The 110,637-nt window shown below is 36.3% G+C and carries 94 protein-coding genes and 1 other RNA gene; 52 read left to right on the top strand and 43 right to left on the bottom strand.

What is annotated here, in order from left to right; translation table 11 throughout:
• The 8 genes from NQ163_RS11380 to NQ163_RS11345 form a co-directional block, all read left to right on the top strand.
• On the top strand, positions 1 to 450 hold a 450-nt coding region (locus NQ163_RS11380; protein WP_326493325.1), incomplete at its 5' end, for a JAB domain-containing protein.
• Between the two features lie 271 nt (positions 451 to 721).
• On the top strand, positions 722 to 1,216 hold the full coding sequence (locus NQ163_RS11375) for a flavodoxin domain-containing protein (RefSeq protein ID WP_268190446.1): 495 nt from the start codon (positions 722 to 724) through the stop codon (positions 1,214 to 1,216).
• Between the two features lie 91 nt (positions 1,217 to 1,307).
• The gene (locus NQ163_RS11370) at positions 1,308 to 1,937 is read left to right on the top strand and encodes an NUDIX hydrolase (protein WP_268190445.1); all 630 of its coding nucleotides are present in this window, start codon (positions 1,308 to 1,310) and stop codon (positions 1,935 to 1,937) included.
• 176 nt (positions 1,938 to 2,113) lie between these two features.
• Complete coding sequence (locus tag NQ163_RS11365) at positions 2,114 to 2,668, top strand: hypothetical protein (RefSeq protein ID WP_268190444.1); 555 nt, start codon at positions 2,114 to 2,116, stop codon at positions 2,666 to 2,668.
• 236 nt (positions 2,669 to 2,904) lie between these two features.
• Positions 2,905 to 3,318 carry a DUF2784 domain-containing protein gene (locus NQ163_RS11360; RefSeq protein ID WP_268190443.1) on the top strand — a complete coding sequence of 138 codons (414 nt, stop codon included), beginning with the start codon at positions 2,905 to 2,907 and terminating at the stop codon, positions 3,316 to 3,318.
• Positions 3,319 to 3,492: 174 nt separating this feature from the next.
• On the top strand, positions 3,493 to 4,698 hold the full coding sequence (locus tag NQ163_RS11355) for a cation:proton antiporter (RefSeq protein ID WP_268190442.1): 1,206 nt from the start codon (positions 3,493 to 3,495) through the stop codon (positions 4,696 to 4,698).
• A 182-nt stretch (positions 4,699 to 4,880) separates the two neighbouring features.
• The gene (locus NQ163_RS11350; RefSeq protein WP_268190441.1) at positions 4,881 to 5,552 is read left to right on the top strand and encodes a hypothetical protein; all 672 of its coding nucleotides are present in this window, start codon (positions 4,881 to 4,883) and stop codon (positions 5,550 to 5,552) included.
• A gap of 48 nt (positions 5,553 to 5,600) precedes the next feature.
• A complete protein-coding gene (locus NQ163_RS11345; protein ID WP_268190440.1) occupies positions 5,601 to 5,981 on the top strand; it encodes a hypothetical protein in 381 nt (126 codons plus the stop codon).
• Positions 5,982 to 5,983: 2 nt separating this feature from the next.
• Here the strand turns inward: NQ163_RS11345 and NQ163_RS11340 are convergent, their stop codons facing one another.
• A complete protein-coding gene (locus NQ163_RS11340; protein ID WP_268190439.1) occupies positions 5,984 to 7,321 on the bottom strand; it encodes an MATE family efflux transporter in 1,338 nt (445 codons plus the stop codon).
• Between the two features lie 141 nt (positions 7,322 to 7,462).
• On the opposite strand from NQ163_RS11340, the gene NQ163_RS11335 reads away from it, so the two are divergent.
• The 3 genes from NQ163_RS11335 (at position 7,463) to NQ163_RS11325 (ending at position 9,251) form a co-directional block, all read left to right on the top strand.
• Positions 7,463 to 8,038 carry a Crp/Fnr family transcriptional regulator gene (locus NQ163_RS11335; protein WP_268190438.1) on the top strand — a complete coding sequence of 192 codons (576 nt, stop codon included), beginning with the start codon at positions 7,463 to 7,465 and terminating at the stop codon, positions 8,036 to 8,038.
• A gap of 12 nt (positions 8,039 to 8,050) precedes the next feature.
• Positions 8,051 to 8,806, top strand: coding sequence for a hypothetical protein (locus tag NQ163_RS11330; protein WP_268190437.1), 756 nt, complete (start codon positions 8,051 to 8,053; stop codon positions 8,804 to 8,806).
• Positions 8,807 to 8,957: 151 nt separating this feature from the next.
• Positions 8,958 to 9,251 (top strand): two-CW domain-containing protein, encoded by a 294-nt coding sequence (locus NQ163_RS11325; protein ID WP_442786026.1) that lies wholly within the window; start codon positions 8,958 to 8,960, stop codon positions 9,249 to 9,251.
• 328 nt (positions 9,252 to 9,579) lie between these two features.
• Here the strand turns inward: NQ163_RS11325 and NQ163_RS11320 are convergent, their stop codons facing one another.
• The 3 genes from NQ163_RS11320 to NQ163_RS11310 form a co-directional block, all read right to left on the bottom strand.
• The gene (locus NQ163_RS11320; protein WP_268190435.1) at positions 9,580 to 10,722 is read right to left on the bottom strand and encodes a YibE/F family protein; all 1,143 of its coding nucleotides are present in this window, start codon (positions 10,720 to 10,722) and stop codon (positions 9,580 to 9,582) included.
• Positions 10,723 to 10,812: 90 nt separating this feature from the next.
• Entirely contained in the window at positions 10,813 to 12,339 is a 1,527-nt protein-coding gene (locus tag NQ163_RS11315; RefSeq protein WP_268190434.1) for an alkaline phosphatase, read from the bottom strand.
• A 92-nt stretch (positions 12,340 to 12,431) separates the two neighbouring features.
• The gene (locus NQ163_RS11310; RefSeq protein WP_268190433.1) at positions 12,432 to 14,336 is read right to left on the bottom strand and encodes an AMP-dependent synthetase/ligase; all 1,905 of its coding nucleotides are present in this window, start codon (positions 14,334 to 14,336) and stop codon (positions 12,432 to 12,434) included.
• A 500-nt stretch (positions 14,337 to 14,836) separates the two neighbouring features.
• On the opposite strand from NQ163_RS11310, the gene NQ163_RS11305 reads away from it, so the two are divergent.
• Together NQ163_RS11305 and NQ163_RS11300 are read left to right on the top strand one after the other, a co-directional pair.
• Complete coding sequence (locus tag NQ163_RS11305) at positions 14,837 to 16,309, top strand: aminotransferase class V-fold PLP-dependent enzyme (RefSeq protein ID WP_268190432.1); 1,473 nt, start codon at positions 14,837 to 14,839, stop codon at positions 16,307 to 16,309.
• 585 nt (positions 16,310 to 16,894) lie between these two features.
• Positions 16,895 to 17,860, top strand: coding sequence for a metallophosphoesterase (locus tag NQ163_RS11300; protein ID WP_268190431.1), 966 nt, complete (start codon positions 16,895 to 16,897; stop codon positions 17,858 to 17,860).
• Between the two features lie 98 nt (positions 17,861 to 17,958).
• Here NQ163_RS11300 and NQ163_RS11295 read toward each other — a convergent pair whose 3' ends face one another.
• Positions 17,959 to 18,333: a hypothetical protein gene (locus NQ163_RS11295; protein WP_268190430.1), complete on the bottom strand. Its 375-nt coding sequence runs from the start codon at positions 18,331 to 18,333 to the stop codon at positions 17,959 to 17,961.
• A 149-nt stretch (positions 18,334 to 18,482) separates the two neighbouring features.
• Between NQ163_RS11295 and NQ163_RS11290 the strand changes: the two genes are divergently transcribed.
• Positions 18,483 to 19,175 (top strand): HAD family hydrolase, encoded by a 693-nt coding sequence (locus tag NQ163_RS11290; protein WP_268190429.1) that lies wholly within the window; start codon positions 18,483 to 18,485, stop codon positions 19,173 to 19,175.
• On the opposite strand, the gene NQ163_RS11285 is transcribed toward NQ163_RS11290, so the two are convergent.
• The 7 genes from NQ163_RS11285 to NQ163_RS11255 all read right to left on the bottom strand — a co-directional run bounded on the left by NQ163_RS11285 (position 19,159) and on the right by NQ163_RS11255 (position 25,905).
• Positions 19,159 to 19,734, bottom strand: a complete 576-nt coding sequence (locus tag NQ163_RS11285; RefSeq protein ID WP_268190428.1) for a peptidylprolyl isomerase — start codon at positions 19,732 to 19,734, stop codon at positions 19,159 to 19,161. The genes NQ163_RS11290 and NQ163_RS11285 overlap by 17 nt on opposite strands.
• A 12-nt stretch (positions 19,735 to 19,746) precedes the next feature.
• Positions 19,747 to 21,078, bottom strand: a complete 1,332-nt coding sequence (locus NQ163_RS11280; RefSeq protein WP_268190427.1) for a DUF58 domain-containing protein — start codon at positions 21,076 to 21,078, stop codon at positions 19,747 to 19,749.
• Entirely contained in the window at positions 21,078 to 22,058 is a 981-nt protein-coding gene (locus NQ163_RS11275; protein ID WP_110359209.1) for an AAA family ATPase, read from the bottom strand. The genes NQ163_RS11280 and NQ163_RS11275 overlap by 1 nt, the downstream gene beginning before the upstream one ends.
• A 14-nt stretch (positions 22,059 to 22,072) precedes the next feature.
• Positions 22,073 to 23,260, bottom strand: a complete 1,188-nt coding sequence (locus NQ163_RS11270; RefSeq protein WP_268190426.1) for a DUF4350 domain-containing protein — start codon at positions 23,258 to 23,260, stop codon at positions 22,073 to 22,075.
• A gap of 4 nt (positions 23,261 to 23,264) precedes the next feature.
• Positions 23,265 to 23,996: a hypothetical protein gene (locus NQ163_RS11265; RefSeq protein WP_268190425.1), complete on the bottom strand. Its 732-nt coding sequence runs from the start codon at positions 23,994 to 23,996 to the stop codon at positions 23,265 to 23,267.
• Positions 23,997 to 24,063: 67 nt separating this feature from the next.
• Complete coding sequence (locus NQ163_RS11260; RefSeq protein WP_268190424.1) at positions 24,064 to 24,939, bottom strand: hypothetical protein; 876 nt, start codon at positions 24,937 to 24,939, stop codon at positions 24,064 to 24,066.
• A 3-nt stretch (positions 24,940 to 24,942) separates the two neighbouring features.
• A complete protein-coding gene (locus tag NQ163_RS11255; protein ID WP_120239302.1) occupies positions 24,943 to 25,905 on the bottom strand; it encodes a stage II sporulation protein M in 963 nt (320 codons plus the stop codon).
• A 208-nt stretch (positions 25,906 to 26,113) separates the two neighbouring features.
• Between NQ163_RS11255 and NQ163_RS11250 the strand changes: the two genes are divergently transcribed.
• From NQ163_RS11250 to sigZ, 3 genes are all read left to right on the top strand, one after another.
• Positions 26,114 to 26,830 carry an RDD family protein gene (locus NQ163_RS11250; RefSeq protein ID WP_268190423.1) on the top strand — a complete coding sequence of 239 codons (717 nt, stop codon included), beginning with the start codon at positions 26,114 to 26,116 and terminating at the stop codon, positions 26,828 to 26,830.
• 118 nt (positions 26,831 to 26,948) lie between these two features.
• On the top strand, positions 26,949 to 27,203 hold the full coding sequence (locus NQ163_RS11245) for a hypothetical protein (RefSeq protein ID WP_268190422.1): 255 nt from the start codon (positions 26,949 to 26,951) through the stop codon (positions 27,201 to 27,203).
• Positions 27,204 to 27,377: 174 nt separating this feature from the next.
• Positions 27,378 to 27,929: an RNA polymerase sigma factor SigZ gene (gene sigZ / locus NQ163_RS11240; protein WP_268190421.1), complete on the top strand. Its 552-nt coding sequence runs from the start codon at positions 27,378 to 27,380 to the stop codon at positions 27,927 to 27,929.
• 34 nt (positions 27,930 to 27,963) lie between these two features.
• Here the strand turns inward: sigZ and NQ163_RS11235 are convergent, their stop codons facing one another.
• Entirely contained in the window at positions 27,964 to 29,112 is a 1,149-nt protein-coding gene (locus NQ163_RS11235) for a hypothetical protein (RefSeq protein WP_268190420.1), read from the bottom strand.
• Between the two features lie 314 nt (positions 29,113 to 29,426).
• On the opposite strand from NQ163_RS11235, the gene NQ163_RS11230 reads away from it, so the two are divergent.
• The 3 genes from NQ163_RS11230 (at position 29,427) to NQ163_RS11220 (ending at position 32,656) form a co-directional block, all read left to right on the top strand.
• Positions 29,427 to 30,290, top strand: coding sequence for a UDP-2,3-diacylglucosamine diphosphatase (locus NQ163_RS11230; RefSeq protein ID WP_268190419.1), 864 nt, complete (start codon positions 29,427 to 29,429; stop codon positions 30,288 to 30,290).
• Between the two features lie 48 nt (positions 30,291 to 30,338).
• A complete protein-coding gene (locus tag NQ163_RS11225) occupies positions 30,339 to 31,346 on the top strand; it encodes a glycosyltransferase family protein (RefSeq protein ID WP_268190418.1) in 1,008 nt (335 codons plus the stop codon).
• A gap of 68 nt (positions 31,347 to 31,414) precedes the next feature.
• Entirely contained in the window at positions 31,415 to 32,656 is a 1,242-nt protein-coding gene (locus NQ163_RS11220) for a DUF438 domain-containing protein (protein ID WP_268190417.1), read from the top strand.
• An 86-nt stretch (positions 32,657 to 32,742) separates the two neighbouring features.
• Here the strand turns inward: NQ163_RS11220 and NQ163_RS11215 are convergent, their stop codons facing one another.
• Both NQ163_RS11215 and NQ163_RS11210 read right to left on the bottom strand, forming a co-directional pair.
• On the bottom strand, positions 32,743 to 33,117 hold the full coding sequence (locus NQ163_RS11215) for a thioesterase family protein (protein WP_268190416.1): 375 nt from the start codon (positions 33,115 to 33,117) through the stop codon (positions 32,743 to 32,745).
• A 12-nt stretch (positions 33,118 to 33,129) separates the two neighbouring features.
• The gene (locus NQ163_RS11210) at positions 33,130 to 34,704 is read right to left on the bottom strand and encodes a peptide chain release factor 3 (RefSeq protein WP_110359196.1); all 1,575 of its coding nucleotides are present in this window, start codon (positions 34,702 to 34,704) and stop codon (positions 33,130 to 33,132) included.
• 154 nt (positions 34,705 to 34,858) lie between these two features.
• Here NQ163_RS11210 and NQ163_RS11205 point away from each other — a divergent pair, with 154 nt between their 5' ends.
• The 3 genes from NQ163_RS11205 (at position 34,859) to NQ163_RS11195 (ending at position 39,398) form a co-directional block, all read left to right on the top strand.
• Positions 34,859 to 35,365 carry a metallophosphoesterase family protein gene (locus NQ163_RS11205; protein ID WP_268190415.1) on the top strand — a complete coding sequence of 169 codons (507 nt, stop codon included), beginning with the start codon at positions 34,859 to 34,861 and terminating at the stop codon, positions 35,363 to 35,365.
• A gap of 365 nt (positions 35,366 to 35,730) precedes the next feature.
• Complete coding sequence (locus NQ163_RS11200) at positions 35,731 to 37,995, top strand: aconitate hydratase (protein WP_268190414.1); 2,265 nt, start codon at positions 35,731 to 35,733, stop codon at positions 37,993 to 37,995.
• A 68-nt stretch (positions 37,996 to 38,063) separates the two neighbouring features.
• On the top strand, positions 38,064 to 39,398 hold the full coding sequence (locus tag NQ163_RS11195) for a citrate (Si)-synthase (RefSeq protein WP_268190413.1): 1,335 nt from the start codon (positions 38,064 to 38,066) through the stop codon (positions 39,396 to 39,398).
• Positions 39,399 to 39,892: 494 nt separating this feature from the next.
• On the opposite strand, the gene NQ163_RS11190 is transcribed toward NQ163_RS11195, so the two are convergent.
• From NQ163_RS11190 to NQ163_RS11165, 6 genes are all read right to left on the bottom strand, one after another.
• Positions 39,893 to 41,689, bottom strand: coding sequence for a hypothetical protein (locus NQ163_RS11190; RefSeq protein WP_268190412.1), 1,797 nt, complete (start codon positions 41,687 to 41,689; stop codon positions 39,893 to 39,895).
• A gap of 187 nt (positions 41,690 to 41,876) precedes the next feature.
• Positions 41,877 to 42,383, bottom strand: a complete 507-nt coding sequence (locus NQ163_RS11185; RefSeq protein WP_268190411.1) for a methylated-DNA--[protein]-cysteine S-methyltransferase — start codon at positions 42,381 to 42,383, stop codon at positions 41,877 to 41,879.
• An 18-nt stretch (positions 42,384 to 42,401) separates the two neighbouring features.
• Complete coding sequence (locus tag NQ163_RS11180) at positions 42,402 to 43,139, bottom strand: tRNA threonylcarbamoyladenosine dehydratase (protein WP_268190410.1); 738 nt, start codon at positions 43,137 to 43,139, stop codon at positions 42,402 to 42,404.
• Positions 43,130 to 43,789, bottom strand: a complete 660-nt coding sequence (locus NQ163_RS11175; RefSeq protein WP_268190409.1) for a TatD family hydrolase — start codon at positions 43,787 to 43,789, stop codon at positions 43,130 to 43,132. Before NQ163_RS11175 ends, NQ163_RS11180 begins: the two co-directional genes overlap by 10 nt.
• Before the next feature lie 605 nt (positions 43,790 to 44,394).
• Positions 44,395 to 45,042: an AlbA family DNA-binding domain-containing protein gene (locus NQ163_RS11170; RefSeq protein ID WP_268190408.1), complete on the bottom strand. Its 648-nt coding sequence runs from the start codon at positions 45,040 to 45,042 to the stop codon at positions 44,395 to 44,397.
• 49 nt (positions 45,043 to 45,091) lie between these two features.
• Positions 45,092 to 46,912, bottom strand: a complete 1,821-nt coding sequence (locus tag NQ163_RS11165; RefSeq protein WP_268190407.1) for a peptidase U32 family protein — start codon at positions 46,910 to 46,912, stop codon at positions 45,092 to 45,094.
• 184 nt (positions 46,913 to 47,096) lie between these two features.
• On the opposite strand from NQ163_RS11165, the gene NQ163_RS11160 reads away from it, so the two are divergent.
• Complete coding sequence (locus NQ163_RS11160; RefSeq protein ID WP_268190406.1) at positions 47,097 to 48,179, top strand: alkene reductase; 1,083 nt, start codon at positions 47,097 to 47,099, stop codon at positions 48,177 to 48,179.
• Between the two features lie 512 nt (positions 48,180 to 48,691).
• Here the strand turns inward: NQ163_RS11160 and NQ163_RS11155 are convergent.
• The 9 genes from NQ163_RS11155 to NQ163_RS11115 all read right to left on the bottom strand — a co-directional run bounded on the left by NQ163_RS11155 (position 48,692) and on the right by NQ163_RS11115 (position 58,318).
• Positions 48,692 to 49,570: an aldose 1-epimerase family protein gene (locus NQ163_RS11155; RefSeq protein WP_268190405.1), complete on the bottom strand. Its 879-nt coding sequence runs from the start codon at positions 49,568 to 49,570 to the stop codon at positions 48,692 to 48,694.
• A gap of 72 nt (positions 49,571 to 49,642) precedes the next feature.
• Complete coding sequence (locus NQ163_RS11150) at positions 49,643 to 50,392, bottom strand: tetratricopeptide repeat protein (protein ID WP_268190404.1); 750 nt, start codon at positions 50,390 to 50,392, stop codon at positions 49,643 to 49,645.
• A 15-nt stretch (positions 50,393 to 50,407) separates the two neighbouring features.
• Positions 50,408 to 52,213, bottom strand: a complete 1,806-nt coding sequence (locus tag NQ163_RS11145; RefSeq protein WP_268190403.1) for a BatD family protein — start codon at positions 52,211 to 52,213, stop codon at positions 50,408 to 50,410.
• Positions 52,214 to 52,404: 191 nt separating this feature from the next.
• On the bottom strand, positions 52,405 to 53,199 hold the full coding sequence (locus NQ163_RS11140; RefSeq protein ID WP_268190402.1) for a tetratricopeptide repeat protein: 795 nt from the start codon (positions 53,197 to 53,199) through the stop codon (positions 52,405 to 52,407).
• A gap of 20 nt (positions 53,200 to 53,219) precedes the next feature.
• The gene (locus NQ163_RS11135; protein WP_120239326.1) at positions 53,220 to 54,257 is read right to left on the bottom strand and encodes a VWA domain-containing protein; all 1,038 of its coding nucleotides are present in this window, start codon (positions 54,255 to 54,257) and stop codon (positions 53,220 to 53,222) included.
• 35 nt (positions 54,258 to 54,292) lie between these two features.
• A complete protein-coding gene (locus tag NQ163_RS11130; protein ID WP_268190401.1) occupies positions 54,293 to 55,285 on the bottom strand; it encodes a vWA domain-containing protein in 993 nt (330 codons plus the stop codon).
• Positions 55,286 to 55,303: 18 nt separating this feature from the next.
• On the bottom strand, positions 55,304 to 56,326 hold the full coding sequence (locus NQ163_RS11125; RefSeq protein ID WP_268190400.1) for a hypothetical protein: 1,023 nt from the start codon (positions 56,324 to 56,326) through the stop codon (positions 55,304 to 55,306).
• Positions 56,327 to 56,343: 17 nt separating this feature from the next.
• A complete protein-coding gene (locus NQ163_RS11120; RefSeq protein ID WP_268190399.1) occupies positions 56,344 to 57,105 on the bottom strand; it encodes a DUF58 domain-containing protein in 762 nt (253 codons plus the stop codon).
• Positions 57,106 to 57,322: 217 nt separating this feature from the next.
• The gene (locus NQ163_RS11115) at positions 57,323 to 58,318 is read right to left on the bottom strand and encodes an AAA family ATPase (protein WP_120239329.1); all 996 of its coding nucleotides are present in this window, start codon (positions 58,316 to 58,318) and stop codon (positions 57,323 to 57,325) included.
• A 317-nt stretch (positions 58,319 to 58,635) separates the two neighbouring features.
• Here NQ163_RS11115 and truA point away from each other — a divergent pair, with 317 nt between their 5' ends.
• Positions 58,636 to 59,394: a tRNA pseudouridine(38-40) synthase TruA gene (gene truA / locus NQ163_RS11110; RefSeq protein WP_268190398.1), complete on the top strand. Its 759-nt coding sequence runs from the start codon at positions 58,636 to 58,638 to the stop codon at positions 59,392 to 59,394.
• 63 nt (positions 59,395 to 59,457) lie between these two features.
• Here truA and NQ163_RS11105 read toward each other — a convergent pair whose 3' ends face one another.
• From NQ163_RS11105 to NQ163_RS11090, 4 genes are all read right to left on the bottom strand, one after another.
• Positions 59,458 to 60,486, bottom strand: a complete 1,029-nt coding sequence (locus tag NQ163_RS11105; RefSeq protein ID WP_268190397.1) for an inorganic phosphate transporter — start codon at positions 60,484 to 60,486, stop codon at positions 59,458 to 59,460.
• A gap of 110 nt (positions 60,487 to 60,596) precedes the next feature.
• Positions 60,597 to 61,235, bottom strand: coding sequence for a response regulator transcription factor (locus NQ163_RS11100; protein WP_268190396.1), 639 nt, complete (start codon positions 61,233 to 61,235; stop codon positions 60,597 to 60,599).
• Positions 61,232 to 62,044 carry a sensor histidine kinase gene (locus NQ163_RS11095; protein WP_268190395.1) on the bottom strand — a complete coding sequence of 271 codons (813 nt, stop codon included), beginning with the start codon at positions 62,042 to 62,044 and terminating at the stop codon, positions 61,232 to 61,234. The genes NQ163_RS11100 and NQ163_RS11095 overlap by 4 nt, the downstream gene beginning before the upstream one ends.
• 465 nt (positions 62,045 to 62,509) lie before the next feature.
• A complete protein-coding gene (locus NQ163_RS11090) occupies positions 62,510 to 63,466 on the bottom strand; it encodes a TRM11 family SAM-dependent methyltransferase (protein WP_268190394.1) in 957 nt (318 codons plus the stop codon).
• A 167-nt stretch (positions 63,467 to 63,633) separates the two neighbouring features.
• Between NQ163_RS11090 and NQ163_RS11085 the strand changes: the two genes are divergently transcribed.
• Positions 63,634 to 64,476 carry a GLPGLI family protein gene (locus NQ163_RS11085; RefSeq protein WP_268190393.1) on the top strand — a complete coding sequence of 281 codons (843 nt, stop codon included), beginning with the start codon at positions 63,634 to 63,636 and terminating at the stop codon, positions 64,474 to 64,476.
• 212 nt (positions 64,477 to 64,688) lie between these two features.
• The gene (locus NQ163_RS11080) at positions 64,689 to 67,382 is read left to right on the top strand and encodes a TonB-dependent receptor (protein ID WP_268190392.1); all 2,694 of its coding nucleotides are present in this window, start codon (positions 64,689 to 64,691) and stop codon (positions 67,380 to 67,382) included.
• 100 nt (positions 67,383 to 67,482) lie between these two features.
• On the opposite strand, the gene NQ163_RS11075 is transcribed toward NQ163_RS11080, so the two are convergent.
• The 4 genes from NQ163_RS11075 to NQ163_RS11060 all read right to left on the bottom strand — a co-directional run bounded on the left by NQ163_RS11075 (position 67,483) and on the right by NQ163_RS11060 (position 72,381).
• The gene (locus tag NQ163_RS11075) at positions 67,483 to 68,232 is read right to left on the bottom strand and encodes a shikimate dehydrogenase family protein (protein ID WP_268190391.1); all 750 of its coding nucleotides are present in this window, start codon (positions 68,230 to 68,232) and stop codon (positions 67,483 to 67,485) included.
• Positions 68,233 to 68,261: 29 nt separating this feature from the next.
• Positions 68,262 to 69,197, bottom strand: a complete 936-nt coding sequence (locus NQ163_RS11070; protein ID WP_268190390.1) for a DUF368 domain-containing protein — start codon at positions 69,195 to 69,197, stop codon at positions 68,262 to 68,264.
• Between the two features lie 38 nt (positions 69,198 to 69,235).
• The gene (locus NQ163_RS11065; protein WP_268190389.1) at positions 69,236 to 70,642 is read right to left on the bottom strand and encodes a tetratricopeptide repeat protein; all 1,407 of its coding nucleotides are present in this window, start codon (positions 70,640 to 70,642) and stop codon (positions 69,236 to 69,238) included.
• Between the two features lie 182 nt (positions 70,643 to 70,824).
• Positions 70,825 to 72,381: a DUF4301 family protein gene (locus tag NQ163_RS11060; RefSeq protein WP_268190388.1), complete on the bottom strand. Its 1,557-nt coding sequence runs from the start codon at positions 72,379 to 72,381 to the stop codon at positions 70,825 to 70,827.
• Between the two features lie 240 nt (positions 72,382 to 72,621).
• On the opposite strand from NQ163_RS11060, the gene NQ163_RS11055 reads away from it, so the two are divergent.
• Entirely contained in the window at positions 72,622 to 73,569 is a 948-nt protein-coding gene (locus NQ163_RS11055; protein WP_268190387.1) for a TIGR01212 family radical SAM protein, read from the top strand.
• Positions 73,570 to 73,647: 78 nt separating this feature from the next.
• Here the strand turns inward: NQ163_RS11055 and NQ163_RS11050 are convergent, their stop codons facing one another.
• Both NQ163_RS11050 and NQ163_RS11045 read right to left on the bottom strand, forming a co-directional pair.
• Positions 73,648 to 74,373, bottom strand: coding sequence for a tetratricopeptide repeat protein (locus NQ163_RS11050; protein ID WP_268190386.1), 726 nt, complete (start codon positions 74,371 to 74,373; stop codon positions 73,648 to 73,650).
• Positions 74,374 to 74,485: 112 nt separating this feature from the next.
• Positions 74,486 to 76,321 carry a YgiQ family radical SAM protein gene (locus NQ163_RS11045; RefSeq protein ID WP_268190385.1) on the bottom strand — a complete coding sequence of 612 codons (1,836 nt, stop codon included), beginning with the start codon at positions 76,319 to 76,321 and terminating at the stop codon, positions 74,486 to 74,488.
• A gap of 125 nt (positions 76,322 to 76,446) precedes the next feature.
• Here NQ163_RS11045 and NQ163_RS11040 point away from each other — a divergent pair, with 125 nt between their 5' ends.
• The 3 genes from NQ163_RS11040 (at position 76,447) to NQ163_RS11030 (ending at position 80,004) form a co-directional block, all read left to right on the top strand.
• Entirely contained in the window at positions 76,447 to 77,286 is an 840-nt protein-coding gene (locus NQ163_RS11040; protein ID WP_268190384.1) for a histidinol-phosphatase, read from the top strand.
• 207 nt (positions 77,287 to 77,493) lie between these two features.
• Positions 77,494 to 79,299: a lysophospholipid acyltransferase family protein gene (locus tag NQ163_RS11035; RefSeq protein WP_268190383.1), complete on the top strand. Its 1,806-nt coding sequence runs from the start codon at positions 77,494 to 77,496 to the stop codon at positions 79,297 to 79,299.
• 96 nt (positions 79,300 to 79,395) lie between these two features.
• A complete protein-coding gene (locus NQ163_RS11030; protein WP_268190382.1) occupies positions 79,396 to 80,004 on the top strand; it encodes a LysE family translocator in 609 nt (202 codons plus the stop codon).
• A 305-nt stretch (positions 80,005 to 80,309) separates the two neighbouring features.
• Here the strand turns inward: NQ163_RS11030 and NQ163_RS11025 are convergent, their stop codons facing one another.
• A complete protein-coding gene (locus tag NQ163_RS11025) occupies positions 80,310 to 81,338 on the bottom strand; it encodes a Smr/MutS family protein (RefSeq protein WP_120239346.1) in 1,029 nt (342 codons plus the stop codon).
• Positions 81,339 to 81,433: 95 nt separating this feature from the next.
• Here NQ163_RS11025 and NQ163_RS11020 point away from each other — a divergent pair, with 95 nt between their 5' ends.
• The 21 genes from NQ163_RS11020 to NQ163_RS10920 all read left to right on the top strand — a co-directional run bounded on the left by NQ163_RS11020 (position 81,434) and on the right by NQ163_RS10920 (position 107,717).
• Positions 81,434 to 82,681: an S-adenosylmethionine:tRNA ribosyltransferase-isomerase gene (locus NQ163_RS11020; RefSeq protein ID WP_268190381.1), complete on the top strand. Its 1,248-nt coding sequence runs from the start codon at positions 81,434 to 81,436 to the stop codon at positions 82,679 to 82,681.
• Between the two features lie 605 nt (positions 82,682 to 83,286).
• Positions 83,287 to 85,170, top strand: coding sequence for an OmpA family protein (locus NQ163_RS11015; RefSeq protein WP_268190380.1), 1,884 nt, complete (start codon positions 83,287 to 83,289; stop codon positions 85,168 to 85,170).
• A gap of 169 nt (positions 85,171 to 85,339) precedes the next feature.
• Positions 85,340 to 86,482: an SPOR domain-containing protein gene (locus NQ163_RS11010; protein WP_268190379.1), complete on the top strand. Its 1,143-nt coding sequence runs from the start codon at positions 85,340 to 85,342 to the stop codon at positions 86,480 to 86,482.
• Positions 86,483 to 86,600: 118 nt separating this feature from the next.
• An RNA gene (gene rnpB, locus NQ163_RS11005) (RNase P RNA component class A) lies at positions 86,601 to 86,956 on the top strand.
• Between the two features lie 660 nt (positions 86,957 to 87,616).
• A complete protein-coding gene (locus tag NQ163_RS11000) occupies positions 87,617 to 89,572 on the top strand; it encodes a polysaccharide biosynthesis protein (protein ID WP_268190378.1) in 1,956 nt (651 codons plus the stop codon).
• 1,043 nt (positions 89,573 to 90,615) lie between these two features.
• The gene (locus tag NQ163_RS10995) at positions 90,616 to 93,048 is read left to right on the top strand and encodes an SLBB domain-containing protein (protein WP_268190377.1); all 2,433 of its coding nucleotides are present in this window, start codon (positions 90,616 to 90,618) and stop codon (positions 93,046 to 93,048) included.
• A 163-nt stretch (positions 93,049 to 93,211) separates the two neighbouring features.
• Positions 93,212 to 93,568: a four helix bundle protein gene (locus NQ163_RS10990; protein WP_268190376.1), complete on the top strand. Its 357-nt coding sequence runs from the start codon at positions 93,212 to 93,214 to the stop codon at positions 93,566 to 93,568.
• A 106-nt stretch (positions 93,569 to 93,674) separates the two neighbouring features.
• Complete coding sequence (locus tag NQ163_RS10985) at positions 93,675 to 94,820, top strand: Wzz/FepE/Etk N-terminal domain-containing protein (protein ID WP_268190375.1); 1,146 nt, start codon at positions 93,675 to 93,677, stop codon at positions 94,818 to 94,820.
• 141 nt (positions 94,821 to 94,961) lie between these two features.
• A complete protein-coding gene (locus tag NQ163_RS10980; protein ID WP_268190374.1) occupies positions 94,962 to 96,245 on the top strand; it encodes a nucleotide sugar dehydrogenase in 1,284 nt (427 codons plus the stop codon).
• Complete coding sequence (locus NQ163_RS10975) at positions 96,245 to 97,255, top strand: SDR family oxidoreductase (RefSeq protein ID WP_268190373.1); 1,011 nt, start codon at positions 96,245 to 96,247, stop codon at positions 97,253 to 97,255. The genes NQ163_RS10980 and NQ163_RS10975 overlap by 1 nt, the downstream gene beginning before the upstream one ends.
• A gap of 51 nt (positions 97,256 to 97,306) precedes the next feature.
• On the top strand, positions 97,307 to 98,329 hold the full coding sequence (locus tag NQ163_RS10970) for an acyltransferase family protein (RefSeq protein WP_268190372.1): 1,023 nt from the start codon (positions 97,307 to 97,309) through the stop codon (positions 98,327 to 98,329).
• A 7-nt stretch (positions 98,330 to 98,336) separates the two neighbouring features.
• A complete protein-coding gene (locus tag NQ163_RS10965) occupies positions 98,337 to 99,608 on the top strand; it encodes an oligosaccharide flippase family protein (RefSeq protein ID WP_268190371.1) in 1,272 nt (423 codons plus the stop codon).
• The gene (locus NQ163_RS10960) at positions 99,589 to 100,617 is read left to right on the top strand and encodes an ATP-grasp domain-containing protein (RefSeq protein WP_268190370.1); all 1,029 of its coding nucleotides are present in this window, start codon (positions 99,589 to 99,591) and stop codon (positions 100,615 to 100,617) included. The genes NQ163_RS10965 and NQ163_RS10960 overlap by 20 nt, the downstream gene beginning before the upstream one ends.
• A gap of 81 nt (positions 100,618 to 100,698) precedes the next feature.
• Positions 100,699 to 101,898 carry an O-antigen ligase family protein gene (locus tag NQ163_RS10955; RefSeq protein ID WP_268190369.1) on the top strand — a complete coding sequence of 400 codons (1,200 nt, stop codon included), beginning with the start codon at positions 100,699 to 100,701 and terminating at the stop codon, positions 101,896 to 101,898.
• Positions 101,899 to 101,933: 35 nt separating this feature from the next.
• A complete protein-coding gene (locus NQ163_RS10950) occupies positions 101,934 to 102,950 on the top strand; it encodes a glycosyltransferase (RefSeq protein WP_268190368.1) in 1,017 nt (338 codons plus the stop codon).
• Positions 102,951 to 102,962: 12 nt separating this feature from the next.
• A complete protein-coding gene (locus NQ163_RS10945) occupies positions 102,963 to 103,781 on the top strand; it encodes a glycosyltransferase (protein ID WP_268190367.1) in 819 nt (272 codons plus the stop codon).
• Positions 103,782 to 103,786: 5 nt separating this feature from the next.
• On the top strand, positions 103,787 to 104,215 hold the full coding sequence (locus NQ163_RS10940; RefSeq protein ID WP_268190366.1) for an adenylyltransferase/cytidyltransferase family protein: 429 nt from the start codon (positions 103,787 to 103,789) through the stop codon (positions 104,213 to 104,215).
• 7 nt (positions 104,216 to 104,222) lie between these two features.
• Positions 104,223 to 105,047 (top strand): hypothetical protein, encoded by an 825-nt coding sequence (locus NQ163_RS10935; protein WP_268190365.1) that lies wholly within the window; start codon positions 104,223 to 104,225, stop codon positions 105,045 to 105,047.
• 5 nt (positions 105,048 to 105,052) lie between these two features.
• The gene (locus tag NQ163_RS10930; protein ID WP_268190364.1) at positions 105,053 to 105,898 is read left to right on the top strand and encodes a LicD family protein; all 846 of its coding nucleotides are present in this window, start codon (positions 105,053 to 105,055) and stop codon (positions 105,896 to 105,898) included.
• The gene (locus NQ163_RS10925) at positions 105,895 to 106,479 is read left to right on the top strand and encodes a sugar transferase (protein ID WP_268190363.1); all 585 of its coding nucleotides are present in this window, start codon (positions 105,895 to 105,897) and stop codon (positions 106,477 to 106,479) included. Before NQ163_RS10930 ends, NQ163_RS10925 begins: the two co-directional genes overlap by 4 nt.
• A gap of 104 nt (positions 106,480 to 106,583) precedes the next feature.
• Positions 106,584 to 107,717 carry a DegT/DnrJ/EryC1/StrS family aminotransferase gene (locus tag NQ163_RS10920; protein WP_268190362.1) on the top strand — a complete coding sequence of 378 codons (1,134 nt, stop codon included), beginning with the start codon at positions 106,584 to 106,586 and terminating at the stop codon, positions 107,715 to 107,717.
• Positions 107,718 to 107,860: 143 nt separating this feature from the next.
• On the opposite strand, the gene NQ163_RS10915 is transcribed toward NQ163_RS10920, so the two are convergent.
• Both NQ163_RS10915 and NQ163_RS10910 read right to left on the bottom strand, forming a co-directional pair.
• Positions 107,861 to 108,244: a hypothetical protein gene (locus tag NQ163_RS10915; RefSeq protein ID WP_268190361.1), complete on the bottom strand. Its 384-nt coding sequence runs from the start codon at positions 108,242 to 108,244 to the stop codon at positions 107,861 to 107,863.
• 1,102 nt (positions 108,245 to 109,346) lie between these two features.
• Entirely contained in the window at positions 109,347 to 110,255 is a 909-nt protein-coding gene (locus tag NQ163_RS10910; protein ID WP_268190360.1) for a carboxypeptidase-like regulatory domain-containing protein, read from the bottom strand.
• Positions 110,256 to 110,637 lie beyond the last annotated feature (382 nt).

Genomic DNA, 110,637 nt, shown 5'->3' with positions numbered 1-110,637 from the left:
GGAACGATCAATCAAACATTGGTTGAGCCAATGGAAGTATTCAGTTTGGCATTGCAAAAAAGAGCGGTTAAAATCATATTGTGTCATAATCACCCAAGCGGAGAACTTACTCCATCCGATTCGGACAAAGACATTACCGACAGATTGATTCAGGTTGGAATTATTGTGAATACAAAGGTGATTGACCATTTAATTATTTCTGACAAGAGTTTCCTGAGCTTTAATGACATTGGTCTTTTAGCTGAGCTGAAAAAGAGCACCAGATATGTTCCAAGTTATGTGCTTGAGCAGAGGATTAGAAAAGAAGCAGCAGATATTGCCAAAAGAAATGAGAAAGTTGAAATCGCAAAGCAATTGAAACGAAACGGGGTTGACGAAGAAACCATTGCCCTATCCACCGGGCTTAGCCTTGAAGAAGTCCAAAAACTAAGAGTAAGAAAAAAACAATAGCCACTTGCTATAGCCTTATTGCGCGGGTTTGGTACTCGTGCTCTGCGTAGCAGCATGCTTTTCTGCCCAATGGCAGAGGTCCGAGCTACAAGCTCGAACCAGCAGGTGGGCTTTTATTTCGTTAAGCTATAAATGCCCATAGATCTGCGGCAATGTTCAAGCATGTTTTATCCTTTATTTATAATTCTTTTGTGATGAAAAATCGACTCTCTTAATAATGTTTTGGTTATTTTAGAAAACAAAAGGATAAAACACTTTTACCTTGGGCATTATGCAGAAAGAAATGAAAACAGGAATCATTTACATATCTAAACATGGAACTACGGAGAAAGTAGCAAGGATAATTGCCGGGAAGCTCAATTCAAATGAAACTCAATTGATAAATTTAAGCAAAGAAAAGATCAAGGATATTGAGACTTTTGACAGGATAATAATTGGGGGCTCAATTCATATGGCTACAGTACATAAAAAAATAAAAAAAACCTGCGAGTCTAACAAAAACATTCTTTTGACAAAAACATTGGGATTGTTTCTATGTTGCATGGAAAAAGGTGAAAAGTCTATTGAGCAATTTGAAAATGCTTTTTCTGAAGATCTTCGAAAACATGCAACAAGTACTGCTCTACCAGGTTATGAATATAATTTAGATAAAATGAATTTTTTTGAAAGAGCACTTGTTCAGAAAATTTCGGGTTCTAAGGAAAATATATCTGAGATTGACTATGACGCAATTTTTAAATTTGTAAATGATTTAGAAAAGGAATAATAATGAACCTCCCGCTGGTGCGCGATTCTATCGTGTTCCATTGCATAAATAGATCTACTAAGGAAGCTGAAGAAATAAACAAACATTAAACATGAACAAGAAAATCCCAGATCATTGGTTAACGATAGCAAAAAGAATAAACTCTATAGCTCAATCGGGATTGACCTTTACCAAAGATAAGTTTGATAGAGAACGGTATACCGAATTGCTCGATTTAAGTATTCAGATTTTAAATCACATTACGGAAATAGACAGAGAGAAATTGAATTTCATTTTTAAGCGTGATATTGGTTACCAAACGCCAAAAGTTGGGATTCGTGCGGTTGTATTTAAAGAAGATAAGATACTGCTTGTAAAGGAACGAATGGATAACAAATGGTGCATGCCTGGAGGATATGCAGATACTGGCTTAACACCAAGCGAAATTGCCATTGTAGAGGTGAAAGAAGAATCGGGTTACGATGTTCAACCCAAAAGAATATTGGGATTAATTGATTATAACAAGCACCAAAACAGACCATTTCCTTTTGATATTTACCAATTGTTTATGGAGTGTGAAATTGTAGGAGGAGAAGCACAGGCAGAAATAGAAACCAGTGATGTGGGATTTTTCGACATTCACAATTTGCCTGAACTTTCGGAACGCAGAGTTACCAAAGAGCAGGTGATTAAAATGTATGAACTGTATCAGAATAAAAACATGGAACCTATATTTGATTGATACCGGGTTTTGCATTACTTTGTTTAATCTCCTGATAGAGCGAGTTTGTAACTCGTGCTCTGCGCAGCAGCATGCTTTTCTGCCCAATGGCAGAAGTCCGTGCTATAAGCTGGAATCAGCAGGGGGAGCACGATGCCATACCCTTCGATTATATGCAATTTTAAATAAAGAAAGAAGTGATACATAAATTAAGTTTAGAACTATCTAAAGAACATCCATCATATTTATGGGCGAAAAAACAATCGGATTCTGTAAATGCTTTAGGGCACATTGGAACACACATTGATTGTTACACCACTTCACCCAAAGAATCGGAATATGAATTAGAAGTGGAATTGATTAGATGCTTTAAGGGAATGCCTGAAATGAATGAAATAGAGAAGAGGAATATTCGAGGTAAAGCTTTAATTCTCTATACAGATATCTTAAATAAATTTGGATATGGTTCCAAAGAATACGGCGAAGCAAATACTTTTCTAAAAGAAACTGTTCTCGATTATATTTTGTCTTTAGAACCAAAATTTATTTTAATCGATTCTTGTGGCATAGGCAATCATGGAGATGAGCATATCAGGTTTGATAAGAAATGTGAGACAAATGGCTGTTTTGTTGTAGAAAACATTTTCATGAATCAGACCATTGCTGAATCAATAAGCAATATCAGAATTAAAATTGACATTAATCATCATTCTACAGGAAAACCATGTGAAGTGTATGCCATGACAAAATAAAAGCGTATATCAGCTGGGACTTGCTATAGTGGCCATTGCATACTCGGATCCCCTGATAGCGCGAGTTTGTAACTCGTGCTCTGCGTAGCAGAATGCTTTTCTGCCCAATGGCAGAGATCCGAGCTACAAGCTCGAACCAGCAGGGGTTATAGATCTTTAAATACTAATCGGCATTATACCTCAACCATTTTTTAATTAAGATGGTATAACTTGTATGGCAAACTGAAGCAAGCAGCATGGAAAATCTAAGTCATAGCAGTTTAATGTTTCTGGATTACTTTTTTTTGGTATTCCATTCCCTCTATTGCCTGTTTGCTGTGTTTGGGTGGATGTGGCGAAAAACCCGGTTTGTACACCTAATCACCTCGCTGCTTACCCTGTTTTCCTGGTTGGTTATGGGCATATGGTATGGCCTGGGCTACTGCTTCCTAACCGATTTGCATTGGGATGTGCGCATGGCATTGGGTAATCCTCCAAATTCCAATTCTTACATCTATTTCTTGATTCGGGAAACCACTGGTTTCGATCTTTCTGTCACATTGGTCGATAGGGCCGTTGTACTTGTATTTTCAGCTTGCTTTCTTCTAACAATATCCTTAAATTTAATAGAGTACAAGAAAAAGAGGCAAAATGTTCTAAAGAGAAAATGAGAAGGTCAGTGTACCTTTAATTAGTGAGCGATCAGTTTTCAGAATGAAGCCTTCCAACTTCTTGTGCTAAGCCTAAGTCAATTAATTTTTCGTGAGTGATATGATTCTTGATAGTCATCTTAAGAAACCATTCCGATTTCGATTTTTTTGCGAGACACACTTAAAGTTACATATATGAATTTACTAGTCATTTTGCCTTTTTTTCAGGAGCTGTTAATTTTAATGGTGGTGATTTGGGCTTTCTCTGTTTTGTTACGAAAAGTAGGCATCCCAACCATTATGGGGGAATTGGTAGCGGGAATTTTAATCGGCCCCGCGGTATTGGGCTTAATTGAGCCCAACGAAATTATTGAAGTACTCTCGCAACTTGGCATCTTTTTTATTTTGCTTCATGCAGGTGTGGAAACCAATCCGCGCGAATTTGTAACGGCTCTTAAAAAATCCTTTGGCATTGCATTTATTGGTGCACTCTTTCCTTTTCTAACCTCAATGAGCATTGCCTTGCTTTTTGGATACTCGCTAAAAACTTCTCTTTTTGTGGGAATCAGCTTAACGGCAACTGCTGTTGTTGTAACCCTAAAAATTCTTCAGGATCTCAACCTTACCAACACACGCCTGGCCAGAGTGATTGTTGCCTCCTGTATTATCGATGATTTATTGTCTTTGATATGTTTTAGCCTGATACTATCGGTTGCCAAAAGCGAAAGCATTAGTGCCTTTTCTTTGATGTTGATTGCAGTGAAATCGACTTTGTTTTTTGTGGTTACCATTGTAGCAGGGTACTATTTGTACCCTTTGTTTAAGAATACTTTTCAGCACAGCAGTGGAAAAGGATTTACTTTCTTACTGATATTGGGTTTGGGATTTGGTCTTCTTGCAGAATTGATTGGATTGCATATGATTTTGGGTGCCTATTTGGCTGGATTGTTTTTTCGTGAAGAGGTGGCAAATAAAGAATTGGTGAAGAAGGTTGAGGACCGATTGTATGCCATAGCCTATTCGTTTTTGGGACCTATTTTTTTCATATCATTGGGATTTCACATCACCTTCGAAGCTTTAACCGTTCAGGGGATCATCTTAATGATGTGCCTGGTGATTGGGGTGATCATCATACAGATAATTAGTGCTGGTTCTATGGCAAAATTGGCTCAGTTTTCAACGGTAGAGTCTATTACAATTGGTATTGGAATGACAGGTAGGGCTGAAATGGCTTTTATTCTTGCAGCAATTGGGCAAAAAATGCAGATCCTCGATAATAATCTGTTTTCGATTATTGTGTTCTCAACCTTCATCTTGAACTTCTTTGCAACATTTGGTCTGAAATATTGTGCCGGAGTGATTAAGCGAAATCAGGATAAACAATTTAAAATGCAGATGTAATGCCTTTGTTTTTATTCATATTACTGGCTTTGATTCTCCTGCTGCGAAGAAGGAAATGTTCTTCTTGTGGCCGCAAGTTTATGACTACCATTTTAACATACACTGGAAAAAGAGCTTACTGCAGGCGCTGTAGTTAGCTATCAAAACTTAAACACACACACTATTATATAGATAAACCTATCATGAAAAACCTATTGTTCCTAATCTTATTTGTATTTTTCTTGACACCAAGTTGCGATGAGAAAGAAAGCTCGAATGTAATTCCTTGTACTTTTGTAGATTATTGGTATTACAATGATGAACCTTATTCACTCGGTAAAATGTCTGGTGATTACATATTGCTTGGTGTAGAATCAGTCAATACAATTGAATTGATTGAGGAATTTATTACTTCGAAAACTTACTTTGATCAAGGCTTTGAATACAAAGTGCATGAAGATTCACATTACAGTTATATTGCTTTAAAGCTTTACAAAACGTGCACGTGTGAGGAAATTGCATGGATACTTGAAGATGCTAAAGAAAATTCAATCGTATCTTCTGCACATTATACCATCGAATCAGCCGATTGTGACAATCTCATATTTGAAAAATCTGGAGAAGAATGTGTGTATGCTTACAGTAATTTTTTCCATATAAGAGTTAAAGATCCAAGCGATTTGTCGGATTTAAATCATACACTCTCCGAAACAAATACCTGGATCAAAGAACAGAATGATTTTATGGATAATTGGTTTTCTATCTATACAGATAAAGATTCTCGTGGGGATGCCCTGCAGATGGCAAATTATTTTTATGAAACCGGTTTGTTTGATGCAAGTGAGCCAGATATTTTTCAAATAGTGATAGAGTAGAATTGATAACACAGGAATTCAATTCATATGGATCTTAAAAATTAAACTATGGGAAAGAAAATTTTAATCAGCCTGGGAATTATCGTTCTCATTGTAATTCTTTTTATTGCTGGTGTGAATGCACTTGGATACCATATTTTTAGCAGGACAGACTGTGAGTTATTCAATATCGATAACATTGAGTTGCACACTGGGATTAATATTCCTGCCATCGTAGATTCAGACTGCAAGAGTGATGGTAAAATAAAAGAAGCAAGCTTTACCATCGACACTTCTAAGGTGGATTTAAAAGCTTACTCCTTAAGAAATAACTTTACATGTAAAGATTCGGTTTACCTGAATGAATGGGAGACAGATAAAGCCAAATGGGTTGCCACTTTAAACCAGAAAAGTGGCATTTTAAAAATCAAGATGGAATACAAAGATTAGATCTAAAACCTCTTCAGCAAATATTTGTATCGCAATTGGAACAGGGTACAGCAAATGGATAATCCCACCGGAAAGCCAAACCAAATTCCTACTGCACCAAAGCCCCATACAAATGCCGATAGGTAGCTAAAAGGCAAGGAAATTACAAAGTAGGATACAAAGGTGATGATTACCGGAATGCGAGCATCGGCAAATCCTCTGAGTGTTCCTGCCAGTACAATCTGAATGCCATCAACCAACTGAAAAATGCTGCAAACAATTAGCATTTGTGCTGCCAGGTTAATCACCGTGTGGTTGTTGGTAAACATCAGTGGCAAAATGTTTCGAGCACCTATAAATACAAGCATTAAAAGTGCACAATACAGGTACATAAGATGCATAGCGGTTTTGGTGGCTCTTTTAATTCCATGGCTGTTGTTCTCACCCTTGTAATGGCTCACGCGTATGGTGGTTCCGGCTCCCAATCCCTGGTAAATCATGAAACCAAGTGTTGAAAGGGTAATGGCAACCTGGTGGGCAGCCAAGCCTATTTCGCTTACCCATCCCATCATAATGGCGCACAATCCGAAAGCACTGGCTTCCATAACCAATTGCCCACCCAATGGAATTCCCAGTTTCACAACCTGCAGGCATTTGTTCCAACAAACCTGGCTTTGCTGGTGAAGTTTTACAAAGAATTTGAACTTCTCATTTCTATGGAAGAGTACAATAAAAGCTATTGCCATAAATGTTCTGGCCATCAAGGTTCCAATTCCGGCACCAATAAGACCCAGTTCCGGTAAACCCATTTTCCCATACATAAACATGTAGTTTCCCACGATATTGATTAAGTTGGCCCAAAGCATAATTTTCATGGCGGTTTTGGTATCACCAACCCCTTCGGCAAACTGTTTAAACCCGTAAAATATCATCATGGGTATCACCGATATCATAAGAATCGCCAAATAGTCCTGTGATGCTTGCAAAATGGATTCTGGTTGTCCCATGTGTGGAATCAGAAAATACAGAATCAGCAATACAACAGCCAAGGCCACGCCCATTAATGTGTTGGCCATGAGTCCGTTTTTAATCCATGATCCTATGGAATCATAGTCCTTCTCGCCATAGTTTTTTCCGATTAATGGGGTAAGTGCAAAAGAATAACCCATTCCAAATATCAAGACAAGGCTAAACAGGGTGTTGGTAAAGGATGCAGCTGCAAATGGAGTGGTTCCCAATTGACCAATCATCACATTATCGATTAAACCAACCGTAATTTGTCCGGCCTGTGCAATAATAACCGGTATACTCAGCGCTAGTGTTTTTTTATATTCGGTGGAATGTTGCTCCCAAAATTTCATAGTAAGTCTTAAATTGATTTTTGTATTGATACTGATTTCTCATTAAGGAAATTCAGCTTTCTGATTTTCCGGCTGCAAATATATTTCGGTCAAAAGGCAAATTGCTTTACATTTGTTAAGTCAGAATCAAAAAAAGTTTTTATGAGAAATGCGATTTCCGCTATCGATAGGTATTACAAACTGTCAGCTCAGAGCAAAGAATTAATTATTCAGGAATTTGAAGAGATTCACATGAAGAAAGGAGAGGTGTTAATTCATGAAAACATTCGTTCTCCTTATCTGTTCTTTATTGAAAAAGGAGCCGTCAAGAATCATTATATCGATGAGAAAGGAAACAAGAAGGCCGTTTGGTTCGGATTTGAAGGTCATATCTGTTTTTCTTTGAACTCATACATTGATATGAATTACATTCACGAGACTACAGAATTACTGGAAGACAGTTTCTTTTACCGGGTGAAAATAAATCATGTAAAAGCATTGTTTAAAGATCATTGTGACTGGGCCAATTGGGGTCGATGCTTTATGGAAAGTGTTTTTATCAATACGGTTCATGAGCTGGATGAATTTAAATCGCTTACCACCAAAGAAAAATACATTAAATTGATTGAAGGCAATCAGAATGTAAAGGAGAGGGTTCCGCTAAAAGATATCGCTTCCTACCTGGGTGTGTCCCCGGTAACCATTAGCAGGCTGAGAAAAGAATTGAATGAGCTTTAAAATTTGAAAGGCATGCATAAAACCTATCACATCCTAAACGGAGATTGCTTAAAAGAGATGTTACCCAAAAACATCAAGGGAGAATTGATTGTAGCTCGCGAATGTTTGGTTGATGGAGATGTAAGTGGAGAAACACTGGATGAGCTATTGCAGGTCAGGGCCAAGTTTATCTGTAGCCAGTATCCTGTATTTAGCGAAGAAGACTATCATCAGGGAACTTCGGCAGAGCTGAAAAAGATGTTGGAGATAAATGACGAGGATGAGGTGAACCTTTGGTTCGAAGATGATCTGTTTTGCCAGGTGAATTTTTGGTTTTGTTTGAATCTTCTGTTCGAGAATGGTAAAAAGCAGAACATTTTCCTGCTTCGTCCCAATAAAGGCAAGGAATACAATTTTGGCAGAATGAAGCAGGAGGAGCTTTCAGTGGCTCATGAAAATAAAGTGTCCATCAATTCCAGAGCCTTGGTGCAGATGTCCAAATTGTGGAGAATGTATCAGCATAAAGATTGGACAGCTATGCTTGAGATTGCTGATCAGTTAAAAGAAGAATTTCCGTTTTTACTTCCTGCTGTAAATGCACAAATTGATCGCTTGTCAAAGGAAAAGTATGAAGGCAGACCAAAGGAAAGTTTGCGTAAAATCATGAGTGAATTGAAAACCACCGAATTTGCTCCCCTGTTTAAGGAGTTCTGCAAAAGAGAAGAAATCTACGGTTTTGGCGACTTTCAGGTGCGTTGCCTGCTCAATGAAATCCTAAAAAGCAAATAGATTCTGTCTTATCACTGATAAATCTTTTAAAACAGGTGAAAAAGATCTTTATCCAAATAAACTCTCAATTGGTCAAGAGTGCATTCTTAGAGTGAATCAAAGCAGTATTGCCTCCGTAACATATAGCAGGAAACCAGTATTTAAATTATCTATGAAAAATTGTTGGGAAATCATGAAGTGCGGAAGGGAGTTGAACGGAGCGAAAGTGCATGAGTTGGGAGTGTGCCCTGCTGCACTTCCCAGCGAATTTGACGGGGTTAACAATGGAGCCACGGGAGGTCGGTTTTGTTGGGCCATATCCGGAACTCTATGTGAAGATAAAGTGAATGGTACTTTTGCTCAAAAATTTGAAAGTTGTTTTAAATGTACCTTTTTTAAATATGTACAAGACCAGGAAGAGCGAAGCTTTTGTGTAACTCCTGAACAAGCCCGAAAAAAATATTAACCTGAGTTCGATTATAAATATGGTCACAGTTTGAATTGATTTTGAGTAGAAATTTCCTCAAATTTTCGAATGAATATCGGGATATTTTGAGGAATTTTTAAAGTAAAGATTGGATGAAGATGACTTTCTGTGGCATCTATTTTTAACCGAACTCAATTTATTAGAAACTACTCACAAGCTATAAAACCCAAGAGATAAAAAGAAGTAAGACCTTCCTTTTGTCTCTTTTTTTTGAAAGTCTTAAATAGAGAAAAAGTAGAAAAGTTGTAAAATTCCAAAGTCAATTCTATTTACTCATTTAAAGAGATAAGGAAGAGCGGATGAAAGACTAATGATTTTTAGTCCTTCTCGTGAAAACCCAGGAGCCAATAATTGCAGTAAAAGGCGCTACCAATACCAGCCCAAAACTACCAACCAGGGTGTGAAGGATTTCTCCCGATACATAGTTCAGATTTAAAATGTTAATCATGGGAGTACCCTGTGCAATAAATACCATTAACAAGGCTGAAAAACCACCTGAATAGGCAAGAAGAAGGGTAGTTGTCATGGTTCCTACAACTGCTTTTCCAACTTCGAAACCCGAACGGCGCAATTCTTTTCTGCTAATTCCTTTGTTTGCCTGGTATACTTCGGCTTGTGATGCTGAAATGTCCATGGCAATGTCCATAACTGCACCCGAAGAAGAGATGAAAATCCCGGCAAGGAAAATTTCAGTAAGATTCAGGTAATTGTATCCCGAATAAAGCAAGGTTTCGGAAAATGGTTTAATGGCACCATGAATGTTAAAAAGCGTACCAAACAGTATGGCCATAATACAGGTAACGGCAACTCCACTCATTGCCCCTAAAAATGCACTTAAACCTTTTTTGTTGGTTCCTGCTACCAGAAATATAATTACCGATGTTAGCAAGGCTACAATGGCCAAAGAAAGAGGGATAGGAGGGTAGCCTTTTAGCAATCCCGGCAGCAATAATTTCCATATGGCAATGCCAGCAAACATAAAGGATAGCATGGCTTTAATTCCTGTCCATCCTGCAAAAGCCACCAAAATAATTACGAACAGCGCCAAAAGAAAAGCTTCCAATCGAATGCGGTAATGATCTACCACCGTGGCATTAATAATTTTTGAGTTATCCTCGTTTAAATTAAGCACGGTAAGAGTTTTGTCTTTGGGCAGAAAGAATTTGTCGAATTCCATTCTTCCCACCAACTGATTAAAAGCGGTTAGCTCTGCTCCCTTAAACTTCCCGTTTAGGATTCTGATTTTTAAGCTTTGTGTACCTGTTTTAATAATACCCGTTTCAACAATTAAACTGTTATCGGTTTCTAAAACTAATGCCCTAACACGCGTTGTGTTTTTGTCTGCCTGCGTTTCAAAACCATTTGGAAGCAGTACGATTATAGAGCTAAGTACAATTAAAAGTACAATTAGAATTAAATCGGATTTTTGTGGAATGCTGAATTTAAACATATGGCAAAGTTAGGAGATAGTCGAAAAGTCGAAAAGTCAAAAAGTGGAAAAGTAGAAAAGTAAAAGCCCCGCAATTGCGAGGCTTGTAAATTATTTGTTCTCTATTAATTTCATTAAGTTTTTTGGAACGTCGGTATTGTCGAAGAATCCGATAAACAAATCGGATCCAACACCAATGGAACGAATTGGAATTGGTGCCGCTGTGTGAGAAAAAGATGTCCAACCAATACCTGCTTTTTGTGATAAAATATGACACGCCGTTGTTGTGAGTGGATCGTAACTACCATACAACAAGTAAAACTGATCGTCTTTCTTCATTTTCTTGTTGTAGTTCATGCTTTTATCGAATGCAGTTTTTAGTTGCTGCATCTCGAATTCACTTAACTCCAATCCTTTTTCAGCATCTCCTAAACCAAAGTGTTTCTTCACCAATGCCAAACCATCTTCTACTTTGTAATTTCCTTTGTTGTTCTTTTTGTAATCAGAAATCAAGTTTGAGAAACTTTCGTACGATAGGTTTTGGTGTTGAAGTATCGCAAAGTCTGAGTGGTAATGACTACCAGAAAATCCCAAAGCCATTCCACCAGTTTCGTGGTCACCAGCAACTATAATCAAGGTTTCTTTAGGGTGCTTTTTGTAAAAGTCTAAAGCAACGGAAACAGCATTATCAAACTGAATTACTTCCTGAATTACGGTAGCAGCATCGTTGGCATGACAAGCCCAGTCGATTTTACCTCCTTCAACCATCATGAAGAATCCTTTTTTGTTGTTTAGCAATTCGATTCCTTTTTCGGTAAATTCGGCAAGAGAGATATCTGATTTTCCATTTTGATCGATGAAATAAGGAAGAGATTTTCCGCCAACCAATTTTGGTGCAATACAGATTACCTTATCATCGCCTTTTTTTAGTTTGTTGAACTCTTTAACCGAGTTAACAAATTCATATCCTCTCTTTTTGGCCAATTCGATTGAATTTGGCAGTTTGTTTTTTAGATCAACATCTTCTCCCATTCCAAAGTTGGCCATGATGTTTTTACTATCAACTTTGCCATCGCCTTCAGGATGCTTGATGCCTCCACCTGCAAAGTAGTTAAAACCACTTTTACTTAGATCTAAACTAATATTGTAATACATGCTTCTTGTAGGCTGGTGTGCATAGAATGAAGCAGGAGTAGCATGATCCAGTGAAACAGAAGTTACAATTCCTACCTTGTAGCCTTTATCTCTGGCCATTTCGGCAATGGTTTGCAAAGGTTTTTGTCTTTTTGCATCCATACCAATTGTACTAATAGATGTTTTTACTCCGGTTGAAAGAGCAGTTCCTGCCGCTGCAGATCCTGTAATAAATCTGTCGGAAGCATAAGTGGTGTAAAAACCTTGCTTTGGTAAGGTGTTTAGTTTTAATTTTTGGATTCCATTGGTGTTGTTGATGGCTCCCAAATAGGCTTCAGCCGTGTTGGCTTGCGATAAGCCCATACCATCTCCAATAAAATAGAAAATGTATTTTGGAGATTCCCCCTGATAATTATCTCTTTCGCTAGGTTGTGCAAAAACATTGCTAAAGCAGAATGTTAAAGCAATAATCAAGCTAATGGTGATTGGTTTTAATCGTGTCATGTTTTTGGTTTAAAATTTTTTTCAAAACTATAAAAAAACATTTATCTGTAATGGTTTTAAATAGTAAAAGAAAGTTAAATCTATATTAGATTTTATTTCATGCGTTCAATACTTTGTCTGTTTTTCTCGTTAAAGAAGTTTTTGCCTTCAGGAGAATACAAATGGTCTACATACTCTTTGAAATAGGCAATCACCTTATCGCGAACTACTTTCATGGTTGAGTTCAGCAACTTGTTCTCTTCGGTAAATCCTTCAGGCAATATGGCAACTGCAGTAGGCAACCATCGATGCGGGAACATTTCCTCGTATTTTCCACCTGGACGATATTCGTTCATTTCTGCCTGCAATAAATCCAAGGCAGCTTTCTGGCCATCTTCCGTATCCGGGCTTAAGTTTTGCTCCTTCAGTTTGGCTACAATTGCCGCTTTGTTCGGAACAACAAGTGCAATGGTATAAGGGTCCTGATTGTTATACAAGATACACTGATCCATCAATGGCGATTGATCAACAAAAGCTTCCTCGATTCCCTCAGGACTGAATTTTTCACCGTCATTTGCAATTAGCAAAGACTTGAATCGTCCCAGTACATGCAAGAAACCATCTTTGTCCATATAGCCCATATCGCCAGTGTGTAACCATCCATCTTTTAGTGTTTCTGCTGATGCTTTCTCATTTTTCCAGTAACCTTTCATTACGTTACCGCCTTTTATTACAATCTCACCTTTCTGGCCAACAGGTAGCGCATTGCCATCATCATCACAAATTTTCAGGTCCATATTGCTAACCAAAAATCCCGACGAACCCAACTTGTGCTTGTGATGGGCATTTGATGAAATAATAGGAGAGGCTTCTGATAATCCGTACCCCTGGTACATTGGAATGCCAATAGCATAAAAGAATTTCTGCAATTCGATATCCAGAAGAGCACCGCCACCCACAAAGAATTTTAAGTTGCCACCAAAGTTCTCCCTGATTTTCGAGAACAATATCTTATCGTAGAACATGTACATTGGCTTCAGGAACATTCTGCTTCCCTTGCCTTTGTTCCAACCATGATCGTTGTATTTGTATGCCAGGTTCAAGGCTTTGTTGAATAATTTCTCAACCTTTGGACCTTTGGCTTTAATTCCTTTCTCGATGTTCTTTTTGAAGTTCTTTGCCAGTGCAGGAACACTCATTAAAATATGAGGCTTAATTTCCTTGATGTTTTTAGGAATGTTTTTTAGTGCCTCCATTGGCGATTTGCCTTGTTGCACGGCAGCAATGGATGCTCCTTTTAGCATGAAGCTATAGATTCCTGCAGTATGAGCAAAAGAATGATCCCATGGTAAAATCAACAAGGTTTTGTAATGCTCAGGAATGTGCATTAAGCTCGACGATTGAATTACATTGCTGGTGTAATTGTTGTGCGTTAGAATAATTCCTTTAGGATCGGCAGTTGTACCCGAAGTGTAGGAAATATTTGCATTGTCATCGGCTTGTATCTCTTGTTGAATTTTATCTAAATCCTTTTTCTCATTTTCAACAAGCATTTCACCCAGGTTCATAATATCCGAAAGAAAAATTTCAATGCCATCCACCTCAACATCTTCATCAATTACAATGATTTGCTTCAAAGTTTTGATTTCATCCTTAATCAAACGAATTTTTTCGAGATGATTTTTTGATACAATAACGTATTTTGCTTCGGAGTGAATTAGTCTGAATTTTAATTCATTTTGAGCGTCTAGTTTCACAGATAAAGGAACATTTACTGCACCAGCAAATAATATTCCCAGTTCTGAAAGAACCCAGGCATTTCTTCCTTCCGACAAAAGACCAATTCTATCTCCTTTATCAATGCCGGAAGCATACAAACCATAGGCTAAAAACTTAACTTGTTTGTATAGCTCCTTATAACTTAGTGATTCATATTTCTCACCTGTATGTTCCCACAAATATGGATTGGATCCATATTTTTTTACGCTTTCTTCAAAAAGTTGAATTATTGTATTCATCGATATATTATGTCAGTCTGATGTATAATGAATTAAGAAAGCCAAAAGTAATCGATTCGGGAGGTCAAAACAAATTATCCCATTTAAATTTAGTCCCGATTGAGGGGATTCATGTTCAATTCCTATGCGATTTGCTTTCAGGAATGGCTTTGCCAATACTTTTTGGAATGGATTGAAACTAGAAATTAAGCGCTGTTAGTTGTGAGAGGTCGGTGGAAGATTAAATATTGTATTCCTAAAGGTTTTTGTATGCTTTTAAGTGGGTGGAATGGTCATTCTTCTATGTTATTGTTCATTTTGATTGGTAATTAAGGATGATTCTAATCTTTTAAACCCTTAAAAAAAGCTGATATTTCTTCTTGTTTTTGCAGGTGCAAATATCTATTTTGAAACCGATTATCAAAAAAACAATAAGATTAATATTTGATTTTCGTTTTCACCCAAAACAAAATAAAGATTGTCTTAAAGAAAGAAACCTAAAAAAAACCAAGCCTAACCCAATGAGTAGTTTAGAAAAATATTTTAAAAAGTTTCGAAAGAACACAGTTGGTTACGATGCCAGCTTTTATTCTCCTTTTGGAAAGCAAAAGATCGTATATGCCGATTGGATTGCCAGTGGACGTTTGTACGCTCCTTTGGAAAAGAAGATGTTAAAAGAGTTTGGCCCTTATGTAGCCAACACGCATACGGAAACCAACGAGACCGGAACTTTAATGACTCAATCTTACCATCGAGCTCAGGAATTAATCAAAAAACATGTTAACGCAGGCCCTGATGATGTAATCATTCATGCAGGATTTGGGATGACAGCGGTTGTAAATAAACTGCAACGCATTCTTGGACTTAAGGGATGTGGAATGATTGGCAGATATCAATGTCAAAAAGAAAGGGAAAAGCCTGTGGTTTTTCTGACTCATATGGAGCATCATTCCAATCAAACTTCCTGGTACGAAACGAATGTTGATGTGGTAGTAGTTCCTCCAGGTGATGATTTAACCATTAGTTTGGATAAGCTGAGAGCCGAGTTGGAAAAATATAAGGATAGAGAGATGAAAATTGGTTCATTTACTGCCTGTTCCAATGTAACTGGTATTGTTACGCCATATTACGAGATGTCTAAAATTATGCATGAATATGGTGGCATTTGCTTTATCGATTTTGCTGCATCGGCACCATATGTTGATATTGATATGCATCCTGCCGATCCGAAAGCAAAGCTGGATGGAGTTTTCTTTTCACCACATAAATTCCTGGGAGGTCCCGGATCATCAGGAGTAATGATTTTCGATTCAAAACTGTACAATTGTGAGGTGCCCGACAATCCGGGCGGAGGAACGGTTGATTGGACAAATCCCTGGGGAAAATACAAGTTTGTTGATAATATTGAAGCTCGTGAGGATGGTGGAACACCAGGTTTTCTTCAAGCCATTCGTACCGCTTTGGCAATTGAGGTGAAGAACCAAATGGGCACCAAGAATATTGCAGATAGAGAAGAAGAGCTTTTAGATTTGGCTTTTGGTAAATTAAAGGCTGTTAAAGATGTTCATGTCCTTGCCGATAATGTTCAGAAAAGGCTCGGTATTCTTTCATTTTACGTAGAGTACATTCATTACAATTTGTTGGTGAAGTTATTGAATGATCGATTTGGAATTCAGGTAAGAGGAGGTTGTGCATGCGCCGGTACTTATGGGCATTATTTGTTGGAAGTAAGTCAGGAACAATCGGATGCCATTACCAATGAGATTACTTCTGGTGATTTATCGCATAAGCCTGGTTGGGTGCGTTGGTCTTTACATCCAACTACTACAAACAAGGAGGTGCTTTATTTTATCGACTCTTTGGAGAAGGTAATCGAAAATTATGAGGAGTGGAAAAATGATTACACTTACAATCGTAAGGTGAATGAATTTTACTACAGTGGGGATAAGAATGTTAAGAAAAAAATAGAAGTGAACGGTTTATTTGATCTGTAAACCAGAGTTTCTTTAAAATATTGGTTCTATATGGAATTTAGTGGAGAACTAAATCGATCATTAATTTTAAAAAAATCCTATAATTCTTTAGTTTAACTTTACTCTGCTCAAGCCGCAAGGCTCTTACTTTTTCCATTGATGAAAAAGTAAACAAAATCCCGATAGCTATCGGGACTAGGGCGTGTAAGCTCAAACTACTTATACTTGAAAAATTTAAGTGCGACGGCGTGATCTTCTCCCGATTATGATTTTTGTTGCATTTGCTTCTCAAATGCTTACAAAATCTATTTCGGGATCAGCTTCACCTCCCGATAGCTATCGGGATTACTAAAAATTTTTCTGCGTCTAATTAGCTTGACCTTCCAATGCCCACATTGGTCACTGCAACAAAGTAAAGGTAGTTATTGATAATTTTATAGAATTACCTACTGTAAATCATACAGAGCCAAAATATTTAATGCTTATCCGGTTTTCGGATAAGCATTTTTTTTTATTTTAAGTTGTAGATTCGGATTCTTTATTCATTCTCTCCCCAAAAATCATCTTCAAAATTATAAATGTACAAATACAAATATTTTTATATTTTTGGTAAAGATTAACCAATCAGATGAAAAAGTGTACGATATAATAGGAGACATTCACGGAGAGGCGGAAACACTAAAGAAACTGTTAAAATTCTTGGGATATACCAAAGGAGAATTTGGATATTCACATCCTGAAAGGAAGGCTGTATTTGTTGGCGATTTTGTAGATAGGGGACCTGAAATTTATAAGACTTTGAGCATTGTGATGAAGATGGTGACATCGGGAAATGCTTATGCGGTAGTAGGAAATCATGAGTTGAATGTTTTGGCTTATTATACAAAAGACAATGATGGTGTATTTTTACGCGATCATAACCTAAAGAACAAGACGCAAATCAAAAAAACCTACGAAGAGTTTAAGCTTGACAAGGTAAAACGTAAGAAATATCTGAAATGGCTGCGTTCTCTTCCTATTTTCCTGGAGTTGGATGGGTTCAGAGTGGTTCATGCTTCATGGGACGATGAAGCTGTTGAGATTATAAAGAAAGAAAATCCTGAAAACAGACTTAGCAAGAAGTTTTTAAGAAGAATCTATTTTGAACGTGGTAAAGTATTTAGTGCTTTAATGTTATTGCTAAAGGGCAGGGAGTTTAATATGCCCGACGATATGGTTCTGAAAGATGGTTATGGCTTTAAGCGTACTGCCTATAGAATAAAATGGTGGGAACCTATGCAAGGAAAGGGCTTTGAGGATATTTCCTTTGGGAATAAATTTAAACTTCCCAACTACACCATTCCACGCGAACTTTGTTATGACATTCCTCTTTATCCTAAAGATGAATTACCAGTGTTTTTTGGGCATTACTGCCTAAATGGGAAAGCAGGTGTAATTCGTGACAATCTTTGTTGTGTTGATGGATGCATTGCAAATGGAGGCATAATGGTGGCCTATCGATGGAATGGCCAGGCACTGGATTCCAAGAACATCGTAAAAATTGAAAAGGCAAAGAAAGTAGAGAGTTTATAACCATTGTGAAAATATATGAGCCACTGCTTCGCATGCTCACACTGCCTAACATTTTCTACATCGGCATTATACTATTTTCTACAATAGCTCATTAAATATTACTTGCCCATTTTCTTTGAATAGATTAAGAATAAGATTCCTGAAAATGACAAGGGAATCAGAATTAGGAATACCGCCCAACTCATGGTATCAATAAATCCATATAGAGCAATTGCTATACTGCTTACGATCATGATGTAGGCGCTGATTTTTATTTTCCAGAAGGAGAGAAGAAAGCCAGCGCCATAAATCATTGCAAGTGCATAAAATACAAAAATCCAGAATTCGGTATATTCAGATTTGGTGTCAAGGATTTCGATGAATTCCGGAACCATAAACAATAGAAAAACTCCGGCAATACAAAATCCTATGATCCTGGCGATCAGTAGAAAAAATCGCGAGGGATGATCTTGGTAATTCATTCTTCTTTCCATAATTCTATTTTGAATTGGTGAGAAAAATAGTAATGCTTTGCAGATACAATTAAAAGTAATCAATTGTTAAGATAAAGTCAAGCCAAGTAATTTGGAGTTGGATTTTATGGGATTGTTCGTAATTTCGCACAAGATTAAATACTTCTTTTATGGATAAGATTAAGGTGATTGGCTTTGATGCAGATGATACATTATGGGTTAACGAACCATATTTTCGTGAAACAGAAATGAAATTCTGTGAGTTGTTAACCAATGGAATGAGTCTGGATGAGGTAACAAAAGAGCTTTTCAAGATTGAGATTGGGAACATTCCTTTGTACGGATATGGCACAAAAGCTTTTATTTTATCGATGATCGAAACGGGCTTAAAAATTACCAATGGCAATCTATCTCCAGAAAAAGTACAAGCGATTTTGGAATTGGGGAAGGAACAAATTAATAAACCTGTTGAGCTAATAGATGGGATAGAATCCGTTTTAAAATCCTTGTTTGGAAAATATCGTTTGATTGTAGCCACAAAGGGAGATTTGCTCGATCAGGAACGCAAGCTTAAAAAATCAGGATTGCTAAAATACTTTCATCACATCGAGGTGATGAGTGATAAACAGGAAAGTGATTACGAGAAACTAATCAAGCATCTGGACATTGAACCAGAGGAGTTTTTAATGGTTGGGAATTCCTTAAAATCAGATATTCTGCCAGTATTGCACTTGGGAGGAAAGGCTGTTCACGTACCCTTTCACACTACCTGGGTACACGAAATGGTTGAAGAGGAGGAAATTTCCAATTCAGACTTTCAAAAAATCGAGAAGATTGAAGAATTGATTAGTTGCGTTTTATAGATAGGATTTTAACGCGTTTGCTCAGCATTTGTCCCTGGTCTTTTTGTGTTTGGATTTTTTTGACTACATCCATTCCTTTGGTAACTTTACCAAAAGCAGCAAAACCTTGTCCATCGGGGTTGCGCATTCCGCCAAAGTCCAGCTCTGGTTGATTGTCAATACAAATAAAAAACTCGGTACTTGCAGAGCCGGGTTCTAATCTGGCCATGGAAATTACTCCATTGGTATGCAAAATACCAGTTTCTTTGGTGGTTTCATGTTTTATGCTAGGCAGCTTATCCACGATTGAATCATGGAATAAGCCTCCTTGTATTACCTGAATCTTTATATCATTGTTCGGCTGATTGTCCAATCTGACAACACGGTAAAAACAAGCATCTTTAAAAACATTTCCATCAATATTTTGCATGAAATGTTTGGCCGTAATGGGCGCTTTGTCCTCATATATTTCCAATTCAATTTCACCCAAATCAGTATCAATTGTAAGGGTTGGGTTTTGCGAATTGCAAGCAAATACCGTTAGCACAAAGGCAATAATAATGATGCTATATTTTTTCATGGCTGTGAGAAATTAAATCAAACCTCTGGATTTCAATTCCAAATATTTATTTAAACTATTTACCGTTAGATCTTTTGGATCAGTTAATATCGTATGAATACCATACTTTTCCAACTCTTTTGCAATTAGTTTTTTATCGAATAAGAACTTTTCTCCAATGGTTTTTACGTAAATATCTTCAATGCTATCAGCTGTTTTTTTGGTCATTTCTTCAATTTCCGAATTGTTAAAGAAAATCACAACCAAAAGATGATCTTTAGCCAAGCCCTGTAAATAGGGAAGTTGCCTTTTCATGGAATCCAAACTTTCGAAGTTCGTGTACAGCATAAGCAAACTTCGGCCTCTAACAAAGTGCTTCACCGATGAATAAAGCAGTTCGTAATTGGGTTCCGGATAATCGGTTTCCTGGTTGTACAAAACCTCCATGATTTTCTTTACCTGGGTTCTTCTTCCTCCTGCACGAATATTAGAATGAACATTTTTACCAAAGCAAAGCAAACCTGCCTTATCGTGTTTTAAAATTGCAGTGTTCGATATTACCAAGCTTGTATTTATGGCATAATCCAACAGGCTAAGTCCATAAAAAGGCATTTTCATGGATCTGCCACAATCAATAATCGAATAAACAGGCTGAGCCTTCTCATCCTGGTATTGATTTACCATGATCTGTGATTTTCTTGCCGTTGCCTTCCAGTTAATGGTTCTGTAATCATCTCCTTTTACGTATTCACGAATCTGATCGAACTCCATTTGATGCCCAATTCTGCGAATTTTTTTGATTCCAAAATCTGTTAATCGGTTCGAAATTGCCATCAGTTCGTATTGGCGCATTTGCATGTATGAAGGATAACAAGGAATCATTTCCGAATTACCCAACTTAAACCTTCGCTTGATGATTTTTAAGAATGAATAGGCATAAACATTAATTACTCCAAAGTGATATTCTCCGCGACTTAATGGTCTGAGCGAGTAATTAAGCATTTTTTCTTCTCCTGCTTTTAGTGATAGCGAATAGATAAAATCTCTCTTTTGAAATTGAATTGGAATTTCATCAATCAAATCAATGTTAACTGTAAAACTGTAGTTGTGCTGTAGCTTAATCTGAATCGGATTTTCATCTCCATTCGATAATTTTTCAGGACAAATTCGTTCTGCCTGAACAGCGTCTTTAGTTCGATACAACAGAAGAATATCAAAGCCCAAAGCGATTACAAAAAACAGGCAGGCTAATTTTGCTATGGTGTAAAGTACTGGGATAAAAAAGCCCAATACGGATATCACGGCAATAGCGCTAATCAGCCAGTAGAAAAAAGGATGTAGGTATAAAGATTTAATAAACTTCATTATCGTGGGATTTCAATACCTTCCAAAATGTGATGAATGATTTCCTTTGGTTTAATTCCTTCCATTTCCTTCTCAGGGGTTAAAATTAAACGATGATGTAAAACTGGAGCAACAATATTTTTGATATCGTCAGGAGTCACAAAATCGCGTCCATGAATGGCTGCGAAAGCCTTGGCTGCTGTCATTACCGAAACCGATGCACGAGGAGAGGCTCCTAAAATAATTCCAGGATGATTTCTGGTCTTTTGAACAATCTGCACAATGTATTTTCTCAGGTTTTCATCGATGTGAATGGACTGAACTCTATCTTGCATTTCTTTAATTTGATCAGCAGATATTACCTTGTTTATGATTTGAGTTTCTAAAGCTCCTCTTCGTTCGTGTTTGGTTTCAAGTATGCTTAATTCTTCCTCTTCGCTTGGATATTCGAACTCAACTTTCATTAAGAATCGATCCAGTTGTGCTTCAGGCAATCTATAGGTTCCTTCCTGTTCAATTGGATTTTGTGTTGCCAATACCCAGAATGGTTCACCCATTTTATAGGTGTTTCCATCAATACTCACCTGGTATTCTTCCATTACCTCAAACAGGGCCGATTGAGTTTTGGCAGGAGCACGGTTGATCTCATCAATCAACACAATGTTCGAGAAAATAGGACCTTGGTTGAATTCAAATTCCGATTTGCTCATGTTAAAGATGGTAGTTCCCAAAACATCCGATGGCATTAAATCAGGTGTAAACTGTATTCTTGAAAAATCAGAACTGATTGCTTTTGCCAATAGCTTTGCCGATAAAGTTTTTGCAATTCCGGGAACACCTTCAATTAAAATGTGCCCTTTAGAGAATAGACCAACAAGTAGTAGGTCTATGTTTTTTTCTTGTCCAACAATTACTTTTTGGATCTCAAACTTAATTTGATTGATTAGCTGATTTAATTCACCTAAATCAATTCTATTTTCGAATTGTGTGTTTCTTTCCATATGATGTGATTGTCTTATTTGCAATGATTATAGATGTATTCAATTTTGGAGTGGAAATCTTCCAAGCCCTCCTGAGTTAAATGTGTTAATGTTTCAATTGATTTGGATTGATCGAACAGCATTTGCAATGTTTTTTCCGGCAAGCCTGATCGACTGCTCAATTCTTTGATGTTTTCCTTCTTGAATTCGATGTGATATCGAGATCGAATGAATTCTTTAAAGTATTTGAGTTTCTTATCCGCAATATCTTTGTGGTTTTTCTTTGTGTAATACAAGGAACCTAATGTTTGAATAAATTCAAGAGATGTATTTCTCAAGGGTTCAATTATGGGAACAATTCTCTGTTGTCTTTTCCCTTGAAACAGAAGTAAGAATATCAGACAGAAAAACAAAAGGTAAAAACCCAATTTTAATGGCGGATGGGTTAATAGGTACCTTAGTGGCGAACTGTGTCTTAATGCTCTTGTTGGTTTGTAATACTCATCCCAAACAACTGATTGGTTAGGAAGGTAGCTAAAAGCCCCGGCAATGTAATCTGCATTATTAGCTTCAACCACGTTGTAATTGGTAAATGCCAATGGTTGGCAGCTATAAAAGATATTTCCTTTGCCAAATTGTTTTTTAATAAATTGGATGTTCTTATCTACATCTCTTCCCAGTACAATTAAACTGTCTCTGTTAAATTTTTCAATGCTTACAACATCAAAAGCCTTTTCGTATTTGTATTTTTTATTTAAGGAAATGTTGTGGTTTTCCAATTTTTGAATGCGTATTGTTTTTCCAAGATTGGAAAACATTACATTGGGTGTAAGGCTAAGCTCAAGTGTATCTGCTAAGGGATGACTAATTGATGATGCTGCAATAAAAATTTGATTTCCATTCTCAGCAAGCTTCACCAACTTATCGACGTCCCATTTTTGCATTTCCAGATTATTGCTAATGAAAATGTAGTTCTTAAGAGGATCTGATATCTTGCTTTCGGGATAATTAAAAACTGGAACTGTTTTGAATTCTACTTCTTTATTTGGAAACAAATCTGTTTTAATCAGGTCCATTAAAAGATAGGAGCCAAAAGGCCTTTTGTCATCAGAATTGAAGCTTTGTGTCCAGTCAATTGGTGTTGGAGCAAATAGTTCAACAAGAAACAGCAATATCAAGATGACGATAAACGGATAAGTTGATTTGGGAATTATCAGTTTCATTTTATTAGTTTCTTGTATTAAACAATGAGTTAAATTTTTCGAAATCCTGCCCAATTAAGGCATATTCGTCTTGAATTATCGAAAAGTTTCCATACCAAACAGCTTCGTACAGATTGCTTAGCTTATTAAAGTCTGTTTTTACTTGCTGGTCTTTTATTTCCTTGATGTAATCGTAATTGGTTTTTTCGGCCTTCCAGTTGATGAAATTGTTTTTACTAAGTGATTTTAAAGAGGATAAAAACTGGTAACGAACGGCAAGTCGGTATTCCCCCATTTTTACAGCTTTTGCAATTTCCTCTTCCCAATTCACACTTTCAGGATTTACATCATCGGCAAATGGAATATTAATAATTTTTTGATGCGGACTGAACAGTCCACTGGAGTTGCTTTTGATAATAATGTATATGAGAAGAATTAATAATCCGCCCAGAATTATATATCGTAAAAACCATACTACTCCAAGGCTTTTAACTAAAAATACATACCATCGGTTCAGCATCAAGCGAATTTTATCGAATAAGCTGAGGTTTTCAACTTCAGAAAATTCGTAGTTAAATTCCTTTTGTTGGCGATAGTTCTCAATTCTACTTTTAGAAATGTCTTTTTTATAAATCTCTACTTGACCTTTATCAAGAATTAAAGTATCTGCCTCATTGGCTTGGGCAGCAAAGAGTTTGGTTCCCGATAATATCAGGAACCAAGTTATTATAATTAATATTCTAAACGGGCTATTCATCTGTTTATAATTAGATATTTTAGGCCAGATGGTCCCGATAACTATCGGGATTACCAATTCTAAATAATTATTTAGAAATGGATGTTTCATTATTACCAACAGTTTCCAAATCCTTTAATAAAGCCGGGCTTTGTCTTTTCTCTATTAAATTAAAATATTGCATTGCAATGGCGGTTAAAGGCAAAACTTGTATAAGAGCATATCCAATTCCCTGTATCATTGAAAATAAGATCAGTAAGGATTTACTTGGTGTCATTGCATCACCACTGACAATAAATATGGTGCTTGTTAATTGATAAATGGTTGATGGAAGTTGGAACACGAAATTTAATGCAGAACTAATCAATCCCATAACGAAAAGAACGGCAAAAGTATTCCACCAATTGTTCTTAATCAGATTAAAGCAACCGCTAATGGCATTTCCCACACTTTCCTCCTCGAAAACAATGATTGGAACAACCAGGCTAATACAAATTGTAACGTAAATTCCTGGGATGATAAAAAGAACAAATCCAACAACGGCAATTATTGCAGATAAAAGTATTGCGCCAAAAATTGTTGGAACATTGCTTAGCATGGCTTTCCCAACTTCATTTACCTCAAAGTTATCAGCTCCTTTGTCGCGATATAACTTAATGTACTGCATTACAAAGGCAACCGCTACTGTGTATGAAATCAGCATGAAAAAGTAGGAAGCTATTGTTGAATAGATAACAGTAGAAGATGAATAATTTGGACTTATTCCTGAACCGTTTCCCATTGAGAGCAGGGTTTCATATTGCAATAAACCCAAAATAACACCATGCAGTAAACCAAATGGTACCACATAGTACAGCATTCCTTTTAATAAGTTTTTGAAGTTGTACTTTATAAAAAGGAAAGTGTCACTAAAAAGAAGCCCAAAATCTCTTACCTTTTCAAGTCTAAAATTCTCTGTAGTCATTTTTTAAAATTTATGTTGATTCTTATATACTCTAACGGGATTTATTACAAAATACCAAATGATAAATGAAAAGGAACTGATGATTATTGCCCAACTCAGGACCATTGGCATATTGGTATGTCTGGTTACGAAACCTTCCAAAAAGCCTGCAACTATGAATATTGGAAAGATTCCAGCAATAATTTTCACACCTTTTCTAACTCCAATTTGTATGGATGTCTTTCGAGGTAGAGTTCCAGTAAATATCAAGCTATTTCCCAAAACGATACCTGCAGCACCAGCAATTACAATTACCGATATTTCTAGGGCTCCATGTATCCAAATTACCCGGGTCGATTCCCAAAATAAATCGTGTCGCACAAAGAAGTAGGTAAAACTGCCCAGCATAACGCCATTTGAGAATAACACATATCCAGTTCCGAAAGCAGTAAAAATTCCCAGTACAAATGCCATAATGGACACCTTTACATTGTTAATTGTGATACCCAGAAACATTAAGGTTTGTCCATGTTGTTTGTAAACTGCCATTGGATCATTCTTTTCAATGTTGTTCAAAGTCATGTTTACATAGTCATCTCCTAAAATGGTTCGAACAAATGCTTGATCACCTCTTGAAGATAAAACACCAATTAGAACAGATACCGAGAAAATTAAAAAAGCATACAGCAATTGCTTTCTAATATCATATAATGTTAAAGGAAGCTCGGTAGTCCAAAAATTTCTGAATGCTCCTTTTTTTGCCTTTTTGTTCTTGTAAATTTGTTGGTGAACACGCATACTTAACTGATTAAGATATGCAGTAGTTGAAGACTTGGGGAAAAATGTTCTGGAGTACGATAAATCATCAGTAATTTGGATGTATAAATTTGCCAAAGTATCTGGATTACTTTCTGATTGATCTTTAATTAATTGCTCAAATTTTTCCCATTTATTTTTATTTCGATTAAGAAATACAATTTCTTTCATAAATATTAGAGCCAATAATCTGTGTTAGATCGCTAAAGTTATTTTAAATAGTTTAATAAACAAAAGCTGTTTATTGATTATTTACATCTTATTTATTTAAGTTGTAGAAAAACAATGGTCTATAAAGTCTGTTTAATAAATTATGCTTGTAAATTTTCATCTTTTGTTTGCGATAGGTATATTCGTTCTGTATTAAACAAAACTACCTATGTCTAAAATTGGAATTGAAACGACTCAGAATGTACAATTAAATTTCCCACTGGCGAGTGTGGGGGAGAGAATTGCAGCTTACCTGCTTGATGTATTATTTATTGGTGTTTGTGTTTTTTCAACAGCCATGGTAGTTGGTCTTTTGGGAGAGGAATTTGCAATAGGCTTTGTTTTTTTGGTACCAATTTTATTTTATAGTTTACTTTTTGAAACCTTTATGAATGGGCAAACTCCTGGTAAGCGTATCATGAAGATAAAGGTTTGTAAGATCGATGGAGATGCTCCTGGATTTATTCACTACCTAATTCGATGGATGTTTCGTTTGGTAGATATTGGAATAACCAATGGTGTTGCAGCTATTCTTACCATTGTAATTGGGGAAAAAGGCCAAAGACTTGGAGATATTCTTGCTAAAACAACCGTGGTTAAAACAAATCATACCATGAAACTTAGCAATACCATATTATCAGAGGTACCAGATAATTACCAATTGATTTTTCCTGAATCAAGAAAAGTTGTGGATAAAGATTTGGAACTTTTCAAAAGAGTGATACAACAACTTAAAACCATGGACGACCCTGTAGAAAAGTTGACTTTTGGATTAAAAGCACGAGCAAAAGTGATGGAGCAATTGGGCATGAAAACAGAAATGCCACCGGAACAATTTTTCCAAACCTTAATCGATGATTATAACTTTATTCATAAGAACGTATAAATCAGAAGGAATCGACAAAAATTAATTTTTGTCGATTTTTTTTGCGTCCGTTTTTCATATTCTGCGTCTACCTGATTGAGATTAGAATTAAAATGTAGAAAGTAAAAAAGTAAAGAATATGAGTAACGAATGTTGTGGATCGCAATTGTATCATACCGGGATTTGTTGTAACGATGATAATGTGAATGCCGAATTGGTAGACCAAGTTTTAAATGCTCCGGAAGATAAACCTTTAAAAGATTGTGCTTGTAAGGGACTTGGACCATGTCAGTGTTCGCCGGAAAGTAAGGAAAAAAATGATATTGCTGATCAATTTAAAGATATGAAATACATTATTGATGCGTGTGGCTGTGGTGAGGGGTGTGGCTGCTAAATCAACAGAAATATATTTGTATTTTAATAACCACTACTAATTAATTTTCACAAGACCATTTATTTATTATTTCGTGTACGCGGAAAAATAGGTAAGTGGTTTTTTATTTAGAATCGTTATAGATAGTTTCTCAGAATTTATATTTTTGTTCTCTATAGTTTAATTTGAGAATGTATGGTAGAGCATATATGGAGAACATATCACAAACAATTGCTTTCTTTTATTCGAAAAAGAGTATCCGATTCTGCTTTGGCAGATGATTTATTGCAGGAGGTTTTTATAAAAATTCACAATAATATTGATACTTTACATGAAGGGAAGAAGGTAAAGGCCTGGTTGTTTCAAATTACCAGGAATACCATAATTGATCATTATCGTCGCTGTGAACATCATGAAGAATCGGAAATTCAGCTTCTTGAGTTAGAAGATGAAAATGATGCCAATGCTATGGCTGATATCCAGTCTTGTATTGTGCCTATGATCAAATCTTTGCCCGAGGATTATCGAGATGCGCTTTTGTTAAGTGAGTTGAATGGATTGAGCCAGAAAGAACTTTCAGAGAAACTTCAAATTTCATATTCTGCTGCTAAATCGAGAGTTCAGCGTGGAAGAAATCTTTTAAAAGAAGCATTAAATAAGTGTTGTACTTTTCAAAAAGATTCGAAAGGACGAATCGTAGACTACGAAAAAAAGATTAGCAGTTGTGATAACTGTCGTGAAAATTAAAAGCCATTAGCAAGGAACTAATGGCTTTTGATTATTAATATCTGTTATAAAACCTTCGTAACTCTTCGGTTAAATCTTTGTAAATGGGTTTGGTAAACTCAACAAACAAATCCTGATGTGGAGGAGGAAGAATTGGTTCATGTTCACAAATTTCAAGCTCTTCCTTGCTTAATGCTCTCTCATCGCCATTAAAGTGTCCCCACTCATGAAACCAAATGAATTGGCCGCCAAATCTTTTGTCATTGATAATTTTTTGATTGCCAAATTCAATTACCTTAAGGGATAGTAAACCTTTGGAAATAACTTCTCTTTTGTGAATGTGAAGCTTTGCCTTTACTTTATTATAGACTTTTATTTTATCTCCGTTTTTAAGGGTTGTACTACCTACCTCAACACTATCTGCACTAATGGCTTCCTTCTCGTAATTTGTGTCATGAGTTTCTCCAACAACAAAATCTTCAAATCCCATTGAAATAATATGGTCCGGATATTCAAGCTTTTCAAGTTCAGCTTGTTTAGGAGTGTAAAAGCGTACAAATCTTCTTTTGATATTGTGGAAAAGATATTGTGTTACCTGGTCCTGGAAAAACTCAGAGCTTAACTTGTATTTTTGAGAATTCACAGGGATGTGTTCAATAATTACTTTTAGGGTTGCCATGTATTCAGCTTCCTCAAGTTTAATTTGAACATCCTTGTAATTGGGAACAAAACCATTGGCTTTTTGGAAGTGGTTGTAGGCATTGATTCCATCTTGTCGGCCACCTTTTGCCAAAGCATTTAAGCCAGCCTGGTAACATTCAGGTGCAGCATTTAGCTTTGCCTGTTCCAATTCATACTGGTATGATTTAGGATTTGGAATCAAACGAATGGCTGCCGGGCATCTGTTGATATCGTTATACATGCGATTTAGCAACTGGTATTTATCCACAGATTTGGTGTTTTTAAAAGGATCAGCAGAAGCCTGTAAATTGTTAATTTCTCTTTCGTACCATTGTACTGCCAGCGGGTAGCTTGAAAGTAAGGTTTCCTGGGCTTTTACTTTATCAGGATTTGATCTTAATCGATCAACCGATTTGCTTACGGCTGCAAAATAGTTTCCATGTTGCAATGCTTTTTCTCCGGAACTGCATGCCGTTAAAACAACAAGGCTTGATAATACAATGTAGTGTAATAGTTTTCTCATATGTGTGGGATTTTTAATGTCGTAAAAATAAATTTAAAATGAATACTACGGTGATTTGAGTTTATGGTTTCTTAAATTTTTATGCATGAAGAAGCAAATATCTGGCCAAAACTTAATGCTGGTGACTCATAATGAAAAATAAGAGGTTTTCTGCGATGAAGATCCATAAATGTTAATTTTTGTGCCAATTATTAAGCTTATATCACACCTTTTCTTAACTCATAATACTTTATTCTTTACCATTTTGTAATGTTTTTCGTCAATTAACTTAACAAGAGCGATTTACATTTGCCTATAATCAAGTAGTTGAATATATGGCGAAAAATAAGCGAAAGGTAGAAGTTGTAGTTTTATCTGATATACATTTGGGAACTATCGGATGTAGAGCAGATGAGCTGCTAAAATATCTAAACTCCATCCAACCCCAAAAATTAATATTGAATGGTGATATTGTAGATATCTGGCAATTTAAAAAGAGATACTGGCCCAAGTCACATATGCGTATCATCAAACACATCACATCATTATTGTCAAAGGGAGTACCAGTGTATTATGTAACCGGAAATCACGATGAGTTGTTGAGGAAATTTGAGGGATTTACACTGGGCAAGTTGCAAATTGTAAACAAGCTGATTTTAAATCTAAATGGCAAAAAAGCGTGGGTGTTTCATGGCGATGTATTTGATGTTACCATGCAGTATGCAAAATGGCTAACAAAGCTTGGTTCCATTGGATATGATCTGTTAATCATGATCAATTCCATGGTGAATTATCTTGCTATGTTAATGGGACGAGAGAAAGTTTCTTTATCAAGAAAAATAAAAAACAGCGTAAAATCTGCGGTAAAGTACATCAATAGTTTTGAACAAACAGCTGCGGAAATTGCAATTAACAAAGGCTACGATTACGTTCTTTGTGGTCACATTCACCATCCGGAATATAAAGAGATTACTTCCAAAAATGGATCTGTCATGTATTTAAATTCCGGAGATTGGATTGAAAGCTTAAGTGCATTGGAGTATCATAAAGGAGAATGGAGCATTTATGAATACCATAAAGATCAGAATGCAAAAGTCATGGAACTCGATCTGGAGAGTTATCAATTGGATGATAGCAATAAGATATTTAAAGAACTACTGGTAGAATTTACCTCTGGAGAAAAAACTGCTGCATCGTGATGATTTTTATCCTCATTTTTCTGAACAAGCTTTGATGAAGAACAATTAATGAAAATATTATATGGAATTCAAGGAACAGGCAATGGCCATTTGAGTAGAGCCATTGAACTGATTCCTTATTTAAAAAAAGAAGCTGAGGTTGATATTTTAATTTCAGGTTTGCACCATGATTTAGAATTTAATCATTCAATAAAATTTAAGAAACAAGGTTTAGGCTTTTTCTTTGGTAAGAATGGTGGGATCGATATATGGAAAACCATTCGAAAGTTTAATGTTTATCGATTTTTAAAAGATATCAAATCGTTGCCTGTTGAGGAATACGATTTGGTAATCAGTGATTTTGAACCTGTAACTTCCTGGGCCTGTAAACTGAAAAAGGTTTTTTGTTTGGGATTGAGTCATCAGAGTGCCATGTTGAACTCTCGTACTCCAATGCCTGAGAAAATTGAATTTTTGGCTTTCCAGGTTTTAAAAAATTATGCGCCATGCAATCACAATGTAAGTTTTCATTTTAAAGAATACGGGCATAACATGTTCACCCCTGTAATCAGAAGAGAGATCAGGTTATTGGAGCCTAAAAATAATGGCTATTATCTTGTTTATTTACCTGCTTACTCTGATGAGAAACTGATTTCGGTATTATCTCATTTTCCAAATATTCAATGGGTGGTTTACTCAAAGCATAGCAAGTTAAAGTATCGATCGGCTAATGTAGACATCAACCCGGTGAATGGTGAAGCTTTTATTCGGAGCCTGAAAGATTGTGCCGGAGTATTATGTGGTGCAGGTTTTGAAACACCTGCCGAAAGTTTGTACCTGGGAAAGAAACTTGCGGTGATTCCCATGAAAAATCAATTTGAACAAGTCTGTAATGCTCATGCATTAAGAGAATTGGGAATTCCTGTTATAACAGATTTGGAGGGTGATGGTCCGGCTAAAATAAGAGAATGGATCAAAGAAGAAGGTTTAATTACAAAACTAAACTATCCCGACAATGCCAAATCGGTAATTAAATACCTTATGAATCATTATGCACGAAAGGATAATCTAAAGTAGAATCGCTTGGGTTTGTAAGCGAATGGCATTTGTTGTATTTTAATCTGATAAACTGTAAAGCATTACATATGTCAGAATTTATTAATAACAATGCTGCCCGCATTGATTCATTATTCCAGTTTTGTCTGGATCTGATTAAAGGGAAAAATGGCAAAGAATTAATTGAAACTCATCAGGAGGCAATAGATCATTTGTGTCCAAACGATATCATTCAGGTAGTTCATAAGTTGGTTGAGGAAGATTTGCCTATGGACGATTTAAAAATTGGGATCAATAAATCATTGAATGTCTTTCACAATGCTATTATTGCTCATGAAAAACCCAAAGTGGATTCAAATCATTTCCTGGGAATTTTGATGCAGGAAAATAGAGAGTTGGAAAAACGATTGGGGGAAATCAAACCATTGGTAAAATCGTTTAACAAAGCTGAAACTGAAGATGATTTAAGGAAAGATCTAGGAGAAATCCATTCAAGAATAGAAGAGTTTGCGGAATTTGAAAAGCATTATTCACGAAAAGAGAATATTTTCTTTCCATATTTTGAGAACCTGTACCCGGAGTACAAATGCTTGGGGGTGATGTGGTCCATTCACGATGATATCAGACGCCTTAGGAAGGAATTGTTGCAAGCTCTTGCCGCCGAACAAGCAGAGCTGAAATTGATTAACAAACTGATTGGAGACCTGTTCTTTTTAAAGTATACCATCATTTTCAGGGAAGAATATTTGCTATTCCCTGTTGCATTGAATGCCGTATCATCTGATTTATGGGATGAAATGAACCAACAAAGTTTGGAAGTAGGCTTTAGCTTTATCTCTTCGCCGGTTTTCACTCCTGATCAAAAAAGTAAAAAATCCAAGTCATTTTCATTCGAAGGAAAAGAGCTAGATGCAAAACAATTGGGCAAAACCTTACTGAATTTCGATACAGGCTTAATGACTTTGGACCAGGCAATGATGCTTCTGAATCATCTACCTGTTGACATCACCATGATTGATGAAAATGATAGAGTGAGATTCTTTTCTAATCCTAAAGATCGGTTCTTTACCCGTTCCAAGGCCATTATTGGCAGAACAGTTCAGAACTGTCATCCACCTGAAAGTGTCCACATAGTAGATGAGCTGTTGAAAGCCTTTAAATCGGGAGCAAAGGATAGTGAACCCTTCTGGATTCAGATGCAAGGCAGGTTTATTTTAATTCAATATTTCGCTTTGCGCGATGATGAAGGAAACTACAAAGGATGTATCGAAGTGAGTCAGGATTTAACTGATCTTAAGAATTTGGAAGGAGAGAAGAGGCTGATGGAGTAAATCGAAAACAGATATTTTTTCAAACAAGTAAGCCCTGAAAGATTTTTCCTTTCAGGGCTTATTGGTATTTTGCATATCAAGTGATTTTACAATCTGCTCATGAATTTTACAGGATCGATAATATAGCGAACGTGGAAAGCAGAACCAATTGGTCCATCTTCGTCAGCTGCTTCAATTTCGAAACTTAATTTTTTACCATCCACTTTTACCAATTTTGCAGTGCAAGTAATTTTAGCACCAAGCTTGCTGGCTTTGATGTGTTTGGTGTCAATTTGAATTCCAACCGAATCCATTCCTTCTTCAAGATCAGTGTCGATACAAGCTACTGCAGTTCCTTCCATAAAAGCAACCATTGCAGGAGTTGCATAAACATCCAATTTACCTGATCCGTGATATTTTGCTGTATTTTGTTCGCCAACAATCATTTCTTGTGTGGCAGTTAATCCTTCTTTTAAAGCCATATTCTGTCTGATTTAAAATTCTGATGTAAAATGGAATTCAAGATTCGGATAATTTGATTGTGCCATTTGAAGCATGTATCCTGAATCTGCAAGGAAAACATCTCTACCGTGCTTGTCTTTTGCCATGTATTGATATTTTGCCTTCTTGAATTCTTTTAATTGTTCTTCATCCTCGGTCTTAATCCAACATGCTTTGTGAAGCATGATTGGTTCCCAACGACAGGATGCACTGTATTCGTGTAGCAAACGGTACTCGATTACTTCGAACTGTAGCGCGCCAACGGTTCCAATTACTTTTCTTCCGTTGAACTGAGAAACAAACAACTGAGCAACCCCTTCATCCATTAACTGGTCAATCCCTTTTGCCAATTGCTTCGATTTCATCGGATCGGCATTTTCGATGTATTTGAACAACTCAGGAGAGAAACTAGGAATTCCTTTAAAGTTGATTTTTTCACCTTCAGTTAGGGTATCACCAATTTTGAAGTTTCCGGTATCGTGCAAACCTATGATATCGCCCGGGAAAGCTTCCTCGACAATTGATTTTTTCTCGGCCATAAATGCTGTTGGACTCGAGAACTTCAATTTTTTGCCATTTCTTACATGCAGATATGGTTTGTTTCTTTTAAAGGTTCCCGATACAATCTTTACAAAGGCAATTCTGTCTCGGTGATTCGGATCCATATTGGCATGAATCTTAAACACAAAACCAGAGAACTTTTCTTCTTCAGGTTCGATCACTCTTTCAACAGTCTGACATGGCAGTGGAGAAGGAGCTACTTTAATGAATACATCCAATAATTCGCGTACACCGAAATTGTTCAAAGCTGATCCAAAGAATACCGGAGCAATCTTAGCATCCAAATACTCCTGAACATCAAATTCAGGATAAACTCCCGATACCAAATCCAATTCCTCGCGAAGCACTTCTGCATCTTCTCCAATGTATTCTTCCAATTTTGGATTGGAGATATCATCAAATTCGATACTCTCTTCTACAGTTTGAGTAGCAGGAGTAAACAAGCTTAAATTTTTGTGATAGATATTGTATACACCTTTAAAGTCAGGGCCCATATTAATTGGCCAACTCAAAGGATTTACACTCAATTGCAATTCTTTTTCAATTTCATCAAGCAAATCAAAAGCATCCTTACCCAAGCGGTCCATTTTGTTAATGAATACGATCACAGGTGTTTTACGCATTCTACAAACCTTCATTAGCTTTCTGGTTTGTGCCTCAACCCCTTTGGCAACGTCAATTACAATAATTACACTATCGCAGGCAGTTAAGGTACGGTAGGTATCTTCTGCAAAATCCTGGTGACCTGGAGTATCAAGGATATTGATTTTATGTCCTTTGTACTCGAATCCCATTACCGATGTTGCAACCGAAATACCTCTCTGACGTTCAATTTCCATGAAGTCAGAAGTTGCAGTTTTCTTAATCTTGTTTGATTTTACAGCACCTGCAACGTGAATTGCACCACCAAAAAGAAGTAATTTTTCGGTTAGTGTAGTTTTACCGGCATCCGGGTGTGAAATAATTCCGAACGTACGGCGTCTTTTAATTTCTTCTTTGAAACCCATTTATAGAATTGTATTTACTTTCAAAATTTAGCATGCAAAAGTAGTAATTAATACCGACAACTTATGCGATATATTTGGTTTAAAACTTTAATTACTGGTTAAAAATTGAATCTTTTTCTTATCTTCACGCTTCCAAAATTCAAAACACACTTAAATGAAGCAAATTGGGTTACTTTCCGATACGCATGGGCATCTTGATTCTGTTGCATTAAAGCATTTGAGTGATTGTGATGAAATTTGGCATGCTGGAGATATTGGAAATATTGAAACGGCAGAAGCTCTTGATCAAATCGCACCTCTCGTTGCAGTTCATGGCAATATTGATGGTCAGGAAGTTCGTTCGCAATATTCAAAGCATAATCGATTTACTTGCGAGAATGTGGATGTATGGATGACTCATATAGGAGGATATCCTAAAAGGTATGATGTAAATGTGAAGCCGGAAATTTTTAGCAATCCGCCACAACTTTTTATTTCAGGACATTCCCACATTTTAAAAGTTGTATTCGACAAGGAGTTGAACTTGTTACACATTAATCCTGGAGCAGCAGGATTACAGGGATTTCATAAGGTGCAAACTTTAGTGAAATTTATAATCGATGGTAAAGAGATTAAAGACCTTCAGGTGGTCGAATTCGGAACAAAGGGTAGATCTCTTTAAAGGAATTTAAATTCAAACCTGAAATCAAATTTATTAGGGGGAATTTTTTTTGGTATACTAAAATTATGCCAAAGGTGTAAATTTTGAGTTTTCTTAAACAAGAAATTCACCTTCATCTTTTTAAAATACCAAGTTTTTGTTATATTTAGATATCTAAATTTGATCTTACTTAACACTCGTTTATGAATCTTAGGTAAGGCTAAAATATTGAGATTTAGAAATATCAGCATTTGCGGATATGTGTCAAAAATACACATAAAAAGATCGGGAAATCCGAAAAGATTGATTCGCATTCTGGGATTTTCGATTGTTAAATGCTGAAAGACCAAAATTTGAATTAAAAATTAATCAAAAATTCACTAGACATGCTATTTGATTTTGAATTGATAAAATCTGTTTACGAGAAGATGCCCGAAAGGGTGAATAAAGCCAGAAATGTTCTAGGCAAACCACTAACCTTAAGTGAAAAAGTATTGTATTCACATTTATCTGTTGAAGAAAAAGGTGAAAAATTTGAAAGAGGAGTAGATTACGTAAATTTTGCTCCGGATAGAGTTGCAATGCAGGATGCTACAGCTCAAATGGCTTTGCTTCAATTTATGAATGCAGGTAAGGCTAAAGTAGCGGTTCCATCTACAGTGCATTGTGATCATTTGATTCAGGCATCAATAGGAGCTGAAAAAGATTTGGCTGACGCTAAGGATCAAAACAATGAAGTATATAACTTTTTGGAATCTGTATCTAATAAATATGGTATTGGCTTTTGGAAACCAGGAGCTGGTATTATTCACCAGGTAGTTTTGGAAAACTATGCATTTCCGGGAGGTATGATGATTGGTACCGATTCGCACACTGTAAATGCAGGTGGTTTGGGTATGGTAGCCATTGGTGTTGGCGGAGCCGATGCTGTAGATGTAATGGCAGGAATGCCTTGGGAATTAAAAATGCCAAAATTAATTGGAGTAAAACTTACAGGTAAATTAAGCGGATGGGTTTCTCCTAAAGATGTAATATTAAAAGTAGCTGGTATTCTTACCGTAAAAGGTGGTACTGGTGCAATTGTAGAGTATTTTGGAGAGGGTGCCGATGCCATGTCGTGTACAGGTAAAGGAACCATTTGTAACATGGGTGCTGAAATTGGTGCAACGACTTCTATTTTTGGTTACGATCAGAATATGAGCAACTATTTGCGTCACACAGGTCGTGAACAAGTTGCAGATTTGGCGGATGTAGTAATGGAGCACTTGCGTTCTGATGAAGAAGTGTACCAAAATCCTGAAAAATACTACGATCAGCTAATTGAAATAAATCTTTCAGAGATAGAGCCATATATTAATGGTCCGTTTACTCCTGATTTGGCCCACGATCTGTCATCTTTTGCCAAAGCCGTTAAGGAGAATGATTATCCTCAAACTTTGGAGGTTGGTTTGATCGGATCTTGTACGAACTCATCTTACGAAGATTTATCGAGGGCTGCATCACTTGCAAAACAGGCTAAGGATAAGAATCTGAAAGTGAAGGCTGAGTTTGTGGTAACTCCTGGTTCGGAACTGGTGAGATACACTACAGAGCGAGATGGAATCCTGAAAGAGTTTGAAGATATTGGAGGTGTGATCATGGCCAATGCATGTGGACCTTGTATTGGGCAATGGAAACGTCATACCGACGATCCGACAAGAAAGAACTCAATCATTACTTCTTTCAATAGAAATTTTGCCAAGCGTAATGATGGGAATCCAAATACACATGGCTTTGTAGCTTCGCCTGAATTGGTGACGGCTATGGCTATTGCAGGAGATTTGTGTTTCAATCCAATGACTGATACTCTTGTTAATGAAGATGGAGTAGAGGTGAAGCTTGATGAACCAACAGGACTAGAATTTCCACCAAATGGATTTGATATGAAGGATTCAGGTTATCTGGCTCCTCAGGCAAATGGTTCGGAAGTAGTTGTGGATGTGAAAGAAGATTCGGAGCGTTTGCAATTGTTAGCTCCTTTTGGAGAATGGGATGGTTCAGATTACAAAGGATTAAGCCTGTTGATCAAGGCCAAAGGAAAATGTACAACAGACCACATTTCTATGGCAGGACCGTGGTTAAGATTCCGCGGGCATTTGGATAACATTTCGAACAATATGCTGATTGGAGCTGTTAATTACTTTAACGAAGAGACCAATTCCATTTTTAATCCGGTTAGTGGTTCTTATGATGAAGTTCCTGCTACAGCTAGAGCGTTAAAAGCACAAGGAGTAGGTTCAATCGTAGTTGGGGATGAAAACTATGGTGAAGGATCATCAAGAGAACATGCTGCAATGGAGCCGCGTCATTTGGGTGTTAAAGCCGTTATTGTGCGTTCGTTTGCTCGGATTCATGAAACCAATTTGAAAAAACAAGGAGTTCTGGCACTTACATTTGCTGATAAAGCGGATTACGATAAAATTCAGGAAAAAGATCAAATTGATATTATCGGTTTAACTGATTTTACTCCTGGAACACCATTAACACTTGTTGTAACACATGAAGATGGAACAAGTGACAGTATTGTAGCAAATCACTCATACAATAATGTGCAAATTGAGTGGTTTAAAGCAGGAAGTGCACTGAATTTAATCAGAAAACAGAACAAGTAAAACAAAAAACAATGAATAATCCTGGAATCAATTACCCCACTTGATTCCAACTCTAAAGTATAGACCATATGAAGAAAACATTAAAACAAACTTTGTCTGTGAAGATTGAAGAACACAGACCAAGAACAAAACGCCTGTTAAAGGAATATGGAGATGTGGTTGTAGATAATGTAACCGTATCTCAAGTGATTGGAGGAATGAGGGGATTGAAATCACTGGTTACTGATATTTCTTACCTGGATCCTGAGGAAGGTATCCGTTACAGAGGATATACACTGGGAGAAGTAATTGAAAACTTACCAAAACCTAAAGGTGGAACAATGCCTTATGTGGAAGGTTTGTTTTACCTGTTGCTAACCGGCGATTTTCCAAATCAGGAAGAAGTAATGCAAGTAGTTGATGAATTTAGCAAGAGAAGAATTGTTCCTCGCTATGTTTATGAGGTAATTGATTCTTTCCCATGTTGCAGCCATCCAATGGCCATTTTCTCAACTGCAATTCTAACATTGAATCGTGAATCGGTGTTTAACAGACAATACCATGCAGGTTTAAATAAGAAAGATTACTGGGAAGCAACATATGAAGATGCGCTTAACCTATTGGCTAAACTTCCTGAAATTGCTTCTTATATCTACAATAAATTGTATCGTCAAGGACCAAGAATCCAATCGAATCCTAACCTGGATATGGGTGGAAACTTCGCACATATGATGGGAATTGATAAACCTTACGATGATGTATCAAGATTGCATTTTATTATTCATAGTGATCACGAAAGTGGTAACGTGAGTGCTCACACCGGTCACTTGGTAGCAAGTTCATTATCGGATATTTACTTGTCGATATCAGCAATGATTAATGGCTTGGCAGGACCACTTCATGGTTTGGCTAACCAGGAAGTTTTAAGATGGCTACAGGATGTGATGGATAAGATGGGCAATAAAGTGCCTACCGAGGATGAGATGAAACAATTTGTTTGGGATACACTTAATTCGGGTCAGGTAATTCCAGGTTTCGGTCACGCTGTATTGCGTAAAACCGATCCTCGTTACATGTTGCAACGTGAATTTAGCTTAAAGAACTTGCCTGATGATCCAATTTTCAAATATGCTGACTTACTTTACAATGTGGTGCCTCCAATTTTGAAAGAGCATGGTAAGGCGAAAAATCCATGGCCAAATGTGGATGCTCAGTCAGGTGTAATTCAGTGGCATTATGGTGTTACCGAATATGATTTCTACACAGTTTTATTTGGTATTGGTAGAGCTATAGGTATTTGTGCCAATATTATTTGGGACAGAGCTTTAGGTTATCCTTTGGAAAGACCAAAATCGATTACAACTGATATGCTTGAAAAAATTGCTGGTATTAAAAAGGAAGTAGTAGAAACAGAACAAAGTTAAACGATTATAAACCAAGACAGAAAGCTGATTTCAATTTGTTGATTTCAGCTTTTTTTGTATAAAAAAAAACTGTAAAAAAGTCTGGTGATAACTTTTTTACAGTTTTGAAGCAAAAACTAACAATATGGAAAAGTTCCAATAAATACAATTTAATAAGTGGGAAATACTTCAAATCCTACTAAACTCTAACCCTTACCTAAACAAATGTAGGATTTGAAGTATATTCGCAGTTGAAAATTAAACTACCTCTCTACTCACTCACAATGCTTGTATGGTTAAACATTGTGATTTCCCTTTCACATTACAAATATGGTTGCTTTTGAGTCAGGAAAATAGATTGAATTTACCCAAACTGCAGGGATTATATACTCAAAATGCAATGGGTATTTTACGCCATAGTAGACATAAATAAAAGTGAGGTTTAATAGGAAAGTGTTCTTGGTAAGAAAAAAGCCAATCTTTTTATGACTTGTAAAGATTGGCTTTTGTATCTGTTAGGATTCTGTTTTTATCAGAATACTCTTAATTTCTCCTTCGAGTTTTTCCAGATCTTTCGAGACTTGATTTTTCATGTCATTGTATTTATCTGAAAATTTCTGCGAAAGACCTTTGTAATAGTCAACACCACTTAAAAGATTTTTCTTAAATCCTTCAAGAGATTTAACTTGTTTAGGAATTGGATTCTTGATTTCGGATACTTGTTCTTTTAAGTAGTCGTAATACAAATTCAATTCTTTAATAAACATGTGAGGTCTGTCTTTTCTTTCGATCAAATTGGTACGATCGTAAATGTGATCAATCATCTCCTTTAGCTTCACTTTTTTCGTAAAATAAGCAAGGTTTGGTCCTGGACAAATTGAAACACCGTCACCGTCTTTTTTCGTATCAATGTCATTTACCAAATAGGAAGCCGTTGATAATCCCTTGCACAAACAAGTTTTTTGAAGTAAAAGATTAATCTCCTTCTCAAGTTCTTCTTTTGGTAAGTTTTGCTCTCTTAAGTGAGCTAACTTTAATTTCTGGTATTGTCGTGAAGCGGTACAAATTGGTTCCTTGGTAAACTCAGTATTTGCGATCATGTATCGCTTGGTACAAGGACTTCCTGGTTTATTTTGCTTCAATCTGTCCCAAACATCGGCATCTCTGGTGTTGCTATTCAAATTATTAAATCTTACACCAAGAGGAGAAGCGTGGCTCAAAGAAAGATCTTCTTCATCTGCTTTTTCAAGCAACGACAATGTTTTTTCATCAACATCGCAAGCTTCTGGAACCATTAAAAACGGAGATCCCCAGCCAATCGAATCCAAATTGTACTGCTGCATTAGGAATTCATGTTCTTCTGCAGTTCCTACACCTCCCTGAGCGGTTACTTTAATACTTAGTGGCTCGGAAGGAACAGTTTTTCCTTTTTCCTTTAAGGTGTCAAAAAGAACAGGATTAAGACTATCTCTTAATTCATCTCTCTTTTCTTTGAACTCTTGAAGGATAGGGCCCATTAAAAAACCATCGGTGGCAAATGCGTGCCCACCACAGTTCAAGCCTGATTCAATTCGATATTCCGAGATCCAAATTCCCTTTTTGGCAAGAAAGCGTCCTTGAATTAGAGCCGATCGGTAATCGCTCACTTTCAGAACAATTTTTTTCTTGATATATCCATTTGCATCTGGATAGAAATCATCGAACTGCTCAAGGTAGCCATACAAACGTGGGTTCATTCCAGCAGAAAGGACCATGGAGCTCTCCAGGTTACTCATCGCAAATCCACGAAGAGCTGCATGGGCATCATTGAATTCTACAGGTAAATCTTCACCTTCATATTGGTTTCCCTTGTCTAATTTGGTCATGATATTTACATCAATCGACCCAAGAGGAAGGTTATTGCTTAACCATTCTTTTGCTTCTTTCACATAAGGATTATCAGCAAATTTTTCTTTGAACTCTTTCTTTACTTCTGAAAAATCAGGAAGTAAATCCAAGTATTCCTCAATTTCTTTTCCTTTATCCTGAATGGATTCTTTAAGATTTTCAAACTTCTCCTTCACCAAATTATCTAATAAATTTAGATAAGATGTAATTCTTTCTGCACGAAAATCTTTGGTCTTTTCTGTAATAGGCTTAAATGGAAGGCTTAACTTCTTGCAGTACATTTCTCGCATTTTCTCTACAAGAACATCATCTACGATTGATACTACCGAAGAAATTCCCAAATGAGCCACTTTTACAGGAGTATCCACAGTAAATCCTGTACCCATAACAGGAATGTGGAAACTATGTCCTAAAATTTTACTCATGAATTGTTTTTATTGATTTAATGATACTTTACCAATGTCATGCATCGACTTTTTTATCGTGTGGCAAGTTAGATGAAATAGCCATCAAATCAAAGATAATTCAAGAGAAAGTACTTTATATTAAAGATAGAGTGATTTAAAGTTGAATAAAAAGTATCGTAGTGATTTTCAAAAAATAAATTAAGCCTTAAAATAATTCGAATTGTTGTGAATCATTGCCCAAATCGATGCCTTCTATTTGTAATAGTTTTGCTTTAATATTTAATCCTCCGGCATAACCTGTTAGTTTTCCATTTTTACCAATTACTCTATGACAAGGAATGATAATTGGAATTGGATTTTTTGAGTTGGCCATTCCAATTGCTCTGCATGCATTGGGTTTTTCAATGGCATTGGCGATGTCTTGGTACGATTTGGTTTCGCCAAAAGGAATTTCTTCCAATTGTTTCCAAATTTGTTTTTGAAAAACCGTTCCATCTGGATCCAACTGTAATTCAAATTGGACTAGATTACTATTGAAATAGGCAAGGAGTTGTTCTTTTGCCTGTGAAAGTTTCTCCGTACTTTGTTCCCAGGTACTTGAAATTTCGAAAGCTTTGAATTGATCTTCAAAAAGAATCTTTTTCAAACCTTTATCGCTTGCCAAAAGTAACAGGTCTCCTATTGGAGTGTTGATGATATCGAAATAGAGCATATGCTTTAATCTATGAATTTAAGAGTCAGCCAATAATCCTTTAATTACTACTGATGAAATAAAACAACCAAACAATGGAGGCATATAAGAGATAGTTCCTACATTTGATTTCTTGTTCCTACTTTCATCCAAAATTACTGCATCTTTAGAAACATCTTCAGGAGAAAATACTACTTGTACTCCTTTGTATACACCAAGTTTATGAAGGCGTTTTCGAAGCATGCGCGCCAGTTTGCAATTGTAGGATTTTGAGATGTCGGCGATCTGAATCTTACTTGGATCTGTTTTGCCGCCAGCACCCATTGCACTTACAATTTTTAAATTGTTTTGCAGACTATGGTAGATCAAGAAAATTTTTGGAGCCAGTGTATCAATGGCATCAACTACATAATCATACTCGTCTTCTTTTAATACTTCAATCATTCTTTCATCTTTAAGATATTCATTAAGAATCCTTAAGTCCAAATTAGGATTGATATCTAAAAGGCGAGCTCCCATTACTTCTGCTTTGTCTTTGTTTACATTTGAGCTTGTTGCTGGTAATTGTCTGTTAATATTTGATGTATCAATGGTATCTCCATCAACAATTGTCATTTTTCCTACTCCTGCACGACAAATCTGCTCTGCTGCATATGCTCCAACTCCGCCTAATCCAACTACAAGAACATGTGAATTCTTTAACTTTTCTAGTTTTTCACTTCCCAATAGCAGATTCGTTCTGCTCAACCACTCTTCACTCATATTTTTTAAAAACACTTTAGGTAATTTAATAGAATTTGTTCTTTTAAAACGTCAATCTCAATTCCTTTAATTTCTGCTGCTTTTTGATAAATTTTTCTAATATCAATTTGTTTATCATCAGTTTCAAGAAATATTTTATCCAAAGGGATATCATGAAAAACGCTTTGAAGTTTTTCGTTTCTTAACAAGTTTTCTCCAAATGAAAGGAAAAATCCAAACTTTAATAAATCTTTTGCCAATTGTAAGCTTTTGTTATAGCCATGAAAAACCCATGCAGTGCCAGTGTCGTTTTCTTGTTTAATCCTAAGCAGTTCTTCCTGAGATTTAACGCAGTGAATGATTACAGGTTTTTGTGTTAATTTGGCCAGTTGAACTTGGGCAGTAAAAAACTTCTCTTGAATCGAGAAATTAGTACCAATCAATTTATCAAGGCCAATTTCACCAATGGCAATACTACTTTTATCAGCAAAAAAATCTTCTAAATAATTGTCTATGGAATCGATCTCTAATTTCTCAATGTCCCAAGGATGAATTCCAATTGAATAGGCTTGATTCCTATCCAATTCATTTTTGTTTTCACTGATACTCCTATTCACAATAGAAAGGATTTCTGGGTCAGAATCCGCTTGATGTGTATGAATATCTATGTAAGGAATTGATGTCATATTGATGATTTAATAAACGCAAAAATAAGAATATTGCACGGTAAGCCAAAGTGAAGAGAATATGTGACAAATAAAATTATTAATAAGCATTTAATTATTTGAATGTTGCAATTACTTCTGCTTGCGATTCGTCAAAAATGTATGAAAAAATCACTGAAACCCTTGTTTAATGGTAGATTCTTGCTTACTTTGCAAGTAGAAACAGAACGTTCTTTACATACAAGATAAACGCATTCCGCATTAATTAGCGATTGTTAAACTCAACAGTTATCACATACCGAGAAAGCAACATGCTTGCAAAAGCAGGCCCCAACCTTCGGGTTGCTTCGGCACAGGGGAAACTTGACCAAGCAGGCACTCAAATCCTGTCGTACAGGAGTTTAAAATCCCAATAATTAATGCGGTTTTTTTATGCTTTTTTTCTAAAAGTTTTGAATAGTGGAAAGGTAGAAAAGTGGTGAAAATCAATGGACAATACAATGATTCACTAACGCATCGTTTTAATTCCACATTCACAAAATTACACTCCCTATAGCTATCGGGACACGAAAACTTTCATTTCTGTTGGTGATTCGTATTCCATCATGAAAGTTTTTATGGTTTTTCTATAAAGAACTGCTTTCTACCTGTTTTAATTTATAGCTGGTGCCTTTTTCTTCAAAATTGGGTTCCAATACTTCCCAACAGATTAATTTTACAAGAATTCGTTCTGCTTTATATCTGCTTATTTTTGCCAGTCTGCAGAATTTATTCAAACTAATGCTTTCATTAATTTTTAGGTGATCAAGCAGTAAACTTTCAGTTTCGGTATATTCCAGGTAAGTTCCGGTAGGTTTGGATTTTCGTTTCCAAACTTCCAGAAGTATTCTGTTTGCTAGCTTATTTTCATCATCTTTTCGTACGTATGCCAACCATTTTCCATTTTCATTTTGTGCATAATGGGGCATATCATCTGATGGTTCTATTGTAATTTCAAGTACATTTTTACCATGTATGGTCCAAACCTTACTTTCGAATTCGATTTTAGGTTTGGAATACATTTCTGCTGCTGCTTGTATCATATGAAATTCTTCATCAACAATGGTTCCAGCAATTTTCCCATTGTCTTTAACACCAATAAGCAGTCTGCCACCATCGGTATTGGCAAAAGCCGATAATGATTTGGCAATTTTTCGTGAATCGGTAATGCAAAATTTGAAATCTTGCTGTTGGTGTTCACCTTCACGAATTAGTTTTTCTATATAGTGAACCATAATCAAAAAACTTTAACGGTTCGTAATATCAGTTATTTCAATTCGGAGATTATCCGAAAATAATCTTCATTTCGCAACGCTGACAGTTGAATTCCAACTTGTAGCGATTTTTATTATCTACCAAAAACAATGCCTGATTTTTCTTTTTTTCAGTCTTCGTTATCTTTTGGCACATTCCAAATTCATGACGCAAACAATGTTTTGTTGTCATGATGGTTTTACCTGCATGATTTTTTTGTAGCTCGAATCCCTTTTCGATTTTTTCTACACCGCATTTATGATAGAACTCCTCGGCCTTGCAATTCACCACATTTCCCGTATAGCTCAATTCTTTTGCAGGATATTGTGGATGAGCAATCAATGGTCGGTTTTCTTCTTGTTTTGCAGCTTCTATTCTAATTTCTGTCAATTGCTCCAGGCACTGTCTTCGCAGATCATTTAATTTCTTGGCCTGGATAAAAGGAAGCTTATCAAAGTTGATTTCGATATTGTTGATTTGAAAGATGGAATCACCACTTTTTTGAAGTTGCTTTTTGATGTTACTCAAAGCCAACTCCTCATTTTTCGCACTTTCTAACTCTTCCTGAATTTGAATGTTGGCAGACATTTCATCTTCATCTATGGCAGTAAGATTTACACAGTCATCGAAAATATCCAAATAGAATTCAACTCCAATTTTTCTAATGGAATTGTCCTTTTTCAGAAGTTTTGCAAACTCATGATCGTTGTTACGAAACAAGCTAACTCCTCTTTGAAGCATGCTCATGTCATTGGGGAAAATCTTGTTGCCTTCAACTCCATTTACCTGAAATCCTTTTAGAAGCTTATTCTTGTTAAAGAAACAAAGTCCATCGCCATTGTGCAGTTTAAATTTACTATCAACAACAATGTGATCCTTTTTCACTTCCCGAATTTTCCCAATTTCTTTACCCATTGATTTTGGCGTATGGAAATTGGCAATTTCAGGAATTCTGCCTGTAAAAAAGTAAGATGTATACCCACGATTAAAGGTAACATCAGGATCTGGTTTAAAACCAGGCTTTATTGTTCCCGATGAAGCTTTCTCGAATTCTCTTTTCTTATTGAAAATTTTATTCAAAGATTGACGGTAGTAACTTGTTATATTTTTAAGATAGGAACTATCCTTTAACCTTCCTTCAATTTTCAAAGAACAAACTCCAGCATCTACAATTTCGCGTAAATGATCGGACAAATTCAAATCCTTTAGCGATAGAAGGTGTTTATCTTTAGCGATTACCTTTCCTTCATCATCAACCAAATCGTACTTCATACGACAAGCCTGACTGCATTCTCCACGATTTGCTGAACGTCCGCCAATGGCATGAGAGAAATAGCATTGTCCACTTAGTGAAACACATAAGGCACCATGAACAAAATATTCCAGTTCTACCGTTGTATGCTTTCTGATATTTTTAATCTCTTCGAGGGACAATTCTCTTGCAAGAATAATTCTTTTGAATCCAACTTTCTCTAAAAATTGAATTCTCTCTAAATCGTAGTTGTGCGTTTGGGTACTGGCATGCAATTCGATAGGAGGCAAATCCATTTCCAGTATTCCCATGTCCTGAACAATTAAAGCATCAGCACCCATTTCATACAATTTATGAATTAGCTTTTCAGCTTCGTTTAATTCATGATCGTATAATATGGTATTCATGGTAATAAATACTTTAGCCCAGTATTTATGAGCATATTGTATTAGTTTACCAATGTCTTCCAAAGTATTACCTGCAGCAGAGCGTGCTCCAAACCTGGGTGCTCCAATATATACGGCATCGGCTCCATAATTTATGGCTGCTATTCCTGTTTCCAGATTTTTAGCAGGAGCCAGTAGTTCTATTTTCTTCATGCTTATCGCTAATTTCAAACAAAGATACCAAGCAATGTTGAAAGCGCTTAGCAATCTTCAATCATATTTTAATTTGCTTAAAAAAAATCTTTATTATCAATTCATTTTAAGATTTTTTAATAAAGCTAATTTTTTGGTTCTTGTTCTTATTTATATCTTGTATAAATAAAAATAGTAAAAGAATATGACTAAAAATACATTGCTAAGCAATTTCTCTATAGGAGATTTACAGCTAAAAAATAGAATGGTTATGGCTCCAATGACCAGAAATAGAGCCGGAGAAGGTAATGTTCCAACAGAATTGATGGCTGAATATTACCGACAACGATCTGGAGCAGGCTTAATCATTACCGAAGCAAGTCAGATTTCACCTCAGGGAATAGGATATCCGGCAACACCTGGAATACATTCAAAAGAACAAGTGGAGGGGTGGAAATTGGTTACCAATGCTATTCACGGAAAAGAGGGAAAAGTATTTATTCAGTTGTGGCATGTGGGGAGGATTTCTCATTCGGATTTTCACAAGGGACAATTGCCAGTAGCTCCATCGGCCATAAAAGCAGCTGGGCAAGCTTTTACCTATGAAGGGTTAAAAGATTTTGAAACACCAAGAGCTCTTGAACTGGAGGAGATCAAATCGATTGTTACAGATTATAAACTTGCAGCAAATAACGCCAAAGAGGCTGGTTTTGATGGAATTGAAATTCATGCCGCCAATGGCTATTTAATTGATCAGTTTCTGACTGATAAAACCAACCATAGGGAGGATGAGTATGGAGGAAGTATAGAAAATCGCGCTCGCTTTTTATTTGAAGTAATGGATGCTGTTTGTGAGGTTTGGCCAGGTAATCGAGTAGGAGTTAGGCTATCGCCAAGTGGTTTATTTAATGACATGGGTGATTCTGATCCGATTGGCTTGTTTGCATACGTAATTGAGAAATTGAATGCTTACAAGCTGGCATATTTGCACCTGATTGAGCCGTTGATGCCAATTGATGAACATCCAAATTTGGTTCAGGATGTAGCTTCTGAATTTGGCAAATTGTATCATGGCGTTAGAATGGTAAATGGTGGATTTACAAAAGACAGCGGCAATAAGGCCATCGAGAGGAATATTGCTGAATTGGTTTCTTTTGGAGTTCAATATTTGGCAAATCCAGATCTGGAAAAGAGATTTGAATTGGATGCAGAATTAAACTTTCCAAATCAGGATACTTTTTATGGCGGAAATGAAGTGGGGTATACTGATTATCCAAGTATGAAATAAAAAGGTTCTATATGGACATATAGTGGGTAACTAAATCGATCATTATTTAAAAAAATTGTCCTAAGATTATTTAGTTTAACTTTCTTTTGCTCGAGCCGCATGGCTCATCCTTTTTCCATTGATGAAAAAGGATGCAAAAAATCTAGGGCGTGTAAGCTCAAACTATTTATACTTGAAAAATTTAAGTGCGGCGAGGTGATCTTCGAACAAGTTCTCAGCTTCCCCGTCTTACTAAAAATTTTTCTACGTCTAATCAGCTTGACCTTCCAATGCCCACTTTGGTTAATGCAACAAAGTAAAGGTAGGTACTATTGAAATACCCACACCACATCTTACAGAGGCAATAAAAATAACGGCAGTTCAATTGTGAACTGCCGTTTTATTTTATACCATTTATAAAAAATAGAGAGCTATTTTAAGCTCTCCAGTAGTTTAGGTATAATGCCGATATATAATTTGTTAGGCATTAGAAGTGAAGCGCATTAATGGCTTATACGAATTAATAATCGGTATTACTCATTTATCTCGATAGAATATTCTGCTGTGAATTTCTTTTCCGGTTCTAATTGCTGTAACAACTCCTTACTTGAAAAATCTCTGTTGGTATTGGCACTGTCAGCAATTCCTATCCAAGGCTCTATACACACATATGGAGCATGTGGCTTTGCCCAAAGTCCCAAATATGGAAAATCATCAAAGCGAACTTTCAATTCAAAATTAGATTTCTTGCACTTTAAGCTTACTGCTGAAGATTTTAGGTTTTTCAATATTAAGGCATCCTTGGCAAAAATCTCCGGATGAAGATCGATAGCGTTTGAATTGTTTAAGATTTGTTTCCCTTCTGATCCAATTAAACCACCTTCGGCCAAATTCCAGGTGTTTAAAGTCTCATTTTGCTCAAACTCCAAATAATAATCGCTGTACTCTTCACCATCTTTTAATTGACAATTAAAGGCTGGATGGCCTCCCAGGTTGAACAACATTTCATTGTTTCCGGTATTGGTAATCTCATGAACGACATTCAATTGGTTTGATTCAAGAATGAAGTGAATCTTGAACTCAAATTCGAAAGGATAAACTTTGCGTGTATTCTCATTCGAAGATAGAATGAAAGTCAGGCGGTCTTCGCTTTTTTCAAATAGTTTTACATCTGTATTGTTGCGAATAAAACCATGTTTGGGCATGGCATATTCTTTTCCTTCATGAATAAATGCATTTTCTTTAAGGCATCCGATAATAGGAAATAGGTTGGGAGCGTGGCTTCCCCAAATATCAGGGTTTGCCTGCCAAATATATTCAGTTTCATTTTCAATGGATTGTATACTGCACAGTTCAGCACCTTTTTCAAGAACGCTTACTTTTAGTTGATCATTTTGTATTGTATATCTCATTTTCTTCTTTATTGATGCATAAAAAAAGCTGCTAGTAAAACTAGCAGCATATCTTATAAATTGAAAGAAATTTTAAATCATTTCAATGTTTTCTTTTTTTAGCCAGCCTTCGTTTCCATCGCTCAACTGAATGTTTCTCCAATCTCCCAATTGATCAATCACTTTTACTTTGGTTCCTTCGTGTAAAAGAAACAGCTCGGTACCACTCGCATCTGGCGAACCTTTAATGGTAACGCTAGGGCTAAAAACAATTGCATACTCACGATTGGTAATTTCATCGGTTCGGGTCGATGCAAAAGAGTAACTAACAATGCTTAGTACTAAACTGATTCCTGCGAAAAAGAAACCTAACTTTTTTAAACCAACCTTGTTGCTGTACAAGTAGAAACATGCAAACAGCAAACACAAAAAGAACAATCCGATGGACAGGTACGACCATAAATCTGCGGAGAAGGCATTTCTGATTCCTGAAAACCATCGTTTAATGAATAATTCTGGTAATACTTCCAGCTTGTCTAGAACATGAGCCTGAGCCATTTTTAAATTGTACTCCACATCTTTGTCTTGAGGAGCAAGAAGTTTGGCTCTTTCGTAGTTTAAAATTGCTGGAGCGATTTGTCCTGTCTTGTAATATGAATTGGCAAGATTAAAGTAAATCTCAGCAGCTTCTATATGGGTTTCCAATACAAACTCGTATGATTTAATTGCCTTTTCGTATTCTCCTTTTTGGTAAAAATCGTTTGCTTCACGAATAGGAGTATCCTGTGCCTGAGCAGCAGACACAAAAAGTAGTGCAATAAGGATATATAATAATTTCTTCATTTCTATTCGATTTTACTAGATGCTCTTTTCTAATTTGGTAATTGTCTCCATTGTTTTCTTGTACAATTCATCCATCTCTGATGATCCTGAAGAAGGAGCGTAGCGTGCAAACTCACAAGTATCCAAAATATTCAGGAAGTCTTGAATCAGTTCTTCTTCTACATTTTTTCCTTGTAGAATGTCAGTAATGTTTTCCTTGTTCAAATCAGCCAGGGGTAGGTTTAACTTATCGGAAGTATAACCCCAAAGAGCTTTTAATATTTCATCGTAGAATTCTTCTTTCTTCTGCGCTTTTAAACTTGCCGAAGCTGCTTTTAATCGCTTCATGGCAACGCGGTTGGCACGTTTGTTTTTAACACGAGTAAGGTCTGCATTCTCTTTAATTCGTTTTCTGTTGAAAACAAAAGCAAGAATGAATACCAAAAATGGTATCAAGTAGGCAAGATAGAAATTGGTGGTACCAAAGAATACCTGACCTTTCAATCTTGGTGTAAACTCGTTGGTTTTGATAAAACGAATGTCTTTGCCAATAAACTTCACATCTTCTTTCGAGAACGAGCTGATAACAGCACTGCTTGCATCGCCACTACCTTTTCCAACTTTTATATTGAATTTAGGAGTTGATCGGGTACGGTAAATACCAGCTTTTGGATCAAAGAAACTAAAGTCAACCGGTGGAATTTCATAATCACCGGCATGACGAGGTATGATCAAATATTCAAAGGTAGTTGAACCTGTCATTCCTTTTGCAGTGCTTTTTAAATCCTGGTTGGTTTTAGGATCATAAACCTCAAAGTCTGCTGGGAAGTCAAATTCTGGTGGGTTAATTAGTTTTAGGTTCCCATTTCCCGAAATTTTTACTTTTAAAGTAATCGCTTCATTTGCTTTAAGAGAATCTTTATCAACATTTGCTGACATTCTAAAGCTACCAACTGCACCATCAAAACTTGCTGGTTTGCTAGCAGGAAACTCTTTCACACGAATGGTAACAGGTTTACTTTTTCTTGGAACACGAATGTCTTGATAGTTATCGAAGAAATCATCAAAGAATCCTCTGTTACCACTTGATCTGCGTTGACGAATGATACATTCCAATTCAAACGGATCAATGGTAATTTTCCCGGTATGCTGAGGGAACAGAATCAATTTACGGATTACACCGGTATTGTAAATGGTACCATTCACATTTTCTCTTTGCAGAGAAATTTGTCCCGGAGTTGGAATTTCCTGACTCAAAAATCCGTTGAACGAAGGAAATTTTGAATCACCAAATCCTGCAATGTTTAAACGAGTGTAAACTTTAATGGTAGCCACAACATGCTCGCCCATGTACACACTTTTTCGATCAACATCAACCTTTACAAACAAATTGGCTTGAGTGATTTTATTGGCTGATGCCTGTACAGCTTGATTACCTTGATTTTTTTGTGGTTTTTCGTTGGCTTTAACTACTTCTATGCTCACCGAATTGGAGTTGAACTCATAGCCTTTTACCTTAATTTTAGCTGGATTTACTGTGAATTTACCTTCTTTTTCAGCCAATAATACATATGTGTAGGTATAGGTAGTTGACGAACTCCATTTTCCATTGATGTACTGAGAGCTGGAATTGCGGGAAGTAGAAGGTCCCATCAATACTCTAAAACCTGATAAAGAAGGCAACTGAATGTCCTTGGCTTTTTCGTTTACCGTATAAACCAATCGAAATTGTTCGCCCACTTCTACCACACGAGGTCCTGCAGCTGTAAATTTAACTTCTTCTGCAAACGAGGCAGAAGTAATGAATAATGTTGCTAATAGTAAGAAAAATATTTTCTTCATCCGTAATGTTCTGTTTTTCAGATGTGTTCTTTTTGTTTTTTCCTGATAAAAAATCTCGTACAAATGTACTTAATAATCATCAGTATTTTTAGTTTGATCAAGTTTAAATAAAGTAACAAGTATCAAGACGGGAGGTACAACTTTTGACCTTAAGTACTTAAGTCACTCATAAGTATTTTAAGTACTGCAAACTACCAATCCTTTTTAATTTTTGTCTTTTTCGCTTTCATGGCTTTGGCCTTGGCTTTTTGAACTTTCTCCTGAACTTTCTTCTCGTCGTTCTCCAAAGCCTCTAGCAGTCGTTTAGCATCTTCTTTCGAGATTTTAGGTTGTTGCTGCTGTTGCTTATCCTTATCTCCTTTGTCTTGCTTGTCCTTATTTTGTTGATCTTTATTCTTGTCCTGATCCTTTTTATCCTGATCTTTTTTGTCTTGATCTTTCTTATCCTGGTCCTTTTTATCTTGATCCTTCTTGTCCTGGTCTTTTTTATCCTGATCCTTCTGATCTTTATTTTGATCTTTGTTCTGATCTTGTTTTTTCTGCTCTTCTTCCTGTTTCTTTTTCATTTGGCGAGCATATTCCAGGTTGTATTTGGTTTCCTGGGAATTTGGATTGTAACGCAAGGATTGCTTATAAGCTTCTATACTTTCATCAATCTTTTTACTTTCCAAAAGTGTGTTTCCCATATTGTGAAACAAGTGACCAAGCTTCTCAGGATTCTTTTCGTTAACAGCCAAAGTTTGGAATTGTTTTAAAGCTTCTTCGTATTTTTTTTGCTTGTACAATGCATCACCCAGGTTGAATCCGGCCTCGTAAGAATTGATTTTCTTACCCAAAGCTTTACGGTATTCCACTTCCGAATTCTCAAATTTCTCTCCCTCAAAAAGTTCATTCCCCGAGCGAATAAACTTTCTTTCCTTTTGGGCTACTGCCTCCATACTTAGAAGACAAATCAAGCTAATGAATATCAATAATACTTTTTTCATAAGTGAGGATTTGTATCGTTCTACTTTGATGGATTAAATAAATTAATGTCTTTTAAATGACGGTTCTTACGTTCCAAAACAAGGAATTCAATGAACAAAAGTAACAAACCGATTGCCAGGAATATCTGAAACTTTTCGTCGTAGGCAGTATATACTCTGGCTTCCAATTCTGTTTTATCCATTTTATTGATTTCTTTAAATAGAACGTTTAAACCCGTGGTTGTGTTATTGGCAATTACTGCTTTTCCACCTCCGGCGGTTGCAATTTCCTCCACCATTTGCTGATCCAGTTTCGAAATCACAATGTTGCCTTCGTCGTCACGTCTAAAATCACTGGAACCAGCTCTTACAGGAATAGGTGCCCCTTCGGGCGATCCCATGGCAATGGTATGAACTGCAATTCCCATTTCCTTAGCCATATTAGCTGCCTGTACTGCATCATCTTCGTGGTTTTCACCATCGGTAATTACAATAATGGCTTTGCTGGCTTCGCTATCTGGTGTAAAACTTCTTGTTGCCAATTCGATGGCAGAACCAATGGCGGTTCCCTGTATAGGAACAATATCGGTACTAATGGAAGACAAGAACAGTTTTGCCGAAGCATAATCCGTTGTAATTGGCAATTGAGTATAGGCTTCGCCTGCAAAAACAATCAGTCCAACTTTATCGTTGTTTAGCTTGTCAACCATTTTCGAAATGGCACGTTTGGCACGTTCCAAACGGTTTGGCTGAATGTCTTGTGCCATCATCGAGTTGGAAACATCCAATGCAATGATTACCTCAACACCTTTTCTTTTTATCTTCTGAAGCTTTGATCCAAATTGTGGACCTGCTACACCAATAATGATAAAGCTTAAAGCCAATATCAAAATTGAAAATTTATATACAGGTCTGGTGAATGAAGCATAAGGCATCAAGTGAGAGATGATGTTCATCTCACCAAATTTTTGCAAAGCTTTTTTCTTAATTACATGGCTTACCCAGTACAACACCACCAATATTGGTATGAGTACGAATAAGTATAGAAATTCAGGATGATCGAAACGAAACTGATCCATTTGTCAATGATTTTCGGTTTATCAAAAAATTACAATTAAGGAATGTTCCTTAAAATTGAATTGCGTAATGCAATCTCCAATAGCAAAAACAATGCGGCAAGCATTGCAAAAATTAAGAACTCTTCACTTTTGGTGCTGTATTGTTTTACTTCAATTTTACTTTTCTCAAGCTTATCAATTTCAGCATAAATCGCCTTTAGCTTGTTGTTGTCAGTTGCACGGAAATATTGGCCACCAGTCATTTCAGCAATTTCTTTCAGTACAGATTCATCAAACTTAACCGGCATGTTTCTCATGCTGATACCAAAAGCAGTTTGCACAGGGTAGGGAGCCGTTCCTCTGGTTCCTATCCCGATTGTGTACACGCGAATGCCAAACGATTTGGCCAGCTCTGCAGCGGTTAAAGGTGCAATTTCACCACGGTTGTTATCACCATCGGTAAGTAGAATTACCACCCTCGATTTCGCTTCACTGTCTTTCAATCGGTTCACTGCGTTTGCCAAACCCAAACCAATGGCGGTACCATCTTCAATCATACCACTGTGGATATCCTTGAACAGATTAATCAATACAGCATGGTCGGTAGTTAGCGGACATTGCGTAAAACTTTCCCCACTAAATATTACCAAACCAATTTTGTCCTCAGGGCGACCTGTAATAAATTGTGTTGCTACATCTTTGGCAGCTTCCAAACGGTCTGGCTCAAAATCGCGAGCCAACATACTACTCGAAATATCCAAAGACATTACAATGTCGATCCCTTCGGTAATGGTATCCTGAAATTTGTTGCTTGACTGCGGACGAGCCAGTGCTATAACGATAAATGCTATTGCCAAAACACGAAATACAATCAGCGCATGACGCAGATAGTATTTGTAAGTTTTTGGCGCAGCATTAAAACTTTTTACAGTTGAAACCTGAATACTTGCATGTGCATTTTTGTCCTTCAGAATGTACCAAAGGATAATTGGTACCAGAAGCAACAAAAGGTAGAAATATTCCGGATTTGCAAATTCTATAGAACTCATAGTCTATTGTTTCAATGTTTACTTTTTATACTCAGATTTTTCATCAGCTTCCGATTCGTCCTCTTTTTTCTCTTCTTCCTTTTCTACCAAAATGGTTGATTCAATAATTTGGTAGGCATATTTCAAACTTTGTTCGTTTTCGTTAGGAAGAGGTTGGAATTTCGCGAATTTGGCCAAATCGGCGCGCTCAAGAACCTCTCTAAGATTCACATGCCATTTGTTGTTTACTTCAACCGAGTTTACTGCCTCAAGAATTTCATCGGTAGTAGACTCTTGAGTAGACATGTTATACCTTTCATCAAGATAAGTTCTAATGGTATCCGTTAAATCTGAGTGGAACTGTTTTACTTTTCCTCCTTGCCATAATTTCTGCTGTTTGATCTCATCCAATTTCTTCAGTGCAATAACATGAGCAGGTTCAATTGGTTTCGATACCGCAAATAAAGGCTCATCTTTCTGACGGAATCTGAAATACCAGATTAGGAATACAATTAGTGCAAGTACAAGTAATCCTCCCAATAGCCATGGAGCAATTTCAGCAAAAGATACTGGCGTTTGAATCGGCATTACGATGTCGAAATTTCCTTTTGTGGTATCAATTTGCATGGTTTTAACACCCAATAACAAAGTATCGGTACGTAAAATCTGATTTACGCTGCCATAAACCTGAAATTCGAAAGGTTTTAACTTGTATACACCGCCATCGAATGAGGTAATGGTGTAATTCTTATCCACCTTAATTACGCCATTTTCAAGTGCAGTTGTATCCTGAGGAGTTTGCTTTATAATTTCAACTCCATTTACAATGCTATCGGAAAAAACAGGGAAACCAATTTTAAGCTCCTTTGGTTGCTCTACCGATAATTGCAAATTAATCTGATCTCCAATTACAATTACATTGGTATCTAGTTTTACTCGGTAATTAATGCCTCCATCGTTTTGAGCAAACGAATTGTGAGAGAATAATACCAAAGCAAATGCCAAGGTAATAGCAAAAGCCTTTGTCAGGAAGTTAATATGTTTTTTTATTTGATTTGCCATAGTTCTCAGTTTCCTGATTAATGTCCTCTACGTTGGAATAGGTTGATCAGTGATCTAACGTAATCCTGATCGGTTCTGATGTTCGCCACATCAACTCCCGAACGCTTAAAAACTTCGGTGGTATTTTCTTCTTGCTTTCGCCACCACCCGGCATATTTTTCACGAACTTTTTTGTTCGATGTATCTACCCAGGAATATTCACCTGATTCGGCATCTTTAATTTTAACCAAGCCAATGGAAGGAAGTTCCGTTTCGCGTTGATCGTAAATTTTAAGTGCCACCACATCGTGTTTTTTGTTCGCAATGGTCAAAGCATTTTCATAATCCTTATCATCGATAAAATCTGAAATCACGAAAGTGGTACAACGCTTTTTAATGGCATTGGTAAGGTATCGCAATGCATTGCTGATATCGGTACTTCGGTGTTCAGGTTTAAAATCGATTAACTCACGAATAATTCTCAGAATATGAGTTTTCCCCTTTTTAGGAGGGATAAATTTCTCGATGGTATTCGAAAAGAAAATCACCCCAATTTTATCGTTGTTTTGGATTGCAGAGAATGCCAAAACAGCTGCAATTTCGGTAATCTGATTTTTCTTCAGCTTCGACATGGTACCAAACTCACGGCTACCACTCACATCAATCATCAACATTACGGTAAGCTCACGTTCCTCTTCGAACAGCTTAACGTATGGATTGTTGTAGCGCGCCGTAACATTCCAGTCGATGTTTCGGATATCATCACCATACTGGTATTCGCGAACTTCGGCGAAAGTCATTCCTCGACCTTTAAACGCAGAATGATACTCACCCGCAAAAATATTGCGGGAAAGACCCCTGGTTTTAATTTCGATTTGCCTTACGCGTTTTAATAATTCACTAGTCTCCATAAAATAATTAAGAATGAATAATTATCAATTAATAATTAAGTCGTAACAGTGATGAATTACTTCATGATATTCAATTCATAATTCATAACTATTAATTCATAATTGTTTACGGTACTTCAACAGTATTTAGAATTTCGCTAATGATATTTTCGCTGGTAATATTATTCGCTTCTGCTTCGTAAGTCAAGCCAATTCTGTGACGCAATACATCGTGAGCCACTGCACGAATATCTTCAGGAATTACATATCCTCTACGCTTGATGAATGCATAGGCTTTTGCTGCAGATGCCAAAGAGATACTTGCACGAGGCGATCCACCAAATGCAATCATTTCTTTGTATTTTTCCAATCCGTAATCAGCAGGGAAACGGGTCGCGAAAATGATATCAACAATGTATTTTTCAATCTTTTCATCCATGTAAACATCCTTAACCACATCGCGTGCTTTAATGATATCTTCTGGTTTTAAGATTTGTGATGCTTTAGGAAATGCTTTCAAAAGATTCTGACGCATGATTAATTGCTCTTCCTCTTTTTTAGGATAGTTAATCACCACCTTAAGCATGAAACGGTCAACCTGTGCTTCAGGAAGCGGGTAGGTACCTTCTTGCTCAATCGGGTTCTGAGTTGCCATTACCAAGAATGGTTCTTCCAGTTTATAAGTAGTGTCGCCAATGGTAATTTGACGTTCCTGCATAGCCTCCAGTAAAGCAGCCTGTACTTTTGCAGGAGCACGGTTGATCTCATCGGCAAGTATGAAGTTGGCAAAGATAGGTCCTTTTTTCACCACGAATTCCTCTTTCTTCTGGCTGTAGATCATTGTACCCAATAAATCGGCAGGCAAAAGGTCTGGAGTAAACTGAATACGGCTAAAGTCCGCATCAATAGTAGTTGAAAGTGTATTAATGGCAAGCGTTTTTGCCAAACCTGGAACCCCTTCCAATAGGATATGACCATTGGAAAGCATACCAATTAAAAGGCTTTCAACAAGGTGTTTCTGTCCAACAATAACTTTGTTCATCTCCATAGAAATCATATCCACAAAAGAACTTTCTCTTTGGATACGCTCATTTAGCTCTTTGATATCAACTGTTTGGATCATAGAAATATTTATTTGTTTACTTAAATTTTGACATAAAATGTTCCGGATTCCCGAAAAACCTCTACAAAGATAAATTTTTGATGATTTTATAAAAGTTTAATGCCGTTAAAAAGTGTTAACGTTTGGAATGCTTCAAGACCTAAATCCCAAATTACAAATCGCAAAACGCAAGGATAAAGGAGAAAGGAGCTGACCGCTGACCGCTGAGCGCTGATTGCTTTTTGCTCTTCAAGACTCTTCGACTGTTGGACTGTTGGACTGTTGAACTTTTGTTCTTTTTACTATTTTTGTCCCAGATTAAAGAAAAACTATACGATTTGAACAAACGATATTTTATCAGATTAAGCTATAAAGGCACAAATTATCATGGATGGCAGATACAACCCAATGCAATTACAGTGCAGGAGGTTTTAAATAAGGCATTATCTACCATCTTAAATTGCGAAATCAATGTGGTGGGCTGCGGTAGAACCGATACAGGGGTTCATGCCAGCGATTTTTATGCACATTTCGATGTGGATGAGCAAGTGACTTTTGATTGTGACAAGCTGACTTTTCGTTTGAATCGTTTTTTACCTCATGATATTGCCATTAAGCAAACTTTCCAGGTGAGGGAAGAGGCGCACACACGCTTTGATGCTACGGCCAGAACCTATCATTACTTTATCACCAAGGAGAAAAACCCTTTCAGATTGGAATCGCATTGGAAGGTCGCTTACAAATTGGATGTGCAAAAAATGAACGAGGCGGCTAAAATTCTGTTCGAATTCGAAGATTTTACCAGCTTTAGCAAGCTGCACACCGATGTGAAAACCAACAACTGCAAAATCTACCAGGCAGAATGGAAGGATAATGGCGATGAGTTGGTGTTTACCGTTAAGGCCGATCGTTTCCTTCGCAATATGGTTCGTGCCATTGTGGGAACTTTAGTTGAGGTGGGTCGAGGAAAAATGAATCTGGAAGATTTCCGCCAGGTAATCGAAAGCAAGAACAGATCGAATGCAGGTTCATCGGTTCCTGGTCATGGCTTGTTTTTGGCTGCAATAGATTATCCTGAATCCGTTAGAGATTTGTAGTTGCAAAATAAAACTTGCAGATCATTCTCCTCAAATGAAGAGAGCTTAATTGTCAGGTACATTTTATTGAATGTAAAGTAATCCTGACTGATCGATCAAATAGGTGAAAAACAGAGATAGTAAGAATGCAATAATTGGAGCGATAACCCACATGATAAAAAAACGATCGACTTCAGTTTTTTTGAATATGTTACGAAAGCCTAGTTTGGCAACTCCAATGCCGATTATTGCTCCCACGTTAAGCTGAACCAACGAGGTGGGTATTCCTTTTATTAAGGATGCACCCAGAAGAAGGCTGGCCGAAATGAATGCAATAATTACAGCTTCTATTTTGCCAAAAAGAACAATTTGCTTTCCTGTATTTTGAACAATTTTATCTCCAAATATGGAACTGCCAATACTAAAGCTTGGTGCTACAATTAGTGTAGCAAGTATTAACACCTGTAAATATTGATTTTTTGCAACATTAAGCTCGATACACGCCATGGATGAAAGGGGACCTGCTGCATTTGCCACATTATTTGTTCCTATGGAAAAGGCGACATACATTGACATTGCAAGTATCAAACCTTTTAAAATATAGCTGTTGTTTATTTTTTTGGAGATGGTATAACCCCGTTTTCGAATGGGCTTGTAGATGTATTTCCCGGCCATGTATGCCAGTACAAAAGAGAGGAATGGCATAACAAACCATGTTGGAATAATTTCATACAATAGTTTGTCTGAATTTAAGGAATCGAAATACAAAGCAGGTGCAGTAACCGCCATAACGGTTGCCTGACTGGTAGATTGTGGGATTCCAAATAGATTTGCTATAAGCAATGAAAAAGCTACAGAGAGCAAAATAATGGATACAATTGAAAAGCTCATCAGTTCAGGACTAAGCAAGCCTTTTCCAATGGTTTTAGCCGTTTCTTTGCCTCCTGTAATTGCACCAAGAAATACCATTAAGCCAAATAAACCGGGAATTAAATTCTTTTTGATGACATTAGCACCGTAGGCAGCTGAAAATGCTGGAGCAGTACCACTTCCTCCCATGGTAATGGATAAAAAAATTGCAATGACAAATGGTATTAAAAATGGAATTAACATAGATTGAATATTTTGATTTTATAGAAAACAAAAATATCATCCGCTAATTCTGATAGGAACAGTTCTAAAGCGTAATGTTGTAGGTGTTTGTGCGTATTTTAACTTATTAATTAAACTTCGAAAATGTGATGTTTGATGGCGTAAACAACAAGAGATGCGGTGTTTTTTGATTGAGTTTTTAAGAGTAAGTTTTCGCGATGTTTGTCAACGGTGCGTTTGCTAATGCATAATTGGTTTGCAATTTCATGGTTTGATAGCCCTTTACAGATATTATAAAGAATCTCTGTTTCTCTTTGGGTAAGATCGGATTTGTTGTCGTATTTATGACTCAGGTTTTTAAAGATGCTTTCAAGAATTTCAGTTGAAAAAAAGCTATTGTCGTTGATTACCGCTTCAATGGCTTGTTGAACTTCTTCGAATTTGGAATTTTTGAGCAGAAAAGCCTTTGCCCCCGCGTTAATCATTTCCGAATAATAGTTCTCATTGGCGTGCATGGAAAGGGCAATGATTTTTGTATTGGGGTATTTTTTGCATACCTCTTTGCTTGATTCAATTCCATTCATTACAGGCATTTCGATATCCATTAAAACAATATCAGCATACCAACCTGATAAAAGTGTCATTAAATCCTTTCCATTGCCAGCTTCTTTAATTTCACAATTTTCCATTTGCTGTTCAAGAAGAAATTTCAATCCTTCTCTGAATAGTTCATGATCGTCTACTACAGCAATCTTTAGTACTGATTTCATTTTTCAGGAATTTCAATTTTCACATAACAACCTCTGTGTTGTTTATTATTCATCTGAACAGTGCCATTTAAAGATCGTACCCTCGATTTGATATTAGAGATACCCATTCCTTCCGTGTTATCCTGTAAAGGAGAATAAGCTTTCCCATTATCAGTATAAATTAACTGCAATTTGTGTTGGTATTGTAAAAGAGATATGTCAATTTTAGAGGCATTGGCATGTTTTGTTGTGTTGGTAATTAACTCTCCAATAACCCTGTAAATCACAAGTTCTATATTGTAATCACCCCTTGTATTGTTCAATTTTAGATTCAGAGTTATCTGAATTTGTTCGGGTAGATGTATGCCTTCAATGAATGTTTTAATGGCCTTTTCCAATCCGAATCGCTCAAGAATATGGGGGCTTAATTTGTTCGATAGCTCTTTAATCGAAAGAATGGCTTCATCGGTAGCATGATCGACCTTTTGCATTAGTTCTGTGTTTTTGGGATGATCAATGCTATTGTTTATGGCAGAAACAGTCATCTTAATGCTCGATAAAATTGGACCTAAACCATCGTGCAGCTCTTTTGCAAAAATCTGACGTTCGTTCTCCTCTGTTTTAATCACAGCATTTAATATTTTGGCTTCACTATCTTTTCGAAGTTTATTAATTTGATCCTGAAGCTGAAAAATTCTTCGGATGTAGAAAGCTCCAATGAACATTAAAAGTGAAATAAAAACAGCAATCCAGTTGGCGAGCGTAAAAATATCGGTATTTGGAGGAGCGGTCCACAGGTGAACCAGTTCGATACATCGTCTGGTCGCCATTAACAAAAAACCAGTGGATATGAGTATCCAGGAGCTGTTGAACTTTGTTTTAGGGATTAATTTTATTGTGATATAAAATGCCCCAAATTGTAATAGTACTGATATTATAAGTGCCACATGCAAAATCATGTTACAATATTAGGGATATTATTTATGAAAGACTTACGTGAATAAACGTATAATTTCAATTGGAAAATAAAATTCTTCTTATGCCACATTACAATCCTTGGATTGTAAAGATGTGGATGGTGTTTTTGGCTGAGAACCATGACCATGAAACCATCACGAATTTTAACTTTGACTAGTTCTCTTGTTACTTTCTGCTGTTTGAAAAACTCCTCTTAAAATCAGAGCAAACAGAGAGGAGGAATTTACATTTTAATATTTTTGGGATTCTGACTGGAGTTCAGGTTTCCAATTGTTTGTATATGGATTTCATGACAATCTAATCTGGCTTTTGAGATTTTATTGTCGATTATTAATTTTCTCGCAAACCCAAATTCTTCTGGCGAAATTGGCTTTCTCTTTTTTGCGAACGCTACAATGATCGGTTATGCTCATGCCTGCATTGTTTACAATTTCAGAAATGTCTGTGGTAGAAACAATCACCAAACGGTTGGTTACTTTGGCTGACGACTCGATGATGTGAGAGATGGTATTCTCATCAGCATAGCTAAACAAATTGTATGGCAAGTCGATAATGGCAGCATCGTACCTGTTCTCGATATCTTTAATATCCGAGCGATACACAACTGTATCGTAGTTGAAATGAGCAAGGTTTTGGCGTGCTTGTCGGCATACCTTCCAGTTGATATCATTACCTTCAATATGGTATCCGGCAAAACAAGCTTCGAGCATAATGGTTCCAACACCACAGCAAGCATCCAAGAGTTTTGTTTCCTTGTTGGTTTTGGCAGCCAGGATTACCAGTGCTTTGGCAATGTTAATATTGATTGAATTGCTGTAGGAAAAAGGTTTTTTATTGTGTTTCTCCCAGGCAAAATCATTTTTAAGCAAGGTTCCAAAATACCAGGTTCCTTCGTGATAACAAATGGCATAAGTGATTTTCGGCTTGTAATATTCGGGCATGCCATTAATATTGTAGCCAACATCTCTTAGTTTGTCCAGACGATCCTTGTACTTGGTTTTGTCGCCATTTAAAACCACATATTCCACCTTGAAATCATCTACCGAGATCTTTTCACTTTTGATTTTCTCGATCAGTTCCAAATAGTCCTCAGATTGGAGCTGAACATCAATTCTTTTTCGGATGAAAGCGCTGCACTTAGGTTCGATCTTGATATTAGAAATCAATAGCTTGCTCTTTTCTTCCTGGTTGAAAAGATATTTTGATTCGAGCTTACAAAGATCACTTTCGTGATTGTCGTAGATGTAGGTGTATATGTATTTGCTTGCTTGCATTTGTTTTCTGAAGGTTTAAATTCCTAAGAATGCCCGAAATTATTAAAACCACCTTAACTAACAAAAATCTACTCAAGTAAAGTTCAATTGTGATTTTTTAGATTCTGGTTTTAAACCATTTGTAAAATTGGAAGTCATAGCAGCATAACAAACATACATTGTACATCATGAAGAAATTTCTATTGGCCTTTGCTTGTTTCCTTGTTTTGGGAAGCAGCTTATTTGCTCAAGACTTTCAGGGCAAAGTTTACTATGAAAGTAAAACGACTGTTGATTTCGATTTTGGAGGAAGACAAATTCCTGAAGATCGAAAAAAGATGATTCTGGAACGTATGAAACAGATGAGTGAGAGAACTTACATCTTAAGTTTTAACAGAACAGAATCGGTATACAAACAGGAAGAAAAGTTGGAACAGCCAGGAATGGGACAGGGCCGAGGCGGCATGCGAATGGGCATGATGATGGGTGTTGGTGGTGAAGATTACTACAAGAATGTGAAGTCGGGAAAATATGCGGTATCGAAAGATTTGTTTGGAAAGATATTTTTAGTGAACGATAGTTTGCCAAAACTACAATGGCAAATGCAGGCCGAAACCAAAAAGATTGGCAATTATACAGCTTATAAGGCTACCGCAGTGAAACATGTGAGTGAGCCAAATATGAGGGCGGTTTTTCAGCGAAGAGGTAGAGATCAGCAAGCAGATAACAAAGAGCCTGAGGTGATTGAAAAGGAGATTGAAATTGTAGCTTGGTATTGTCCTGAGATTCCTGTGAATCAAGGTCCGGGCGAATATTGGGGATTGCCAGGTTTAATCATGGAATTGAATGATGGCAAAACCAGTATTCTATGCTCAAAAATCGTAATCAATCCAAAAGAGAAGATCGATATCAAAGAGCCTAAGAAAGGCAAAGAGGTAAATCAGGCTGAGTATAATGAGATATCGCGTAAGAAAATGAAAGAGATGCGTGAGAACTTCAGAAGTATGAGACCTGGAGGAAGAAGAAGGTAATTATAAATTATGAGTTATGAATTCAGAATGAATTTGAATTCAATAAAGAAGGCTGATTTGGCATCTCTTTTTTCAAGTTATTTTTTTGCAAAAAGCTAATCGCTAGATCAATAAGGAAAGTGAGAAGCAATTTATTGGATAAACAAATTGAGTAACTCAAGCTTGAAATAAATCAAATATCCCACTACTTCATTTAAATTGAAAGGAAAATCATGAAAAAGTATTTTTTCATATTGATATTGTTGTGTGCAAGTCTTATCACTTTTGCGCAGGAGAATGTCAATCTTAAAGGAATCGTTACGGATGATTCTGGTAAGGCCATTGAAATGGCCAATGTAATTGCAATAAATACGGAGACGAACTTGTTGGAATCCTATTGTGTTACCAATCATAGTGGTTTGTATAAGGTGAAGTTGAAGTCGGGTTCGGTGTACAATATTAAGGTGAGCTTTATTGGCTATGAAGCTAAAGAGTTCCGATACGAAGCTACTACAGAAGATGGAAGTCATGATGTGAGCATGTCGGAGGAGAACAGCATGTTGAACGAGGTTGATGTGACTTACACCATGCCTGTAATGGTGAAAGGCGATACCATTGTTTACGATACTGATTCGTTTACCGTGGGAACCGAGCGCAAACTGAAAGATGTTCTGGTTACTCTGCCAGGAGTGGAAATGAACGACGATGGACAGATTGAAGTAGAGGGGAAGCAGGTGCAAAAAGTGATGGTGGAAGGAAAGGATTTCTTCGATGGCGATTCTAAAATTGCTGCCGATAACATTCCTGCCGATGCAGTAAGTAAGGTGGAAGTGCTGAGAAACTACAATGAAATTGGACAAATGAGAGGCCTTACAAACGACGAGGATAATATTGCTTTGAATATTCGACTGAAGAAAGGGAAGGATAAATTTTGGTTTGGTGAGTTCACTCTTGGTGCAGGTCCTGATGAGAAGTATTTGGCGCATCCTAAACTGTTTTATTACAGCCCAAAATTCAGTTTAAACCTGATTACCGATGCCAATAATATTGGTGAAGTTCCTTTTACCCGAAGAGATTTCATGAATTTTACGGGTGGTTTTAGAGGTTTTAATCCAGGAGGAGGAAGTTCCATTAGTGTGGGAGGAAATTCTCTGGGGATTTCTACAGCTCAAAACAATCGTGCCAAGGATATTGAAACCAGGTTTGCAGCTTTGAATTTTAGTTACGAATTGAAAGATAACTGGGATATTGGAGGATTTGGAATCTATTCCTACACCGGAACCTTAATGGAAACTCAAAAAATAACTACCTACGAGTTAGAGGATAATCAATCGCAGGTGGAGAAAAGCATAAGCAGGAACGATCAGGATGTAGAGTTGGGTTTGTTCAAATTCAATTCGGTGTACAAGCCAAATGCAAACTTCCAGTTTGATTACGACATATTTGTGAAGCAATCGGACGATGACGAGGAAGAAGAAGTGGAGTCGACGGTTGATGATGAATTGGATAGAATTTACCAGTTGAAACAACAGGAGCCGATTACTTTGCAACAATCCGCTAAAATCTATTACACGGCAAATGATAAGAACATATTTGCTTTCGAAGGTCAGTATATGTATCAAAACGAGGATCCGTTTTACAATTCAGTTCGTGATGAGTTTGCATTTACTGACTTATTTCCGATAGATCATTCGGTGAGTTTGTACAATATGAATCAGGAGAAGAGAATTGTTACCAATAAAGTAGATGCAAAGCTGGATTACTATTTGGTAACCGGAGACAAGAGCAACTTGCAGTTTAGCTTGGGAACTACGCAGAATCATCAGAATTACGATACGGAGATATTCCAAAAGTTGGATGATGAATTTGATTTGGAAATGGCAGGCGATGAATTCAAGAACGATGTGAAATTTAATGTTTCTGATCTGTTTTTCGGATTTCACTACAAATTGAAGGCGGGGATGTTCACTTTTAATCCTGGCTTTACCATTCATCAATACGAAACCAAGAGTACACAGCATGGTAAAAAAATTAAGGATGATTTGACTTCTGTATTGCCGGATATCTATATCAATATGCAGTTGAAGAAATCGGAAAATTTGCGATTCAACTACAGAATTACCAGAACCTTTACCGATGTTTCGAAATATGCTGAGGCCTTTGTGCTGAACAATTACAATTCGGTTTACGGTGGAAATCCTGAATTGGAAAGCGCTTTAAAACACAATGTATCTTTGAACTTCTTTAGTTTTAACATGTTCAACTTTACACACATGTTTGCGAATATCAGCTATACCAAAAGTATTGAAGGATTCAAGAACAATGTGATTCCTATGGGTATTAACCAGATCAGTTCAACCATTAATTCTGATTTGTCGGATGAGTCGTTAAGTGTCAATGCAAGATATCAAAGAACCTTTAAGAATATAAAAGTATCGGCTAAAGCTAATGTTTCCTGGAGCGAGAACAACAATTTGGTGAATTCTCAGCCAACAAAGTCGGAGTCATTTAATCAGAACTTTACAGGATCTATTGGTACGAACTTTAAGAATGCTCCAAATATTGAATTTGGCTATAAGTATAGCATCAATAAATATGATAGAGGAGCGACTACAAGTACTTATTACACCAAGCGTCCATTTGCAAGATTAGATATGGCTTTCCTGAAGAACTTTATGCTTACGGCAGACTACGATTTTTATTCTTATACCGATAAGGACAAGACCATAGAGAATGAGTATAGTTTTTTAGAAGCTGATTTGACCTACAGAAAACAGGATAGTAAATGGGAATTTGGGATCAAAGGAAAGAACCTATTGGATACGGATTCTTTGGATAGGAATAGTGAGAATGATTTTTCCTTTACTTCGTCAACTTACTTTGTGCAGCCAAGGTATTTCCTGTTTACAGTGAAATATGACATTTAAATCAATTACGAATTTTTAATTATAAATAAAACAGCCGGCGAATAATTTCACCGGCTGTTTCAGATTTAAGTTCATTTAATTAATAATTCATCATTTATAATTAATAATTATTTTCGTTCCAGATTTCCCAATTCTTCTCAGCTTGCAGGTGAAGCATTTTTAAACCATTGTGTGTTTTGGCTCCTTGTTCTGCACCTTTTTTCATGAATAGTGTTTCGGCCGGGTTGTACACCAAATCGTAAAGAAAGTGTTCCTCACTTAAATGTAGGTATGGAATGTTTGGGCAAGTATCATCTTTTGGAAATGTACCCAGGGGAGAGCAGTTTACGATTAATTTATAATCCTCTATGATTTCCTGTGTCAATTCCTCGTAGGTGAATTGGTTTTCTTTGGCTGATCGACTTACAAATCGATATTCGATACCCAAATCTTCCAAACCTCCGGCTACTGCTTTCGATGCTCCTCCTGTTCCAAGAATCAAGGCTTTTGGTCGTTTTTCTCCAATAAATTCCTTTAGTGATTCCTGAAAACCGTAAATATCAGTATTGAACCCTTTCAGTTTTATTTCATCACCATTTTTAATAATCTGAACAGAGTTTACAGCACCCAATTTAGCTGCTAAAGGATCGATTTTATCCAAAAATGGAATTACTTCTTCTTTGTATGGAATGGTTACACAAAAGCCTTTGAGGCGATTGTTTTCATCCAAAATTTTAGGCAACTCCTGAATGGAAGGAAGCTCAAAGTTCAAAAATTCAGCTTCGATATTTAAGTCAGTAAATTTCTCTTCGAAGTACTTTTTCGAGAAGGAATGTCCCAAAGGATATCCAAGAATGCCGTAGGTATTCATTGTGCTTAATTCAAATTAATAGTTGATGTTTATTTTGATTCTTCAGGAGAATATTTTTCCATGATCCAAATTAGCAAGAATCCAGCCAGAGCCAAAATTAAAGCAAAGTACAGTTGGGAATCTTGCGCTTGAATCGACTCAAAGGTTCCAGGTAGAATGTTCTTTTGAAGTACGGGAATAACCTCTCCATGTCTGTCAATTCTTGTGGTAATGGTTTCTTTCCAAGGCCAAACTTTGTTTAATGATCCAATCATGAATCCTGAAAGCAAACCAATGGTCATGTTGTGATATTTTTTAAGCAACCAGCTTAATAGGTGAGAGAAGCTTAGGATACCCACGCCTGCACCTGCGGCCACGGTTGCAATCACATCAACTTTAAAGCTACTCAAAGCGCTTAGGATATGATTGTATGATCCTAACAAGACCAGGATGAATGCTCCTGAGATTCCCGGAAGAATCATGGCACAAATTGCCAAAGCGCCAGATAGAAATAAAAACCAGTAGCTGGTTGGAGCCTCGGCTGGTGTTAATTCAACAACCATATAAGCTATAACAGTACCGATAATCATGGCAATTATGGTTCTGGCTTTCCATTCGGTTATTTTTCGGGCAACCACAATTGCCGATGCTACAATTAGACCAAAAAAGAAAGACCAAATTAAAATGGGTTGAGTTTCCAGCAAGTTCTTCACAATCTTAGCCAATGTATAGAAACTAAATCCAATACCTGATAGTAAGGCCAAAAGGAAATTCCCATTAACGGCTTTCCAAAAATCTTTCAACTTAAACTGCAAAAGAAGCTTTATGGCACTTAGGTTTACCGATTTAATGGTGTTGATTAATTCTTCGTAAATTCCAGTAATAAAAGCAATGGTTCCACCCGAAACTCCAGGTACAACATCAGCAGCTCCCATACCCATACCTTTTAGGGCAATAAGAACATAATCTTTAATTTTTCTAGGCATAATTGTTTTGTGCGTGAAATTAAGTAGCAATATATTTTCTATGCGGAATAAGCCGCTATAATCTTCTTGAATTGTGGGTTTTCTTCCAATTCAGGAAACTGAAGGAAGATTTCGTTTAGATTTTCGGCATCAATATCCGTTGATTTCTTGATATAATGCTCTGTTGCATTTAAATCACCCGAAAGCATGTAATAAGCAGCCAAATTGTTGAAAAGTTCCGGCGATTCCGGATTGTATCCACAACTCTCTAAAAGAACATCGATGGCAGTTTCGACCTTTTCATTTCTATGGTAGAATTCTGCCAGAGTGATCGAGAAAGTTGGATCGTAAGGATCTAAATCAATGGCTTCGCGAAAGGCGCGAACTGCTTTTTGTGGAGTTTCTGATCTTGAATAAGCCGATGCCAAAGCAAACCAATAATCAGGATTGTCACTATCTAGTTTATTAGCCTTTTCAAGATAAACCAAGCTCTCATCAATTTTGTCCTGATACATCAAAATCAATCCCATTCCAAACCATGGATCAGGAAGCTCTTCATTTGTTTTTATGGCAGTTTCGTAATAGTTCAGCGCTTGATCGTACTCGTTCAACTTTTCGAAACATTCGCCAATATAAGAATAGGTTGAAGCATGATCATCTTCAAATTCCAAATATTCGATATAATGCTTAATGGCCTCCTCAAATTTGCCGGAATTCGCCAGGGCATTGGCAAGGTTAAAGTAAGCCTTGCTGTGCTGTGGATTTACTGCCAAAGCAAACTCGTAAGCTTCTATTGCTTTTTGAAAGGTCGCCATGCGATTGTAAACAATACCGATGTTGTACCAGGCATTATCCGAAAAAGGATTTAGATCCAGAAATTTAATGTAAGTATCGATACTTTGCTCATCCAAACCAAGTTTCTCGTAGCAATATCCCAGTTCAAAAAGTACTTCGGAGTCTTCCTCGTTCAATCTTAATGCTTCCTCTAAATAACCAATTGCCAAATCGAATTGGTTGAGTTGTTCAAAAGCCATTGCAATTCTAAAAAGAAGGTCTTCTCTGTTTTCGTGATCTTTCGTTAAAGCTTCGTCGAATTGTTTTTTAGCACTTTTGTGTTTTCCCATCAGGTTGTAGATATTGCCTTTTAAAAGCCATATCTCCTTGTTGGATGATTCGATTCCCTGAACTTTATTTAGGATTGCCAGTGCTTCGAGATGTTGCCCACGATTGATTAATACCTGGGCTTTTTTAATTTGAATTGAAATGGCAGAGGGATGCTGCTTACTGGCAATGGTGGTAACTTTCACCGCATCGCTATATTTATTTTTTTCGATATAATGATCTATGATGTTTTCAAATTCGTGAACATCAAAGTAATAAAGCTCATTCGCTTTAATCATTTCCTCATATCTACTTACAATTGTAAGTACATCACCATCAAGATAGTTTTCTGTATTATCTATCATTTATCAAATTAAAATGATTACTGCATTGCAAAAGTAGGATTAATTTTAAAAATACCAAGTTGTAAGATATTAACAAAGTGGGTGTTTTTATCACTAAAAAATTGGTATTAGCCTAAAAATAAAAGGTCTTGCATTGCAAGACCTTTGTTGATTATATCAATAATCTTGTGGTATGAATGGTATTATAAGTTTCTGTGTTCGATTCGTAATAAGTCGAAAACTGTTTTTACCGGATTAAAGGTAATGATAGGAACTTCTACAAATATGGTGTTCCAGTCAGACATTGCACCATTCCAAAGGCCTGGCAACTCCATGGCTTTTAAATCTCTTCCATTGTTTGATTTTTCAGAAATAAAACCAGTTTGAGGATCGATAAATTTGCTTAAGTCAAACTTGTTTCCCTGGTAATCCTTGGTTCCACAAATCAAATCAACTGGGTTGAAGTGTGTGGCTCTTTCAAAAATGTTTTTCTGTCTAACATCCGATTTGTCAATTTGAGAACCTTCAATAATCTGTAATGAAACAGAACCATCTGTATTTCTTGCCCAGAAAGGACCACCACCAGGTTCGCCTTCATTTTTCACCATTCCGCAAACACGAATTGGTCTGTTGAATTTATCGAATAAGTATTTTTTAAGCTTATCAGGATTATCCTTTTTTAGGCTGGCAGGAGGAGTGGTGCAAAGTTTTTCTTCAAGGAAAGTCAACATTTCCTTTAGAGTATCTTCAGAAATTTCTTTGTCTTCTTCCAGCAATTTTAAATAATCGAAAATGATGGATTGATTTTCCAATAATAGACCTGCTAAAACTTTCTTAAACTTGTAGGTAGTTTCTTTTAGCCTGTCAGGAACCACATTGTCGATATTTTTAACGAAAATAATATCTGCTGTAAGTTCGTTCAGATTTTCAATTAATGCACCATGCCCACCCGGACGGAATAGAATTGATCCATCTTCGTTGCGGAAAGGTTCATCATTAATATCAACTGCAATTGTATCTGTAGAAGATTTTTGAACAGAATAGGATACACTCAAATGACCCTGATATTTTTCTTCAAAGGTATCTCTGGTTTTATGGTAACGATCCTGGAATAATTTTTTGTGATCTTCAGATACAGTCAAGTGGATGTTCGCATTGCCAGCTTCATCTTTGGCATAGTTCAGTGCTTCAACCAAATGTTCTTCGAAAGCTGTTCTGGAATAATGCTTGTATCTGTGGAATTTCAACAATCCTTTTGGTAGGTTCCCGTAATTAAGACCCTTACTATTCAAAAGCATGGCTAAAATTTCCTTGAATTTATTTTTGTCTGCCATTTTATCCAAATCCAAACCTTCTTCCGTCATTGCATTTTTAAGATCGCCGTAAAAGGCAAAATCTTCCAAACGGTCAAAGAAATTGAACATGGTTTCAGGTCCTTTATTGCACAGGAATTTCAGATATTCATCTTCAGTGTCCTGATAAGTGTTTAGAAAATCATAAAGGATTTTAAACATTCTTGATGCTGCACCAGAGGCAGGAACAAACTTTAAAAGTTCTAGATTTTTAGAATGTGTGCTATACACTTCTTCGTAAATCTCAAGTTCTTCATCTTGAATTTTGGTAATACCGTCTTCAATTGTAGCCGGTTTTTTCAGTTTCATCTTCGGAAAGCCATTTTTAAAATTGCCAATCTGTGCTTCGATTTTTTCTACAGAAATTCCTTTAGATTGAAATTGAGATAGATCTTGTTCTGAAAACATGCTTAAAGTTTTATTAAAGTGTCCGAAGCAAGATAAAGAATACTTTCATAAAAAGAAAAGTCCTATGGCTTTAATAATGAAAAAAATTATGCAATACAGTGAATTTGTTTAAATACCAAAGAAATAGGGAAAGTGTATGTTTGTATCCTACATACATTACTAGTAGGGAGGAATCAAAATGGGATTGCCGGGTTTTGAATTAAAATTCTATTTGTATTTTTGCCGCAAAATAAATGATAAATGACTGACATTACTTACCCATGGGGACATGAGGGACGATACAACGATTTTCCTTCTTATTTTAAAAACCGATTTGCTGAAAGAATCCAAAAAGTATCGATAGATGCTGGCTTTACCTGTCCTAACCGTGATGGGAGTAAGGGTGTTGGGGGTTGTACTTATTGTAACAACAATAGTTTTAATCCAGCTTATTGCAGTCCGCGCAAAACAATTACAACCCAAATTGAGGAAGGGATTGATTTTTTTAAGGCCAAATACAAAACGCAGAAATATTTGGCTTATTTTCAGGCATACTCGAATACCTATGGTCATATCGATAAGATAAAAGAACTGTATGAAGAGGCTTTGGCTCACGAGAAGGTAGTAGGCTTGGTTATTGGAACAAGACCCGATTGTGTTGGTGATGAGGTATTGGATTATTTGGAAGAGCTTGCCAAGAGCAATTACATTGCCATAGAGTATGGAGTTGAATCGGCAAATGATGATGCTTTGCTGGCTATTAATCGTGGTCATACATACCTTGAAGCAGAAAGAACCATTCAAAGAACAGCCAATCGAGGCATTCATATAGGTGTGCACCTGGTAAATGGCCTGCCGCATGATAGCAAAGAAGACATGTTGAATCATGCAGTTGAATTATCGAAATTGCCTATTGAAACTTTAAAATTGCATCAGCTTCAAATTCTTAGAAACACTCAAATGGCTAAGGAATATGAGCAAGCCCCTGAGCGTTTTTACATGTTCGAACTCGATGAGTATTTGGATTTTATTGTGAATGTAATTGAGAGAATAAATCCTGATGTGATGTTGGAACGCTTTACCAATCAGGCTCCTCCGGGGTGGTTAATAGCTCCCAAATGGGGCATTAAAAATTATCAGTTCGTGAACAAACTGAATAATCTTTTAAAGGAGAGAAATACCTGGCAGGGCAAGTTGTTCGAGAAGTAAAATATAAAGACCTGACAGTGTTTCAAGCCTGTCAGGATCTTGTTTTGAATCAATTAAATTTCGGAACAGTGAATGTAGTTACTGAATTTGCTTCAGAACATCGGCGCCTTTTTTGTATCCCATTTTAACCGACGCTTTGATGTCTTTTACGGCGCCATTTTTGTCACCATTTTTTAGCTTGGCAATTCCACGTGCATAATATGCTCTATCAAGTTTCTTGTCTATTTTAATGGCTTTGTTGTAATGTTTGATGGCATCATTAAAATCGCCAGTACAATCGAGCGAAACGGCTTTGTTGTAATAAACGCCAGAGGAATTTAAGCCAATTTTTATGGAATGGTTGTAATCTTCTATGGCTCCTTTGTAATCTTCGATATAATATTTGCATATGCCGCGATAGTGATATGCTTTAATGTTTCGAGGATTAATATTTAAAACATGTGAATAATCTTTTATGGCCTGCTTGTAATTTTTCTGATTCTCATAAAGAATTGCACGATTTAAATAGGCTTCTTCCTCAAATTTCTGTTTGCCAATTACAACATTTAAATCTTTTATGGCAACCCGGTTATTGTTAAGATATGAATAAGCAATGGCACGATTAAAATAGGCAGGCAAGTAGTTTTTATCTTCTTTTATTATAGAGGTAAAGTGCTTTACAGCTTCTACAAACTTTTTGTTTGCCAGCAATTCAATCCCTTTCTCATTTTGTCTGTCTTGTTTTGATTTTTCACAATTTGTAAACAAAAAGATGAATCCGAACAACAACAAATATTTAAAAGTCGTTTGGTAAAATGGTTTCATAAATTAAGCTTAGAGTTTGAACACCTAATGTACAACTATATAGAATAATAATAAAGTATTACCTGTTTAATGTCATTAAAAATATTATTAACAGTGTTTATTGCTTGTTAAACTATCTAAATAACTTGGTGAGTAAATCTTTTTTGCCCATTTTGATTAACTCTTGTTTAATGGCATCACGATATTCTTTTTTATACCAGAATAGGAATTTTCTTTGCGACAATTTCTCTTTTTTAGTTTTGGCAGTGTACACCTTTTTTAAAGTATAAGGATGATAACCTGAATAATAAATCACGGTTGCAACTGTCATTGGTGTAGGCGTAAAATCCTGCACTTGTTCCAGCTTAAAATCCAACTCTTTGGTTTTTATTGCCAAATCGGCCATGTCGGTTCCATGACTTCCAGGGTGACTAGAGATAAAGTATGGGATAAGCTGTTGGTTCATGCCTTCTTTCTTGTTGATTTCATCAAACAGGGTTTTTAGTTTGTAAAACAATTTGAATGAAGGTTTTCGCATGATTTCCAGAACTTCATCCGAAGTATGTTCTGGTGCTACCTTAAGTCGGCCGGAAACATGATTTTTAATCAATTCAACCGCATATTCCTTATTGGATTTATTGGTGCTTTCATCTTTTGATTCATGCATCATTAAATCGTAGCGAACACCACTACCGATGAATGATTTCTTAACTCCAGGAATCTTATCTACTTTTTTGTAGATATCCAGCATTGGCTGATGATTTGTGTTTAAGTTAGGACAAACATCAGGGTGAATGCAAGAAGGGCGACGGCAAGTTTTACAAATCGATTCAAAAATCCCTTTCATCTGGTACATATTTGCAGATGGACCGCCTAAATCAGACAGATAGCCTTTAAAGTCAGGCATTTTTGTAATGTGCTCAACTTCTTTTAAGATTGATTTTTCCGATCGGTTGGCAATAAATTTTCCTTGATGAGCAGAAATGGTACAGAAGGAGCAACCACCAAAACATCCCCTGTGCATATTAACCGAAAATTTAATCATTTCGAAGGAAGGAATGTGTTTGCCTTTGTAACGCGGATGTGGGAGCCTTGTGTATGGCAAATCGTAAATCTCATCCATCTCTTTTTCATTCATCACCGGATAGGGCGGATTTACAACAATTTGCTGATCACCGTAGTTTTGAGTTAGTTTCTTGGCCATCATGGCATTCGATTCCATCTCGATGTATCTAAAATTGCTTGCAAATTTCTTTTTGTCAGCCAAACAGTCCTCATGCGAAAAAAGCTCCTGGCTTTGCCATTGCTTTTTTGTGGCATATTTTTCATCCTGATTTACGATGAATGAGGTTTGAGGAATGTTGGTAAGCGAATAAAAAGGTACACCTCTTTTCATCAAGCGGATAATTTCCTTTAATGGTTTTTCTCCCATTCCATATACCAGCATATCAGCACCACTATCCATTAGTATGCTTGGTTTCAATTGGTCTTCCCAATAATCGTAATGAGTTAACCTTCTTAAAGAAGCCTCAATTCCACCTACCAATATTGGTGTTTCAGGATATAGTTTTTTTAAGATTTGAGTATAAACAACTGTAGGTTTGTCTGGACGGAATCCATGCTTTCCTCCGGGAGTATAAGCATCATCATGACGAAGTCTTCGGTTTGCAGTGTAATGGTTCACCATTGAATCCATATTACCAGCGGTAACTCCAAAAAACAATCTTGGCTGTCCAAGCTTTTTAAAATCTCTTAAATCATCACGCCAGTTGGGTTGCGGAACAATTGCAACCTTTAAACCTTCGTGTTCAATAATTCGTCCAATTACCGAAGCACCAAATGATGGATGATCCACATATGCGTCTCCGCTAAAAAGAATTACATCCAATTCATCCCATCCTCTTTCTTTAACCTCCTTGGCCGATGTAGGTAGCCATTGATTATATCTAGTTGTTTCTTTATTCGCCATAAGTCTTGAAATTACTGCAAAGATAGGATTATTTAAAAATATTTTAAAGAAGCGAGCCCTTATTCCTAAGCTCATCTCGAAAGTTCTCGATATTGCATTATATTTGCACAACATAAAACGAGCTAATGAAATATTTTTCATATCATACACACTCCACTTATTGCGATGGCAAAGGAGAACCGGAAGAATACATAAAAGAAGCAGTTGATTTAGGAATGAGAGCAATTGGTTTCTCATCTCATGCCCCTTTAAATGAAAGTATTCACTGGGCAATGAAAACTTCGAATGTTAAAGCTTATCAGGAAGAGATCAGTCGCTTAAAGGAGGAATATAAAAGTGAGATTGAAGTATACCTGTCGCTGGAGCTGGATTATATTCCAGGAATAACAAAACCCTTTAAAACCTGGAAAAATTCCGCAGGATTGGATTATACAATTGGATCGGTACATTTGGTGAAAGGGGATTCAAATGATGAATTTTGGTTTTTAGATGGTCCTGATACCAACTATTCGGAAGGAATTCAGAAACTGTTTCGTGGTGATGTTGAGAAAGCTGTATCTGCTTATTTCCATCAGGTGATAGAAATGATCGAAAGCCAGAAACCGGATGTGCTGGGTCATATCGATAAGGTGAAGATGAATAATAAGGGGCGATTTTTTGAGGAATCGGAAGAATGGTATCTCAACTTACTGAATAAAACCTTGGATGTAATCGAAAAATCAGACTGTATTGTGGAAGTGAACACCCGTGGCATTTACAAAGGGAAATCTGACAAGCTGTTTCCTGATGATTATTTTTTAATAGAATGCTGTAAGAGAAATATTCCTGTAACAATTGGTACCGATGCACATCAACCTGCTGAATTATTAAGCCATTTTGATGAAACTGGAAAAAAACTGAAACAGATAGGTTTTAAGCAAGTTAGTGTTTTTCATAAGGGAATTTGGATTAAAGAAAGTATTTAAATAAAAGAATAGAGTAGTAATTTAACCAAATATTGAAGCTCACATATAAGAAATAATACTATTTTTGCCTAATTAAGACGAAGTGTTCGATTGAAACGAATGCTACCCAAAGGACAACTAAAACAAAAACTAAGAAAGGAAGTCAATCTTGTTGTTTAAGTAAGATTTTACCTTAAGGAGAAGGGACTTTCAGGAAAATATTAATATATGAAATTAGTCGATCCGAAAGATTTGCTAAAAGCCAGCGAAAGTTTAAATTGGTTTGGCGGTGAAAGCTTTGCCAAATTTCTAATGTACATTTTAAAGTTAGACAAGCTGAACAAGCTATACTCTGATAATTGTTGTAAAGACGGGATTGAGTTTATAGACGCTTTGATTGAAGAGCTGGGAATCAAATTTGAATTTGATGAAGAAGAATTAAAGCGAATTCCTACCGAAGGTGCTTTTATTACCATTTCGAACCATCCATTTGGAGGAATTGATGGGATTATTTTGATAAAACTATTAAGTCTTGTTCGACCGGATTTTAAGGCAATGGCGAACTTTCTGTTGAAAAAAGTAGAGCCAATCCAGGATTATTTCCTGGGAGTGAATCCGTTTGAAGATAGAAAAGGTGCTGCATCCAGTACAGGAGGCTTAAAAGAAGCATTAAGACATTTAAGTGATGGAAAGCCATTGGGAATTTTTCCGGCAGGAGAGGTTTCAACCTATCAATCGGCTACTCATAATATTTCGGATAAGCAATGGATGCCTTCCATTCTTAAATTTATTAAGAAGGCCGATGTACCGGTAGTTCCAATTTATTTTCAGGGGAATAACAGTTTAATTTTTCATTTGTTGGGGATGATTCACCCAAGTTTGAGAACTGTGAAACTTCCTTCTGAACTCTTAAATAAGAAGAACAAGGTTGTACGCATTAGAATTGGTAATCCGATTTCTCAAAAAGATCAGAAAGGCTTTACGGATATCAATCAATATGGAAGATTTTTGCGCGCAAAAACCTACATGTTGGGAACACCAATCGAGGTAAAGAAATTTTATCGCTTTAAGCGCAAGGCCAAAGTGGTGAAAGTAGAGGATATTATACCTCCTATCGATGAGAATGTGATTCGAAATGAGGTAGACAGCTTGAAAGAGGATTATTTGTTGTTTAAAAGCAGGTCGTATTGCGTGTATTGTGCGCCTTCATCAAAACTGCCAAACATACTAAATGAAATTGGTCGTTTGCGTGAGATCACTTTCCGTGAAGTAGGTGAGGGGACAAATCAGAGTATTGATATCGATGAGTTTGATCTGTATTACCATCAGCTTTTTATTTGGGACGAAGAAAATCATAAGATTGTAGGAGCTTATCGTGTTGGTAAAGGACATGAAATCTTGTCGGGTTATGGATTAAAAGGCTTTTATTTGCAAAGTTTGTTCCGAATGAGCAAGAAATTTCAGCCTATTTTAAGTCAGTCTTTGGAGCTTGGGCGTTCTTTTATTGTGAAGGAATACCAAAGAAAGCCAATGCCTTTGTTCCTGCTTTGGAAAGGGATATTGTATTTCCTGCTTAAGAATCCTGAATCTCGTTATTTGATTGGGCCGGTTAGTATTAGCAATAAATACTCGAATTTATCGAAAGATTTGATCATTAAATTTATAATGGCCAACTATTTCAATTATGAAATGGGACAGCATATCAAATCGAGAAAGCAGTTTAAGGTTAAAATTAAGGACTTGGATGTTGATATTTTACTGGAAACAGCTAAGAATGATATCAATAAATTAGATAAGCTAATTGGTGATTTTGAAATTACCAATGACAAGTTGCCGGTTTTATTGAAAAAGTACATTTCATTAAATGCTAAAATTGTAGGGTTTAATATTGATCCGAATTTTAATGATTGTTTAGATGGATTGCTTGTGTTGGATTTGTTTGATGTTCCCATGAAAGTGATTGAATCCTTATCGAAGGAAATAAACGATGATACAATTCTTCAAAGATTTTCGTCGGATGATATGGAATTTTAAGAGATTTATTCCGAACTTTGCGATTCAATTTTGTTAACTGAAAAAGACGATTAGTTGGAATTTCAATATATATTTAAAGGGATAGTTGTGGGCTTAATGGCTTCAATACCGTTAGGACCCATTGGTGTTCTGATCATTCAAAAAACGCTGCAGAAGGGAAGGCTGGCTGGTTTTATTTCAGGATCAGGAGCAGCTGTTGCTGATACTTTATTTGCATCCATTGCAGTTTTGGGCTTGGGATTTGTGATTAATTTTATTCAAGCCCAGGAATTTTACTTCAGATTAATTGGCTCTATTTTCCTGATTTTGGTTGGATTAAGGATTTTTCTGGCCAATACGGTGAAGCAGTTTAAAAAGTCGCAGTCGCCAGGAAAAAGAGGAATGTTTGGTGATTTTTTGGCGATCTTTTTTCTAACCCTCTCTAATCCTATTGCGGTTCTGTTTTTTGGAGCCATGTTTGCCGGTGCTTCAGTGTTTGGAGATGCTCATTCTGCATTAACAGGTCTTTATTTATTGCTAGGTGTATTGTTGGGTGGAGCATTGTGGTGGTATGCCTTATCAACCATTGTGGACTTGTTTAGAAAAAAGTTTCGACTAAAACAGATGTTTTGGATCAACAAAATATCCGGATTAATCATTGCCATTTTGGGATTCTTGGTTTTTCTTTCCTGCTTTGAGCCGATCAAATCATTCTTGAATTCTTAATTTTCAAAACAGATCTTGAGTAAATCTGACTTTCTGGGGCATCTGTTTTTCAGGGAACTCAGCTTAATAGCTGAAAAATATCATTTGCTGAAGTATGACGCTTCATTGCATCGTGAGTTCAGCTAATTAAAACTATTCCACGTTTCGACTCTTTGACTTTTCGACTCTTTGACTTTTCGACTGTTGGACTGTTGGACTGTTGGACTGTTGGACTGTTGGACTGTTGGACTGTTGGACTGTTGGACTGTTCAAAAAAAAGGAGCACAATTTCTTGCACTCCTTCACTCATTCTTTATAATTCGGAATTATCGTATCGTTACCATTGTAGCTCCCCAGCCATATTCTTTAAACGAAGCATCTTGCTGGTAGTGCTTTTTGTATTTGCGTCGTAATTCGTCGTGTACTTTCTTTTTCAAAGTTCCATTTCCAATTCCATGGATGAACACAATTCTTTTTCCTTTCGAATTTTGGTATTGACGCATGATTTCATGAAACTTGTTCAATTGAAATTCCAGAATGTCCGCATTTGAAAGACCAGTTACCGAATCAATCAAAGAGTTGATGTGAAGGTCAACTTCAATGATCTCCTCTTTGCCTTTCACATTGATTTGTGGTTTTGATGATTTATTGGCAGACTCTTTTTCACGAATCACTTTTTTAAACTCTTTTTGGCTCAGTTCCTCCAATTTGTGTTCTAAATCTTCACCAGTTAGTTTGTGAAGAATTACATTTTGCTGAAAATAGGGAGTGTCTTTGTAGCTTGTAGACTTGTAGAACTTTACCGGTTGAATCTTGATGTTTCGTTCAAGAGGCTTCTTGATGTCAGACTCACCTGGTTTGTAGAATAAAATCTGAAAGAAGCAGCTCGATAATTCATTTAACTCCTTAAGGTCATATTCGTTCAGCAGGATTTTTGATTTTGGATCGAGGTTACCCGCTGTTTGTCCTTCCATCTTGTTGCCTTTTTTATCATAGAATCCATACAGAAGAATATGATTGGTATCATTAATCAGGTAAAGTTCCTGAGGACTCTCCGTTGGATTATAGCCTTCACGCGGAGCAAATGCTACATATACTTCTTCTTTCTCTACAAATAAGTTTTGTGCACTTGCTTTAACAGTGGAGCTTTCTGATGTAATATGTGTGGTTTGCTGCTGATTTGCTTGCTCGCCACCTGCTGCTTCAACTACTACAAGATTTTTTTTTATGCTTGGAATCTCAAATTCATCTTCATCGTTCAACACCATAACGGTATTTGCATCGATAATTTTGGTTACGGTTCCTCCGCCTATATCATTTAAAAAACGGACTTTATCGCCTATATTGATTTGCATTTGATCTGATTTTTTTAATTCCCAACAAAGTTAGCTATTTTTGCCGATCAAAATGAATTGCCGCATGATAATGTGTGGCGCACAGATGAAGGAAGATGGAGATTAATACAGAAAACAAAACATTAGAGACACAACAGATTGAAATTGCAAATTTTACTTACGATTTGCCCGATCATAGAATTGCAAAACACCCTTTGGAAAATAGAGATTTATCTAAATTGTTAATTTATCGCAATGGTGAGATCAATGAATCTGTATTCAATCAACTTCCGGAAGAAATAGAGTCGGGAACGAAGATGGTGTACAACAACACCAAGGTAATCCAGGCAAGATTAATTTTCCATAAAGAAACAGGAGCACGTGTTGAGATTTTCTGTTTGGAACCCTTGAATCCTGCTGATTACAACCTGGCTTTTCAGGCAACTCAGAAGTCTACATGGAAGTGTATTGTGGGGAATTCAAAAAAATGGAAATCCGGAGTGTTAAGCATGTCTTTCTTCGTGGATGAGAAGGAGTATCAATTGCAGGCAGAGAGAATTCAATTGTTGGATGGAGCCCAGGAAATTCAGTTTAGCTGGAATCATGAGGAGCTCAGTTTTAGCGAAGTATTGGAGCAAACAGGTAAAATTCCAATTCCTCCTTACTTGAATCGAGATACTGAAGAAGGTGATTTACTTCGATACCAAACGGTTTACTCCAAATTTGAAGGATCTGTGGCAGCACCTACTGCAGGTTTACACTTTACCGATAAGGTTTTTGCAGAAATGGATGCCAAAGGAATTGAACGTGAAGAATTGACTTTGCATGTGGGTGCAGGTACGTTCAAGCCTGTGAAATCTGATCAGATTGGGGATCATGAAATGCATACCGAGCATATCCAGGTAACTGCAGAAAGTTTAAGAAGTATTGCGGCTACAAAAAATGGAGTCATTGCAGTAGGAACAACATCGGTTCGTACATTGGAAAGTTTGTATTGGATGGGAGTTAAAATTCTGACAAAGGCAGAGGATCCTAAATTATTGAAGCAATGGGAAGCCTATCAATTGCCTAAGAATTATACGGTAGAAGAATCATTTCAGGCCATTTGTGCTTATATGGAAGAGAATGAAATCAGCCTGTTTAATGCGGCTACGCAAATTATTATTGCTCCAGGTTACGATTTTAAGGTGATCAAAGGATTGGTTACCAATTTTCATCAACCACAGAGTACTTTGTTGTTGCTAATATCAGCATTGGTGGGTGAAGATTGGAGAGAAATCTACCAGCATGCCTTGGATAACGAATTTCGTTTCCTGAGCTATGGTGACAGTTCACTCTTAATGAAAAGAGAGAGACTTGCTTAGTCCAAAGGTCTGGAAAGTAGAAAAGTAGAATGGTAGAATGGGACACTTTCTCCTTTTTCACCATTCTACTATTTTACTTTTTGTATTTTCTTCCGTCACATGTGTGAATAATGAACAATTAATAATGAGTAATTAACAATATAAAATTACAGCTTTGAAATTGTTTTTTTAATCATGCTGATCTTTGCGAATAGCTTCGTTTGTGTTCATCTGTGGACAAAGCTTATCAACGAAAATCATATCCATCATCAAGATCTTCGTAAATCTCCTTCCTTTTACCTTTCACCTTTTTCACCATTCTACTATTCTACCATTCTACCATTTTACTTTTCTACTATTCTACTATTCTACTATTCTACTTTTCTACCATTTTACTTTCTCCTTTCTCCTTGTTGCCTGGTATTTGTGATTTGTGATTTGAGATTTGGTCCCGAAAGCTTTCGGGATTGTGATTTGTGATTTGGGATTTGTGATTTGGGATTTGGGATTTGTGATTTGGGATTTGGGATCTGAGGTTTGGTCCCGAAAGCTTTCGGGATTGAATTTTGGGATTTATTCCAAAAATCCCTATTTTTATTTATGTTCATCCCAAACATTGTAAAAGTATGGCTGCCAAATTTCAACTGACTTTATTGTTTGTTTGCTTTGCTTTTCTGCTGTCTGCTCAAAGTCGATTTTTGAGAAGAGGAGAGAAGGCCTTTGTGAAGACTCATTTTGCAGAGGCAATTGCAAATTTTAAAAATGTAAAAAACAAGAACCCTGAAATCAACCGCAAGATTGCAGAGTCCTATTACTTCTTGGGCGATTACCAGGAGGCTGAAAACTATTATCAAAAAATATATGATAGTGAGAAATCTGCTGACGATTTGTTGGCCTTGTCTCATATCCATTTAAATGCGGGAAAGTATAAAGAGGCAATATTGTCTTGTGAAAGAGCTGCAGAAAAAGGTGCGAATCAGGTTCATGTAGACAAGAGAATCAAAGCCATACAGGAATTAGAGAAAGCTACTGACGCTTCAGGAATGATTTTACGCGCCATTCATCAGCAGCCCAAATCGAAAAGTTTGGGTGTAAGTGTGGTGGGGAATAAAATCATATATTCTAATCTGGGTAAAAAGAATGCTCGTGGACTTAAGAACTATCAACTGTTTTACAGTGAGTTTGCCGATCAGGAATATTCAGAATTGAAGCCTTGGGCCGATCAATTGAACAATGCTGTTGATTTGGGCGCTATTGCTGTTTCCGGAGATGGGAAAAGCATGTATTACACAAGTTGGTACACCAGGAAAGGCAGGCAATATATGGAGATTGTTGAAGCTGAGTTCAAAAATAACCGGTGGAAGGCAAGTTTTGTTCTGCCATTTAATGGACGAAAGTATTCATGTGCTTATCCCTGTATTAGCAAAGATGGCAAGAGTTTGTATTTTTCTTCGGATATGCCAGGCGGATACGGCGGCATGGATATCTATGTATGCCATAGGAGAGGGAAGTCCTGGGGAAGACCAATTAATTTGGGAGAAGAAATCAATACCAAACATCATGAAATTTACCCTTCCATTTTAAAGGATGGAAAGTTGTGGTTTGCTTCCGACGGGCAAGTGGGCTATGGTCGTTTGGATCTGTTTTATGCATCGAAAACCAAAGAAGGCGAGTGGGGAGAGGTGAAGAATGCAGGGCCTGCTTTAAATTCATCGCAGAACGATTTTAGCATTCAGGATAGTCCTGAAAAAGGACAGCTTTTAATGGTTTCGGACAGAAACAATAAGGGGATTCGAGATCGAATTTATTCATTTGGTGCAGATCGAAAAATGCAGGTAGAACTTTTTGTGAAAGAGGTGATCAGCAGGGAATCCGTTTCGAATGCGAAGATTGAAGTGGAAAAGGTGTTGAGTAATCAAATGATTGTGCCCCAGCAAATCGCTGCAGATAGGTTTCAGTTTGATGTCTCCTGGTATGAATTGGGAGAGGGCATTCTTTACGAGATAACTGCAGAGAAACAAGGCTATGAAAGCACACATTTGAAGTATTACCCCATGGAATCAAATTTGAGTGTTGACATACTACTTAGGAAGCTAGAGAAAGATATGGAGAAAGGTTTTGCCAAAGAGTTGAGCCCGATTCATTATCCTGACAAGAGAATGATGTTCCGTAAAATTCATTTTGATGCGGGGCAAGAGAGTTTAAATTCAGAAGCAAAATTAACTTTATCGAAAATGGTGGGTTTCTGGAAGATGTATCCCGACTTGGACATTGTGATCAACTCTCATACCGATTCGAAAGGAGCTGCTCAGTCCAATAAGACTTTATCCATGAAGAGAGCAAAAATGGCCAGGGAATTCATGATTGCCAAGGGTGTTGATTCCAATAGAATCATCTGTAATGCCTATGGAGAACGTTTTGTTGTAAATGGATGTGTCGATGGTAGTGAGTGTTCGGAAGAACAGCATCGACAGAACCGAAGATTGGAGTTGTTGTTTGTAATCAAATAGCTTTGTCAGTTATCAGTTATCAGGGAGTTTGAGTTTTGGTTTTTGGAATTTGGGTTTTGGTTTTTATCAGTATTAATATAAAATCTTAATTGCGAATCATCCGAAAATTATTATATTTACTACGAATATTGTGTCCAATTTATCTCTGTACCCTATTCTATCTTGCACTATGAGAAACATCTATTTTATCATCTGTTTTGTTTTATCGGTTGGGACCATCGGCTACTTTTCACCGGTTTTAAATTTCAATTTTAATGTAGCATCATCTGGCAGTACTTCTTATGCTGTTGAAATTGCGAAATACAAATATCCTGTTTACACCGATTATTTTGAAAACCTGGAGGGGGTAATTGAGTTGAGTAGCGAGGAAGGTGATTTTCATTACATTTCAGGGATTACCAAGTCTTTGGATGAAGCAAAAGACTTGAGCGATAAGATAAAAGAAATAGGATATGCCGAGGCAAGGGTTGTTGATTTGTTGGAAGAATTTTCGGAAGAAGAGTTGGAGGGGATCATCGAACCGACCACTCAAGATAAGAATGTTCAAAAAAAGAAATCTGCTGAAATCGCAATATCAAAATTGACCGATGTAGAAAATGCCTATTTCTACACCATTAAATTAAAAGAATCAAAAGAGATTTTAGCGGCAGATCAATTTAAAGCTTTAAAACCGAAGGTACACAAACAGAAAGGTTTGTACTACTATTTGTTAGGGAAGTTTGAGGATGTTGGCAATGCAGAAAAATACCTAAATGATAAGGTGAAGAGCAAGTATGCCAATGCAGAATTGCTTGTAATGAACAAGGGGCAATTGGTGAATGTTTCCAAGGCCAAAAAGGCAACAAAAGCCCAAAAGACCCATGAAGGATCATACAATATGGGGCGCAAAATGCGTGGCAAGGAATATGTCGACTACTACTACGAGTCGTCAAGTCTGAAGATCTCCAAATCCCCAATTTACTATATCGAAATTGGTCCATATGCCGACAAAAAGGAAGCCGATAATGCAGTTCAAAAACTTCACGATTTGGGGTTTACCAAAGCAGGCGTGAAGGATCCAAGTAAAAACAAGAGAGTTGTAAATCAGCCTGATGCTTTAGCTGATGCTCATTATACCATTCAAATTTTTGCCGGAAAGAACAAGATAAAAAGCTCTCGCTTTAAGCTGGAAGATGTAAGCCAATCCTATGACCAGCACGATAAACTGTATCGCTATTTTGTAGGCAACTACGACAACTACTGGGTTTGCCGCCGCGAATTGCGCGAAGTGCGCAAGAAAGGCTTTAGGGATGCGTTCATTGTAAAACTGTAAACTATAAACAATTAATAATTAGTAATTAATAATGAATAATAATTATTAATTCATTGGAGTGCGAAAAATATTTTAATACTATTATTAATTACTCATTGTTAATTATTAATTTTGTCGTCAGGCAAACCGTTCTATCGCTGTTTCGCAAGAAAGAGAGGAAAGTCCGGGCAACGCAGAGTAACATACTTCTTAACTGGAAGAAAGTCGAAAGGCTTTAGTAGTAGAGCAGAAAATAACCGCTCCAATTTATTGGTGTAAGGGTGAAAAGGTGAGGTAAGAGCTCACCGGTACCTGTGGTGACATGGGTAGCCGTGTACCTTATGTGTTGCAAGATCAAGTATACCGTCAGCTGTAGGCTTACTCGGCCGATGTCGGGGGGTAGATTGCTAGAGACATTTGGCAACAAATGTTCAAGATAAATGATAGAAACTCTTTTGAAGAGGACAGGACCCGGCTTATAGGTTTGCCACTTTATTTTCAATGAATATCCCGATAGCTATCGGGAATCAATGAATAATACCATCTCAAGCTTTTGAGGTGGTTTTTTTGTATCTGCTCATCTCAAATCCCCAAAGCAAACTCTAAAGCTACTGGGATATAAAGCCAGCTTGCTGGTTCCGACTCTTCGAGATATAAAATTACGAATTGTCAATTACGAATTACGTTTTGTAAATTCAATTTCCGAACTTTGCATACTCATTACTCATTACTCATTACTCATTACTCATTACTCATTACTCATTACTCATTACTCATTACTCATTACTCATTACTCATTACTCATTACTCATTACACTTTTCTACTATTTTACCATTCTACTTTTCTAAAGACTTCAAATATAGTTTGTTAAAATAATTATTTAAAGCTGTGTAGGGTAATGCTTGAATAATACGGTATAATAATTGAAAAAAAAGTAAAATGAATACGCAACCGTTTGTGTAATTTATCATCTGAAAAGTAATGGCTTAGGCTATGATGAATGGATGCTAAATCAATGTAAAGGGATTTTTAGTTTTGATTAAAAAAAAATAATGACAAGTTTGACACTTGCTTTTGATAAATTAAGGCTGTACTTTTGTCAAGTTGACCATACGAGTTAATAATGCTACTTATACTACTATAAATTGTTTATTATGACTTTACCTAAAATTAACATTTTTGATAAGACAACTCCACGTTGGATTGTTTTTGTGATCGATTTAGCCATTAGTTTAGTTTCGATTACAGCTGCTTATCTTCTGCGTTTTAATTTTAATCTGGAAGAGATTCATTTGAATGCTGCAAAGGTAATTATTCCCATGTTTGTATTGTTAAGGGCTTTGACTTTTTTATATGGAGGGACTTATGCGGGAATTGTTAGGTATACAAGTTCAAAAGATGCAGAACGGATATTTGTGGTAGTTTCCATAGGATCTGCAGTCTTTACCTTATTCAATTTGTTAAGTTATGTGGCGAGGGATGGTGTCTTTATTGTACCTTTTTCAATTTTGATTATCGAATACATTGCGGTTGTCTTTTTAATGACCAGTAGTCGTATCATATTCAAGGCTATTTACTATAGGTATTTAACTCGCTCTAAGATTCGTGAAAACATATTGATTTACGGAAGTGATGAATTTGGGATCATGGCAAAGCATGCTTTGGATAGTGGTAGCGAAGTAAATAGTTCTATCGTTGCATTTATCGACCACAATAATAAAAAGGTGGGAAGTAAACTGGAGGATGTGAAGATCTATAGTACTTCCGATTTGCAGGATCTGATTGAGCGCAAGGAGGTAGATAAGGTCATTATTGCCAAAAAAGATTTAACGCATACTCAAAAGAGCGAGGTGGTTGAGAAATGTCTTGAATTCAATTTAAAAGTTTGGGAGGTGCCTAAATTTGAAAGTTGGGTGAATGGTGAATTGAGTGTGAAGCAAATTAGGGCCATTAAAATTGAGGACTTATTGGAGCGCGATCCAATTAATCTCGATTGGGATCAGATCAACGAGCAGGTGAATGGAAAAACTGTTTTGGTTACAGGGGCTGCTGGATCTATCGGTTCCGAGATGGTTCGTCAGGTTGCACGTTTCTCTCCAAAATGTATTGTCTTGTTCGACCAGGCGGAATCTCCATTGTATGATATTGAACTGTCTTTGAAAGAAGAGTTGAATTTTTACAATGCTGAAATTGTAATTGGAGATGTGCGCGACAAGGAGAGAACCCAAAGGATGTTTGATGTGTATAAGCCCAATTTGGTGTATCATGCAGCGGCATACAAGCATGTTCCCATGATGGAAAACAATCCTTCCGAAGCGATTAAAACAAATGTGTTGGGAACAAAAAATATTGCCGATCTTTCTCTTGAATTTGGAGTGGAGAGGTTTGTGATGGTTTCCACGGATAAAGCGGTGAATCCTACCAATGTGATGGGAGCATCGAAAAGAATCGCGGAGATATATACACAATCATTGAATTATCCGGGATGTCCTACGCATTTTATTACCACGCGTTTTGGTAATGTTTTGGGATCGAACGGATCGGTGATTCCAAGATTTAAAGCTCAAATCGATAAAGGAGGGCCAATTACGGTTACTCACCCTGAAATTACCAGGTATTTTATGACCATTCCGGAGGCTTGTCAGTTGGTGATGCAGGCTGGAGCAATTGGTTCCGGAGGGAAGATTTTTATTTTTGATATGGGGAGATCTGTTAAGATTGCAGATTTGGCCTATAAGATGATCAAATTAAGTGGATTGAAATTGGGAGAAGATATTCAGGTTCAATTTACAGGTTTAAGGCCTGGTGAGAAATTATACGAGGAGTTGCTGAATGTAAAAGAAAATACCATTCCAACCAAGCATCCTCGCATTATGGTCGCTAAGGTGAGAGAGTATGAATTGGCAGAGGTGCAGTTGCTGATTGAGCAGTTTTATGAATTGTTGGAAAGTAACGATAATTTCAAGATTGTAGCTCACATGAAAGCCATAGTGCCGGAGTTTAAATCGATGAACTCAATCTATGAGCAATTGGATAAACGTTTCGTGTCAAAAACCAAGTTGGTTGGGAAGCAAAGCCTGTCTGAAGAAATCAAAGAGATGTTGAGTTAAACATCTAAAAAGATAAGTCAAAAGCTGTTTTGCATCATGTGTAAAACAGCTTTTGTTTTATTCAAATGTTAAGGATCTGGAAGGCAATCGAACTTGACACTTTTGACAGCTTTTTTATTGAGATATTCTTATTACTATTACACGCTAAAATTAAAGTAGAAAAGTGAAAAGGTAGAATGATGGAAAAGTTCAGGAAGTAAGTAAATAGTTAGCATTCCAATTTTGTAGTCATCTCTCTACCATTCAGAATAGGGAGAAGGATTTCTCTCAATTATGAATGGTTAATGATTCACAGGGGAATGGTCATTGTAAATAAAGCCCCAGGGGGGCGTAATCTTTATAGCCTTGGGCAAATGAGCAAAGCGAATGTAGCCCAAGCTATGTGTTTTAGGCAAATGTCGTCGCAAATACATGCCCTTGATTAATGAAGATCGTTTACATGCAACGGAAGAAAATTCAAAAAGTAAAAAGGTAGAATAGTAGAAAAGTAGAAAGGTGGAAAAGTGGAATGGGTATGCAGGGTTTGGAACGCATAGCTACTTTATATTCCGAAAGCTTACTGGATTGGATTTCGTCCTACGTTTACCCTTTAATTATTCCTTTTAGTCATGAGACGCTTCGTTTTGTACTTTAAAGTGGCTTGTTTAATGCAGAAAGAAAGTCCCCTTCAGGGGATTTAGGGGTAAAAAGAGGAATAGAAAAAAGAAACAGACCTTATGCTCTTCCGAATTATCGGAATGTAGGGGATACTAATTACTGCTTACTGATCACTGTTCACTGAACACAGCGTTTAGGTCATTAAACTTGGGTTTTGGTCCCGAAAGCTTTCAGGATTGAGTTTTGGGATTTTACTCTTGTGTGAAAAATATGTTAGAAAAAAATAAGATAATACAGGTTCAAAAATTAGGGAATTGGACGACAGTTTTTTATTTTTGCGCAACTGTAAAAATCTTTGATCAGACAAAAGTGGGGTTTGATCAAAGCAAAACGGTCTAGATTGAATAAATAGGTGTAAACCATAAGCATTTTAATAAAATACAATTATGATTCGATTATTTCGAAAAACTCTTTTCCTCGGATTGATCTTCGCTTTTGCTGCTCTGGGAGCAGAGGCACAAAATACGAATATCAACCCGGCTACGGTAAATGTAAATGCATTAAGCGACAAGCAAATTGAAAGAATCATCTCCGAAATGGAGAAGAATGGGATGAGCCTGGAAGAAGCCATGGCTTTGGCTCGTGCTCGGGGAGCTTCTCAAATGCAAATCGATCAGATGACTCAGCGCATTCGGGAGTACAAGATGAAGAATCAGTTTGGTGGCAATCAAAACAATGCATTGCGAGATACCAGCATGTTTGCAGATGAGCAAAGAGAGGAGCTGTCTGAGAAGAAGGAGTTCGAAGCGACGGAAAAAAACAAGGAGATTTTTGGTTTTCATTTTTTCAATTCAGAGAATTTAAGCTTTGCACCCAATGTAGATGTTCCAGTTTCAGATTCTTATGCCTTAGGAATAGGAGATGAAGTGAATATTGCAGTCTATGGTGCATCTCAACAATCATATATGTTAGTGGTTCAGAAAAATGGAGCCATTATGATTCCTGACTTGGGTCCGGTCAATGTATATGGAATGAGCTTTGCGAAAGCCAGTGCAAAAATCAAATCCAGGTTAATTTCCATCTACAATGGCATGAAAGGGAATCAGCCCAATACATTTGCCGATGTGAGCCTGGGGGCATTAAAAGGAGTGAAGGTAAATGTGATTGGGGAGGTGAACCTGCCAGGAACCTACGCTTTACCGGCAACCGCTTCTGTTTTCAATGCCCTGTATTTGGCAGGAGGACCAAATGAAAATGGATCTTTCCGTGTAATCGATTTGATTCGTGATGGAAAGGTGATCAATTCGGTTGATGTATATGAATATTTAATTGATGGCAAAACGCAAAACAATGTGCAATTGCGTGATCAGGATGTGATCATGGTTCGTCCATATGTGAATCGCATTAAGGTAGCGGGCGAATTCAAGCGTACCGGTTTGTTTGAGGCCAAAGATGGCGAATTGGTAGCCGACATTTTGCGTTACGCAGGTGGTTTTACCGATAAGGCTTATACCCATGCTTTGGATTTGTATCGCAACAATTCTCGCACCTTGAGTTTTGTAGATGTAACTGCAGATCAATACAGTGAAATTACATTGATGAATGGAGATTCCATTCAGGCAGGTGCCATTACAGAGCGTTTCGAAAATCGAATCAGCATAGAAGGGGCAGTCTATCGTCCTGGTGATTACCAGTTGTTGGAAGGAATGAAGCTTTCTGAATTGATTGCAAAAGCAGAAGGTCTGAAAGAGGAAGCCTTTATGGAGCGTGGGGTAATTACCCGCAAGCAAAAGGATTTAAGCCTGGAGGCCATCTCATTTTCACCACGTGAAGTCTTGAATGGTAAGACAGATGTGTTCTTGCAGCGTGAAGATCGAATTCAGATCTCTTCCATTTTCGATCTGCGCGAAGCGCGTACGGTTGAAATTGTTGGGGAAGTACAATTCCCGGGAAGCTATGCCTGGGCAGAGAACATGAAAATTGCCGACCTGATTTTCCAGGCAGGTGGATTTCTTGAAAATGCAGAGGTTAGCTCTGTAGAAGTAAGCCGTGTATTGGATTACAACGAAACCAAAGAATTGACCAAATCATTATTGCATACCTATCAATATGGATTGGATCGCAACCTGAAGCTGGATGCAGAAGGGGAAGCTTTTATTCTGAATGCTTTCGATAAGGTATACATTCGCCGTGCACCGGGATATCGCCCTCAGGGAACAGCCAGTGTGCAGGGGGAAGTAAAGTATGCCGGAGAGTATGGAATCACCCGCAAGGATGAAAAAATATCTGATGTCATTCGCAGGGCAGGAGGTTTGACCCCTGAAGCCTATGTGAAAGGAGCCTCTTTGCGCAGAAGAATAGAATTGAGCGAAGCAGAATACCAGGCAAAGCTGGCCATTGCCATACAGGATACCACCATGAATGCCGAAGAGGTAGAAAAGGTACAGTATCAAATTGTGGGTATTGATTTGCCAAAGATTATGAAGAATTCGGGTTGTGTGGAAGATCTGCAAGTTTTGGATGGGGATCAGTTGATGGTACCTTCCAAACTGCAAACGGTAATGGTTTCAGGATCGGTATTGAATCCGGTGGCACATACCTTTACGGACAAGAAAAAAGCAAAAGATTACATCATGAGCTCAGGTGGTTTTGCCCAAAGAGCCAAGAAAGGAAAGGTATATGTGCTCTATGCTAACGGAACAACAGCAGCTACAAAAGGCGGATTATTCGGAAGACGCTTCCCAAGAATCGAACCAGGCTGTGAAATCATCGTTCCGGAAAAACCAGAAGTGGACAAAGCTGCAAACGCAAGCAAGTGGCTGGCCTTCACATCAACATTGGCGAGTTTGATTACGGCAATAGCGGTGGCAACGAGATAAAATAGTCAGTAGTCAGTAGTCAGTAGTCAGTAGTCAATAGTCAATAGTCAATAGTCCAAGTGACGAGTGACGATTCAACCAATGACAAGTGACCAATGACCAATCAACCAGTGACCAGTGACCAATGACCAATCAACCAGTGACGAATTAAACGAATAAAGTTATGTCAGACTTAAAAGATTTACAAGTTTATCAATTGGCCTATTCTTTTGAAGAGAAGATTTGGAAATTGGTGGATGCCTGGCAGTATTTCGAAAAGTCGACAATAGGAAAGCAATTGGTAAGATCGGCCGATTCAATATCAGCTAATATTAGTGAAGGATACGGACGATACCATTATAAGGAAAATAAGAATTTTTTGTTTTACGCTCGTGGATCTTTGTATGAAACTCAAAATTGGTTGAGAAAAGCTAATGATAGAGACTTAATTGATGAAGCCATTTATAAGGATTTGAAAGAAGAAAGTATCCGGATAGCAAAAATGCTAAATGCATACATTCGATCAATTGGAAAAAGATAGTCAATGGTACACTGGTCAATGGTCAGTAGTCAATAGTCCAAGTGACGAGTGACGATTCAACCAATGACAAGTGACCAGTTAACCAATGACCAAATAAAAAGATATAATGACCAATATAAAAGACACAAACCAAACCGATGCAATTCGTTCTCAGCACGAAGACGAAATCGACCTAATTGCACTCGCCAAAACCCTATGGGAAGGCAGAAAGACCGTCATCAAAACAACCGTCATCTTCATGTTTATGGGCCTATTCGTAGCCATCTTCTCAGAAAAAGAATACACCGCTTCCTGTACCATGGTGCCGCAATCTGCTGAAGGTGGATCAAAGCTGGGAGGAAGTTTAGGTGGTTTAGCTGCAATGGCTGGAATTAATCTTGGATCTATGGGAGGTGGATCAGATATCCCTCCAACACTTTACCCTAAGTTAATGGAGAGTGTGCCCTTTTTAAAGGAAATGATGAAAACACCTTTGACAATAAAAGGACAAGAGGGCAAAGTAACCTTTGCAACATACTACAATGAAATTTATAAGCCTGGGTTGTTTGGTTATATAAAGAATTATACTGTCGGATTGCCAGGTTTAATTATTGGGGCTATCAAAGGAAATACATCTGCTAATGTAAATGTTGAATTGAATTCAGAAGAGGGTTTGCAGTCAATATCATTTGTTGAGAAAAAGTTAATCAAGATCTTGTTGTCGCAATTATCTTTAGAAGTAAATGATAAAGATGGCTACATATATCTCTCCGCACAGATGCCGGAAGCTAAGGCAGCTGCTCAAATGGTACAGAAGGCACAAATACTATTGCAAGATGCCATTACAGATTTTAAAATTCAAAAAGCAAATGATCAACTGTCATTTGTAGAAGAAAGGTACGCTGAGAAAAAAATGGAGTCGATAAAGGCTCAAAAGAATTTAGCAAGCTTTTTAGATCGGAATAAAAATGTTAGTAAAGCTACTGCACAAACAGAACTGGAAAGGTTAACCGCTGATTATAATTTGGTTTATGGAGTTTATTCTGAGTTGGCCAAACAGTTGGAAAAACAGAAAATACAGGTTAAGGAAGATACACCGGTTTTTACTATTATAAAACCTGTTGTAATTCCATATGATAAATCTAAGCCTAAACGTTCCATGATTTTGGTAATATGGACATTTTTTGGAGGTGTTATTGGAGTGAGTTTGGTATATGGAAAACAACTTATTGCTAAAGCTAAGATTGTGTGGTTAGAAGAAAAAGTTGAATAAGCGATTGATAAATACAACGATAAGAGAGTGATTGTTTGAAAAAGATGTTTGTGATCAATTCTTTTCTGGTTAGCTATTTGAATCTTATGAATATGTCTAATTATAATTAATAAAAATAATCCCATAACAATTAATAAAATCATGGATAAAAATATAAAAGTTGCAATTATTGGTCTTGGGTATGTTGGTCTACCTTTAGCTGTTGAGTTTGCGAAGAAATTTCAGGTTGTAGGATTTGATATCAACCAAGAGCGTGTCGATGAATTGAACTCGGGTGTTGATTCAACTTTGGAGGTAGATAATGAAAATTTAAAATCAGTATTGGTAGACGAACTAGGCGATGGGCTGTTCTTAACTACTACTAATGATTGTTTAAAGGACTGTAATTATTATATAATCACAGTTCCAACGCCTACAGACAAGAACAACCGTCCAGTTCTAACACCTCTTGTAAAAGCTTCAGAAACTGTTGGGCGAGTATTATCAAAGGATGATGTTGTGATTTATGAGTCCACTGTTTATCCTGGAGCAACTGAGGATGACTGTGTGCCTGTATTGGAGAAAGTATCAGGTATGAAATTTAATAAGGATTTCTTTGTGGGATACTCTCCTGAGCGAATCAATCCGGGAGATAAGCTACATACGGTTACTAAAATTAAGAAAGTTACCTCTGGTTCAACTCCTGAGATCGGTAAAAAGGTTGATGAATTGTACCAATCAGTAATTGTTGCAGGTACTCATTTGGCTCCTACCATTAAGGTTGCAGAAGCGGCAAAAGTGATTGAAAACTCACAACGCGATATCAATATTGCTTTTGTAAATGAGTTGGCAAAGATTTTCTCGAATCTTGGTATCGACACGAAAGATGTTTTAGAAGCAGCAAGTACAAAGTGGAATTTCCTACCATTTACACCTGGTTTGGTTGGTGGACACTGTATTGGTGTTGATCCTTACTATTTGGCGCAAAAAGCTCAGGAAACAGGTTACAACCCTGAGATTATCTTGGCTGGACGTCGTATGAATGATGGAATGGGAGCTTGGGTTGCATCTCAAATCGTCAAGAAGATGATTGCTAAAGGGCATGCCGTTCGTAATGCCAAAGTATTGGTGTTGGGAATAACTTTTAAGGAGAACTGTCCGGATATCCGAAATACCAAGGCGATTGATGTGATCAATGAGTTGAAAGAATATGGATGTAAGGTAGAAGTGTATGATCCATGGGCTAACAAAGAAGAAGTTAAAGAGGAATATAATCTAGATTTGGTTGATTCTTATGCGGGTGTGAAGTATGATGCTGTAACGCTTGCGGTAGCACATAATGAATTTAGAGACCTAGACCTCACGCAACTACGTAATGGTCATGATTCGGTGATTTATGACATTAAGGGAATTTGGAATAAGGAATTGATAGACGGTAGATTATAATGACTGATAAGAGAATCATTGAGAACTCAAAAGTATTAGTAACGGGTGGAGCTGGTTTTATTGGCTCCAATCTTGTTGATAGACTTTTAGAGCAAGGAAATCAAGTAGTTTGTTTGGATAATTTTGCTACTGGGAAAAGAGAAAATTTAGAGCTTGCCTTGCAGAATAAGGATTTTACCTTGATTGAGGGGGATATTCGTAATTTTGAGGACTGTGTAAAAGCAGTTAAAGGGTGTGATTATGTGCTTCACCAGGCCGCTTTAGGGTCTGTTCCTCGATCAATAAAGGACCCTATGACTTCAACCGATGTAAATATTGGTGGGTTTGTGAAAATGTTATTTGCAGCAAAAGAAGAAGGAGTGAAACGCTTTGTATATGCAGCATCCTCTTCTACTTATGGAGATTCAACTATCATGCCTAAAGTGGAGCATATTATTGGAAATCCTTTGTCTCCATATGCCATTACCAAGTATGCAAATGAAATTTATGCTCAAAACTTTACAGATACATATGGAATTGAGACTGTAGGTTTAAGATATTTTAATGTTTTCGGAAGAAGACAAGATCCCAATGGAGCATATGCTGCTGTGATTCCGAAATTTGTAATGCAGCTAATGGCCCATGAAAGTCCTGTCATTAATGGAGATGGTAAGTTTTCAAGAGATTTCACTTATGTGGAAAATGTTATTCAGGCAAATCAATTAGCTGCAATCGTTTCTTATGATAAGATACTAGAGGTTGGAGTTGGTAGTAAAAGTGTTTTTAATGTTGCATACGGAGATCGTACGGATTTAAATCAATTGTTCAATATTCTTAAAGAAAACTTATCAAAGTTTGATTCAGAAATATTAAATGTGGATGTTATACATGGAGAGAATAGAGTAGGAGATATTCCTCATTCTCTTGCAAATATTGATAAAGGTAGATCCATTCTAGGATATGATCCTGAGTATGATATTCGATTAGGTTTAAGTGAAGCATGCAAATGGTATTGGGAAAATTTAAAATAATTTCCTTGTATTGATTTTGATAACTTTTCAATTATCCCTTAAAAAACATATATGCAAAAAAAAGTATTAACAGATATTGCAATTATTCGTCCATTATGCATATTGAGTATTGTAATAGGACACTCATTTGCCATTTATTCAGGAGTTTGGGAAAAGCCTGGACATATTCTTGATGTTACTTTTTATCAATGGATAAATCCATTTTTTATTAGCTTTCAATTGCAAGCTTTTGTGTTTGTTTCAGGTTACCTATTCGGATATCAAACAATAACATTAGGGAGGAAAGATGATCCAAAGAAATTTATAGCAAAGAAATTTAAAAGAATTTATTTGCCCTGTCTTCTTTTTGGTTTGTTATATTATCTTCTTTTTGAATATGCGCAAAAAGATTATAGTCTAATTGATTCACTTCTTGTAATATCTAATGGAGTTGGTCATTTATGGTTTCTACCAATGATTTTTGCTTGCTATATTGTGGCGTATTATACAACTAATATTCTTATGAAGAAACCATTTTGGATTATATTACTTGCTGGTTTACTCCTTTTTGTCTCACCATTAGTACCGAATGTTTTTGGAATTTCTTCCATGATGTCATACTTGCTATATTTCTATTTAGGGTATTTATATGTGGCTAATAAGAATCTGTTAACCCAATTTTTAAGTTCATATAGAAATGTGCTGATTATAACATTGTTATTTCTAATTTCTTTTGGCCTATTCTATTTCATAAAATATAGCTATGAGCCGACTATGGTTTTAAAAGTTATTCTTTTTGCATTAAAGGTACCTTTGTCTGTTTTGGGTATCCTATCACTATTTGGATTTGTCAATAAATATTTAGTAAATAGAAATACTCTTAGTAAAGTATTTTTATATTTAAATGATTGGTCCTATGGTATATATGTTGTGCATCAATTTGTGTTAGTTTGGTTGATTGATTTCACATCCTTATCAGAAAAGGTATCATCGTTTGTATTTCCATTTTACATTCTGATTATAACATTATCTGTTACATCTCTTATTGTAATAAGTTTTTTGAAGACTAAAGTTGGACGATATTTGATAGGTTAGTTTACGCATGGTTTTATCAGGATTAATTGACATATTTAAAGAGAAGTTAGCGAATAGAGATATAAGAACTTTGCTTGAAAACTTTATTTCTCTTTCAGCTCTACAGGTTGTAAGTATTATAGTGCCTCTAATTACTTTACCTTATCTTTTGAGAGTTCTTGGGACATTCAATTACGGAACAGTTGTATTAGCATTTTCTTTAATAAATTACTTTATTACAATAACCGATTATAGTTTCAGGGTTACCGCTACGAGAGAGGTTTCAATTCATAGAGGAAATTTGAAATCTATTTCTCTTATTTATAGTAGGGTGATGCTAGTTAAGATGGCCTTATGTGTCATGTCTTTAATTATAATTTCTTTAATTGTATGGTTTTATAAACCATTTTTTGCTGAAAGTAATGTGTTTTTCTTAACAGCACCAATTATAGTGGGGTATGCACTTTTTCCAGAATGGTTTTTTCAGGGAATCGAGAAGATGAAATACATTACAATCTTTAATGTTAGCATTAAAGTTTTTTTTGCCATTGGTATTTTCCTATTCATTAAAAAACCTGAAGATTATTGGCTTTATCCTCTTTTTCAGAGTCTTGGTTTTTTAATATCAGGTATTATAGGACAATATGTTTTAATTTCAAAGTATAAATTAAAGATCTATTGGATTGGCTTTTCTCGAATGAGAAAGACTTTGGTTGATAATTATCCGATATTTATTAATCAATTTATGCCTAATCTGTACAATAATACTAGTACTTTTTTGCTAGGAGTTATAATTGGTAATAGTAGTGTCGGTACGTATGATGCTATAAAAAAAATTGCTGAGTTAGGTGTTACCTTAATTGGAATCGTTTCAAGAGTTTTCTTTCCATATCTCAATCGCGTAAAAGAGGCATTTAGTAAGTTTGAGAAGAGTATGTTGCTATGTGGCTTGGTTTTAACTTTGGGGCCAATCATTTTTTATAAATTGATTTTTTGGTATCTAGCGATAGATTATGAGTATGCTTTTGGTGTTTTAACCATATTATCTATAAGTATATTTGTAATTACTTTGTATGAAATTTACGGTTTGAACTACTTTATTGTTATGAGAATGGATCGACTGGTAATGAAAAATACTTTTGTGGCTTCAATAATCGGGTTTGTGAGTGCTTTCCCATTGATCTATTATTTTGGCATAGTTGGAGCTGCATTAAATTTGACTTTATCAAGAGCTATAATGGGAGGTGGTCTATTCTATAAATTTAAAAAAATGAAACAAGATGAAAATAGCAATTCATAATGGCACAGGATTAAATGAAAAGAGCATTAAATACTGTGAAGCTAATGGATTAAATTATATTACAGTCGATGCCTATAGTGCTGATATAATTGAATATCTGAAGAATGAAAATGTAACACATTTTTTATGGCACTTTAATCATAATTTGCCGGAAGATATTTTAATGGCAAGAAATGTATTGTATTCGCTAGGCAGTTGTGATATTAAAGTATATCCTGATTTTAATACAGGTTGGTATTTTGATGATAAAGTTGCTGAAAAATACATTTTAGAAGCCATAGATGCTCCTGTAGTAAAATCTTGGCCGTTTTATCACAAGGATACTGCTATGAAGTGGCTGAGGGATGAGGCCGAATATCCTATTGTAGCTAAGCTAAGAAGAGGTGCAGGTTCTTATAATGTCGTTCTATTGAAAAATTTTAGACAGGCTAAGAAATATTGTAATAAAATGTTTAGTTCTGGCTTGTCTCCAGCACCCAAAATTCTAGCAGACGTGTCGACAAAACTCAAGGTTTCAAGAAAAAGAGGTGATGTGTTAAATCGATTAAAGCGATTGCCAAATTTTGTGAAATATATGACTCACGCTAGAAAACAGTTTCCTAAAGAAAAGGGATACGTATATTTTCAAGAATTTATTGCTGGTGCTGATTGTGATTACCGAATTGTGGTTGTAGGTGATCGTGCATGGGGAAGCATGAGAAAAGTTCGTGAAAATGATTTTCGAGCGTCAGGGGCGGGAATGTCCTATGAAGATCCAACTTTGATTCCAGAGTTTTTAGTGAAAGTTGCCTTTGATATTCAAAAAAGACTAAAAGCACAATCTATGTCGTTCGATTTTGTTTTGGATAAGGAAGGTAATCCACATATTGTTGAGATTTCATATTGCTTTGGTTTTGATGGTGGCGATGGTTCATTTTACTGGAATAGAGAATTAGAACTGGTTCATGAAGACTTTACTTTGGAGGAATTGATTCTAGAACAATTTCTCAAAGATCACAATAATAATTAGTACATGTTTTTATGTCGTTAATGATTGAAAGTATTTCGAGATATACTTGTGCAGCTGTTTCTTATAATACCTCCGAGCAAGATGATTAAAGAAAGAATGCATTATATTTATGCTGATAAAACAAAATTGGGAGTATTGGTTGTGTTTGTTATTTTATTAATGATAAATACATTAGGTGCTGTTAATGATGTTCCAATTTACAGAATGTTGCAACAAGTCTTTAAGCTGAGTCTTTTTGTTGCACTTGTTTATTACAGTGTAAAGGTTCAGTGTATTAAGGGAGTTGGACCGTTACCTAATACATTAATTGTATTATTCTGTTATGTGCTTTTACTATATTCGATTTTTTCTTTCTTTTTTCAAAATGTCTTGGTCTCTTTGAACGTGTTATTGTCGTTCTGCTTTTTCTATTATATAGGTTATAAAAAGCAAGTAAAGGAAAAGGACTTGTATTTATTCTTCGTTTTAACTTTTATTATATCATCACTAAAATTTGTCTTTTCCTTTATGAGAGATTTAAGTGAGTATGGTGATGTTGCGGGTCTAGGAGGAGATAATTTAGGTTATATGTTAGCCATTTTATTTCCAGCATTTATTTTATTTGCTCGTAAAAAAATGTCTATTCCTATAATTATTATTGCATTTCTTTTAATTCTATTTTCAAGAAAAAGAGGGGCAATTATCGCTGTGTCCTTACCTTTCATTTTATTAATGTACTCTTTTTTTAAAATGAAGAGTAGAAATATATTGGTGAAAGGATTAAAGATCCTGATAATTATGGCTGTTCTTGTTGGATTATATAATGTATTGCTTAATTACTATGATATAATCCTTGGGAGGTTTGAAAGTGGAGACGGAACTTCAGGAAGAGCGTTATTGTATATGACTGTATTTAAGGGATGGTATAATTCTGAATCAATTTTAGAGATTTTATTTGGACACGGATTTTATTCTACAACTATTATAACTAAAGAGAAATTTGGCATCGCATTATACGCTCATTCTGATTGGTTAGAACTTATATATGATTTTGGATTAATTGGGTTAACGATTTATGCACTTATATTGTTATCGCTTTTACATTACTTAGTCCAAATTTTTAGAAAGTTTCGACATTATTTACTCGCTTATACTTCTTGCATGATAGTTTTTGTTATTAAATCTGTTTTTAGTGGTGTGTATTTGGATGCGGATTGTGTAATATTAATGTCTATTATTGGTTTGATTATTGGGTTGGTAGAAAGAGAGAAGAAAAATAATTTTCCCATACTAAGTAATTAAAACTGTTTATTGTAATCTGGAAAAGTTTATATTAAATGAATTTGAATATATTACATCTAACTACATTAAAAAAAAATAATGTTAGTGGGATGAGTTTTAGTGTTCCCAATCTAATCGAGGGACAGGTGAAAAATGAATCTAATGTTGTTGTTTTCAATTTATATAAAAAGTTATTTATTGATTTTACTGCGATAAGAAAGTTCGATGTGGTTTGTCTACATAGCTTTTATAAGTTTAATTATATATTGTTGCTGTTCTTTTTAAAAAGGCAAACACCTATAGTTCTTGTTCCCAGGGGTGCATTTAGCAGGGAGCTTGGTTTCTCTACAAAAAAGAAGATTTATCATTATCTGTTTTTTATAGCAGTTAAGCTATTGCGAGTTAAAGTTGTGGGGCATTATTTAACAGAGAATGAAAAAAAATTAAGTATTCACAATTTAAAAGAATCCTTTGTTTTAGGAAATTGTCTAAAAGTTCAAAACGATTCAATTGATGATAGTGTATTAACGCAAAGGTATTCTAATAAGAACATAGTATTTCTTGGTAGATACCTTGAGAAAATAAAAGGTCTGGATTTGCTTATTCAAAGTATTGTTGAAAATAAGGAAGTTATATTGAGTTCAGGTCTTAAGTTTACGTTTTATGGGGCAGATAATGAGTATAAAAATCACCTTAAAGGTATATCGAAAAAATCAGGACTGGACAAAATAGTTATATTAAATGGTCCTGTTTTTGGTGAGGAAAAAGAAAAAGTTCTGAGAGGTGCTTATTTTTCCATTTTACCTAGTAGATCTGAAGGATTTCCTATGAGCGTTTTAGAGAGTTGTCAATATGGCGTTCCTCAAATTTTGTCAGAGGGAACCAACTTATTGGATGAATTGTATAAGTTTGAATTTGGGTGCAAATTTGATGAAAACTATATAAAGAAAATTGGACAAGTAAGTTTGGAGGAATACCTTCGACTTTCACATAATGCATATCAATTCGCGATGATGTTCGATTACCAAAAAGTAGGAAAACAATCTATAATTAACTATTCAAAATTTTTATAAAAGATATTATATATGTTCGATTTTTCAGTCTCAATTTCTGTTTATAAAAATGATAATATCACTTTCTTTAAGGATGCCATTGAAAGTATTATTCATCAAACATTAATTCCAAATGAAATTATTTTGGTTGTAGATGGTCCAGTGTACGATAACATGAAAAGCGTTATTAAAGGCTATGATCAAAACTTGGATATATTAAAGGTAATTTGGCTTGATGAAAATATGGGGCATGGTAATGCCAGGAGAATAGGCTTGGAAAACTGTACAAATAACTTGGTAGCCTTGATGGATAGTGATGATATATCATTGCCAGATAGGTTTGCAAAACAAATAGAATGTTTCAAAAGACATCCTGAAGTTAGTATTGTTGGTGGTTATATAGATGAGTTTATCGATAGTACTAATAATATTGTTGGTCGTAGATTGGTAGAATTAACAGATCTGGATATAAAAAAATATTTAAAATCCAGATGTCCTATGAACCAGGTAACTGTCATGTTTAAGAAGTCTGATATAATTGAAGTAGGGGGGTATATAGATTGGTATAACAATGAAGATTACTACTTGTGGGCTAGGATGTGTTTAGCAGATAAGATATTCATGAATTTGGATGAAGTACTAGTTCATGTTAGGGTGGGAAATGAGATGTATAAGCGTCGAGGAGGTTGGAAATACTTTAAAAGTGAACAAGAATTACAAAAATTTCTAATGAAAAACAATGTTATAAATCTTTTTAAGTATTCCTATAATGTCATTATTCGTTTTATAATTCAGGTTGCTCTGCCTAATAACTTAAGAGGCTTTATTTTTAAAACACTATTTAGAAGTTAAATATTATGAAAAAATACAAAATTGGTTACACTACGGGTGTTTTTGATTTATTTCACATAGGACACCTTAATATTTTAAAGCAAGCAAAAGAGATGTGTGACTATTTAATAGTTGGTGTTTCTACAGATGAGCTTGTTCAAAAATATAAGAATAAAACACCGGTAATACCATATAAGGAGAGAAGGGAAATTCTAGAATCGATAAAATATGTGGATGAGGTAGTTCCTCAGGAACATAGAGATAAAATTGCGGCTTATGAAAAATACAAGTTTGATGCAATGTTTGTTGGGGATGATTGGAAGGGAAATGTGTTATTTATTGAAGTAGAAGCAGAGTTAAACAGGAGAGGTTCTTCTGTTGAGTATTTTAAATATACGGATAATGTTTCGTCGACTCTTTTACGGTCGGTTTTAGAGAATATATATAATAAGTAGGAGTGATATGTTTGCATATTCGGATTGGAATTTTTTTTGTAAAGAGTTAAGCAAGAACAAAAAGCAATTATTAATTGCTAATGAACTATCAAAATTAAATGAAGACAATTTTGTTTTAATAAAGCATGATGTCGAAACCAATGCTAAAAAAGCGTTGAGAATAGCAAAGATTGAAAGCAATTATAATATAAGATCGACCTATTACGTTCAGTCATATTTATTAAATGATGAATCTAACCTTGAAATCTTTAGAGAAATCCAGGATATGGGACATGAAGTCACTTATCACTATGATGTTCTAGACTCTAATAATGGTGATTGGACTGCAGCAGAACTAGAATTCGACGAGACTTTGAAAAAGTTTAAAGACTTAGGGTTCGATGTAATGACTGTTTGTCCCCATGGTAATCCCGTGATGAATAGAAATGGGTGGAGCTCTAATAAGGATTTTTTTAGGAAAAAATCTATCAAGGAGAAATACTCTAACATTTTAGATATTGTTGTGGATTTTCCTTCATTATCTAAGAATAAAATTGCCTACGTTTCGGATGCTGGTTATAGATGGAATTTAATTACAGATATTGCAAACAATGATAATACTGAAGCGCCAAATGTTCCCTTAAAAGGAATTAAAGGTTTGGTTGAATTATTAAATAAGGAACAGTCGTTAATAATAAGTTCTCACCCTCACCGTTGGGTTAAATTTAGATTCTTACTATTACTAAGAATATATATGTTTAAGGTAATAAGATCAACTGTCAATTTATTATCAAGAATACCGTTGGTGAAGAGAATATTAAGTAAATTTTATTTTTTAGCAAAGAAACTCTAGTGAAAATGGAAAAAGTTGAATTGATTCAAATTCAAGAAAAAATTCTTGAGATTGTTGAATATATGGATTCTTTCTGCAAGGAACATGGAATTACTTATTATTTGATGGGTGGATCTGCCCTAGGTGCAATAAGGCACAAAGGATTTATTCCATGGGATGATGACTTTGATGTGTTCATGACATATGATAATTATGTGAAGTTTTATCGTGCTTGTGATAAATATCTTGATAAGGACAGATTTTATTTGCAAAAGGAGGACACGGAAGAATGGCCTATGTTTTTCACAAAATTGCGCATGAATGGAACAACCTTTATAGAGCAAGATACAAAAAGTAGAGATATGCATAAAGGATTCTATATTGACATTATGTGCCTTAATAATGCATACAGCAATAAAATTTTAAGATATATTCAATTCTTTTGTGCACGATTATTGACAGCAATGACTATTTCGAAACGAGGATATAATACGGACTCGAAGGTTAAAAAGATTGGCATGTATTTCTCACAAATGTTTATTAGAGGTTCAATCAAGCGTTTTTTAATTGGTGTAGTACGGTCAAAAAATCAATCCTCATCAATGAAAGTAGGACATTTCTTTGGTAGGGCTAAGTTTAAAAACACCTCTTTTCCAACTGAATATTTAGGGAAAGCTAGATATGTGACATTTTCGCAATTAAATTTACCTGTATTGGAAAATGTTGAAGGTTATTTGGAAATGCGATATGGATCAGATTTTATGAAAATGCCCAATAAAAAAACAAGGCAATTATATCCAGCCCATGCTGCTTTCATTGATATAGATAATGATTATAAAGTATATGATAACCAAGAAATAAATTTGTCATGAAACAAATCTTTGATATAACTCTTTCATTAATAGGTTTGTTGTTTTTTATACCTGTGTTTCTTATCGTTTGGATATTAATAAGAATTCAAATGCCAGATGGTCCAGCACTTTTCAAGCAAAAAAGAGTTGGTAGAGGTGGGAAGTTGTTCACAATGGTAAAATTCAGAACCATGACTATATCTCATTCAGGAAGTTCTGTTTCAGTTGCTGGAGAGGCGAGAATTACACCAATTGGATCTTTTTTAAGAAAATACAAATTGGATGAACTGCCTGAATTGTGGAATGTACTGAAAGGAGAGATGAGCCTAGTTGGTCCTCGTCCAGATGTTCCTGGCTATGCAGATAAATTGCAAGGAGAAGACAGAAAAGTATTGAAGTTAAGACCAGGTATAACAGGACCTGCTTCTTTAAAATATTCGAATGAAGAAGAGATTCTAGCCTCTGTAGATGATCCTCAAAAATACAATGATGAAGTAATTTTTCCAGATAAGGTTAAAATCAATTTGGATTACTACTATAATCATTCTTTATGGGGTGATATCAAAATTATCTGGAATACGGTATTTAGAACAAACTATTAATATAGATATGAAACGTCCATGAGGAAATAACTATTAAACTTTAATGAATAGTTATTTTTTCATGGTAAGTTCCATATGGCAACTATTAAGAAAATTATTATCATATGAACCCAAAAATATGGCTCTCCTCTCCACACATGGGAGGAAACGAAATGAAATACGTTCAGGAAGCGTATGATACCAATTGGGTAGCCCCACTTGGCCCTAATGTGAATGGCTTTGAAGAAGATTTGCAGAATTATACAGGATCAGCTCATGCTTCAGCTTTGAGTGCAGGAACTGCTGCAATCCACCTATCATTGGTTTTGTTGGGAGTAAAAGCAGGAGATGAAGTAATTGCTTCTTCTTTTACTTTCTCAGCTACGGTAAATCCAATTACCTATGTAGGTGCAACTCCAATTTTGGTGGATTCTGAGAAGGATACTTGGAACATGTGTCCTGTTCAATTGGAAAAAGCCATTCAGGATCGTATTGCCAAAGGAAAGAAACCAAAGGCAATTCTTTGTGTGTACCTGTATGGTATGCCAGGTAAGGTTGATGAGTTGATGGCTGTCGCCAACAAGTATGATATACCTTTGATTGAAGATGCCGCTGAGGCTTTAGGTAGCAAATACAAAGGACAGTCCATGGGAACCTTTGGTAAATTTGGTATTCTTTCTTTCAATGGAAACAAAATCATTACTACATCAGGTGGAGGTGCCTTAATTTCTGATGATCAGGAACTGATTGAGAAATCAAGATTTTTGGCAACTCAAGCAAGAGATAATGCACCTCATTATCAGCACTCACATGTTGGTTATAACTACCGAATGAGTAATATTGTGGCTGGTATTGGTCGTGGTCAAATGGAAGTATTGGATGAGCGTGTTGCACAACGCCGTGCAAATTTTGAATTCTACAAGGAACTGTTTGCAGATGTCAATGGCGTAACTTTACTGGAGGAGCCCAATGAGGATTATTACTCAAATTACTGGTTGACTTCAATTTTGGTTGATCCTGCAAAAACAAATGGAATTACTCGTGAAGACATTCGTTTAGAGCTGGAAAAAGAGAACATAGAGTGCCGTCCACTATGGAAGCCAATGCACATGCAACCAGTTTTCGTTGAATGCCCATTTTATGGAGATGGTACTTCAGAAAAATTGTTTGAAGATGGATTATGTCTTCCTTCTGGTTCAAATATGACGGATGAAGAAAGAGATAGAATCAAAATGGCAATTCTGAACGTATTTAATTAAGAAATAACATCGGCGTACCAACTCAATAGTAGGTTAGCACTCAAGAGGCCGATTGTAAATCAAAAGCCCAAAGAATTTTCTTTGGGCTTTTTGGTGTCGTTACTGTAACTGATCATACAATTAGAATTGTATGAATTGATTTTCTAAATATTTTGATCGATAAAAGCTTTTAGTACAGTTAAGTCTTTTTTGTCTTTGTTATAATGAAATGTTTTTATTCCAATTGATTCCGCGCTTTTTACAGCATCAATATGATGTTCAAAATAAATAACATCCTTTATTGTTAGATTAAAATGATCTAGCATTTTTCTGTAATAATTAGGGTTTGTTTTTTCGGGGTTATGTTTCAAAGTGAAAACTTGGTATGGCATTTTATTTAAGCCAAATTTCTTTATTTGTATATCGTCAGCACCGGTAAGGATTATTTTTCTATTAGGAAATTTTTCAAGCATTTGATACATCTCATGGAAAATTCCTTTGTCCAAAATTACAAACGTATTAATAGCATCTACTAATATTGTTTTCATCGCATTATCGATTTAATTAATATTTACAGCTAGTTGCAAGGTAAAAAGAAGATTTAAATAAAAGGAAATATTAAAGGATGTATATTTAATATTTTGTGTTTTACCGCCTTAGTAGTATCGTGTACTTACAAAGCCGAATGTATAACAAAAACCCGAAGAATTTATTCTTCGGGTTTTGTATTTTATAGGCTTTTTAGATAATGAATTATTACTAATGTGTAATTAGTAATATGAATTTACAGTTTCGAAACCATAAGGTTTTTAAGGAAACAGTTTCATTTGTGTTCATATGTGGACAAAAATCATATCCATCATTAAGATCTACGTCTAGTTCTTCAAGTTCTTGGTGGCTGAGCGTAGTCGAAGCCCTAATTCTTCATTACTCATTGTTCATTATTAATTACCAATTGATAGAGAGATCCCTCGCTTCCTCGGGATGACAACTGGCTCGAACTGCCTGCTGAAAGCTGGCTGTTTTTATCTGTGTTTATTTGTGTTCATCTGTGGACGAAACTTATCCGCGAAAATCATATCCATCATAAACATCTGCGTCTAATCCTTTGAGATCTTTGTGAATAGCCTTTGTTTTCCTTCGTGGTACTATTTGTTATTGCCAGCTTTGCTAAAGCTATGGCGGACATTTTGTGTTTAACCGTAATTCGCAATTCGTCATTCGTAATTTTTCTGAAGACCTATTTTATACTATCCATCATCCACGTCTAGTCCTTTGAGATCTTCGTAAATCTCCTTCCTTTCTACCTTTCTACCTTTCCACCTTTTTACCTTTCTACTTTTCCAGACCCTTCCAGACTTTTCAACTTTTCACACATTTTGACTATTCGACTGTTCAACAGTAAGAATAAAAGAGGCACAGCCCTCTGCACCTCTTGTTTAATTACTCATTGTTCATTATTAATTGAGAGTTCGCACCTCTTGTTTAATTATTCATTGTTAATTACTAATTGAGAGTTCGCACCTCCTTGTTCATTCTAATTTTAATGAAGGACAAATTCAATTACCTTTCGACTATTCGACTATTCGACTATTCGACTATTCGACTATTCGACTGTTTGACTGTTAAACTATTGGACTATTCGACTTTTCATTCGACTGTCTCAAGTTCAATCTCCAGCACATTGGTTTCTCCCAGTCGATGAATCAGATCCAAGCTGATGCTTTTGTAGGTAACTGCTTCCACTTTTACGGTATAAGTGCCAGGTTCCAGGTTTTTGATTCGAAAACCTCCTTTTGTTCCCTTCACTTCATGATCCAAACCGATGGATTCGATAATTATGTGAGCTTGTGGAACGGGCAATTTGGTGTTTTTATCCAAAATGGAACCTTTCAAAGCCAATTGGCTGGAGTAGGCTTTCTCAATTTCCGAGGCTTCCACATAGGTATGATAGAAATCAGGTTCCGCATCCTCAAACATCGATTCCATCACCTTGTCCAACCTTTCCTGAATGATGAGCAGACCCTCTGTATGAGCATCGCTTAGGTCCTGTTGGGCAATTTTCTGTTTGCCAATCAAAACCTTTGGCCTTGGCGCCAGACCTTCGTAGCTGATAAACAGGGTTTTCAAATCTTCCAAATCCTGAGCTGAAAGGCCGGTTTCGCCAATCGTTTCACCCAATTTTTCCAGGTATTGAATGCTGTATTCAGTTCTACTAATTAACTTTTCGTCTGATAGTCGTTTCAAATAAACATCACTACCTCTAAAATTAGGCAATTCATATATGATCTCATTTTTAATACAATAGTTGTACACCAACATATTGCAATTGGAAAGATGCTTGGCCAATTGACTTTTCACATTCTTTTTGCTAAGGGTAGAACCCGAATAATCCTGTGTGAGGATTTCCCAGGACAATTCAAACTTGTTGAAGCTGACAAATAAGGCATCAAAAATTTCCTTCAGAACAGGAATGGCATCAATTTTTGCCTGGTTTGCATTATAGAAGTCATCAAGTCTTCTTTTCATTTCGCGATAAGTAAAAAATATTCTTTTCATTGCTTGATTGGAATTAATGACAAGTACTGCGCGGGCAGGAGCATGTCAGATGAAAAATAATTGGTATCTACAAGTGGTATTTTTGACGTTTATAAATGCATTCGCTAGGCTATCAAATGATAGTTGAGAGAGATTCAATAGTTTAAAGCAGGAGTACTTGAGTTTCTGTTTTATTCCTATTGGTTTTCATGTATTAATAGTGGGGGCTGTATCGTCAAGCGGTGTTTTTATGTCATTCCCGCAACTTTTTGTGTCATAAACGGAGCTCGCTGTGTCGTCCCCGCACTTTTTTGTGTCATAAACGGAGCTCGCTGTGTCGTCCCCGCAACTTTTTGTGTCATAAACGGAGCTCGCTGTGTCGTCCCCGCACTTTTTTGTGTCA

It is taken from the genome of Marinifilum sp. D737 (assembly GCF_026672275.1).
In the GTDB taxonomy this organism is placed as follows: Bacteria; Bacteroidota; Bacteroidia; order Bacteroidales; family Marinifilaceae; genus Marinifilum.
Note: the sequence above shows the minus strand (reverse complement) of the source record. Positions and strands in the feature narration are given on the sequence as shown.

Coding starts and splice junctions, on each gene's coding strand:
- NQ163_RS11375 (WP_268190446.1), top strand. CDS start 722: ATGCAGAAAGAAATGAAAACAGGAATCATTTACATATCTAAACATGGA.
- NQ163_RS11370 (WP_268190445.1), top strand. CDS start 1,308: ATGAACAAGAAAATCCCAGATCATTGGTTAACGATAGCAAAAAGAATA.
- NQ163_RS11360 (WP_268190443.1), top strand. CDS start 2,905: ATGGAAAATCTAAGTCATAGCAGTTTAATGTTTCTGGATTACTTTTTT.
- NQ163_RS11355 (WP_268190442.1), top strand. CDS start 3,493: ATGAATTTACTAGTCATTTTGCCTTTTTTTCAGGAGCTGTTAATTTTA.
- NQ163_RS11350 (WP_268190441.1), top strand. CDS start 4,881: ATGAAAAACCTATTGTTCCTAATCTTATTTGTATTTTTCTTGACACCA.
- NQ163_RS11345 (WP_268190440.1), top strand. CDS start 5,601: ATGGGAAAGAAAATTTTAATCAGCCTGGGAATTATCGTTCTCATTGTA.
- NQ163_RS11340 (WP_268190439.1), bottom strand. CDS start 7,321: ATGAAATTTTGGGAGCAACATTCCACCGAATATAAAAAAACACTAGCG.
- NQ163_RS11335 (WP_268190438.1), top strand. CDS start 7,463: ATGAGAAATGCGATTTCCGCTATCGATAGGTATTACAAACTGTCAGCT.
- NQ163_RS11330 (WP_268190437.1), top strand. CDS start 8,051: ATGCATAAAACCTATCACATCCTAAACGGAGATTGCTTAAAAGAGATG.
- NQ163_RS11325 (WP_442786026.1), top strand. CDS start 8,958: ATGAAAAATTGTTGGGAAATCATGAAGTGCGGAAGGGAGTTGAACGGA.
- NQ163_RS11320 (WP_268190435.1), bottom strand. CDS start 10,722: ATGTTTAAATTCAGCATTCCACAAAAATCCGATTTAATTCTAATTGTA.
- NQ163_RS11315 (WP_268190434.1), bottom strand. CDS start 12,339: ATGACACGATTAAAACCAATCACCATTAGCTTGATTATTGCTTTAACA.
- NQ163_RS11310 (WP_268190433.1), bottom strand. CDS start 14,336: ATGAATACAATAATTCAACTTTTTGAAGAAAGCGTAAAAAAATATGGA.
- NQ163_RS11305 (WP_268190432.1), top strand. CDS start 14,837: ATGAGTAGTTTAGAAAAATATTTTAAAAAGTTTCGAAAGAACACAGTT.
- NQ163_RS11295 (WP_268190430.1), bottom strand. CDS start 18,333: ATGGAAAGAAGAATGAATTACCAAGATCATCCCTCGCGATTTTTTCTA.
- NQ163_RS11290 (WP_268190429.1), top strand. CDS start 18,483: ATGGATAAGATTAAGGTGATTGGCTTTGATGCAGATGATACATTATGG.
- NQ163_RS11285 (WP_268190428.1), bottom strand. CDS start 19,734: ATGAAAAAATATAGCATCATTATTATTGCCTTTGTGCTAACGGTATTT.
- NQ163_RS11280 (WP_268190427.1), bottom strand. CDS start 21,078: ATGAAGTTTATTAAATCTTTATACCTACATCCTTTTTTCTACTGGCTG.
- NQ163_RS11275 (WP_110359209.1), bottom strand. CDS start 22,058: ATGGAAAGAAACACACAATTCGAAAATAGAATTGATTTAGGTGAATTA.
- NQ163_RS11270 (WP_268190426.1), bottom strand. CDS start 23,260: ATGAAACTGATAATTCCCAAATCAACTTATCCGTTTATCGTCATCTTG.
- NQ163_RS11265 (WP_268190425.1), bottom strand. CDS start 23,996: ATGAATAGCCCGTTTAGAATATTAATTATAATAACTTGGTTCCTGATA.
- NQ163_RS11260 (WP_268190424.1), bottom strand. CDS start 24,939: ATGACTACAGAGAATTTTAGACTTGAAAAGGTAAGAGATTTTGGGCTT.
- NQ163_RS11255 (WP_120239302.1), bottom strand. CDS start 25,905: ATGAAAGAAATTGTATTTCTTAATCGAAATAAAAATAAATGGGAAAAA.
- NQ163_RS11250 (WP_268190423.1), top strand. CDS start 26,114: ATGTCTAAAATTGGAATTGAAACGACTCAGAATGTACAATTAAATTTC.
- NQ163_RS11245 (WP_268190422.1), top strand. CDS start 26,949: ATGAGTAACGAATGTTGTGGATCGCAATTGTATCATACCGGGATTTGT.
- sigZ (WP_268190421.1), top strand. CDS start 27,378: ATGGTAGAGCATATATGGAGAACATATCACAAACAATTGCTTTCTTTT.
- NQ163_RS11235 (WP_268190420.1), bottom strand. CDS start 29,112: ATGAGAAAACTATTACACTACATTGTATTATCAAGCCTTGTTGTTTTA.
- NQ163_RS11230 (WP_268190419.1), top strand. CDS start 29,427: ATGGCGAAAAATAAGCGAAAGGTAGAAGTTGTAGTTTTATCTGATATA.
- NQ163_RS11225 (WP_268190418.1), top strand. CDS start 30,339: ATGAAAATATTATATGGAATTCAAGGAACAGGCAATGGCCATTTGAGT.
- NQ163_RS11220 (WP_268190417.1), top strand. CDS start 31,415: ATGTCAGAATTTATTAATAACAATGCTGCCCGCATTGATTCATTATTC.
- NQ163_RS11215 (WP_268190416.1), bottom strand. CDS start 33,117: ATGGCTTTAAAAGAAGGATTAACTGCCACACAAGAAATGATTGTTGGC.
- NQ163_RS11210 (WP_110359196.1), bottom strand. CDS start 34,704: ATGGGTTTCAAAGAAGAAATTAAAAGACGCCGTACGTTCGGAATTATT.
- NQ163_RS11205 (WP_268190415.1), top strand. CDS start 34,859: ATGAAGCAAATTGGGTTACTTTCCGATACGCATGGGCATCTTGATTCT.
- NQ163_RS11200 (WP_268190414.1), top strand. CDS start 35,731: ATGCTATTTGATTTTGAATTGATAAAATCTGTTTACGAGAAGATGCCC.
- NQ163_RS11195 (WP_268190413.1), top strand. CDS start 38,064: ATGAAGAAAACATTAAAACAAACTTTGTCTGTGAAGATTGAAGAACAC.
- NQ163_RS11190 (WP_268190412.1), bottom strand. CDS start 41,689: ATGAGTAAAATTTTAGGACATAGTTTCCACATTCCTGTTATGGGTACA.
- NQ163_RS11185 (WP_268190411.1), bottom strand. CDS start 42,383: ATGCTCTATTTCGATATCATCAACACTCCAATAGGAGACCTGTTACTT.
- NQ163_RS11175 (WP_268190409.1), bottom strand. CDS start 43,789: ATGACATCAATTCCTTACATAGATATTCATACACATCAAGCGGATTCT.
- NQ163_RS11170 (WP_268190408.1), bottom strand. CDS start 45,042: ATGGTTCACTATATAGAAAAACTAATTCGTGAAGGTGAACACCAACAG.
- NQ163_RS11165 (WP_268190407.1), bottom strand. CDS start 46,912: ATGAAGAAAATAGAACTACTGGCTCCTGCTAAAAATCTGGAAACAGGA.
- NQ163_RS11160 (WP_268190406.1), top strand. CDS start 47,097: ATGACTAAAAATACATTGCTAAGCAATTTCTCTATAGGAGATTTACAG.
- NQ163_RS11155 (WP_268190405.1), bottom strand. CDS start 49,570: ATGAGATATACAATACAAAATGATCAACTAAAAGTAAGCGTTCTTGAA.
- NQ163_RS11150 (WP_268190404.1), bottom strand. CDS start 50,392: ATGAAGAAATTATTATATATCCTTATTGCACTACTTTTTGTGTCTGCT.
- NQ163_RS11145 (WP_268190403.1), bottom strand. CDS start 52,213: ATGAAGAAAATATTTTTCTTACTATTAGCAACATTATTCATTACTTCT.
- NQ163_RS11140 (WP_268190402.1), bottom strand. CDS start 53,199: ATGAAAAAAGTATTATTGATATTCATTAGCTTGATTTGTCTTCTAAGT.
- NQ163_RS11135 (WP_120239326.1), bottom strand. CDS start 54,257: ATGGATCAGTTTCGTTTCGATCATCCTGAATTTCTATACTTATTCGTA.
- NQ163_RS11130 (WP_268190401.1), bottom strand. CDS start 55,285: ATGAGTTCTATAGAATTTGCAAATCCGGAATATTTCTACCTTTTGTTG.
- NQ163_RS11125 (WP_268190400.1), bottom strand. CDS start 56,326: ATGGCAAATCAAATAAAAAAACATATTAACTTCCTGACAAAGGCTTTT.
- NQ163_RS11120 (WP_268190399.1), bottom strand. CDS start 57,105: ATGACTTTCGCCGAAGTTCGCGAATACCAGTATGGTGATGATATCCGA.
- NQ163_RS11115 (WP_120239329.1), bottom strand. CDS start 58,318: ATGATCCAAACAGTTGATATCAAAGAGCTAAATGAGCGTATCCAAAGA.
- NQ163_RS11105 (WP_268190397.1), bottom strand. CDS start 60,486: ATGTTAATTCCATTTTTAATACCATTTGTCATTGCAATTTTTTTATCC.
- NQ163_RS11100 (WP_268190396.1), bottom strand. CDS start 61,235: ATGAAATCAGTACTAAAGATTGCTGTAGTAGACGATCATGAACTATTC.
- NQ163_RS11095 (WP_268190395.1), bottom strand. CDS start 62,044: ATGGCGACCAGACGATGTATCGAACTGGTTCACCTGTGGACCGCTCCT.
- NQ163_RS11090 (WP_268190394.1), bottom strand. CDS start 63,466: ATGCAAGCAAGCAAATACATATACACCTACATCTACGACAATCACGAA.
- NQ163_RS11085 (WP_268190393.1), top strand. CDS start 63,634: ATGAAGAAATTTCTATTGGCCTTTGCTTGTTTCCTTGTTTTGGGAAGC.
- NQ163_RS11080 (WP_268190392.1), top strand. CDS start 64,689: ATGAAAAAGTATTTTTTCATATTGATATTGTTGTGTGCAAGTCTTATC.
- NQ163_RS11075 (WP_268190391.1), bottom strand. CDS start 68,232: ATGAATACCTACGGCATTCTTGGATATCCTTTGGGACATTCCTTCTCG.
- NQ163_RS11070 (WP_268190390.1), bottom strand. CDS start 69,197: ATGCCTAGAAAAATTAAAGATTATGTTCTTATTGCCCTAAAAGGTATG.
- NQ163_RS11065 (WP_268190389.1), bottom strand. CDS start 70,642: ATGATAGATAATACAGAAAACTATCTTGATGGTGATGTACTTACAATT.
- NQ163_RS11060 (WP_268190388.1), bottom strand. CDS start 72,381: ATGTTTTCAGAACAAGATCTATCTCAATTTCAATCTAAAGGAATTTCT.
- NQ163_RS11055 (WP_268190387.1), top strand. CDS start 72,622: ATGACTGACATTACTTACCCATGGGGACATGAGGGACGATACAACGAT.
- NQ163_RS11050 (WP_268190386.1), bottom strand. CDS start 74,373: ATGAAACCATTTTACCAAACGACTTTTAAATATTTGTTGTTGTTCGGA.
- NQ163_RS11045 (WP_268190385.1), bottom strand. CDS start 76,321: ATGGCGAATAAAGAAACAACTAGATATAATCAATGGCTACCTACATCG.
- NQ163_RS11040 (WP_268190384.1), top strand. CDS start 76,447: ATGAAATATTTTTCATATCATACACACTCCACTTATTGCGATGGCAAA.
- NQ163_RS11035 (WP_268190383.1), top strand. CDS start 77,494: ATGAAATTAGTCGATCCGAAAGATTTGCTAAAAGCCAGCGAAAGTTTA.
- NQ163_RS11030 (WP_268190382.1), top strand. CDS start 79,396: ATGGCTTCAATACCGTTAGGACCCATTGGTGTTCTGATCATTCAAAAA.
- NQ163_RS11025 (WP_120239346.1), bottom strand. CDS start 81,338: ATGCAAATCAATATAGGCGATAAAGTCCGTTTTTTAAATGATATAGGC.
- NQ163_RS11020 (WP_268190381.1), top strand. CDS start 81,434: ATGGAGATTAATACAGAAAACAAAACATTAGAGACACAACAGATTGAA.
- NQ163_RS11015 (WP_268190380.1), top strand. CDS start 83,287: ATGGCTGCCAAATTTCAACTGACTTTATTGTTTGTTTGCTTTGCTTTT.
- NQ163_RS11010 (WP_268190379.1), top strand. CDS start 85,340: ATGAGAAACATCTATTTTATCATCTGTTTTGTTTTATCGGTTGGGACC.
- NQ163_RS11000 (WP_268190378.1), top strand. CDS start 87,617: ATGACTTTACCTAAAATTAACATTTTTGATAAGACAACTCCACGTTGG.
- NQ163_RS10995 (WP_268190377.1), top strand. CDS start 90,616: ATGATTCGATTATTTCGAAAAACTCTTTTCCTCGGATTGATCTTCGCT.
- NQ163_RS10990 (WP_268190376.1), top strand. CDS start 93,212: ATGTCAGACTTAAAAGATTTACAAGTTTATCAATTGGCCTATTCTTTT.
- NQ163_RS10985 (WP_268190375.1), top strand. CDS start 93,675: ATGACCAATATAAAAGACACAAACCAAACCGATGCAATTCGTTCTCAG.
- NQ163_RS10980 (WP_268190374.1), top strand. CDS start 94,962: ATGGATAAAAATATAAAAGTTGCAATTATTGGTCTTGGGTATGTTGGT.
- NQ163_RS10975 (WP_268190373.1), top strand. CDS start 96,245: ATGACTGATAAGAGAATCATTGAGAACTCAAAAGTATTAGTAACGGGT.
- NQ163_RS10970 (WP_268190372.1), top strand. CDS start 97,307: ATGCAAAAAAAAGTATTAACAGATATTGCAATTATTCGTCCATTATGC.
- NQ163_RS10965 (WP_268190371.1), top strand. CDS start 98,337: ATGGTTTTATCAGGATTAATTGACATATTTAAAGAGAAGTTAGCGAAT.
- NQ163_RS10960 (WP_268190370.1), top strand. CDS start 99,589: ATGAAAATAGCAATTCATAATGGCACAGGATTAAATGAAAAGAGCATT.
- NQ163_RS10955 (WP_268190369.1), top strand. CDS start 100,699: ATGATTAAAGAAAGAATGCATTATATTTATGCTGATAAAACAAAATTG.
- NQ163_RS10950 (WP_268190368.1), top strand. CDS start 101,934: ATGAATTTGAATATATTACATCTAACTACATTAAAAAAAAATAATGTT.
- NQ163_RS10945 (WP_268190367.1), top strand. CDS start 102,963: ATGTTCGATTTTTCAGTCTCAATTTCTGTTTATAAAAATGATAATATC.
- NQ163_RS10940 (WP_268190366.1), top strand. CDS start 103,787: ATGAAAAAATACAAAATTGGTTACACTACGGGTGTTTTTGATTTATTT.
- NQ163_RS10935 (WP_268190365.1), top strand. CDS start 104,223: ATGTTTGCATATTCGGATTGGAATTTTTTTTGTAAAGAGTTAAGCAAG.
- NQ163_RS10930 (WP_268190364.1), top strand. CDS start 105,053: ATGGAAAAAGTTGAATTGATTCAAATTCAAGAAAAAATTCTTGAGATT.
- NQ163_RS10925 (WP_268190363.1), top strand. CDS start 105,895: ATGAAACAAATCTTTGATATAACTCTTTCATTAATAGGTTTGTTGTTT.
- NQ163_RS10920 (WP_268190362.1), top strand. CDS start 106,584: ATGAACCCAAAAATATGGCTCTCCTCTCCACACATGGGAGGAAACGAA.
- NQ163_RS10915 (WP_268190361.1), bottom strand. CDS start 108,244: ATGAAAACAATATTAGTAGATGCTATTAATACGTTTGTAATTTTGGAC.
- NQ163_RS10910 (WP_268190360.1), bottom strand. CDS start 110,255: ATGAAAAGAATATTTTTTACTTATCGCGAAATGAAAAGAAGACTTGAT.